Genomic DNA, 115,343 nt, shown 5'->3' on the forward strand with positions numbered 1-115,343 from the left:
CAACTCGCTGATGTCTTGAGTGAGCTCGAAGGTGACACACCACGTTATCATAGTGGGCAATGGCAAAAAGTGTTTGAGCAGCAGCAAAAATTTAAATTAATTGCCGAAACGGCATTTCAACAATTGCATCATGGTACAGTGGAACACGTGGTTTCCAAACGATTATTGTCCACCAGTTTTATTGCAGCGTTAAGCATGGATGAACAACAAAAACTGAAACAACAATTTGAAAATATCGTGGCTGAATCAACCCAAAAGACTGCACAGGATTTCATTGATTTTCCGTATATCACGCATGTCTATATCTTTAGAAAAACACATTAGGACACGATTATGCTCATGCCAATCTCTTTTAAAAAACTCTGTGTCATCTTCCTCATGGGTACGGTGCTAGGACTCACTGCATGTGAAAAATCATCAAAAACGGTGGAACAAAATAGTGAAATCAGTTCCGATGATCAAATCATGAAAGAACTGAATAGTGATCCTATTAAAAACTTTGCCAAGACCCCAGATGATCTACACGACCTCACGCTTCTGACGCAATATGACGAGAGCTTTAGTCAAATTAGCGATGAGATGGAAGATGAGCTGATGAAACTGCGTGAGGAAGGCAAACTCACTGATGAATTTGCCACACAGCGTAAGCGTGACAACATCCAGTCGGCGCTGAATATGCTCAAAGAACTCGAAATGAAAACTGAGCAAGGCCGTTATATTCAAGGTTTGATGTATCAGTACTGGGACAATCAATCACAAATTTATCGTGAGAAAAATCAAGCAGCCGATGGTGAGTTAAAAAATCCTAGTGATAGTGTCAAAGGTCTCGGTCAGTTTATTCATGCACAAGAACAATTGGGACATTGGCAGGAACAATATCCTGAACTACAAAAAACTCGACAGCCTTAATCTTCCAACCCTGTTGCAATCTATTCACCCAAATTCAACGTGGATGAATGAGAGAGCGATACGAGCTTATTACTTAACATCAAGGGTGCAAACCTGCCCTTGATGTGATTGCTCAATCTTGATTTTCGCTATGGTCGTTCAGCATATTGTGGTAAATCACCTGCGATATCATCCCATTCTGCTTTGGATGCGACAAAGATATGACAGGTTGGTTTCTGCGTCAGAGGTGTATCTAAGGTGCCTATACGTAAGCGGTAATAATCAGGCGTTTCAGCCTTTATACTGATGATCGGCGAACCACACTCACTACAAAAACAGCGCTGTGTGGTAGCGGTAGACGCATACTGTTTCAGAAACTGCTCACCGGCTACAATTTTAAAATCTGCTTTAGCAATCGGGGCATTGGTCGCAAATGCTGTACCATTGGCTTTTCTGCACTGAGAACAATGACATTGCACGATCTCACCAATCGGACCATTGATCTCATAACAAACCGCTCCACACAAGCAGCTTCCGGTATATTGTTCTTGTACGCGCATAGTGGTCTTTCTTAGAAGAATTTCATCTCAAAATATCACAACTCCTCAGCAAGATTGTGACAATTTGAAGCGCTTAGTTCTGCAAAGAAACCAGATAGTTTTGAACCCCTTCACCCGCTGCTCGACCGGTTGCTAGGCATGCTGTCAGTAAATAGCCTCCTGTAGGCGCATCCCAATCCAACATTTCGCCACAGACAAATACTGCAGGATTGCTCTTCAATTGTAAGCCATCATTTAGGACTGAGCGCTTCACACCACCTGCGCAGCTAATCGCCTCATCTATCGGGCGAAAGCCATCAAGTTGAATATTTAAGTGTTTAATTTTCGCTGCAAGTAAGGCTGGCTCATGCCATAAAGATTTATCAACCAGTTCACGGACCAGCGCAGCTTTCGCCGCATCTAAACCGGCTTTACGCCAAACATTGGTTAAAGACTGCTTCTTCGAAGGCTGTAGTTTCTTTGCCAATTGCTCAACACTTTGATCTGGCAATAAGTCCAAAGTCAGCTGCATGGGCTGAGCAGATTTCACCTGTTGACGCAAAGCACGACCTTGTTTGTAGATCAATCCACTTTCCATTCCATAGTGTGAAATGATGATATCGCCTTGGGTCGGCTCTGCTTGATCGACCCATGCATTGACTCGCTTTAAAGGCTGTCCAAACACGGGCTGCATGAACTTCGACCAAACGCGTTCCACACCGGCATTACTGGCTTGAAAAGTTTCAATGCTCTCAGGCTGCAACCATTTTTGCCATGCGCCATCACTGCCTAAACGTGACCAAGACACAGCCCCACATGCCATAATAATCGCATCAAAGCCAAACGCTTGGCTTGATTCATCAACAAGGTTTTGAATTGTCAGCTGATTGGACTGTAAGTCCAAAACTTGATGTCGATAATGAAACTGCACCCCGTCGAGACTGAGACGTTTTAACCATGAACGCAGCAAAGGCGCAGCTTTCATTTCAATAGGAAAGACCCGACCCGATGAACCAATATAGGTTTCAATACCCAGTCCCATCATCCATTGTTGAATCCATGCTGCATCCCACTGCTTAACCCATGGACTCAGCCATTCCACTTGATCATAGCGCTGCACAAATTGTTCAACGGGTTCTGCATGCGAAATATTCAGCCCCGTCTTGCCCGCCATTAAAAATTTACGGGCTGCCGATGGTTTTTGCTCATAAACATGAATGTCATAGTCAAATTGGCTAAGCACTTCCGCAGCCATCAATCCCGCAGGCCCTGCCCCAATGATTGCAATACGCTGAGTCATGCCCAATTATTCCGCAGATGCTTCGGTGGGTTGCTTACCTTGTAGCGGCTGAAAATCATCAAAACGTGTGGTGTAATCTACAGGCTTGGTAATGATTAGCTGCTGACAGAGTTCACCGCGTTCTAGATATTTAATTTCAAAATGCGTGCGTGCTGAAGTCTCTGCAATGCGTTCTTTGACAAAAGGTAGCTTCCAAACATCGATTAACTGCTGCTGCGCTTCCTCAATATATTCAGGAATATTACTGGCCAAGGTAATCTGACCACCCGGCTGCAAACGCGACAATAGAAATTCAAAAAACGGCATATTTAACCAGCGCTGTGCAGGATTATGCGGTTCAGGGTTTGGATACAAAATAAAGAATTGCTGTACTTGCGCAGGATGTAAGGCATGTACTACCCAAGGCAATGCATCAGCGTGAATTGGAGTTAAATTGCTTTGCCCTTCAAGTTGATGCTGCTTTTGCATTGCCACAAATTTTTCACGTGTCCGCTCAACAGCAATCAATTGAAATTCAGGGTGATTGGCTGAAAACAATAATGCATGTTTACCTTTACCAGCCCCAATTTCCACACAAATCGGCGTGGAATCAATCGGCTGAAAATCACGGGGAGCTCGCATACGCTGCGCTTGAAATTGACGAATAGGCATAAACAGATCAAACTAAACAGAACGGCATAAGTCTAACAACTGCGACTGTATTTGCCTAATTGAATCATCCGTTTTTGCTGGAGTTAAGCATGCCCACCACCATGAATTGTCCACGCTGCGGCGCATTGACGACTTGGGAAAATAATGAATATCGCCCGTTTTGCTCAGATCGCTGCAAATTGATTGATCTTGGTGCTTGGGCCAATGACGAATATCGCCTGCCAACCCAAGATGCACCTCAGGCCGATGGTGGCCGTGAAGAAGACCAATTCTAAGGACTCAAGTGCATAACCCTATTATTTAGGTAAATAAAACAGGAATCCGTTTGGATTCCTGTTTTGTTAATTTAAGTTTCTCAATCTAGTTGCTTAACCCGCTTTACCAGCAACGAAAGGATTATGTTGTTTTTCATAACCAATGGTACTCATTGGACCATGCCCTGAAATAAACTGCGTGTCATCCGGCAAGCTAAAACATTCACGCTGAATGGAGTCGAGTAATTGTTGATGGTTACCGCGTGGAAAATCTGTCCGGCCTATCGAGCCTTTAAATAACACATCCCCCGTCCAAAGCACGGCATATTTTGCGTTATAGAACATGACATGACCTGGTGTATGCCCCGGTGCAAAACGAACTTCAAACTCTTCTGCACCCAGCTTCAAGGTTTCGCCGCCTTCCAACCATTGGGTCACATGGACATTTTCAGGGATCGGGAAACCGTATTTCGCAGAAACCTCCTGAATCATGTCCAACCAAAACGCATCTTCTTTATGCGGGCCAATCACTGGAACATTCCAAGCTTGGGTTAATGCCCCAACCGCACCTGCATGGTCTAAATGGCCATGCGTTAACCACAAGGCTTTGACCGTTAAACCGAGCGCTTCAACTTCGGCTTTTAATTTTTCAGGCTCTCCCCCTGCATCAATCAAGACCGCTTCTTTCGACTCAGAGTCCCAAACAATGGAACAGTTTTGTTGAAATGCCGTAACGGGCACGATTTTAACTTGCAACATAGGGCGAAAACCTCAAGGCGATGAATGGGCTAATGTTTGCTTTAAGGCATCAAGATTAGCTTGAAGTAATAAATTGAGCAATGCGACATGATCATCCCGCGCGTTTAATGCAGGAATATAACCATATTCACCACCGCCTGCAGCTTGGAAAATTTCAGCATTTTGCAGCGCCAACTCTTCTAGCGTTTCCAAACAATCCGCTGAAAATGCAGGGCTCATAGCCTGTACCGATTTCACGCCTTGTTTGCCCCACGCTTCCAAAGTGGCATCGGTATAAGGTTTCACCCATTCTTGCTTACCAAAGCGCGATTGGAAACTAATCTCATACTGTTCAGCAGTTAAACCCAAAGCTTGTGCAACCAAATGACCCGTCACACGGCAACGATCTGCATAGGGATCACCCTTATCGGCATAAGGCTGTGGAATACCGTGGAATGACATCAATAATTTATCTGGTACGCCATGTTCAGCTTGATAATCACGCACACTTTGCGCCAAGGCCTGTATAAACACAGGATGCTGGTAATAATCACGAATAATGCTCAGACCCGGCAAATTACGCTGCTGTGGAATCCATTGTGCGATCGCATCATATAGCGGTGCAGTCGATGTTGCTGAATATTGTGGGAATAGTGGAAACAGGACGATGTGGTCTTGAGGCTGCTCAGCCAATTGCGCTAAAGCGGCAGAAATCCCTGGATTACCATAAGTCATGGCCGGAATCACATTCAGTTCAAATTCTGGATATTTTGCTGTGAGATGCTGTTTTACTGCGGCAACTTGCTCAAATAAAATTTCACGCATGGGTGAATCATTACCCCAAACCATGTCATAAGCATGTGCAACACGTTTAGGGCGAAATGGCAAAATGAACAAACGTAGAATGATTTGCCATATCGGTTTCGGGATTTCAATCACTCGCTGATCCGACAAAAACTGTTGCAGAAAACGACGCACTGCGGGCACAGTTGGCGCATCAGGCGTACCTAGATTCGCCAGAATAATGGTGACTTTAGCTTTCTCGACAGGCAACATTACGCTTTTTCCATCAATTTGAATGACGCTAATGTAGCAGCTTTTTATCCATTTAATAAAATAGATTAATATGCAGATTTAAATTGAAAAACTCGATCATTATCAAGCAAATTACTTTCTAGTAATTTTTGACCTTTACTGGTCACTTGCCACAACATCCGCTGACGATCATCTCGGCCATTGGGCACAATCCAGTCATTCTGCCGCATCTGACTTTTAATGCTGTGTAAAGCACGAATATTCACTTGTGCTCGCGCAACCGCATGAGCACGTGGCATCTCAATACGTGCATCATCCAAACCTGTTTCATTCAAAAACTCATTCATACGTTTAGAGAAGAATTCTTCAGGGGTTGGATTAACAAAGGTTGCGCCTAAAATCGACAAAAGCTGCGCCCACGTCATTTTCTTCTGTACTTTTAATTCTTTGAAATTACCATCTTGATAAGCGTGCATGCGGTATTCAAATGAAAATAGTTCATGCATCGACACTTTTGGTAAAGATAAGAATGGATCAACTTCGCGTTTTCCAGACTCTGTTTCGAGTTGAACTAACTGGGCTTTTAAACGATCAATTTCATCATGTAAAGCTTGAGTATTCTGTGGGCGTACCCAACCTGTAACAGGATAGCGTTCTAGCATTTGTGGCATGTTCAATCGAACTGCCATTTCTAAATCACGCAAACTACGATAGGTAAAAACTTGATCGACTTCATTTTGTAATAGTTTTCTAAATTCTTTAAATTTTTCACGAAGTTCAGGTTTAGCATCATGTAACGCATCATCACGTGAATCTGGATCATCATGCATAAACACAATGACAGGTTTTTGCTTGGTCACCGCATAGATGTATTCAAGGTGCATATAGCCCACACCAGACACAGACTGCTCACCGTATTGACTACCCAATAAAATCATCACATAGTCACAATCGTCAATTTGACGACGTGCAAAAGCAGTGCTCAATGGTGTGCGTTGTTCTAGCCCCCATGAGAAAAACCCCATTCCCACAAGCGTCTGAGCCAAAATAATCCGTTCTGGCTGCATTTCGCTACCAGATGTGGAAATGAATACTTGATAACGCTTATCGAGCATTAGTGATCCTCTCCCGCTGCATAACGCACTCAGCATCGAATTGATCTTAGCTGGAAAATGCGGCATGGCTACCCCAATAAAAAACTAATTTTTTCATTTAACGTTGTCCAAAATGACTGATTTAGTCTTCTGAACTTATAAGTCCGATGTTGGCAATGTTCCAAGAAATATCATCTTGAATCAGGCGCGCCACAACCGGTTTTAAATTTTCCGCATTATTGCCACTGACATAGCACTCTATACGCAAACAATTTTCTCTTTTCTGATCAAATAATAACTCATTTTTAATCAAAATTCGGGCTGTTTGTCGTGCAACTGCAAAACCTGAGTCAATTAATGTCAGCTTCTGACCAAAAATATACTGAATTGCCGATTTTAGGAAGGGGTAATGTGTACATCCAAGCACTAAAAAATCTGCACCTTGATTTACAACTGGCTGTAAAACCTCAGTTAATGTGTTAAGACAAGCCTCACTCATCTGCGCACCTGCTTCTACAAAGGGTACTAATTCCAAACTGGTAACAGTCAGAACATTGACCCCTGCCGGCTCAGCAAAACGATGCATCACATCTTTAATCAACTTTCCACGAAATGTCGCAGGTGTTGCAAGAACAGCCACTGTTTTACTTTTTGTTTGCAGAACGGCAGGCTTTAACGCAGGAACTAAACCAATAATGGGGAAGTTCTCCCCATAATGTTCACGCAAATAATCCAAACTAAATGCCGATGCCGTATTGCATGCCACCACCGCGACTTTACACCCCTGACGGTATAACCACTCAATCGCATGTGCAGTCAGTTCACGGATGTCCTGATCTTGACGCGGGCCATAAGGGACATGTGCCGTATCTGCAAAATAAACAATCCGTTCATTCGGTAAATAACGTGCAATTTCCAACGCAACAGACAAACCACCAATACCTGAGTCAAATACCCCAATAGGCGCATCAGCAGTCGCTTTTGGCATGGGTACATTTAAGGGGTAAATGGGATGAATGGCGGTCATAGGGTCACTTTAATTTAGATTCAGAATGACAAGGTGGAAAGCTTAAACCTCAGGTGCCTAATTGCAAGTGCAAATCACCACTTTGTAACACTAAAATGGACTCCCCTTGCTCATTTTCAAGCAGCTCACCCATCTCGACTAAATGAAAAAATGCAGCACGTTGAATTAAGGCATTTATACCAAAACGAACATGCACATAAGGACGTAGTTCACCCTGATATTCACGCATAAAAATCGGATGTTCATCATCCACAACAATCACGTCTTGTGTTGTGGTCGTAAACTGGATATAGCGCTTGTTTTCTAGCTCAAGCGTATCGACTTGATTAACAAATAAAGGCTCATCTTCCACCTGTATTTCAATTTGTTCCACAGGGGTTTTTAAATAGAATTTCCCATCTTCTTTCCAAAGCACGGTTGAGAACAGATCAATGAGTGCTTGCCGCTTGATCAATTGACCATCGTGCCACCATTCTCCATTGGCTAAAACCTTCAAATCCATTGCACCACAATGCTTTGGATGCCATTGATCTAATGGGGGGATTGACCTTTTGTGACCGGACTGTCCATCTTTTAAGTATTGTGCAATGTTCATTAAATTTCTATCATCCCTATTAATGAATTTTTTCGTCGGGTTTTCGTTCAATTGCTGCTTCATCCGCCTAATAAATACCTTAGTGACGGAAAAATAATATGATTCAGCCAATTGGCTAGAACTCGGTTTAAAACTATACTAGCCCACAATATCAAAGACACGATAGAAAAATTGTGTCTGGGCATTAAGAACACTCATGGCAGCACCATTTAAATGAATTGAATGGATGCCACCTTCCGAAATATGAGGAGTCCTACATGGAACACATCGAACGTGAATCGATGGAGTTTGACGTAGTTATCGTCGGTGCAGGTCCTGCCGGCCTATCTGCTGCGATTAAAATTCGTCAACTTGCAATTGAAAATAACCTAAACGATCTGTCCGTTTGTGTCGTGGAAAAGGGCTCCGAAGTGGGTGCGCATATTCTATCAGGTGCTGTGCTTGAACCTCGCGCAATGAATGAATTGTTCCCAGATTGGAAAGAACAAGGTGCACCTTTAAATGTGCCTGTGACTGAAGATAAAACCTTCTTCTTATTGTCTGATGAAAAATCACAAGAAGCACCACATTGGATGGTGCCTAAAACCATGCATAACGATGGCAACTATGTTATTTCGTTAGGTAATGTGGTTCGTTGGTTGGGCGCTAAAGCTGAAGAATTAGAAGTGTCTATTTTCCCAGGTTTTGCAGCGTCTGAAATCCTTTACCACGAAGATGGTACTGTGAAAGGTATTCAGACTGGCGACATGGGTATTGGTAAAGATGGCGAACCAACGCATAACTTTACTCCTGGCTATGAACTGCATGCCAAATACACATTATTTGCTGAAGGCTGTCGTGGTCATTTGGGTAAACGTCTGATTGCTCAGTTCAATTTAGATAAAGATGCTGATCCGCAACATTACGGTATTGGTATTAAAGAACTTTGGGAAATCGATCCTGCTAAGCACAAACCAGGTTTGGTGATGCACGGTGCAGGTTGGCCTTTAAGTGAAACAGGTTCTTCAGGCGGTTGGTGGTTATACCACGCTGAGAACAACCAAGTGACTTTAGGCATGATAGTTGACTTGTCATACACCAATCCACACATGTATCCATTTATGGAAATGCAGCGTTGGAAAACACATCCACTGATCAAGCAATATCTTGAAGGTGGTAAACGTATTTCTTACGGTGCACGTGCGGTTGTAAAAGGTGGTTTCAACTCACTACCTAAATTCACTTTCCCAGGTGGTAGCTTAATTGGTGATGACGCAGGTTTCCTAAACTTTGCGAAAATCAAAGGCTCTCATACAGCAATGAAATCAGGCATGCTGTGCGGTGAAGCTGTATTTGAAGCGATTGCTGCGGGTGTGGAAAAAGGTGGTGACCTTGCCATTGCACGTGTGACTGAAGGTGAAGACTTCTTCACTAAAGAGTTAACTGCGTATACTGACAAGTTTAACAACAGTTGGTTGAAAGAAGAGTTATATAACTCTCGTAACTTCGGCCCTGCTATGCATAAGTTTGGTCAATGGATGGGTGGTGCGTTCAACTTTGTTGATCAAAACATCTTTAAAGTGCCATTTACACTACATGACTTACAGCCAGATTTCAGTGCTTTAAAAACTGTCGATGCTGCGAACTTCAAACCGAATTACCCAAAACCAGATGGTAAAATTACATTTGACCGTTTGTCTTCAGTATTCGTATCGAATACCGTTCATGAAGAAAACCAGCCTGCTCACTTGAAACTGACAGATGCTTCTATACCTGTAAATGTGAACTTACCAAAATGGGATGAGCCTGCTCAGCGCTACTGCCCTGCTGGTGTTTATGAAATTATGGAAGAAAACGACGGTTCTAAGCGTTTCCAAATTAACGCGGCAAACTGTGTGCACTGTAAGACGTGTGACATCAAAGATCCATCTCAAAACATTACTTGGGTAACACCTGAGGGTGGTGGTGGTCCTAATTACCCAAACATGTAATTAGTACCCGAACTTGTAACCTCTTTTGAGATAAAAATAAACCCGCTTAGTGCGGGTTTATTTATTAAGCTTCAACATAACCAGGTGAGATTTTTTAAATAGAAAAATATAAAATAAATAAACCCGCAAACAGATACGTAATAAAACTATTTGAATTACTCTCTTCTTCTAATCCACTAGATTTAATATAAGTAAAAGCTAATAGGGCTAAGAAAATTAATATTACAAAAAACCTAAAAACTTTCCACTTAACACCCAACTATTTTAAACCAATTTTAATAAATTGAATTCTATATTATTCATTTAAATTAGGATTACCAACAAGCTCACCAACTAAATTATTTCTTTTTCAATCTCAAAAATCCACTCATAATATTAAGTTAAATTTTTGTTCAATATATCAATTTTAATAGGCGTTTGTACAAATGGACATGTAATATTGTACTATCCAATCTTAACCACAAAGTTTTATGATACTTTTTACGAAATCCGTAATCATATGTAAAGAAAGGCGAAATAGAAATTTGATCAAACAGTATTAAATTATTATATCGAAATAGGTTTGATTTCGTCCATGCTCACCTAATGGCTGAGTATACTATTGAGTCCGAGAATCAAACCCAATCGAAATATTCGCTCGCTTTATTCAAGAAGACCAATTGGTTGTACAATAGGCCTTGAGTGCAAGCATCTTTATTCGGGAATTATATTGCTGAAGAAGCCTTTAAGAATATCTCCTTGTACAACAAAGCCAATTTTTATTAAAAGCGCAGTTAATCTATGAAATTTCTCATAAACTAAGGAGTTTACTTCCACTTCGAGACGCTAACCTAGAATATGTTTCAAAACATTACAAGATGTGGCATTTAAGAAAATATGATATACATAAAAGTTAAAAATGTAACATTTAAAAAACATAAATGTACTTAAACGAGTATTTATCTAATAAATTTTAGATTATAATTTCTACTATTGAAAAATATAAATAGAACTTAGATTTAAATGACTATACAAAGAAACAATCCTTTTGCTGGCCTATATGATACAGCAGGAAGAGCAACTAATTCATACGGATCTTCAAATGTTCCTACAAGATATGGCACTCTTCAAAATATTGAAAATGTTAAAATTACAAAAAAATGGACAGTTCATGATCTTAATCGAATAGTTAAGAACGGAATTCAAGGATTAGACGATCCAACTAGAAATTGCAGCATGTGTTGTTTAAATGCTTTAGCAAGCAATATCAATGCCTTATATGCGGGTTATTCACCCAAATCAATACCAACAAATAATACAATGATTCAAGCAACTGAAACATTAGTCAAAAAAGGGTACGCTGTACGCTTAAAAGATATTCAACCTACTATTAAAAACACTACTAAAAGATTCACTACAGCTGCAGACATATTAGATAATGATGTTGAGAAGTCAGTATCTGCTAATATTTCAGCATCTTTAAGTAAATTAACCCCTGATAATTCACTAATGTTTTTTTCAGTTGGTATTGCTTACGGATATCACTCAACCATAATAGCTGTATCTAAAATATCAACATTATCTGTTGGTGGCGGTGGTATTCGCCTAAGTGGAAACAATAACAAACCACTTTTTTTATTTATTGAGGATAATGGTGGTGCAAGAAAATATTATGGTCCAGAATTGGATGCTAAGTGTTGTCAATATATTGTTGGAGCAACTAGACATTATAGAGGTCGAAATAATCTAAATGCCAACCTAGATGCTATAATCTTCCAATTAAATATCCCAAATAAATAAAATTATGAAAATAAAAAATTACACAATAGCAGGAACCATTTTTCTTTTTGGCTGTACTTTTCAAAAAAATGATGTATCACCTACAAATATTGATATAGATCTACTACGAAATAGTTTTAAAATAAAAAATTTAAACTTTGTGCACAATAAAATCAATAATGATTTTTTTTCAGAGAGTTTAAGTAAATGCTTAGGCCCAAACCAAAAAAACAATCTTAAATTAAAAAACACATATACCATTAAATTTAAAGAGAATATAATTTCAAATGTCACAGAATACGAAATACAGAAAAATCAACTCTCTTCTTCTGTTAATAAAATAACCAATAATTTCCTAATAACACCTAGATCTAATTTTTCAAAATTATGCTGGGAAGATACTTATACAAAACCTATTTACAGTAAAAACTTTGGGACAACTTTATTTGTTTTCTCAAGCAATGAAAACTATATCTTTAACTCAAAGAATGATTCAATTAAAAGCACTATTGAAAATAACCCTCATGAATATTATTTAGACGACATTATATCAATAATCAATAATCAATAATCAATAATCAATAATCAATAATCAATAATCAATAATCAATAATCAATAATCAATAATCAATAATCAATAATCAATAATCAATAATCAATAATCAATAATCAATAATCAATAATCAATAATCAATAATCAATAATCAATAATCAATAATCAATAATCAATAATCAATAATCAATAATCAATAATCAATAATCAATAATCAATAATCAATAATCAATAATCAATAATCAATAATCAATAATCAATAATCAATAATCAATAATCAATAATCAATAATCAATAATCAATAATCAATAATCAATAATCAATAATCAATAATCAATAATCAATAATCAATAATCAATAATCAATAATCAATAATCAATAATCAATAATCAATAATCAATAATCAATAATCAATAATCAATAATCAATAATCAATAATCAATAATCAATAATCAATAATCAATAATCAATAATCAATAATCAATAATCAATAATAGATTTCTTTCATAAGTCATTTTTCACTCAGCTCCAAGTTATAAATTCCAGCAATTAGATTGAATCTTAATGCTAGTCTTTTGCCTCGATTGCGATATCGCTCAGCAAGAATTTTGAAGGTTTTCAAACTGCCAAATACATGCTCAATTCCAATTCTTCTTTTATTGATTTCCTGATTATAGATTTTTAGTTCGGAATCCAGTTTACAGCGCTTCTTTGCTTTTAATGGCAACAAGCTATTTGGATACACTGTATAAATTCCCTGATAACCCTTATCCGCAAGGATAAATGCACCTGCAGGAATCTGATTCAAGTTACGTCTGAAGAGTTCGAAATCATGTACGGCACCACGACTCGTACATAAACTCAGGATTTTTTGAGTTTGATAATGAATGATGGCCTGTACTTTGAAAGTGTGGATCTTTTTCTTGCCGCTATAGCTTTTCTTCTGTTTTTTAGGCCTTTGGATTGGAATTTCTGTGGCATCCACGATCACAACATTCCAATCGATGCCTTCGCCCTCGGGTAAATCTTTGGGTAAATTAAAGAGATTGGACCGAATCAGGCAGTCTTCAACATGACGGACAATTCTTGAGGCTGTGGGCTCTGAAACCCCGTAGCTCGTCGCAACGTGAAATAAGGTTCGGTATTCCCGCCAATAGCTTAGACAGAGCAGAACCTGGTCTTCCAGGCTTAACTTGGGCGGTCTGCCTTTGGCAGGGACATGTTTCTTCAATTGCTCAACCATCAAATAGAAAGTTGACCATGAGATGCCTGTGTATCGCTTGAACTGAGGATCAGAAAGCTTGTTTGAATCGATGTATTTCATCCGCAGATTATGCACGAATGCTAAGAAATCCGGAGTGCAAATATTAACCAAAAAGAAGATCGTTTTTTGATTTATGAAAGAGATCTAATCAATAATCAATAATCAATAATCAATAATCAATAATCAATAATCAATAATCAATAATCAATAATCAATAATCAATAATCAATAATCAATAATCAATAATCAATAATCAATAATCAATAATCAATAATCAATATCAATAATCAATAATCAATAATCAATAATCAATAATCAATAATCAATAATCAATAATCAATAATCAATAATCAATAATCAATAATCAATAATCAATAATCAATAATCAATAATCAATAATCAATAATCAATAATCAATAATCAATAATCAATAATCAATAATCAATAATCAATAATCAATAATCAATAATCAATAATCAATAATCAATAATCAATAATCAATAATCAATAATCAATAATCAATAATCAATAATCAATAATCAATAATCAATAATCAATAATCAATAATCAATAATCAATAGATACCTCTTTCAAACATAAAAAACTAAATTTAATTTATAAAAGCTACTAAGTAAATTAAAGTTCTAAAAAGACTTTAATATCTTCTGCGGACTCTGTGTAAAAAATTTCAGTGTAGCCTTCTTTATTTGTTCTACCTTTTTTTGTTCGCCCATTTTTAAACTTTGCCAGATAACCTACATTTTTATATGGCTGACCATTATCATCAGTAAATTTAAATTGTGCATTATATCTTGAACTATCAGGCATGAATGGGAAGTTAGAAATATCAACTCTCTCCCCTCCCACAAACTTATGCTGCCCCGCCTTCACCTCAAACTTTCCAGCCGTAGTAGGCAATACACCCGCACTACTAATTTCAATCTGACTACCACCAGCAGTTAGCACGATTTTTTTGCTCGCTTTGATTTCAACTTTATCTTCCGTAGAAATAATTTGAATACCTTTTCGGGCAATCAGATCTGCCCCATCTCCTTGGGCTTGGATTTCAACTTTGCCTTTGCCTGCATACGCGCGTAAACCTTCTTGTGCTGCAAATAGACTGATCTTGCTTTGTGCATGGGCAATTAAAGATTTTTGACTGCTGATATTGATGCTATCGCCCGCACTTTGGCTGATCTGCCCATCCGCTGAAAGATGAATATCTTCCTGACTACTCACAGCAATGGAGTTTGGTGCAGATAAAATCATTAAGGCTTGTTTAAAGGCATCAGCTTTTTCTTTACTGCCTTTTTCGATTTGGCCAAGGAAGTTTTTCAGATTATCTAAGACTTCAAGTGGGTCAGTTTGTTGGTTTTTCGCCACTTCACTTAAGGCTTTACTGCTGTTTAAGTTGGCTTCGATTTGTTCTTTCGCCGCTTGTGCGTCGAGGTGCATTGCCGCTGCTTGTTGTTGTGGGTGTGTGCTGACAAGGAGCCCTTGTCCTGCTCGCACTGCACCCCATTGGTCGGTTCTCAGTTCAAAGCCTTCACCTCGCCCTGCACTTTCTGCGGTTTCTTTGGGATGACTAAGGTTACCGAGGTTAAGCTGAGTGGCACCATGGGTACTTTGTAATTGTGTTGATATTTGTCCTGTGGTGTCATCAAAGCGCAGTTGTCCAAAGCCTTCACCTTGGACTTCCTTACTTTTTATTCCAGCCAGTTTTTTGGTGTCTGGCAGTTTGCCTTTACTATCAAATTGGGTCGGACTGCGCTGTGCTTCATGTATACGTCCCACCACAAATGGTCGGTCGATATTACCGTCAAAGAAATCGATGACCACGATTTCATTAATGCGTGGCAAGAAGCGTGCGCCATAGCCTTCACCGGCCCATGGAGTCAGTACATCTACCCATGCAGAGTCCGTGTCATTGTCATTGCTGCCTGCACCGCCATCATGGCTGTGGTCATCTCCACGGGTAAATAAGAAGCGGACTTTGATACGTCCCCATTCATCGACATGTATTTCTTCACCACTTGGTCCAACGACTTTGGCGCGTTGCGGGTGGGTGCTTGGACGGTGTTCGAGTGGGTTATATGCAGGAACGGTCGCAATATTGCGGCGTTGTAATGTGAGCTGATTGGCCTGACGCTCGGCCTGTTCATGGATCGGTTTAATGTTCCACTGACTTTGTTCAATCAGTTGATTAACTTGTTCAGTAAGGTCTTTGGGTAAGTTATTTTGGTTATAGAATTTCTTTTCTGTAATTAAAAATTGTTTGTCTGCACCACTATGTTGATCAATTTCAGGGTGTTCATTCAGTTCAAACCAATAACCACTTGGGTATCACGCACGGTCGATTGTGCATTGAATTTTTTTGATTGTAGCTCGTGATAGCGCGTTAGGTTTTGATTCAGTTTTTCAATTTGGCTATTGGATGAAGCGGTAGCTTGGTCTTCGCCTTTTAAGTCTTGCATCCATGCAGGGCTGATATGCCATGCTTGTTCCAAACTTAAGCTGGCATTGTCTTGGCTTTGGCTATGCTGATGTTTACTTTGAACTGAACCTGCGCCTTCTTCTTGGCTGAGTCCATCGGCTTGCCAGCGCTGCACATGGACCGCAGTCGGTTGAATGCTACGCTCACCGATCAAGCTGGTGATGCTGTCTTGTTTTTCTGTGGCGCTAGAGCGATGAAAGCGGATGCTACGACGGCTGAGTGCTTGATATTGGCTATTGTCATCAATCAGGCGAAGTTTTTGTTTTTCAATTGGCGCTGAGGAATGTGGTGCTTTCAGCTGCGCTTCATCGATGAGCCAATTGATGCCTTCACTGCGCCAAAGACGCGTTAAAAAGTCATAATCGCTTTCATTCGACTGCATGATGAAAGGTCGTACATCATAGTTCTGACTTAAACCGCTTAGATCTAGCGTTAGACTGGCAGCAAAGAGCGGACTTTTGCTTTGCCATTCTTTAAAGAGAGTTTCACTGACATCGCGAACAGATTTGTTCATAAACACACGGCTGTTCCTGCGTTTATGCCACAGCGATGTTGCATCTTCTAAAGTGAGTTTATACAGCGTGAGTGAACCGTCACTCTGGCCTTGGGTGGCTTCGGTAATAATACCCGTGGTGCGGAAGAGTTCGCCCTGATCGGTCACTTGATCAACGGCGACTTGTACGCCAATAAATTGTTTTAGTGGAATAAGTGCATTCGTAGATAGGCAAATCAAAGTCGCTTGCAGGCCTTGGTTTAAGACATGCTCCCCATCAATACGTTGAATAAAAAGCTCTTCATTCAACGCAGGATTGGAAAATTGCACATGAATGGCACGTTTTTGGGCGGATAAGCCTAATTTTTCAAGTATAAGAGCAATCGAATTTAACATTTTAAAAGTCTGTTTTTTAAACTTTGTATAATTATGCTGCGAATGATATAGGCTAGCCATCAGACTTGACCAGCCTATTTTATTAATAAAAATGTAACATCTTAATAATTATTATTTTTTACAATCTCTTAAATTAACCTTTCTGAACCAAATAATGGAATTCTTTATTTCCATTTTCATCAAGACGTTCTTCTTGAAGCAAAAGCTCATGACCTAAATGCATACAAAATTTCGGAATATCCCAAGAGGTCGAATTATCTGTTGCAAAAACCTCAACAATATCACCCGATTTTGATTTACGAATGGCTTGATGCAACATCATCACAGGCTCAGGGCAACGTAAGCCACGGGTGTTTAATTGAATTGATGGGGGCACAGAAGGCTCAGACATTAGAAAACTCAGTATTAAAATCTAGGGCTATTTTAGCATAATCCTAACGACCGAATGTTAGCTTGAAAAATGCAGATGATAACGTCTTAAAATGACTTGATCGCTCATCATCTAGATCAACATTAACAATAGACAACTGTATTTTCTACGGTATGATAAAATCATCATTTATTAGATATTAAGAGTCTTTAGGAAAGATCATGCAAGAGGAATCCGGCCCGTCGTGGGGCATGCGCGGCTTACGTAAATGGCTGGGCACTGCACCAGAAACCCGTGACGAACTGTTGAAATTGGTACAAGATTCACGTCGCTTCTTAGAACCCGATACAGTTGCCATGCTCGAAGGGGTACTCGACTTACCTGCAACTAAAATCCGCGAGGTGATGACCCCCCGTACTGCGATGATCAGCTTACAAGAAGATGATGAGCTATTAGATATTTTGCATGTACTTGTTGAATCAGCACACTCACGTTTCCCTGTCTTTTCCTCAGACCAGCCTGACAATGTCGTCGGTATTCTCTTGGCCAAAGATTTGTTGCCATTTTTGACAGAACCGACCACCAAAGTCGATATTCGTGCATTAATGCGTCAACCCTTATTTGTACCCGAGAGCGCACGCTCTGACCAAGTTTTACGTATGTTAAAAAATACCCAAACCCATATCGCTGTAGTGATTGATGAATATGGCACAACTTCAGGCTTAGTCACTTTAGAGGACATTCTTGAAGAAATTGTGGGTGAAATTGAAGATGAACACGACAAAGTCGATGAAGAAGCTCAATTTATCATTCCAGATGAAGACCCACTAAGTGCAAATACATGGTTGGTTCAAGCACTTACACCAATTGAACACTTTAACAATCTTTTAGATGCTGATTTTTCAGATGATGAAGTAGAAACTGTGGGCGGCTTACTGCTACAAGAAATGGGCTTGGTCAGTGATTTACAAGGTCAAGTGATTGAACTTGAAAACTGGGAATTTACCATTTTGGAGGCAGATGCACGTACTATTCATCTGATCCGAGCTGTCCGTAAATGAGAACCTACTTTGATAAGCTGCTAAACCACTCAGAACAAAAAAAACAGCTACCTTTCATCTATCCTTTGCTGATTGCATTATTTTCAGGTGCCATCTTCAGCTTGTCGCTGGCACCTTATCATTATTGGTGGTTGGCAATTTTATCTCCAGCCCTGCTGTATGCTTGCTTAAGTCAGCGTGCCCCTAAACAATCGTTTTTCATTGGTCTAGCTTATGGCTTTGGCTTATGGTTTGTCGGGGCTTTTTGGCTGTATACCTCGATCCATGTCTATGGTGATACCAATTCAGCACTCAGTGTTTTGATGATTGCCATTATGGCGATTGTGATGGGCCTGTTTACCGCAGTTCAGAGTTGGCTCTACCGCCGCTTCTTTCCAGAAACCCCACTGACCTTTGCGCCACTGTGGGTGTTTTTCGAGTGGAGTAAAACTTGGGTCTTTACCGGTTTTCCATGGCTGTTTGCAGGTTATGCATTTACTGAACGATTCCTCGATGGCTATGCGCCATTATTCGGGATCTTTGGAGTATCTTTTGCGGTCATTGTATTGGCCTGCGCCTTGGTTGAAATCCTGCGTAAACGCATCTTTTGGATTGTTCCCTCTGCCCTTGTTTTGCTCGGTGCATGGGGTGCAGCGCAATTGCAATTTGTTCAGCCTAAAAATGAAAAACCGCTGAGTGTTTCCTTAATTCAAGGCAATATTCCACAAGATTTAAAATGGTTAACAGAATACCAAGCTCAAACCTTAATGAAATATGCGTCATTAAGTCGGACCGAATGGGGCCGTGATGTCATTGTTTGGCCAGAATCCTCCATTCCAATGTTCCAAACCGATATAGAGCCGTTTTTGGATGCGATGAAAGTCCAAGCCAATAAAACAGGTACGGCTTGGGTGACAGGTATTCCCTATTGGGATCTGGCAGAATCACAGCAAAACCAACACCCTATGTATTACAACACCATCATGGCAACTGGTGATGAATCTTCTGGTTTATACAAGAAGCAACGTCTAGTTCCCTTTGGTGAATACATTCCGCTTTCAGGGATGTTAAGTTGGGTACTGCCTGCCCTACAAAATGACCCGTCGATGAGTGGCTTTTCACGTGGCGCAAACAACCAAAAGCCTTTGAATGTTAAAGGTCATGATTTAGGTGCGGCGATTTGCTATGAAGTGGCTTATCCCAACTTAACGCGCCGTAATGCCAGTCAAAGTGACTACCTAGTGACTATTTCCAATGACGCTTGGTTTACTGGAACAGCGAGCCCACATCAGCACCTACAAATGGTTCAAATGCGTGCCAAAGAAAATGGCCGTTGGTTTATCCGTGCAACCAATACCGGCATTACCGCCTTTATTGATCATAATGGTCACATTGTGAAACAGGCACCGATGGATAAAGATGCGGTACTTCGTGGTGATTTACCTGCCATGCAAGGCGAAACACTTTACACTCGCTTAAGTGATTGGCCTGTGTTGATTTTCTCATTCTTGCTATTGGTTCTCGGTTGGATTTATCGACCGCGTAAAGTTGATATTTCTTTTAAATCACGCCGTTGATTCCGCTACAAAAGATCAAAAAAAACCGAGCTTTGGCTCGGTTTTTTTATTGTTAAACGTTCAACGTGCCAGCTCATCCTACTTTTTCAAAGTAACTTGGTGCCTAGGGGAATCTCTGCATCAGGCACACAAAGAGCAACATGCCCCTCTGCATTATGAAAACCTGTGACCAAACACTCTGACTGGATCGGACCAATTTGTTTTTTCGGAAAATTCACGACAGCAACGACCAATTTCCCCACTAGATTTTCCGGCTGATACAGCTGTGTAATTTGCGCACTGGATTATTTAATGCCCAATTCCTCTCCAAAATCCACATGGAGAATGTACGCGGGTTTACGTGCTTGCTCAAAGACTTCAGCCTGCACAATTTTCCCCACACGTAATTCAACTTTCAAAAAATCTTGCCAATCAATCTGTTGCATTTTTCCCTCTTTTCTTCTCTTTGTTGTGCTTCATCTGACTATCTATGCATTATAAAAATTTGATTCAGGCTGACGATATGTGAAGCAGACATTCGATGCGTCAAAACGGACAAAGTAACGTCATCTTAGAACAAGTTTCACATTAATGTAGGCTAACTGTTCATTAGCACGAGACATAAAAAAACTGGAGCAAGCCCCAGTTTGGAAGGTTAATTTTGGGGTTATAACTGAGTAACTAAATAGGAAAGCATGGCAGCTAAAGACACCATTGGAATATATCGATAAAGACGAACAACCATTTGTTCGATGGCAGATGCATGTTCTTGTTTTAAATTTGCCACAGTCGCTTTTAATGCAGACCAAAAACTTAAAGCCAGTAATGAACTCATTAAGCTCATGGCAAAGAAGCCCACCATAATTTGGCTACTGCCCTCAGTGCTTTGCCATAAATACACAATGCCTTGACTGATCGGCAGAATACTTAAAATCAAAAGAACAGATTTCAGCATAGACCAATGAAATTGGTTAATTTCATCCGTTAATAATAATGCTTTCATACTATCCTCCATGGCTAAAAAAGTACCATAAAAGATATTATGCTCGGTTTTATTTAAATGAAAAGCCTATATTTATTCATATTTTACGATTATTGTAATCAATAAAATTGGGAATAATTCTTATTATAAATATCACATATTTTATATTATGTTATTTAAAGTAGATTTCTTTCATAAGTCATTTTTCACTCAGCTCCAAGTTATAAATTCCAGCAATTAGATTGAATCTTAATGCTAGTCTTTTGCCTCGATTGCGATATCGCTCAGCAAGAATTTTGAAGGTTTTCAAACTGCCAAATACATGCTCAATTCCAATTCTTCTTTTATTGATTTCCTGATTATAGATTTTTAGTTCGGAATCCAGTTTACAGCGCTTCTTTGCTTTTAATGGCAACAAGCTATTTGGATACACTGTATAAATTCCCTGATAACCCTTATCCGCAAGGATAAATGCACCTGCAGGAATCTGATTCAAGTTACGTCTGAAGAGTTCGAAATCATGTACGGCACCACGACTCGTACATAAACTCAGGATTTTTTGAGTTTGATAATGAATGATGGCCTGTACTTTGAAAGTGTGGATCTTTTTCTTGCCGCTATAGCTTTTCTTCTGTTTTTTTAGGCCTTTGGATTGGAATTTCTGTGGCATCCACGATCACAACATTCCAATCGATGCCTTCGCCCTCGGGTAAATCTTTGGGTAAATTAAAGAGATTGGACCGAATCAGGCAGTCTTCAACATGACGGACAATTCTTGAGGCTGTGGGCTCTGAAACCCCGTAGCTCGTCGCAACGTGAAATAAGGTTCGGTATTCCCGCCAATAGCTTAGACAGAGCAGAACCTGGTCTTCCAGGCTTAACTTGGGCGGTCTGCCTTTGGCAGGGACATGTTTCTTCAATTGCTCAACCATCAAATAGAAAGTTGACCATGAGATGCCTGTGTATCGCTTGAACTGAGGATCAGAAAGCTTGTTTGAATCGATGTATTTCATCCGCAGATTATGCACGAATGCTAAGAAATCCGGAGTGCAAATATTAACCAAAAAGAAGATCGTTTTTTGATTTATGAAAGAGATCTAGTAAATTCAACAACTTAATATTAATTTTATAATTAAGATTTATTATCACTTCACTCAATATTGAAACATCCTATTAAGTGAAGTGATTAATTCCATTAAAACTGAATTTATAATTATTCTCAGTTAGTGTTTATAGTAAATATCAGCATCATTTTCTTCACCGCCAGACTGACCATCCGCACCAAATGAATAAAGATCATAAGGACGGCCTTTAGAACCTGGAATCACATATTGAATGTCATTGTCCCAACTGTCTTTTGGATAGCCACCTTTGATGTAGCCACCCGGCAACCAGTTTTTAGCAGACTCAGGTTTGGTGACCAAAGCATTTAATCCGCCGTCTTGCATTGAAGGGAATTTACCATTGTCCATTTTGTATTGATCTAATGAGCCAGCGACACTTTTTAAAGTAATCGCCGTAGTATCAACTTTGGCTTTTTCACCACGGCCCATCACGTTCGGTACAATCAGCGCTGCCAAAACACCTAAAATGACAATGACCACCATCACTTCAATTAAAGTAAAACCTTGTTGCTTCATATTTTTTGTCTTCACTTGCATGTTACAAATCTCTGTTCACATCATTGTTCGAATGTCTTAAATCATATTATTCATATTCACGATTGGCAGCATCACAGCAATCACGATCACCAGTACAATGCTCGCCATAAATACCAACATCAGCGGTTCAAGCAACGCCAATAAAGTTGAAATTAAAGTCGTCACTTCTCGGTCTTGCATCGTCGACGCACGTTCTAGCATCCGATCTAATTCGCCTGAACTTTCACCACTTTTGATCATTTGTACCATCATCGGTGGGAAATAACCACTTCGCTCAAGCTGTGTTGCTAAATTACCACCTTCTGTTACTTTCTCTGCCGCAAGGTTGACCGAATCTCGAATCACCCAATTATTACTGACCGCTGCGCCAATTTTTAAAGCATCGACCAAAGGCACGCCAGACTTGGTTAAAATCGACAAGGTACTGGCAAAACGAGCGGCATTAATGCCTTTAGACAGTTTGGAAAATAATGGTAATTTCAAGGTCAATCGGTCAAAGGCATAATGTCCCGCCGCTGTTCTGAGGAATCGAACCAAGAGAAAAATCGAAACTACGCTACCGACCAATAAAAATGGCCAGGCCATTCGAATAAAATCACTGGCTTTCATTAAAGCGACCGTTATCCACGGCAAGGCATCTTTGCTTTGGTCAAAGGTTTTGACAATATCTGGGACCACATAGGTCATGAGTCCCATCACAATACCGAAAGACATTAACATCAGGATGATGGGATAAATCATCGCACCCTGCACTTTTTTTTGCATGGCGAAGCGGTTTTCGGTGTAATCAGCAAGTTGGTCGAGAATGAGATCGAGATGACCTGAACGCTCACCTGCTGCAATCGTGGCAATATACAGTTCAGGAAAGCGTCCCGCTTGTTGTAGTGCGTTGGCTAAAGAATGTCCTTCCAAAACTTTAGAACGCACCGACATCAACAGGTTTTGCACATGGGCTTTTTCGTTTTGTTTTCCCACAGCACGAATCGCTTCTTCTAATGGTATTGCAGCGGCAACCAAAACTGAAAGTTGGCGAGTCAATAAAGCCAAGTCATAGGCATTCAGCCCTTTTTGAAACCAGCGCTGCTGCGCGTGTTTGTCTTTTTGCTCTATCGGATCGACAGCAACTGGAATGAGTGACTGATCTCTGAGCTGTTGACGAATTTGACGCGCAGAATCACCCTCAAGTACACCCTTCTGCTGCTTCCCTGAAGCGTCTATGGCAGTAAACTGATATGCAGGCATTGTAATGCTCTAATTTTCCAAAATTTCTATCAGCGCAGTTGCGTCTGACCATCAAAATCATTCATATTCTTAGATATAAAATATGAGCTCACTCTAACACAACTCCTTTACGATCACGACGAAATTTAATCAGGAACTTATCCACGTTTTATGGCAAATTCAGCGAGCATTGCAACACCTATTTACCGCGTTCGAGTCGCCGTTCCGGTATATTTATACGACTGCTTCGATTACAGCTTAAACCAAGAGCAATACCAACAAGCTGAAGTAGGTGCACGCGTTGCTGTATCTTTTGGTCGGCAAAATTTGACCGGTATCATCGTGGAAAAAATTGCTCCCGATGCACCACTCGATTCAAGCTTTAAACTCAAGGCCATTACCGAACTTCTTGATGATCGTGCCATTTTAGATGAGAAAGTTTTAAATTTATTGACATGGTCTGCACAGTATTACCAATTTCCGATTGGTGAAGTGATGCAAAGTGCCCTTCCGACGCTGTTACGCCAAGGAAAGCCCTATAATTTATTGGCACGGACATGGAATCTGATTGACCATAATGCTGAAGCCAAAATTAAACGTTCAGAGCGTCAACAAGAGGCGTATAAAATACTAAAATTACATCCCACAGGCACAGGTGAAAATCTTTTAAATTTGTCAGGTGTGGAAACCGCGACACTCAAAGCATTAGAGAAAAAAGGCATCTGCCAATGTGTCTTGGCGGAACAGGACTTTAGCCCGATGCCCATGAGCATGGCGCAAATGCCACTCACTGCAAATCCTGAGCAAAAGAAAGCCATTGATCGGGTGTTAAAGGCGCGTAATCAATATCAGGCATTTTTACTTGATGGTCTCACCGGCAGTGGTAAAACCGAAGTCTATTTACAAATCATGCAAGAGATTCTAAAGCAAGGCAAACAAGTCTTGGTTTTAGTGCCTGAAATTGGACTTACCCCACAGACCATCAGCCGTTTCCAATCACGCTTTCATTGCAATATTGCTCTACTACATTCGGGTTTGAACGATTCAAAACGTATGCAAGCTTGGCAAGCAGCGCAAACGGGCAAGGCGTCTATTATCTTAGGCACGCGTTCTGCGATTTATACCCCACTGCCGAATCTAGGTTTAATTGTGATTGATGAAGAGCATGATCTGTCCTTTAAACAACAAGAAGGCTTTCGCTATTACGCTCGGGATGTCGCACTTTACCGTGGGCATCTGGAACAATGCCCTGTCATTTTAGGTTCTGCCACGCCTAGTATCGAGTGCTATGCACTGGCGAAACAAGGCAAAATGACCGTACTGGAATTGAACCAACGTGCGGGCACTGCGGTCATGCCGAAAATGCACATCCTTGATCTGAAAGTGGCACAGAAACAGCATGGAATCAGCCAACTTTTGATTGGTGAAATCCGTAAACGGCTTGAAAAAAAAGAGCAAGTATTGGTGTTTTTAAACCGCCGGGGTTATGCACCTGTACTGATTTGTGAAAGTTGTGCATGGCAAGCTAAATGCCCACATTGTGATGCCAATTTCACGGTACACCGCACACCCTATCAACACCTACATTGTCACCACTGCGGCACCATTCACCGTATGCCAGAGCATTGTCCACAGTGTAATCACCAAGAACTGAAATCCGTGGGTATGGGTACAGCGAAGGTTGAAGAAAGCCTAAATGAGCTATTTCCGCAGCATGACGTTATACGGGTCGATCGTGATTCCACCAGTCGGGTCGGCAGTTGGCAAAAAATCTATGACAAGATTCAAAAAAGCGAACCTGCCATTTTACTCGGTACACAAATGCTGGCCAAAGGACATCATTTCCCTTACGTCACCTTGGTGGCGATTTTAGATATCGATTCAGGTCTACTGAGTGTGGACTTCCGTGCCATCGAGCGTACTGCACAGCTCATTGTACAAGTCACTGGGCGTGCCGGCCGTGGTGAACGTAAAGGCGATGTGTTTTTACAAACCCTAAGACCCGACCATCCGCTTTTGAATATCTTGGTCAATGAGGACTATCGAAAATTTGCCAAAGAAACCATGAAAGAACGGGAAATGGCACAAATGCCACCGTTTCGCTATGCCGCATTGGTGCGCTGTGAGTCCAAAAACCAAGAACTCAATACTGAATTTTTACAGCAACATGCCCAATTGCTGCGTCAGGACTCTGCTGGAATTATTGACATTTGGGGGCCGATTCCTGCCCCGATGGAGCGCAAAGCGGGACGTTATCAATCCCACATGGTTTTACTGTCTACAGATCGTGCGCGCTTACATTATTATCTGCGTTATTGGTGGCAAAACATCTTGCATAACAAGCCATCAAATATGAAATTGAGCCTCGATATAGACCCACAGGAACTCAGTTAAACGCGTACAATTCAGTCTGAAAAATCAGTCATACTGAATTGCAACTTTCGACCAAAAATACCACTCTAGGACGAGTAAATGTCACTACTGTTACAGATCACAATTTTCCTTGGCGCATCCTTATTGCTTGTCCCTTTGCTCAAGCGCTTTGGTATTGCAACGGTATTGGGATATCTGTTCACCGGTATTTTGCTCGGCCCCGATGTCTTTAACATTGCCAGTGATCCCGAAGCGATCCAAGAGCTCGCTGAGTTTGGCGTGATCTTACTGATGTTCCTGATCGGACTCGAACTGCGTCCACAGCGGCTATGGAGTATGCGTAGTTCTATTTTCGGCATGGGCAGTTTACAAGTCGGTCTGACCGGTCTGCTTTTAGCGCTAGGCAGTTTTTTTGCCTTACAACAAGGCATTGCAGCCAGTATCGTTATCGGTTTCGCTCTGGCACTCTCCTCTACTGCCTTTGTCTTGCAGATGCTGAGTGAAAAACAGCAATTAAACACCACCTATGGGCAACAATCCTTTTCGATTTTGCTGTTTCAAGATATGGCCGCAATTCCCCTGATTGCAGTCATCCCCCTGCTCGCAGGAACAGAATCATCACATCACGGAATCGCCTATTTCGCTGCAATCATTGCAACTTTTTCAGGCTTATTTTTATTTAGTCGATACTTAATGCGGCCTTTTTTCCGTTTCGTCGCGAAAAGTGGCGCGCATGAACTGATCACTGCTGTTGGCTTATTTATTGTGCTGGGTGTCGTGGTGTTGATGGATGTACTGGGCATCAGTACCACACTCGGAGCATTTCTGACTGGCATGCTATTGGCAGACTCGGAATTCCGCCATGAACTCGAAGCCAGTATTGCTCCGTTTAAAGGGCTTTTACTTGGTTTGTTCTTTATGACCGTGGGCATGACCACAGAACTGTCATTATTCGTTGAAATGCCATGGTTCATTATCGGTGGTGCATTGGCACTGATGCTCATCAAAATGGCGTCACTTACGGCGATTGCGCGTTATCTTAAAAATTCATGGCGCAACAGTATTTTACTGGCGACCTGTTTGGCTCAAGGCGGTGAATTTGCCTTTGTGGTCTTTAGTGTGGCGAAAAGTGAAAATGTCGTACAGCAAGCCATTTTGGAGCCATTAACCCTCATCGTCACTTTGTCGATGGTGTTGACCCCTATGTTGTACTGGTTAATACAATCACAAATTTTGCCACGTTTTAATCCAAAAACCATCCCCGAATATGACGACATTCCGGATGAACATAATCCTGTGATTATTGCGGGCTTTGGACGTTTTGGACAAATCATTGCTCGTGTGGCGCATTTACAGCATTTGTCTTTTACCGCCATTGATAGCAACTTAGACAAAGTCGATTTCGTACGTAATTATGGTGGTCATCTATATTATGGCGATGCCACACAACCAGATATTTTACGCGCTGCGGGCATTGAACATGCCAAAGTGTTCGTCCTTGCCATAGATGATATTGAAGACTCGATGAACGTGGCGCGTCATATTCGCCTGAATTACCCTCAGTTAAAATTATTGGTCCGTGCGCGTGACCGTCATCAGGTGCATCTGCTGCGTGATTTGGGGATTGAGCATATTTGGCGTGAAACCTATTTATCGTCTTTAGGAATGGCCTATCACATGCTGTGCGACTTAGGCATCAGCGATGAAGATGCCTATAAAAGTATCGAATTGTTCCGTGATTATGATGAAAAACTGCTGACTCAACAGCAGCAAATCTATACCGATGAACAAAAAATTTATGAAACGCATCGTAACGCTTTAGCTGAACTGGAACATTTGTTTGAAAGCGATGCGCAAGCCCTTGAAAAACCTACAGGTGTTGATTTACAACGCAGTCTACAACGTCATCGTATTGATGTCACAAGAGATGATAATGAATGACTTGTGTTTTACAATATCGTCACCATTAAAGCAGGGTTATGGAGAATTTTATGTCAGATTTACGCCAACGCTTTTTTATTGAAGATAGCCCTGTTCGTGGAGAAGTGGTTCATCTTGAAGAAGCCCTACAAACGATTCTTGCACAGCGTGACTATGCACCTGCTGTACAAATTCTCTTGGGTGAAATGCTCAGCGCGACTGCCTTGTTGGCCAGCACCTTAAAAATTAAAGGTCGTATTAGCTTACAAATTCAGGCTGCAGGCACTTTTAAATGGGCAATGGCGGAATGTAATCATCTCGGTGAAGTTCGCGCACTTGCAGATTATGAAGAAGACCCGCACTTTCAAACCGCTGAAGACAGCAGCACGGTACTCAAAGCCTTGGTAAACCCAGTACTTTTCATTAATATCGAGCCTGAATTTGGTGAGCGTTATCAAGGGATTGTACCTTTAGACAAACCGACTTTAGCGGGTTGCTTGATGCAATATTATGATCTATCTGCACAGATCCCGACACGCATCGTCTTAGCAAGCAGCAACAGCCGTTCAGGTGGTTTACTGATCCAGTTATTGCCGCGTAACAGCGAAGAAGAACAACGCCGAGTTGATGAAGATCTATGGCCACGTTTAACCATGCTGACCGAGACATTAAAAGCAGAAGAGTTAACGTCTTTATCTGCAAACGAAATTTTATATCGTTTATATAACGAAGAAGAAGTTCGTCTACCTGAAACTGAAGCCTTAAAATTTGGCTGCACATGTTCAAAAGAACGCTGTGCGACAGCACTTGAACAAATTGGTGTTGCTGCAGTTCGTGAAACCTTAGAGTTTCAAAACCCAATTGAAATGGACTGCCAATTCTGTAATACAAAATATACCTTTACGGCAGAAGAAGCTTTATCCCTTTTTGGTCAACACCTTAGCTAAATCATTGCATGATTAAAAGCCTAAATCTAAGCATCCTTCGGGGTGCTTTTTTATTGTCCCGATAAAATTTAGACCTACTACTTTCTTGCGCTTAGTCGAATGGGTTCGAACTATAAAGCATCAACATGATCAGCTGTATTTGCGATCAATTTTTTTTCGAGTAAAATCGCGCCAGAAATAAAGTCAAAAAAACCAACAAAGCTTTATTTTTAATAGAAAAATAATGTAAAAAAATTGGATAAATTATGAAACTCAAAACACTCGCTATTCCCTTAGCCATGATCTGCTTTGGCCCAATAACAGCACATGCAGCAGACCTCGTCGGGACATGGAAAACCATAGATGATAAAACAGGCTATGCCCGTGCTGAAGTCCAAATCACTAAATTAAAAGACGGCAGCTATAGCGGTAAAATCACCAAAGTACATGCCATCCCCAACCGCCCTGTCACCACGATTTGTGAAAAATGCGAAGGTAAACTCAAAAATGCACCCTTAATTGGTTTACCGATCTTCTCTGGCTTTAAACATAATGCAAAAGAGAATGCCTATACCGATGGCAAGGTGATCGACCCACTTTCAGGCAATACTTATCAAGGTAAAGGGCAATTGAATGCGCGCGGCAATGTCCTAACACTTCGAGGTTATGTTGGAACCACGCTCCTCGGCCGGACGGTATCTTGGATACGCGTCAACTAAAGCAGCATTTCGGCTTTCATTAGCATGATGAACTCAACTCCAGACGAGTTCATCATGCCGATAATAATCTACTTTGAGATGAATTCCGACTATTTTACTAGTGCGTAGACGTTCAGCATAAACCTCATTTAGCGCCAACTCGTTCATGTTTTGGCTCAAAATATAAATACCAATTCTTAAAAAATCACTAGAATATTCATATTATTTCAGGCTACATTAAACCCATAATATTTTTATGCCTTTAAGTTTTAGGCATCCGCTTTTTGTGTAATGTGGGTAATTATATGGCTGTTAAATTCCTCCCTTCTATCCTGTTCGGCATGTTCTCCATCTGCAGTTTATCCTCTGCTTTTGCAGCGATTGACCCCTTAGTGGGGACATGGAAAACCATTGATGATCGAACAGGATATTCCCTTGCCGATGTGGTGATTCGCAAAGATAAGCATGACCTGTATTCGGCCACCATTATCCAAAGCCGAAGCGTACCCGGAACAGCAAATGTTTCGACATGCACGCAATGCACCGGTGCTCAGAAAAATAAACCCATGGTCGGTTTAACCACTTTAAGCGGCTTAAGCGCTGATCCAGAAAAGCCCAATGAATTTGTGGGTGGAGTGATGCTCGATCCCAAATCAGGCAAGCACTACAATGCACGCGCTCGTTTGATGAATAATGGCAAGCATTTGATCATCAATGGTCGTACTGAAGGCTCTGCAATTGGACGCAATGTCACTTGGGTCAAAAACTAAGCACGAGGCCTTTAAATCATTAAAGGCCTTTTTTAACTTAAAAATTAGAGTAAAAACTCCATATTAAAGCAGTGTTTTAAAAAAATATGCCAAATACATCACAAACTATCACATTGATTTTGTAAGACTTTATATATAACTTAGGCAAGTTACTCTAAAAACACAATTCTGAATTTTCAGGGGATGAAATGAAAAAAATATATCAACAATTATTTGCCGGAATACTACTTAGCACTTTGTCAGGATTGTCAATTGCTGCGGAAACCGATCCGCTAGTGGGTAAGTGGAAAACTGTCGATGACCGCACCGGATATTCACGTGCAGACGTTGAAATTCGCAAAAAAGCCGATGGAAGCTATGAAGGCATCATTGTCACCACACGCAATGTCCCTGGCACTGAAAAAATGGGCGTCTGCTCGAACTGCCCAGGTGAATTGAAAAATAAACCTTTTATCGGCTTGCCATTTATTTGGGACTTTAAACAAGATCCAAAAAATCCACGTGAATTCCAAAACGGTAAAGTTCTGGACCCGATTGGTGGAAAAATCTATAAAGGCAAAGCAAGACTTAGTGCTTCAGGAAAACATTTAACTATACGTGGGTATGTTGGTGTATCTGTGATTGGTCGTAGTGTCACTTGGATAAAATATTAATTTTAAATGTGTTTTTAAAAGCCTCCTCGTGAGGCTTTTTTATTGTCATGTTTTGAAACAATAAGATGCTGTTTGCCCCTATGACAGTTTGATGAACCCTTCTATATTGATTAAAACATGATCAATATTTATACAGAGAGTATGCCAGACAATCACTATCAAACTTTAGGGATCGCCCGAGATGCTTCGGCTGATCAAATAAAAAAAGCCTATCGAAAATTGGCGCGTAAATATCACCCTGACGTCAGTAAAGAGGCTGATGCTGAAACGCGTATGCAAACGATTAATGTTGCATACGACACTTTAAGTGATGCCGAAAAGAAAAAACAATACGATTTTGAACTCGATCATCCTCAAGGATTTGCTGGGTTTAATGCTGGCAACCAAGGTGGTTTTGACCAATCTCAGTTTTATCGCCAATCGACGAGTGATGGTCAGCATGCGGACTTTAGTGGATTTGAAGACTTGTTTGGTCGTTTTGGGCAAGGCTTTGGTGGCGGTGACTATCAGTATCAACGTGCAAACCGCCAAACCAAGAGCTTCCGTGGTGAAGACCAACACGCCAGTTTAGAAGTGGATTTAGAAATCGCATTTCATGGTGCAACGCAGAATATCACCTTACAGATTCCAAGCCTCAACCCCCATGGTGAGCCTGAAGTCCAACGTAAAACCCTGCAAGTCAAAATTCCTGCAGGTATGAAATCAGGTCAACAAATTCGACTCTCCGGCCAAGGGCAAGCTGGCTATAACGGTGGAGCCGCCGGCGATTTATACATTGAAATTTTGTATAAACAAACTGAGCAAATCCGTGTAGAAGGCGTTGATATTTTCCAACAACTGAATATCAGTCCATGGGAAGCCGCATTGGGTCAAAAAATTGCATTTACCAGTCCTGATGGCAAAACATTAGAACTACAAATTCCTAAAAATGCACGTACTGGTCAGCAGCTACGATTAAAGGACAAAGGGATACCAAATAAAACACCCGGACACCTTTACCTGATTTTAAATATACAGATACCAGCTGCACAAACCGAACAAGAGCAACAAGCATATGCGGCTTTTGCTCAAGCTTTTCCGTCATTTAATCCACGACAGTCTTAAGGAGAGCACCATGACAACAATTCATTATCGTGAAATTGTCTGTGACGGATGTAAACAGACTGAAATCGTAGACGAAAAAAGTAGTTTTGATCTACAACACTTTGCCTCTGCCTGTGGGCAAAGTCCAGAATGGGTTCTGCAACTACTCGAATACGATATTCTGCCTAGCCGTTCAGAAGACAGGATTCATCAATTTTTTGGCGATGATATATCTCGCGCACGGCGTGCGTATCGGCTTCAACGAGATTTCGATGCCAGTTTTACTGCGGTCGCTATGATGCTTGATTTAATTGACGAAGTTCAACAACTACGTCGCCAAGTCAAACACCAACAGTTTCATTCACATTAAATGTAATCATGAACGCTCTGCCTCGCAGGGCGTTTTTCTTTTCTTGTAGAGTTTGTCTTGTAGAGGAAGTGATCGACAACCATGAAAACACGAGATTGCAATAAAAAAGTCAAAAACATGTTTCCTGAGTACCGTGATTTGGTCTCTCAGTTACGTGATGAAAATCCATATTTTGCACGGATCTTTGAAGAACATGATGAGTTAGATCGTGAAATTATTCAATTGGAATTAAATCCTGTCAATCACCATAACACGGATATTGAGACCATTAAGCGTAAGAAATTAAAGCTAAAAGATGAAATTTATCGCTTGCTGAAAAGTAACGAAAATGATGATATCTCTTGAGATATCGATTCATGTATAGGGGATTTTTCATGATGCATGTCGTTCGCAGTACAACCCACGAGGCTACACAATTGAATTACTAAGACCATAAGGATCGGTCAAATCGCGTTGTACTGCAGATTTTTAAAAAACAATAAAATCATGACAAAGGATTCATCATGCAAATACATCATGTGCTATTTGGAGCATTACTCAGTTTCAGCGGTCTGTTGCATGCCAGTGATAAACGAGTATTTGAAAAACCATGGATGACCAAACAGGATATTCACGCGGTGATGTGACCATCGTCAAAAATGCCGACGGAACGTATAGTGGAACACTTACTGCAATACGCCCAATGCCGTACAAGCCCTTGGTCGAAGTGTGCTTAAAACGCAAAGGCAAACTCAAATATGCACCCTTGGTGAGTCTCGAAGTTATCAAAGGATTTAAAGCAGACCCATCCATCAGAGAAGCTAACGCGAACTATTTGAGTTTCGTCAGCTTCTCAATTTCTTTCATAGTTTTAACCGTACCTTTGACTGTGCCCTTCACCGTTTGTTTAATTGGTTCATAATCCATAAACCAAAACAGATTCATGTGTTGATCGCCGTGCTGCTGCGCCAACATATCAATCACGCTTTTTTCACCACGCCCCACCAAATGCCGTCGATAAAAATAATACAGCAGTAAAATCGTGGTCATCAGCATGATGCCGAGCATGATCCAAAAACCGGTTGGCGATTTAAGTCCGGGAATGAACTCAAAGTTCATGCCGTATATACCGGTTAATAAGGTTAATGGTGCGAAAATCGCCGTAATAATCGCTAAAATACGCATATTTTCATTGGTTTGGTTGGCAACGGCTGAAAAATGCAGATCAATGGCGGCCTGCACGGCACTGCGTAATCGTGTGGTATGTTTTTGAATGCGTTCGATATGGCTGGTTAAATCATCTACGCGAACCAGCATGATATCCTGCTTTTCACTGCGCTTTTTGCCTTTCAAATGTGGGTAATTATCCACAACTTCATCACGCAGTTCTTGCAAGGCTTCAATTTGCTCTTCACACAAATTTTCCACTTGCTGAAAGGCCATATTTTCCTGCAGCAGTTGATGCCACTTGGTAAAGCGCCGATGCCCTTGCAGCAATTCTTGCTGCCAAAACTCGACACGGCGGGTCAATGGAACACGTAAATCCAAGTATCCATCCACCATATTATTCAGTAAACGCAATGCCAAATCTAAGGGTGTAAGGGCTAATTTTCGTGGTTTATTTTGTTCATCAATCGGCCGAGAAATTAAGGTTTCAATTCGTTGGATATAACTTTCAATGGCTTTGTTGCCTTTTTCGCGCACCGTGATCAGCACTTGGGGCGTGAGCAAAAAACTGATCGGGGTGGTCGCCAAACCAAAGACCCGCTCATGCTTTTCAAGCGCATCGGCGCCGGCAGCAATTTGGTCATCGGGTGTGACCATTTTTCTAAAAATTAATAAATCGTAATCATCAAGTGTGTCAAAAGCACACGGATGCTCTAAATTTAAAATATCCCGCAGATGGTATTCATTGACCCGCAAGTCTGATGCCTGAAAAATATCACTCTGCCACAGCTCTGGGCGGTTGACGACATCTTCACGGGTACAATCAATCCAAATAAACTCAGGCTCAAGTTCAGGATGATGCTCACATTGCACCTGGTCTTGCACATAGATATGCGCGGCTGTTGGATGCTGAAAAAAATAATAGGTTTGCATATCTCATTTATTATTGTGTTTACTTTTTGCATGATGCCATAAAAAAAGCCTTGAGCAAGTCAAAGTTCATACTCTGACTGCACTCAAGGCTTTTTAGAATCCATTCACAGAGCCGAAACCCTGTGAATCAACAAACCATTAAGCTTGTTCGATGTCTTTCATGGTTAATTTGATACGACCGCGGTTGTCGACATCAGCAACTTGTACTTTGATCTCTTGACCTTCAGATAATACGTCTGAAACGTTCGCAATGCGTTCGTTAGAAATTTGAGAGATGTGAAGTAAGCCATCAGTACCTGGAAGGATGTTTACAAACGCACCAAATTCAACGATACGAATCACTTTACCAGTGTAGATTGTACCTGGTTCGATTTCAGCAGTAAGCGCTTGGATTTTCGCAACAGCAGCAGAAGCAGCCGCTTTAGTTTCACCAAATACGCGAACTGTACCGTTATCTTCGATATCGATTGCTGCTTTAGTTTCTTCAGTGATCGCACGAATCGTTGCGCCGCCTTTACCAATCACATCACGGATCTTATCAGGGTTGATGTTGATCACTTGGAATGTAGGCGCGTGCATAGAGATTTCAGGACGAGCGCGTGAAATTACTTGGTTCATTGCATTTAAGATGTGCATACGACCTGCATACGCTTGGTTCAATGCAACTTCCATGATCTCTTCAGTAATACCTTCGATCTTGATGTCCATTTGAAGTGCAGTAATACCGTTTGCAGAACCTGCTACTTTAAAGTCCATGTCGCCAAGGTGGTCTTCGTCACCCAAGATGTCAGAAAGAACTGCGAAACGCTCGCCTTCTTTGACTAGACCCATTGCGATACCCGCAACTGGCGCTTTAAGTGGAACACCTGCGTCCATAAGTGATAGAGAAGCACCACATACAGAAGCCATTGAAGATGAACCGTTAGATTCAGTGATGTCCGATACGATACGGATCACGTACGGGAAGCGGTCAGCTGCTGGAAGTACAGCTTGTACACCACGACGCGCTAAACGACCGTGACCGATTTCACGACGTTTAGGACCAGATTCACGACCAGTTTCACCTACAGAGTATGCAGGGAAGTTGTAGTGCAACATGAAGTTGTCAGTTTTCGTACCCGCTAATGTATCTACCATTAACGCATCACGTGTATTACCCAAAGTTGTTGTTACCAACGCCTGAGTTTCACCACGTGTGAATAATGCAGAACCGTGAGCACGGTCTAACACGCCAACTTGTACGTCAAGCGCACGAACTGTTTTAGTATCACGGCCATCAATACGTGGTTTACCTGACAAGATGTTGTCACGTACTGTACGGTATTTCAGGTCTTCGAATAATTCAGCTAAGTCGTCAGCGATACCGTCAACGTCTTCTTCTGGAACAAATTGAGCAACAGCTTCAGCTTGAAGCGCATCAAGTGCTGCATAACGATCGTGTTTAACAGCGATTGTGTATGCTTCAGAGATTTTCGCTTCAAACGCTTCTTTTAATTTTGCACGAAGGTCTTCGTTTTTCGCAGGTGCAGTCCAAGTAGACTCTGTTGCACCAGCAGCCGCAGCAAATTCTTTAATCGCTTGGATCGCGATTTGCATTTCGTCATGACCGAACAATACAGCGCCAAGCATTTGGTCTTCAGAAAGTTCTTTCGCTTCTGATTCAACCATCAATACTGCAGATTCTGTACCTGCAACCACAAGGTCAAGGTCAGATTCTTTAAGCTGTTCGTGGTTCGGGTTAAGGATGTATTCACCGTTGATTAAACCAACGCGCGCACCACCGATTGGACCACGGAAAGGCGTACCCGCAATTGCAAGTGCAGCAGATGTACCTAACATTGCAGCAATGTCAGCATCCATCGTTTTGTCAGAAGAAATCACAGTCGCAGTCACTTGGATTTCGTTGTAGTAACCTTCTGGGAACAACGGACGGATTGGACGGTCGATTAAGCGTGAAATAAGAGTTTCAGCTTCAGACGCGCGGCCTTCACGTTTACCGTAACCGCCCGGGATACGACCTGCAGCATATTGTTTTTCTTGGTAGTTAACAGTCAATGGGAAGAAGTCTTGACCTGCTTTAGCTGTTGGTTGAGCAACAACGGCAACAAGAACTTGTACACCACCCATAGTGATGATTACAGTGTTCGCTTGACGCGCAACACGACCTGTTTCTAGGACAACTTGATGCTGACCGTATTGGAATTCTTTACGAATAATATTAAACATCGACATGTTTTATTTTTTCCTGATTTTATTCTAGTGGAGACCCCTAAGGTTTGGCATTCACTCAACGCCCCAAACGCTGCAACATAAATGACAAAGCTTAGAAGCCGACCTCACTAGATATTAAAAACATTAATTAAAAATACTAATTTGAGACACAAAGAAGGAGCGAATCAACGCCCCTTCCCCATTATCCAACCAAGGTTGGATAGACTTTAGTTTTCAGTAATACAGCACTAAGCATGCAATAGTCCGAAAATAAAAGTTTAAATCGAATTAACGACGTAAACCTAAAGCAGCAATCAATGCGCTGTAACGAGTAGCGTCTTTACCTTTAAGGTAGTCAAGAAGCTTACGACGTTGGTTAACCATACGGATAAGACCGCGACGGCTATGGTGGTCGTGTTTGTGCTCTTTGAAGTGACCTTGTAAATCATTGATTTGAGCAGTTAAAAGAGCTACTTGAACTTCTGGTGAACCAGTGTCGTTTTCAGCGCGAGCGAATTTTGCAACGATCTCTGCGCGATCTGCGTTTGTTAAAGCCATTCGATTTCTCCGAGATGCTTATAAAGTTAACTTTTGATACGAATCAACTGATAAATCAGCTGACTGCCGTGCATCACTACAGCAAGTGCATTATATTAAGGGAAAATCGTCCCAATTGCAAAAAGAGATGGCCGACTTCGTCAGGTTTTCATGACGATAATAGCGCCTTTTTTTTCACATCGATTCCATTATAAATTTTTTATATGTTTCGATACTTTATGCGACACAAAACCGCATATTTCTAACATGTTGAATGCGATGTCATTGAATGAATTTTAAACTGATTTTTTGATATATTTTGCCACTCGATGTTTAGCATGCAAAACTCAAAGTGGAATGATTAAAAAAAAGCCCGAGCTAGGCTCGGGCTTTTTTGCGCTGTAGTTTCTTCTTTTTTAGTTATTGTTTTATTATTTATTGTTTTATGTGGCGCTTTTCCGCGTCCTTATGTCAAACATTCCATGTTTTAACTTGCACTTCCTTATGTGGTAGATTTTGCCACAACGGCTATTAGATAAAAGTCGTATTTTTCGTATCTATATGTAAGCTTTTTCGTACATCAGTTAAGCTCTATTTCTTTTCTGTTACAGCGTATAGGCATTTCTTATTTTCCAGACATAAAAAAGCCCTGTAGTCTCTCCCAAAACTACAAGGCTTAGCGGCTGTAAGTTTCCTATTTCCTTACTTCACTGTAAGTTCGCTGTCTTTTGACGTTATTCTTATACTTTTGCGATTTTACTCAACCATCCGTGTTGAGTTCTTTTTCTGTGAAGTCATCTTCTCAAAAAGCTCTAAAAAGCTCTATGCGCAAATCTCCTGAATCGATGTAAGCCATTTCTTACAAAATACGGTACATTTTGCCTAGGCTTTACAAAGGTAGGTGATTGTTAATTTTTTCTAACAGACCACTAACTCGCGCTGTTCTTTTTATAAGCGCTTTTGCCAATGCATCTTTTGCAACAAGCAAACTCACCACTTTTTTGGCACGAGTGATGGCGGTATAAATCAGCTCTTTACTCATCATTTCGGTAGCATGATTTTCCAAAACTACCGCCGTATGGGTAAATTCAGAACCTTGAGACTTATGTATGGTCAAGGCATAGGCGGTTTCTATACTTTTAGGTAACCGTGTTGCCACCACCCATTTATCCAAACTTGGAAAATAAACCTCAAACTGCGACTTTTCCGTCATCGGTCGTTTTAAGCAAATCCCGATATCACCATTTGATAGTCCAAGTTGATAATCGTTATAGGTCATCATGACTGGACGACCGACATACCAATCCCCTTGTTTCAACACACCCAAGGTATTTAAGACCCGAAGTTCAATCTGCTGATTGAGTTCGTGTAAGCCTAATTTTCCATGTCGAATGGCCGATAGAATCCGATAATCATCAAAATAGCGAATCAATTGGGCTGACCAATTTGCATATTCAGCGGGTTGCTCTGGCCATTGTTTTAACCATGCCACATAGGGCTGAAAACCATACATTAGTTGATCATAATATTTTGCCCAATGTGCCGCACTGTTCGTAGCGTCGGGGAGATATTGCAACTGAATCACATCGCTCATATTCGGTGTCAGTTGAATCGGCTGAAGTTCGGATGCAGATACCACCTGATGTTCGAATTTCGCCAGAACTTCAGTGGTTGTTTGCTGTTGTTCTTGTTGTTGAATAAAACGAGCAAACTCACCAATGGCTGCACCCTGTACAAAACGGCGGCTGGTCTGTAAATGGGTACGGTTGGCTTGTAAGGCATCGACATCCTGAAGGTTGGCCAAAACAGCGCCAACATCGACCGAAGCCAACTGTTCTGCATCCCCTAAGAGAATCAGCTTGCTGTGTTGAGGGATTGCCGCGAATAGCATCTGCGCCAAACTTAAATCCAACATGGAGGCTTCATCGACCACAATGACGTCATAGGGTAAGCGTTGGCGCTCATTAAACCGCGGGATAGCGCGCGTCCCTAAACCCAATAGACGATGCAAAGTTACGGGTTTCAAATGTTTGTGAATAATCGAATAATGCTGCAATGCAGGATCTTTAAACGCTGCTTGTAAGGCTTCTTCCATTCGCTGCGCCGCTTTTCCTGTCGGCGCTGCCATCGCAATTCTTAAATTTGGATTTTGCTCATTCAACACGGCAATAATCCGAGCCAAGGTATAAGTTTTACCTGTCCCAGGCCCACCGGTAATGATATTAAAATTGTGCTGACACACCATGTGCAGTGCTTGGATCTGATGGGGATCGGTCAGTAAATCCTTTTCAATATTAAGCATCTGCGTTTGATTGAGATTTTGCTCTGTTTGCTGTTTTAAACGTGCAACTTGCTTGGCTAAAGCATTTTCTAGTGCCCAATAGCGATAGAGATACAGTCGCTGTGAATCAAAAATAAAAGGCGCAACAGGTGTTTTTTCAGCTTGCTCATGCTGAACCATCTGAGCCAAACATTGAATCTGCGCATCTTCGGCCAAAATACAACTGTCGCCTTTTTCCACGGCTTGCATCAATTGTTGAATTAACTGATTTGCAGCAGGATGACTGGCCTGATTGGGTAAATAATGTTGGATTAAATAGTCAATCCAATCCGGCAAAACCGCATCTAAATCAGCAGTTTCTTGGGGATTTTGGGTAACTAAAACCTGCATTTCTACAGTGTTTTCTTGTCCCGCGTGCAAAGGCTGTGCTGACAAGGCTTTTTGATCATTTTCCACACAGTTATCCTCAAACTTATCCACAAAGCAACTTATTGTTTCAGCGTGAATATTTTTATCTTTTTCGTGCTTTTTCACGTTTTAGCCACAACCTTTTCGCTCAATATTGCATCGAGGTTTTGAATGAATGTATCCGCCGGCTTCCAGTGATATACCCCACGATCGGACTGTCCATCCATACCACGAAGATACAGATAACTCGCCCCACCCAAATGCTGCGTCATATCATAGTCTTTCATCACGGCTTTCAAATAACGATGCAGGGCCACCAAATATAATGCAGCCTGCAACCAGTAACTGGAATGACTCATACTTTCTCGAATATAGGCAGGATCATAATGTGCGGTCTGATCGCCTAAGAAATTACTTTTATAATCGGCAATGTGATAGCGCTGACCATCAAAATACACCAAGTCAATCGACCCCGTCAGATAGCGTGCTGTAAACACATCATTCAAATCTTGTATTTGTAAATCTGGCTCTTTTAGGCTTTCAAATAGCATGCGTATTTTACGTATCGCCAATGCACGATCTGCCATACTCAAATGAAAATCCATTTCCGAACGATATTCGCCATCGTTTAACTGATGCAGGCTAAAACCATCATGCAACGGTGTATGAATGATTTGACTGTACCATTCCTGCATTTCTTCAATCAGTTCAGCTTCATCTTGTTCAGGGTTCGCCGTTTGCCCAAACTGTTTAATCAAATTTTGCAATATTTGCGGCGAATCAAACTCAACATCACTATGAAAACGTGATGCGATGGCTTTGGCCAACTTCTCTTCTGGGGTGCTAAATCGAACTTTTTCCATCAATTTATGCAAGAAACTTCCGGGCTTGGTTCCCTTTGGAAAATGCCGTTTAATCCAGCTTATTTTCTCTGCCGTTTCTGCTTCAATGATTTCAAGCTGTTCAACTTCATCGGCAGCACTGTCTTCTGGCTCGGTCATGACCGCTGCCAGTTGGTCACGTTGTATATGTGCCTTATGTGCCGTACGCGTGAGCGCGGTAAAACTGGTGGTTTCCCGTGGATAAAAATGGCTGTTGGGAATTTCTTCCGCGTCTAATACAACAGTTTCAACCTGAGTCTGAGTCAAAATTGGTGGTGCTGCACGCAAAACATCAGCATCCACACTTTCTGCATGTTGGAACAGATCAGGTTCGCTTCCACGCCAAAAAGTCAGTCCTGAACGCGCTTCTGCCATTTGTTTCTTTTCTACTTCATGATGACGTAGCACGGCATAGACACGATAACTGGCACGGGTCAACGCCACGTACCACAAGCGATGATGCTCTGCTTCATTGCGCGCATCATTTTGTTGAATATCATCTTCGGGTAAGTCCGAAGACTTCACGGCAATCACACGTTCTAACCCAAGGCTTTTTTGCTGATTGTCTTTAAGGGAAAAATTCAAATTGCCTTTTTCACTTAAGCCTGCATTTGCTCCCAATAAAAATACACAACCAAACTCTAAGCCTTTGGATGCATGAATCGTCATCAGTTGCACCCCCAATTGCCCAGTCAATTTTCGCTCTTGGGTACTTTCATTATTGATGCCTAAATTGATTTGGCGAATAAACCATTGATAAAGCTTATGTGCACCTGTGTAATGTTCACTTTGCTGACTTAATAATTCTGCGATATGGCGTAAATTCACCACTGTGCGTTCATTATCTCGACTTTGCCCAGCCACCAAACGCGTCCACACCTGAAAGACCGTCATGCAGCTATTCCACGCGCTGCGGAATCCTTGCTCATTCCAAATTTGTCGAATCTGTTCGAGTTTTTCGATGATGTCGCTCAGTCCATCTGCCTGCTGTTCGAGTGCGACCAGTTGTTTCAGATCAAAACCCAATAAACGGCTCAGCAGCGCACGTTTCACCTTGGCTTCTTGATAGGGATTCAAAATCGCGGTCAGCAAAGCGGCTACATCTTGTGCGACGGAACTTTTATAGACGCTGTCCCGTGATGCTTTATAACAAGGAACACCCAGTTGCAATAAACATTGTTGCACTTGCTCTAAGTCGAAATGGTTTTGCCCCAAGACCGCAATATCGTTTGTTGTCAGTGCTCGCTGGATATTGTTTTCTTGAAAATATAAATGTCCTTGCTGCGCTTGGTTGAGTAATGACTGAATCTGCCAAGCCACTTGCTCAGCTTCATTCAGCGTTTCATCCAAAGCCAACCAACGCAGAGGTTGTGGATTGACTTGATCATGATCAATCAACGGCGGATGCTCACGCTCACCTGCTTGAATCGGGGTGTATTCAACTTGCTCACCAAAGTCCGTTTGCCGATGAAACAAGGCATCCACCACTTCAACCAAGTTTTTGACTGAACGATGGTTTTTGTTCAAGGTATAACAACGTCCACCCTTGGTTTGAATATCATGACGCGCTTTACGATAGGTCAGCATGTCACCGCCACGGAACCCATAAATCGCCTGTTTCGGGTCGCCGACCATAATCATACAGCCCTGATGTAAGCGCTCCTTGACCCGCCAAATACTGGACAGCATGTCATCTTGATCTTGGTTGGTGTCTTGAAATTCATCGACTAAAATCAGCGGATATCGTGCTAAAACATGGGCAGCAAAACTGTCTTTCCCCGCTGCTGAACTTTGCTGTAAAGCTTCCGACAAGGTCCGAATTTGTTGTGAAAAGGTGGTTTCCCCAGCGTGGGACAACACTTGAGGCAAACGCTTTTTAACTTCCTGTGCCAAATAAAAGTTTAGAAATTGCTCTGCTTGATTGATATGTTCATAAGCGCTGAGTACCGCTCGGAGTTGTTGAACAAAAGCATGTTGATAAAACGCTTTTGAGACATCAGGCTGCTCTTCAACGACTTTGTCTTTAAAGACACGTGGCTTAAATTCAGTTTTATTCGGATCATAAAACAATGAGCGAATGGCTTTCATCGTCGGTTGTAACACGTCGGACTGGGTCAAAACCCCTTGGCTACCCGCAGCTTCAAAGTGCTGTAAAAACTCGGGAATGCGTGTGTTAAAGGTGACAAAAAATGCCCCTTTATTAAAACGACGAGCGTCGACAAGGTTCTTATAATGACTTCCTGCATCAAAACACGCTGCAAGCTCTACACGAGCGGCAGGCAGCATTTGCGCAAGCTGATGACACATCGCTTCAAAATGCGCCAAAGCATTTTCGGGTAATTCAGGGACGCGCAAATCCACCGATGGGAAATTTAGACTTTCCTTTACTACACTAAGATAGTATTCAGGACCTTTCAACTGATGATTCAACATCAAATATTCAATCAAATGCGCAGGCTGCTGCTGAATCCAATCTCTTAATAAATCATGAATGATCCGTTCAATATGCAGGTCTTCATCATCACTGATTTGCACCTGTTCAATACGACCACTTTCAAAGGCAAATTCACGTAATAACTTTTGACTAAAGCTGTCTAAAGTTCCGACAAAGAGTTCTTCATATTGTTGTAAGACCACGTTCAGACGATTGTACGCATATTCTAAGTGATGCCCATGATCTTTCAGCACTTGCTGATACAAAGGGTCGCTCAAACTTTGCTGAAGTTCGGCCAACTCATCTTGAGATGCCGCGAGCAGGCCATTAACAAAGCCACGGGTTTCTTCAATCCGCAGTCGTACCCGCGCTTTGAGTTCCGCTGTGGCTTTACGGGTGAAAGTGGTGGCAATGACCTGATTCGGCATATAGCGATCGAGAAAAATCCGCACCATCAGACTGGAAAGCGTATAGGTTTTTCCTGTACCCGCCGAGGCTTCAATCCAGTGCAGTCCGGTAAAGCTCATGTCTGCAATCGGGTTGGTGGATATTTTCATCGTTTGCTGTGGCATATTCATTTTTTCACCTCAGGCTTGATGACATTGAGTTTTTTTAGGCCGTCATCCGCCTCGGTATCCATCACATGATATAAACGTTCTGCATAATAACGACAGGACAATGCCAGAAGCTCATCTGCCGCTTGTTGCTGTAAAATAAAGCTCCAATCACGATGGTGGCTATTGGCTTCATTCGACTCCAACTCCACTCCACCAAAACTATGATTTTTCAGCCATTCCTCTTGAAGCTTTGCAAAATTATCTGGCATGAGCTGGCCTGTTTCATTCTCCACCCAAGTGCATTTTTCTTGGCGAATTAAGGCAGCAGGCAGCACCACAGGACGTTTTTGTGCATGTTTCCACATCGCCACCCATTCACTGAGCTGCAGCTTGGCTTGTGCAGAGCTTAATCCACAACAGACTATGCTTTTATCATTACAAATCACTTCACGACGATACGTCGCGCCCTCATCGCCTAAGTCTAAATAGCTCAACCACAGCAGATATTCGAGCCAGGTTTGCGTCTGACGCTTAGGCTTTGCCCCAGACGCCATACAGCTTAACCAATGCATACTCTGAGAGTCTTCAGGCACGGTGATACTCAGTATCAAATGCGGTTCAAGCTGTAAGTTTTGTAAGGTGGTCGCGGTTACACGGCGTCCATCCAAACGCTCTAATAACTGTGCCTGCTCTTGCAAACTGAGCTTCCAAGTCGCTATTTGACTATGTCCCACAGGCAGTACATCTTGGAACAAGGCCATATCCGGTTCAGTTGGAGTCGTAGAGTTCTGATCCTCAGCTTGATGGACACGAGAGGCAGGTTGCACATAATGCTTTTGCAATAAGTCACGGACATGATATTGCTGTAAACGGTCGAGCAATAAAGGCTCTTGCTGTGGTAATTGGTCACCGGTATAGACACTGGCCACGCCAAGCGTTTTCAAATATGCACGAGCTGGAAACACCACATCTTTAATCCATTCCTGACCATCCAAAACCCGTACTTCTTGTTCATCATGCACAGGATAATCACGGTTAATCCACGATTGGCGTTGACCAGACTGATCTAAAATATGTTCCGCCACAGCAAACCATTGATCTTTATATCGTAGGTTTTTCGACTGCTGAAAACCCATCGGGTCAAATGGCTGCAAAGGATAAATATGGTATAGCGGCTCGAGCTGCTGTGGAATGCGTAAGCCATCCAAATCCAGCATGGCATCATGTGGTTGGTTCAATTGCTGCGGCTGAATCATCCGTGCGAGGAATTGGCTAAATTCATAAATCACGGATGATGGCTCACGACTTTCACCATCATTGACATCAAAGCCATTATAGAAAATCCACAAGGACTGTCGGGCAAATAACAAGGCATCTAAAAATGCACCTTTATCATCTTCCAAACGTGAGCGATCACCCAATACCGGTTTAAACACATCCATCAAATCAAAAGGCACTTGCTGATCACGACGTGGAAACTTACCACTATCCATGTTCATCAACACCACCAATGAAAATGGGACTTGGCGGATTTTCCCCATGTCCGCAAAGGTCACGGATCCTGTCGGTTCGATCTGATCGGCAGAGCTATCGATGCCTTGTTGTATTTCTTTGAGCAGCAAAGATAATGGCAAATTAAAGCTATTGGGGAGCGACTCAACTTTATCACTTTGAGCATTGTGCAGACGTTGCGTCATCGCACGCATTACACTGCGAATGGTTTCAAATGCACGACCACTGGCCTCCACAAAAGGCTTCAAATCTGCGTCTAATTGTTGCAACCATGCTTTGACCGTCTGTGCGCTGAGATTTGGATTGAGCCAATCTCGACGCGCACTGATATCTCGGTAGATCTGAATTAAAGTTTGCACCAACTCAAAATCACTACTCAACACCCCTGCAAAACTTAACGTGTCCTCAAATACGGCATGTTGTGGAATCGCAATCCCTAAAGCCAAACGGTCTAATGCAAATTTAAAGGTATAACGATAATCTCGGTCTTGCTCGGACAAATAAGCCAACATGTGCTGTTCGTCTAAACCACGACGGAAACCGGCTTGAATCAGCAGTTCCATCATACGTTCCATTTGCACATGGTCGAGCTGATACAGTTCTTGCACCGCATTCAAATTCAGCCAATCATGAAAATCTTCTGCGGTAAAACGACCTTGACTAATTTCAATGCGTCCAACAAAGGCTTGCCATGCATTTTGAATATCTTGACTGACCACCCCTGCAATTTTGACTGGGATATAAGGTAAATCCACAGCACTGCGACCCATGCCTCGAGTCGTCGAAAAGACCGTCCGAATATGCGGTTCCAGTTCTTTTAAGTTTGGCACCAAGACCAAGATATCACTCGGATGGCGTGGCTCTTGTTCCGTGCCATCGGCCAACCAATGCACCAACTGTTCACGTAAAACCTCTAACTGACGCAGGCTAGAATGACAGACATGAAATTGAATCGATTCATCTGCCCCCGCGAGTGCATATTGATGCTGCTCGGGTTCTTCTAAGGTCATGATGTCATATTGAATTTGAGCGAGCAGTGTTGTCGGCTCGGTGTCTGGAAAAATATCTTCCCAGCCTTCGCCACCAGACATATTCACCAATAATGCAAAGTTATCCCGCGCACGTTTACCTAAACGCGTCAGTAATGAATGCTGAGATTCACGAAATTCCGCATTGGTCGTACTCAGATAGGCCTGAATTTGTGCCGTGCTGACATTGGGATTTCGCTCAATATAACGCTGTTGTAATTTCAAGTTATAACGATCTTTCCATACGGGATCGACCATGTCTGCCCAATACTCACGCGATGGGTTGAAATACAACAGATGCACTTCGGTATACGCTGCCAAGCGATATAAAAATTTCAGTTGTGCAGGGGGTAATTCTAAGGTCGTAAAGACGAAAATCTGTTCAGGCAAACCGTTATAGGTTTGGTGACGCTCATCATCATCGCGCTCATCATCCTCAGCATCCAAATCAAATTGCTGCTGCCGATTTTGCTCAGCATGCGCCAAGGCAAACCAAAATTTATTGTCTATTTCCTGACGGTCATTAAAGTCTTTTTGGAATACTTGATGCCACAGCCAACGCTGCCAATGCTCCAGTTGTCGAGCCTGAGTCGGTAGATATTCATCAGCTTGTTCAGGTTTCAGACCTGTAAGTTGCATAATATTTAACGGCTGGTTATAACTCCACGCTTTTAGCCAGTCAGTATCGCAATGTGGACAAACCCAGTGCTCAACACCTTCATCTGGGGTATGAATACAACTGCCACGAAAGGCCATGTAGTTGGTAAAAAGCCGAGTGACTTGAGCAGCGATCCAATACAACATTTCTTGCCGCTTTTGCTCACGTTTTTTTCGATCTGAAAGCTGTGCTGTACTGTCAAAAATACGCTGGACTAAGGGCTGCACATCTGTCGGCATCTGTGCAGCATCAAACTGATCAGCCGCAATAAAAACCGCTAAAACATTATAAATACGCCATTGCATAATCAACGGCGGCATGTTGATACCTTTAATCCGCTCACGGTCTTGTTTATTCGGCAAGGCCCAATCGTAGGCTTTCCACTGCAGCCCTAAAATTTTACGATGATGCTTAATATTGGCACTAATACTGATTTTTTCAGCAATTTGTTTTTCTAACCATGCAGCAATGGCTTGATCGGGCACCACGATATGTCGTTCTTGCAAGACGGACAAAGCATTGGTCGATTGATTCGATTTCAATTTTTCGATTAGACAATCCACCAAAACTTCGATTCGTTGACTTTGAATTACATGTATTGCCATGGATTACCTTTACAGCCTGCGTGACCAACTACTACAAAACAACAATGATTATTTACTATACATCTTGGGCTGTCTATGCGACTTTGACAAGAGAATAGATTGCAAAAAATGCTTTTAAACAAGTATCTTAATGATACTTTATGAGAAAAAAACCAATCCAGTATCAAGGGTATCTGCTTATGAAAATTGATAACATTCCTGATTCCATCGACCCTAACTTAAATCTGGACATTATTCGCGCTGAATGCTTAGAGCTCGTCAAAAAACGTGCTTATTTTTCAGCAGGTGCAGCTATTATTCCTGTGCCATTTTTGGATGTGGTGATTGACGTCGGAATTTTGTCACAGCTCATTCCAGAAATTAATGCGCGTTTTGGTTTAGCGCCAGATCAAATTAGTGTGTATGATCCAAAAACCAAACAAATTCATTGGACGGAACTGCGTAAACGTGGTGTCGAATTTTCTGGTTTAGTGGTTGCACGAACCGCGATGAAAAAATCGCTGAATAACATTGCAGCAAAATATATTACCAAACAAGTCACTAAATTTATTCCATTAGGTGGACAATTGGTGGCAGCCAGTTTGGGTTATATTGTGATGAAAAAAGTCGCTGAAACCCATGTAGAAGAAAGCTACCAATTGGCGAAGCGTATTCAACAGAAATTTCCGAACCAACCTGTCCCAACGCCTAACAATGGTTAACGAAACGATGTATAGCGCATCAACAAGATTTAATAATCAAAGTGATCTAAACCATAGATCTAAAGATGAAGTAAATCTGAAAATGAGCGAGTTTTGAAAATGAAAAAAGCCACGAATATCGTGGCTTTTTTCATGCATTTAATCTGCTTTCAATTGCGCCAAGATCGTCTCTAGCACTTGTAAGCGCGCACTGTGCTTGTCATTGGTGGCGATCACATGCCACGGCGCATATTCTGTATCCGTGCGTTGCAACATATCTGCGGCAGCTTTGAGATAATCATCCCAACGGTCACGATTCCGCCAGTCATCTGGAGTAATTTTAAAACGCTTATGCGCGGTTTCTTCTCGGGCTTTAAACCGTGCAGCTTGCTCATCCTTTCCAATGGCTAACCAGAACTTGATGACAACCGTTTGACTGTCATATAAGTCCTTTTCAAAACGGTTGATTTCATCATAGGCTCTCTGCCATTCAACCGTATTGGCAAAGCCTTCAATTCTCTCAACCAAAACGCGACCATACCAACTGCGGTCAAAAATCGTGATCTTTTCTTCAGGGACAATTTTATTCCAAAAGCGCCATAAGTATGGACGGCGTAGCTCATATTTTTCGGGTGCTGCAATGGTATGAATTTCATATTCGCGTGGGTCCAACTTTTTGACGATGCGTTTAATTGCCCCGCCCTTTCCTGCGGCATCCATTCCTTCAAAGACGATCACCACATTGCGTGAATCAAAACGTAAAGCTTCAGCCACCTTGCGGCTTAATTTTTTTAATTCTTTTTTATAATCAGCCTCATCAGCCACGACAGTGCTGGGTTCCAATAACGCCTGTGGTGTTTTGGCTTGTTTCCAGCGCCCCACCGCTTTGGTTTCATGTGGTGGACAATGTTTTAAAGTGCGTAAAATATGCTGTGCAAATTGTTGATCACGGACTTGCTCATCTTCACAGTCGATGATGACCCAGTCATGACTAAAACGCTGACGTAAACGTTGTAGGTTGTCATATTGTTTTTTATTGCGCCAATCTAAACCATGCAATTTATGCCAACGCGCTTCACTCGGGTCCATTTCATCCAAGCGCTTTTGTAAGGATTTCCAAGATAAATCGAACCAGACCTTAATCACATCGACATGATTATTTTTTAGGTCTTGTTCATAGGCTCGCATGTTCTCGACATATTCATCAAATAAGGTTTCATCCAAAGGCTTCGACACATGCATGGCGGTACTGAGCAAATCACTGTACCAGTTTCCAAACATCACCATGATTTGCCCTTCGGCAGGAATAAACCGTGCATAAGACTGCCAAAAGGTTTGTTTTTGATTAAACATGATCGGGGCATCCGCTTTCACCCTTAAGTAGCGTGGATCGACCCATTCGCGGAGCTGTTTGACAGCCTCTCCCTTACCCGCAAGCTCGATTCCACTCACTAAAATCAACATGCTTTTGGCATTGGGCTGACGGCTGGTATTTTTCAGTTGATACTGCGCTTCAATCAGCTCAACCGAGAGTTGTTCTTCATCCATCAATTGAAATTCTGTTTCTTTTAAGCTCATGGCGGACCCTTGGTTTTATTCTGTTTTGAGTATAACCATGCCGTTCATCACACAACAATGCTTTCATGTATGTGCTGAAATGCAAAATATGACCGTTTCTGCAACAAACTGACTCAGATTGACCTGTAATTTCGTCACTTTGTCATAGCCCTAAGCTCCAACACCCACTAAGATTCAAACATCTAAAAAATAATTGAGACACTCAATGTCCAAACTTGCAGTATTAGATGATTTACTTGAACTGTATTACCAGTTGAACTACCACAAAAAGCCAGAAATTTTACAGCGTTTACAAGATGTCCAGCAGTGGCAAAAACAGCGCATGCAACGTACGCATGCTGTGCAATTTGCTGAAAAACACAATGTACTGATGTCTGAATATTTTATTAACCGTTTATATGGCGGTCCTGATTTTGATGCATTAGCTGCACAAATTGCACGTCTCACCCGCTATGCGCATAAAGCAGAAAAACTAATTCCAGACAATGCCATTAAGACCGGCACTTCGGGCGTACAACTTGCGATATTGGCCGTACAGCTTGACGAACAAGTGGCCATTCAATTACTGGAAGATTATCCAAATAATCCAACCCTGACCGATGAAATGATGCGCCAGACCTATCTCAAGCTCGATCAGGGCAAAGACCGCATGTTGCAACTGCAACTGTTAGACGATTTAGGTCGTAATTTAGATAAATATATGCGCTCGTTTATGGTCTATACCGCCTTTAAAATGTGTAAGGGCGCAGCAAACAAATACAACTTCGAAGTGATGTACGACTTTATGCAAGATGGCTTCTTGGCGATGAAACCGCTCAAGTCAGCAGAAAAATTTGTCCGCGAATTTACCGCTGTAGAACGCCAAATCGTTGACCGTGTACATGCCGGTGACCCGAACCCGTTTCAGCCTGCGGCTTAACAAAACTCACATCCCACAAAGCCCATGTTTGATATAAAACAAACTGGGCTTGCAAGACTGAATTCAGATTTTTTATAGGGGATTTGCAAAGCAATTACAGCAGACCCTTATTTTTTCTGTATATTATTCACAACAAATGCAAATGACTGCTGTATAACAACAGAGAATCTGTCATCATGCTTGCAAAGCAACATTAACCCTATTTATAAGTTAGGAGTGACTCTAATGTCTAACGAGAATCAAACGCCTGCCCCTACACCTGAGTCGGCACAAAATACAGACAAAGTGAGTCCATTCTTAACTGAGCCTTTACCACAAGGGACAGCGCAAGGTCAGCAACAATCTTTAGAACAACGTCTGACCGACACACCTGTGACAGGTTCAGTACCCAAATATAATCTGCCACGTGGCGCGAATACTGGTAACGTTGGGGCAACCACGCACTTTGGTTATCAAACCGTGAGCAGCGAAGATAAAGCACAAAAAGTAGCGGAAGTTTTCCACTCAGTGGCTGCAAAATACGACATCATGAATGACTTAATGTCATTTGGTATTCACCGTCTATGGAAACGTTTTGCCATTAACATGTCTGGTGTACGTCGCGGTCAGCACGTCCTAGATATTGCAGGCGGTACTGGTGACCTTGCCAAAGTATTTAGCCGTGAAGTTGGCCCGACAGGTCATGTGGTGCTTTCAGACATTAATGAATCGATGCTCAATGTCGGTCGTGACCGCCTCATTGATGCTGGTTGTACCAATGTCGATTTCGTTTTGGCCAATGCTGAAACTTTAGAACCTTTTGCAGACAACAGTTTTGACCTATTGACCATTTCATTTGGTCTACGCAACGTGACTGACAAAGATGCTGCACTAGCTGCCATGTACCGCGTACTTAAGCCAGGTGGTCGTTTACTGATTTTAGAATTCTCTAAACCGGTATTTGAACCTTTCTCAAAACTGTATGACTTGTACTCATTCACTGCATTACCGATCATGGGTAAAATCGTAGCGAATGACTCTGAAAGCTATAAATACCTTGCAGAATCAATTCGTATGCACCCAGACCAACGTACTCTTAAAGGTATGATGGAAAATGCGGGCTTCCAAAACTGTGATTACCACAACTTAACGGGTGGTATCGTGGCTGTACACCGTGGTTTCAAACTTTAATACTGCAGGCTGAACTATGTGGTCGATTCTCGCACTTGGTGCAGTTGAACGCTTAATTCATCATGTCATTGATTTGGATGCGATTACCCGCATCCAACTGAATGAATTGCAAGGCAAAATGCTTCGTGTGGTGATCGACTCACCACAGTTGTCGGTGGATGTGTTTTTTGACGATCAGAAAGTTCGCTTAGAACCGACGCCAACAGGACATACTGAAACCGCATCCATCTTTGAGCAACGCCCTTTCGAGCAGCAGTCAAACATAACTGAAGCAACGGCGACCTTACATGTCAAAACGGTCGTCGAGCTCCTCAAACTGCTGTTGGCTGAAGATGTCGGCAATATTCCATTGCAAGGTGATTATCACTTATTGCAGGATATCCAGCGCATTATGCAGCAAGCTGAGCCTGATTTAGCTTCGCATCTAAGCCCTTGGATTGGTCCAAGCCTTGCGCATGAAATTGGTAAGTTACAACTTGCACCCAAACATCTCAAACGTACTTTACAAAGCCATTTGTTCTTTGCTGAAGACGCGTTAAAAGAAGATTCAGGCTTGCTTGCCCCACGCTGGCAAATGGATGACCTGAATCAAGACACCCGAATTTTGAATCAAAATCTGGACCGTGCAGAAGCAAAAATTCAGCAGCTGCACAGCCAAATTGACTCATTACAAGACAACACTTAAGACTAGGTAATTGCATATATGATTCCGCACGTTTCACGTTTACTCGACCTTTGGCGCATTGCTGCGCACTATAGACTCGACACGTTGTTTCCTGCGGAAGAATTACCGGAAAAAGCCCGTCATATTATTTCCCTCATTCGTATACATCCTGCAGCACGTTTAAGCAAAGAACGTAAAAATCCACTGAAGCTAAAACAAGCTTTAGAAGATATGGGACCTTTGGCCATTAAACTCGGTCAATTACTGTCTACCCGTCGTGACTTGATTCCACCTGAAGTTTTACAGCAATTGGTGCTTTTACAAGACCGTGTAAAACCTTTTTCAAATGACGTTGCCAAAATGCGCATTCAGGAATCACTCAAAGCCGATGTTAATACCTTATTTGCACGCTTTGACGAGCAACCTTTAGCCGCAGCATCTATCGCACAAGTGCATACTGCTGCACTGCATGATGGTCGCGAAGTCGTAGTGAAAGTGGCTCGCCCGAATATTCGCAATCAAATTCTGCATGATTTTGAAATATTAGAGTGGCTTGGTCAGTTCCTTGAAAAACGCCTAGAAGCCGCTCGTGCCCTGCATCTATCTGAAATTATTCAAGACTACCGTCAAATTATTCTCAATGAATTGGATTTGACTTTAGAAGCGGATAACACGCGTCGTATGCGTCATTACTTCACCGGTTCAAGCATGATGTACGTGCCTGAAGTCTATATGGACAGCCGTGATGTCATGGTCGAAGAGCGTATTACGGGTGTACCAATTTCAGATATTGCGACCTTTGATCGCTTGGGCATGGATCGTAAAGATTTAGCCGAAAAAGGGCTCACCATTTTCTTTACCCAAGTGTTCCGCGACAACTTCTTCCATGCAGACATGCATCCGGGGAATGTCTTCGTCGAAACCATTAATCCAAGCAATCCACGCTTTATTGCCTTGGACTGCGCGATTATGGGTGAGCTTTCAAAGCACGACCAAATGACCGTAGCACGCATGCTGCTTGCGGTTATGAACAGCGACTTTATGCAACTGATTCAAATCGTGCATCAAGCGGGTTGGATTCCACCGGGTACAGATCAAGATGCCTTAGCACGTGAAATGCGTCGTACCGTTGGCCCAATGGTCTCTAAACCAATGCATGAATTGGACTTCGCCGGCATCCTGATTCAAGTGATGGATATTGCGCGTCGTTTCCATTTAGAGATTCCGCCACAACTGATGTTGCTGCTCAAGACCTTGGTCCATGTTGAAGGTTTAGGAACTGATCTCTATCCTGAATTGGATATTTGGAGTTTGGCAAAACCAATCCTCACCGATTGGATTAAAGCGCAAATGAATCCGCAGAAAAACTTAAAAGAACTCGGGCAAAAAATTCCAGACTTACTTTTAGGTGCGCAAGATTTACCAACGCTGATGATCGACAGCCTGAATGGTTTAAAAAATCAGTCGGCTTGGCATGCCAAACAACTGAATGAACTGCAAAGCATGCGCCTGCAAATGGAACATCAGCAAAAACGTAGTTGGGTTTTTGGCAGTATTATGGCCATCTTCCTCTCCATCGCGATAATTGCGCCATGGTATGTTTCCATCGTATTAATTGCACTTTCAAGCTTACTTGCCATTTGGCGTGTGTTTAAATAATCTGTGTTTAAATGATCTTGATGTATCCATAGCTCCTTTAAGCCTTTTGACAATAAAAGGCTTAAAGCCATAAAAACAAAAAATTCAAAAATTTAAATAAGGCTGAACGCCATGTCATACAGTTATTTAGGGGTACTGTATGGTCGAAACCCTCTCCGAGCATGTGCAACGGCCTTGCTGTATAGTTTTTCGACCCTGCTCGATGTGTTGGTTCAATTAAATATGCACATGCCTTTTCTAAACTGGCAACCGACAGCCAACACCACCCTGTATCGGATGCAGCATAGCGCTACATTTTGGTGGATCATTCTCTTTAATGCACTTCCCTGTTTATTCCTACTTTGTTTGCCACAGCAAAAGCTGATGGCGGGGTTAAATTATTGGTTATTAGCTGGGGCCGTGATTTTTATCATTAACCTATTTGCTTGGGCGGTCTTTCCAATGGCGACATGGGCAATCGTCTGCCTCAGTTTGTTTCAATTGCATCGGCATAACGAACAACTATTACAGCATTCCTGAGAGACGCCCTGATATGACTGAGAAGTCATTTGTCGGAAGTTTCAGCCATTGGGTCTGTGCAAAAACGCACTAGAATAATTCTACGACTGTATTTTAAGCGACTACCATGACTCAAATTTTGCAAAAAAGACCGCCTGCGCTCAATATCCGTGCTGGCCATTTAGCCCGCCAACTGATTGAACAAGAGAGTTTAAACGCTGCTCAAGTGGATATCCTGCCCGGTGCTGCGGGTGGTCCGAAAGGCATTGGTATTCAAGGTTTAGATCAGGCGATTTTTGCTGACTTTTTGCCACGCGCGCAACAAAAGCGTACTTTAATTGGTTCATCGATTGGCAGTTGGCGCTTTGCCAGTATTGCTGCTTGGGGAGCCATTGAAGGGACGAAACGCCTCTCTGAGCTGTATACCAATCTGAGCTTTCATAAAAAGATGAGCCGTCAAGAAGTCAGCGATGTGTGTCGTGGCATGCTGATCGATTTGATTCAAGGTCAAGAAGCGGCACTGGTTAATCACCCGGATTATCACCTCACTGTGCTTTCAGTCAAAGCTCAGCATATTTTCCAAAGTGATAAAGCCCTGCCGCTGTTAGCCTCTGTCGCAGGGATCGTGGGCACGACAGCGCTCGCACGTAAACACAGTCGTTATTTCATGCAGCGTGTAATTAGTCAGCCTGTGTCAGGTCATCAATTTACCGTGGCGGATGATGGCTTTACCACGCATTACCATGCATTGACTCAAGACAGTGTCATGCCGTGGCTTATGGCTTCTGCATCTATTCCCGGTGTCATGGCCGCGATACGTGATATCCCTGATGCGCCACAAGGCAGTTACCGCGATGGCGGCCTGATTGACTATCATATTGACCTACCCTTCCAAAGTCAGGGCATCGTGCTGTATCCACATTTCACGGATAGCATCACCCCAGGTTGGTTTGATAAATTATTTAAACGCCAAGCCAATCCTGAAAATCAGGCGCGTACCCTGTTACTGTCACCTTCACAAGAATACCTTGCAAGCTTGCCGCTTGGCCGACTGCCTGACCGTAAAGACTTTACCCTCAAAGGCTTAGACAACCAACAACGCATTAAAATGTGGAATCAATGTGTGGCTGAAAGTCAGCGTATGGGCGATGAGTTTTTGGAGTTGGTTGAAAAGCAACATTTCCCAGCAGTCATGCAAGCACTCTAAGCGTTACAGTAATCTCTTGCGAGGGACGCTATAATCCTATTTCAAAATTTTGAGCTTATTTAGTATAGATTTATGCGGATATTTTTAACTGTTTTGCAGTATGCCTGCATCGCTTTTGCACTTTTCCTTGTTTATCAAGTGTCAACCGCCTTGATCAGCGGCCAATACGATTTAATGGAAGTAGTGGCAGATGTCGGTACCATTTTAATTTGTATCGATTTGGCGGTATTTTTATTTACTAGTAATGCAAAACAAGGCATTAGTATCGAAGACTATGCGAAACAATTGGAACAAAAACCGTCTAAATTGGTATATGTCACCCGTAAATTGGGACACTTCGGTATTTTGCTGATCATTACCAGTTGGATCGTACCGATGATTCGCTAATGTATTTTAGTTCAATAAAAAGGATCATCATGTGTTCATGATGATCCTTTTTTATGTCATCGGATTTTATTTATCCGAAGAAATTAACCCGTCCAGTTTTTACATCATACACTGCACCAACAATCGCCACTTTACCTTCTTGCACCAACTGCTGTAGCACTTCACTATTTTGCAAAATATAGCGGATGTTGTAATGCACATTCATTTGCGTCACTTGCTCTAAAAATGCCGGACTCAGCGTTTGTGGTTGCATCAATTCGGCAACACGCGATACAGACTCATTGAGTGGCCCCAGCACATATTGAATATGTGGCATACGCGTCAGGCTCTGAATCGATTGACCAGCTAAATGCAACTGACAAGCACTGCTAACCGCACCACAGTCCGTATGACCAAGCACCACGATCACTTTGGCACCTTTGGCTTCGCAGGCAAATTCCAATGATCCCAAAACTTTTTGTCCCGCGACATTCCCCGCAATGCGTAAACTAAATAAATCGCCAATTCCAACATCAAAGATCATTTCAGTCGGCGCACGAGAATCCATACAACCTAACACTGCCGCAATCGGATGCTGCCCTTCTTCAGCAGTCACCCGCAGTTGCCGATAGATATCTCGTTGCAAACGCTCATTTTGTACAAAACGTTTATTGCCTGCTTTAAGCAAAGCGAGCACGTCCTCTGGGTTCAAACGTTGCTGTAAAGCTGCTGTACTAATATCTATATCTAATGCCGCCTCCTGCGCATCGGCATAGTGTGTCTTGAAACCAATCAACTGCACTTGCACTTTACGCTGCACAGCCTTTTCCTGTTGGTACTCTTGAATGAGTTGGAAAATATCAGCATCCATATCACTCACATGTGTGGCATCAATCACCACTTGTTCGCCGCGATGGATATGTTCCAATGCAGATATTAATGCCGAACGGTTGAGAAAACTGACTTGTGAAGGCAATTCAATCCGTGTAATCACCCCATGTAAATGATGCTCTTTATACACCTTCAGTCCCTTATTAAAATTGGCATATAAAATAAAGGCCGCACTACTGGCTAAACCAATCAAGATTCCGAGCAATAAGTCTGTGAGTAAAATCGCCAACAAGGTAATGATAAAAGGAATAAATTGTTTCCAACCTTTTAAATACAACTGTTTAAACAATTTGGGATGTGTCAGTTTAAACCCAGTGAGGATTAAAATTGCGGCTAATGCTGAAAGCGGAATCATGTTCATCAAAGGCACTAAACACAGTACGGCAAACAAGAGCAATACGCCATGAAAGATGGCAGAACATTTACTTTTAGCTCCAGCACTAGCATTGACAGAACTACGAACAATTACTGACGTTAGCGGCATCCCGCCTATAGCACCCGAAACGACATTGCCGATGCCTTGCGCCCATAACTCTCGGTTGGGGGGTGAAGAGCGCTTATGCGGATCCAATTTATCTGCTGCTTCTAAATTCAATAAAGTTTCTAATGACGCCACAACCGCCAAAGTGATAGCGCCCGTATAAATCAGAGGATTATTTAAAGCGGTCCAATCCGGAAAGATCATCACATTTTGTGGCTGATCCCAAAGGTTAGGAAGTTGGATGAGATTTGATGGATGAACTGCAAAAGACGAGCCACTAAGCACCAACACGGCATTACATAGTGCAGCAAGAACGACAGCAACCAAGGCTGAAGGCAAAACCCATTTTTTGCATGGGCTCTGCTCCCAAAGCAACATCAGTACAAGGCTACCGATACCGATCACAATGGCACCCACATCCCATTGCAAATTGAGCGGCTGTGACTGCCACAACACTGACCATGAAAATTGGTTCAAGCCAAACAGATAAGGCATTTGACTCCCAATCAAGATCAGCCCGATAGCTGCCAATAAACCCAATATGACATTGTTCGGAATAAAGTTGGCAAAGAAACCGAGCCTAAATATGCCAAATCCAATCTGTAAGATACCGGCAAAAACAATACACAATAAAAAGGCGGCATAGTTGCCGCCGAGTAGTTCAAGCTGTACCAAAATGACTGCTGTTAAACCTGCTGCTGGCCCTGCAACACTGATATGTGAGCCACTCAGTGCCCCAACTAAAATACCACCGACAATGCCGGCAATAATGCCAGAGAGAATCGGTGCGCCAGAAGCCAATGCAATGCCTAGGCATAGCGGTAAAGCCACGAGAAATACCACTGTTCCAGATAAAAAGTCGTGAATATGAAATCGATGTCGTTCAATTTTAGATGTCATCATTTTACCGTTTATAATAAATATCAAATAATTAGATGTAAGTATGTAAAACCTAAAGTTTGTGACCACTTTATGGCGTGACTTATATTGTCTGACAATCGAACGATTCTATAGTGTGTTTTGATACGTGATTTGTGTGATTTTTACACTTTATTGCGAAGTTTAAGATTCAGCTCATTTATCTTTGATAGGCCTTAAAAGAAATAAAAAAACCTCCCAAATGGGAGGTTTTTTATAGCGTATTGAAACCACATTGCTTCAAAAAATTATACGTCGAATCATAATATTTCTTGGGACGAGTCCAGTCACTGTCATCTACAGATGGTATATACAACACCATACCTTGTCGCGCCCGAGTCAGTAGCACTCGATATGCATTTAACAGGTATTTCTGCTTTTCAGTTTGCCTTATATTTTGCCATCGACTACCTTTAAAGGCTTGAAATTGCCAATCTTGATCAAAATAAAAATTAATATCCCATGCCACGCAACTGTAATCTATTTCCAAGCCTTGCACATCAAACTCAGTTGCAATATCTTCCAAATAATACGCAGAACGTACATCTGTATTTGAATTCAAAAACCAATCTGCAGGTGTTATTTTATTCTTTACATCAATACCTTCGGCTTTTAAACGTCTGGCACCCGAACTAGCAATAACCCCAAAGCGCTCTGAACCCTTAGCCTTTCTTTTTAACCACTGTTTAGCAACATTAAAATTACGACAAAGCAGAATAGGATAATCTTGGGACATCATATGGTAAGTTTCTTTCGCGGACTTTGCATCACCATCTAATACATGTTGAATCAAATGTGAAACTTGTTCGCTGCGAAATGACCGGACAGAAACAGCAAGATGTAAATCTTCCTCATTTTTTCCATTTTTTTGAACCCAGAATTGTTGTTTAGGATCAGTTAAATAGACTTTATCCTGCAAAATTTTGTTAGAAAAGTAGATCTTCCATTTCGGGTATTTATGTTCTAATGCTGATAGCCATTCAGAAACACCTGCTTCTCCAGTGTTAATCTCCTGCCCACCACCAATCAGGCAAACAACGACACACCAATCAGCGTGGCGATCCATAACACTAATGAGAAACTCTGGTTCAGACATCGAAAAATTATCAATACCTTTTTTCTGTTTCATAAAGTTTGAAACCTGATCCTTTTGCCAGGCCCTTTGAGCTTCATCAAAAATAACGACTTTTTCGATTGGCACCTCATTTGATTTCAAATAATGATCTCTAAAATGATGAATATTTTGTATAAAGGCTTTGGCTTCACGTTCTGCCTCAGATCGCGTCTTTTTTTCTGTTTGTTGCTTAGCAAGTTCCACGGTATTTCGAACCAATGCTTCACGTAAAACATCAACTAAAGGACCATTCCCAGATAAAAATACAGAATGTTCTTGTTCATTTGTTTTTAAACGCTGGTTCGCAATATTAAGACCGGCCAATGTCTTTCCTGCACCAGGTACACCCGTTAAAAAACAAATCGTTTTTTTATTTGTTAATTTTGCATCTTCAATAATTTGTTCGATTTTTTTCGAAGTGATCGCTAAATTTTTTGCACCGGCATCACTTCTAGAAATTTCATCCACTGTATGACCTTGATATAACGCCTGAGCTGCTTCAATAATTGTGGGTGTTGGTTTATATCGAGACTCAACCCACTGTTTGATATTAAGTTGCGTAAGACCTGCAAATTGATAAAGCGCTTGTTCGATTACAATCCGTAAATTATGGGTGTTACAGCATAAAGTATCTTGATAAGTGGATACCGCTGACCATGACTGTTCACAACTTTGAGCTTGGGTTGAAATTAAAAGTGGTATGACCTTTTGCTGATGACTACCTTCATGAAAATTCAACAAATCCAAACAATAATCTATGACCTGAGTCTTAGCATATTGTGGGTAACTCTTTTCACCTACTTTAAATTCAATAACAAAAATTAAATTACGTATCAAAAGAATGTTATCTACGCGCTTACCCATCCGTGGAATAGAGAATTCAAAAAAGATTTCTCCCTCATCTAAAAAATCCAACTGTTGTTTTAAAATCTCAATTTGTTTTAACCAAGCGTTCTTTTGTAAATCTTCCAATGCAAATTCATGCTGTAGTGCCAAAGCCCCCATAATTTCTTGTTCATTTGTATGTATGAATTGTTGCACTGAACCCTGATAATAACTACGTAACATCATGATCTTCTAAGTTTATTTAAGCTTTGATTGTTTTAATCTTATATAAAAAAACCTCCCATATGGGAGGTTTTTTTAACAGTTAAAGATTACTTCGAACCTTTAATCCCTGCTTGTAATAACAACGCACCTAAACCACCAATTTTATTTTCTTGTGGTTTCGCTGCTTGAGGTTTTTTATGACCTTGTGGGCGGTCGCCTTGCGGACGGGCATGCTGTGGACGTTTCGCATGTGGCTTACGCTCACCACGTTGTTCTTGCTGGGCATTGTCACGACGTGGTTGACGTTGTGGTTTCGCTGCAGCAGCACCTTCTGCACGCATAGACAAGTTGACACGGTTACGTTCAACATCGACATTCAAGACACGAACTTGAACAATTTGACCTGGTTTCACGACTTTGTGCGGATCTGCAACAAATTCATTTGCAAGTTCAGAAATATGCACTAAACCGTCTTGGTGTACACCCACATCCACGAATGCACCGAAGTTGGTTACATTCGTAACCACACCTTCAAGCTGTAAACCTTCAGTCAACTGCGCCACTTCTGTGATGTCTTCACGGAATTTAGCCGTGCGGAACTCTGGACGTGGGTCACGGCCTGGTTTTTCAAGTTCAGATAAAACGTCTTGAATTGTCGGTAAACCAAATTGGTCATTTACAAATGCTGCTGCATCGATCTGACGGATAATTTCAGTATTACCAATAATATCTTTTACAGTCGTCGCTTTTGCTTCCACAATTTTTGCCACCAAGTCATATGACTCTGGGTGAACTGCAGATGCATCCAATGGTTCAGAACCATCTTGAATACGTAAGAAACCTGCTGCTTGTTCAAAGGTACGTTCGCCTAAACGAGGTACTTTCTTCAAACTTTGACGGTTATCAAAACGACCATTTTCTTTGCGGAATTCAACGATTTGCTGTGCAATCGATTTATTTAGACCCGCGATATAACCCAAAATAGCAGATGATGCTGTGTTGACATCAACACCTACTGAGTTCACACAGTCTTCCACAACCGCTTCTAGCGTTTTTGCCAAACCGGTTTGGTTCACATCATGTTGGTATTGACCCACACCAATCGATTTAGGATCAATCTTCACAAGTTCAGCCAATGGATCTTGTAAACGACGTGCAATCGATACAGCACCGCGGATCGATACATCTAAATCTGGCAATTCATTTGACGCCAATTCAGATGCTGAGTAAACCGACGCGCCTGCTTCAGATACCGACACACGAATCAAGTTCAAGTCTGTATTTGCTGCCATCATTTCAGCTACAACAGCTTCAGTTTCACGGCTTGCAGTACCGTTACCAATGGCAATCAGTTCAACATTAAACTCACGGCATAGACGTGCAAGTTCAGCCACTGATCCAGCTTTGTCTTCTTTCGGAGCAAATGGGTAAATCGTGCTATGTGCAAGGACATCACCTGATGCATTCACAACAGCCAATTTCACACCCGTACGGATGCCTGGGTCTACACCCAATGTGCAACGTGCGCCTGCAGGAGCAGAAAGTAATAAATGACGTAGGTTTTCAGCAAAGACATCCATCGCTTCAGCTTCAGCAGCCAAACGTTTTTCAGTCAATAATGAATGTTCAATCGCAGGACGAACTTTACCGAGCCAGAACAATTTTGCAGTTTGTTTTAAGAAATCTGCACGCGCTTGTGGTTGTGCTGTTTCTAAATTGTATTCAGTATCAATACGAGCCAATGGTGCATCATCTTCACCATCGACTTTTAAGCCCAAGACATTTTCTTGACGGCCACGGAGCATCGCCAATAAACGGTGTGAAGGGACTTTATTTAAGCTTTCAGAGAAATCAAAGTAATCACGGAATTTTTTACCGACTTCTTTTTTCTCATCGCTTGCAACTAAACTTTTCAACACTGCAGTTTTCGCAAATGTCGCTTTTAGCTCAGTGGTTAATGCAATATTTTGTGCCCATTCATCAATTAAAATGTGTTGAATCGCATCAAGTTGACTTTCAACATCTGCATAATCTTCATGGCTAAAGCCTGCCAAAGCTTCCGTAGGATCGATCGCTTCATTAAAGATTTTTTCAGCGATTGGGCCTAAACCCGCTTCTTTGGCTTTAAATGATTTACTGGTACGTTTTGGACGGTACGGTGCGTAAATCTCTTCTAAAGCATTTTTCGTTTCTGCTGCATTCACGCGAGCAAGTAAGTCATCAGATAACTTGTTTTGTTCTTTTAGAGATTCGATTACCTTTTCACGGCGCTCAAATAAATCACGCAGGTAAGTCAGACGTGTATCGAGCTGACGTAATTGAGTATCGTCCAGACCTTGCGTCACTTCTTTACGGTAACGTGCGATAAATGGAACACTGGCACCTTCATCAATGAGCTTGATGGCAGCTTCAATTTGATTTGGACGTACGGCAATTTCTTTTGCCAACTGCTGAACTAAGTCAGTCATCGTATTAGATCCCTGCAAGGATAAGTTCTAAAAGCCATGATTATAAAGACCAAGACCATAAAATCCACAATTGTTTTTATAAATTTATTCGTGGTTTTTAATGCCAGTTCATCTCAAATACACATTTTTTTACGAAACTGACTATGAAACAGCAAATTAGCGAGACTTAGATAAGCAAACTGATTCGAACAACATGTATACATTTGGTATCTATGTCTTGATTTTAACTGCAATATTTGTTGCTTTAGAGCATAGTAAATTTATATAAATGAATCGTATACTCAAGTGAAATCGACTTTTTGTTTACGATGACAATAAAGAATAAGGAGCACGTCATGAGTTTAGTTGTACCTGCTGAAAAAACAGATGCCGTACAAGCCGAAACCGACCGAGTCGAACGCATTCTGGTTGTCGATGATGATGTGCGTCTACGCACCCTCTTACAACGCTTCCTAGAAGATAAAGGTTTTGTGGTCAAAACCGCACATGATGCGACTCAGATGGATCGTCTGTTGCAGCGGGAACTCTTTTCCCTGATTGTGCTCGACTTTATGTTACCTGTTGAAGATGGCTTGAGTATTTGTCGCCGTCTGCGCCAATCTAGCATCGATACCCCAATCATTATGCTGACCGCTCGTGGTAGTGATTCAGACCGTATTGCTGGACTTGAAGCCGGTGCAGATGACTATTTACCAAAACCATTCAACCCGAATGAGCTTTTGGCACGTATTCGTGCCGTATTACGTCGTCAAGTGCGTGAAGTTCCGGGCGCACCAAGCCAACAAATGGAAGTGGTGTCTTTTGGTCCGTGGTCACTCGACCTGTCTACTCGTACATTAACCCGTGAAGGTCAAGTCGTCACATTAACAACGGGTGAATTTGCCGTACTTAAAGCATTAGTTCAACATCCTCGTGAACCACTGACACGCGACAAGTTAATGAATCTTGCTCGTGGTCGTGAATGGGGTGCTATGGAGCGTTCAATTGACGTTCAGGTTTCTCGCCTGCGTCGTTTGGTTGAAGAAAACCCAGCACGTGCACGCTATATCCAAACCGTTTGGGGCGTGGGTTATGTCTTTGTTCCAGATGGTGCTGAATAATCCAAATAAATAGTAATAAAAAATTCCGCCGTTCATTAGGCGGAGTCTTTTCATTGAACATTAAATTTATCCAATAACCTGCGGTTCGCCTTACTTTTGTTTCGGCAAAAGTAAGCAAAACCATTGTCATACGCAAAACTCGTCTCATTTCTGCTTCATATCAGAATCATCGCAGAAACATAATCTATTCCATGCTTCCTGCCTCGAACAGTTGCGTATGACCTGAACGCGTATCCAACAGGGTTAATTGATCTCACACTCTAAAATTTACTCTAGGGATATAGCGTGAAACTCGAACCCATCGACCCACAGGAATTTACCGACTACGTTACCTACTCCGAAAAAAAACGGACACCTTGGGAACGCTTCCTCGATAAAATCAAACCCCGCTCTGCAGCCATGCGGACCACCGTATTGGTCTTATTTGTGGTGTTTTTTAGCCTGTTTATGTCCTTATGGTTCTTTTGGCGCACACTCTATTTACCCGAAATTCAACAACATGCTCGTTACCTCGCGGTCGAGCTTGAAATCATTAACAATCCTGATTTACGGATTTTTCATAACAATGCCGAAGTGGATGTCGACGACTGGATGCGCAACCGTGTCGGGATCGAATATGTGACCGATCCGAAAGAATTCCCCAATGTCAAAGACAAAGTCATTGCAGAGTTCTTTACCAATCAAATTGAAAAGAAACTGGCCAAAGAAATGCGCATTGATAATGCGACCGTGTATTTCCAATTTAAACCTGACCCACGCATCTGGATTCAAACTCCAGAAATGAATGGCAACTGGGTCCGCGAGCCTTTAAAAACCTATGCCAACTATAGCGCAGAGCTGATTTTAGGCTGGTTATTGGGTATTCCGCTGATTGCTGGCATCATTATCTTAACCTTGGTTCGTCAGCTCAACCGTCCACTAAAACGTTTACAAGATGCGGCAAACAACTATAGTAAACACGGCACTGCACCTTATTTAGAAACCAACCATGGGCCACAAGAAATCCGTGAAGTAAACCAAGCCTTTAACCACATGGTCTACACGCTGGAACAAACTGAACGTGATCGCCGCATCATGTTGGCCGGTATTTCCCACGATTTGCGTACTCCGCTGACCCGTATTCGACTCAGCGCAGAAATGATGCCTGATGATGACTTCCTAAAAGAAGGTCTGATTTACGATGTTGAAGATATGGATGCAATTCTGAATCAGTTCATTTCGTATATGCGAGATGGCTCTGATGAGGTTCCGCAAGATACTGATTTAAATGCGCTATTGCAGGAATTAGTGATTCAATTTAAACCTTTAGATATTCGCTTTGAACCTCAAGACTTACCGATTATTCAAGCACGTAGCCTGTCCTTAAAACGATTAATAGGGAACTTAATCAATAACTCAAAACGCTATGGTGCCGAGCCGATTGAACTGTCTACCGAATATGAAGGTGACCATATTCAAATTCGCGTTGCCGATAATGGCGAAGGGATTCCTGAAGACCAAATTGAAGACCTGATGCAACCTTTTGTACGTGGTAATGATGCACGTACCATTCAAGGCAGTGGACTCGGTTTAGCCATTGTAAAACGTATTGTGGATATTCACGAAGGTCAACTTTCAATTCACAATCGAGCAGAAGGTGGACTCGAAGCGATCATTTCTTTACCACTGCAAAAACTCGAAAATGATGAAATATTAAACAACAGCCCATTGGAAAAAATTAAGCAAAGTTTAACTGAACGCTTTTAACAAGCGTTCAAAAAAGCAACGAACAGTTTTGTTTAAGCTTTAACCATTGATATTTTTAACTTTATTATTCAGTAGTTTAAAAAACATAATAAAATCTTATACCCACATTTTTTCAAAAAATTAGACCTTAGCCTAACAGGTATGCAAAATGGCTTTTTTGATCGGTACAATCCGTATCAGTTTTGAGAATTTCACGAGAGTATATGATGTCTTTAGATCGCATCCGTTTAGCTGCCCTTCACGACAAAGTTATCAGCGCAGAAAAAGCTGCTGAATTCATTCAGGATGGTATGACGGTAGGTATGAGTGGTTTCACACGCGCAGGTGAAGCGAAAGCTGTACCTTTAGCGTTGGTTCAACAGGCTCATGCTAATCCTCTTAAAATTACCCTAATTACTGGCGCGAGCTTGGGTAACGATTTGGACAAAAAATTGACTGAAGCAGGTGTTCTTGCTCGTCGTTTACCGTTCCAAGTAGACAATACATTACGTAAAGCCATCAACAAAGGCGAAGTGATGTTCATCGATCAGCATTTGTCTGAAACAGTTGAACAAATGCGTAACCTTCAGCTTAAAAAGCCTGATGTGGCAATTATTGAAGCTGTTGCGATCACTGAAGATGGTGGCATCATCCCTACAACTTCTGTAGGTAACTCTGCAAGCTTCGCAATTTTTGCTGAAAAAGTGATTGTTGAAATCAACACCAACTTAAGCCCAGCATTCGAAGGCTTACACGATATTTATATCCCAACGTATCGTCCAACACGTCAAGCGATTCCATTGACTCAAGTTGACGAACGTATTGGTACACATGCAATCAACATCGATCCTTCAAAAATCGTAGGTATCGTATTTAACAACGAATTGCATGACTCTCCATCTACAGTGACTGCACCTGATGATGAAACTCAAGGTATTGCAAACCACCTGATCGCTTTCTTTGAAAAAGAAGTAGAAGAAGGTCGTTTACCGAAAAACCTTGGTCCATTACAAGCAGGTATCGGTTCAATTGCAAACGCAGTATTGACTGGTCTTAAAGATTCAAACTTTGAAGACTTGATCATGTACTCTGAAGTACTTCAAGACTGTACATTTGAATTGATCGACGCAGGCAAAATGAAATTTGCTTCAGGTTCTTCTATTACGCTTTCTGCTAAATATGGCGAAAAAGTATTTAATAACCTTGAACAATACAAAGACAAACTTGTATTACGTCCACAAGAAATTTCGAACCATCCAGAACTTGTACGTCGTTTAGGTATCATCGGTATCAACACTGCGCTTGAGTTTGATATCTACGGTAACGTGAACTCAACTCACGTTTGCGGTACAAAAATGATGAACGGTATCGGTGGTTCAGGTGACTTCGCACGTAATGCACACTTGGCGATCTTCGTGACTAAATCAATTGCAAAAGGCGGCGACATTTCTTCTGTTGTTCCATTTGCTTCTCACATTGACCATGCTGAACACGACGTTGACATCTTAGTTACTGAACAAGGTCTTGCTGACTTACGTGGTCTTGCTCCACGTGAACGTGCTCGTGCAGTAATCGACAACTGTGCTCACCCTATGTACCGTGATGCGCTAAATGATTACTTCGACCGTGCATGTGCGAAAGGTGGTCAAACACCTCACCTTCTACGTGAAGCATTGTCTTGGCACATCAACTTCGAAGAGAACGGCCACATGTTAGCTGCTCAACCAGAAGTTAAAACTGCTTAATTGACAGTGAAATAAGAAAACGCTCTTCGGAGCGTTTTTTTTATGGCTTTTATTTTTCAATATGACTTATCAAGTCTGCAAAACTCGACTAATCTAAATTGGTCAAAATACATGCTAAAACAAAAATTATGTTTATTATCCGCCCCTATCTCGAATCTGATTTAGATGATGTAATTGCACTTTGGGAACTGTGTGATCTGACCCGTCCATGGAATAACCCTGAAATTGATATTTTTCGAAAACTAGCGCAACGTGATCAATTATTTTTATTGGCTATCAAAGATGATCAATTGATCGCAACTGTGATGGGGGGCTATGATGGACATCGAGGCTGGGTCAATTATCTTGCTGTACATCCACATTTTCAGCGTAATGGCGTTGCCACCGCCCTCATTCAACAATTAGAAAAACGCTTAATTGCTTTAGGTTGCCCAAAACTTCAATTACTGATTCGCCAAGACAACATTGACGTACAAAATTTTTATGAACAATTGGGCTATGAAGAGGTTGAAGTGATTTGTTTGGGTAAACGTTTAATCACGGATTAATAGTCCGACAAATCTTCGGTCAATCCTTGAAGCAACATAAAAAAAATTCGACATTGCACCATCGAAACAAAAATGGATTGCATTGCTTGGCTTTAAATTTTAGGATTTGCCCCCATCATTTTCCCAGAACATAGAAAAGAGATTTCCCATGCGTGTAGATATCTGGTCAGACGTGGTTTGCCCATTTTGTTATATTGCGAAAAAACGCCTTGAAGCTGCTGCCGAAGAATCGGGTGTAGAACTTGAAGTGTTTTGGCATAGCTATCAACTTGATGCAGATGCGCCCGCTCGCCTAGAAATTTCTAATACTGAACGTCTAGCTCAAAAATATGGCCGCAGTATTGAAGAAGTAGAGGAAATGCAGCGCAATATTGCCGAAATGGCAAAAGCTGAAGGTATTGAATTTAACTGGCAAAAAGCCAATTCAGGCAATACTTTCAACGCGCACCGCTTGATTCATCTTGCACAAAGCAAAGGTCTCGGCAGTGAAGCCAAAGAAGCTTTCTTCTATAGCTATATGACGCAAGGCTTGGCCATTGGTGAACGTGAAACCTTAGAAGATGTTGCATCTCGTATTGGTCTAAACCCTGTTGAAGTCGATGACTTATTAGACTCAGATGAATTTGCTGATTTCGTCAAATACGACGAAGAAGTAGCACGCGATCAACTTAAAGTTACGGGTGTACCGTTCTTTGTATTTGAGCAACGCATTGCTTTAGCAGGCGCTCAACCGAAAGATGTATTTAAAAAAGTGATGGACAAAGCTGCGGAACTCCCTGAGCTTGCTCCTACACCTGTCTGTAATGATGAAAGCTGTGAAACACCTGAAAAATAATTCAGCGCGTTCAATCAAAAATCCCCGAACTTCGGGGATTTTTTATGATCAGTTTTTAACATCAATAAAATGAAACTTATTCCACCAAGAAGCTGATTTTTAAGTTCACTCGATATTCCGCAATTTTATTGTCTTTCACCACAACTTTTTGTTCATTAATCCATGCACCCTGAACGTTCTTTACGGTTTCAGTGACTTTATTAATTCCCGTTTGGATGGCATCTTCAAAACTTTTTGTGCTACTTGCATTTACTTCAACGACTTTAGCAACAGACATTGTATTTATCCTCATTGTTATGATTTTGAATCTTCATCATATGATTAAGTCACTTATTTTGGTTATTTTTTAAACATCAAAACAGCAAAATATTACATGTCTTACACAGGAGTGAATTCCACTTCGAGGGATTACAAACTGACCATCATTTATTACATGCTTTCTGTTTAAGCCAAGGCCACTACCGATTAGGCTAAAAGCTTCATTCTTCAAACGATCATGCTCGGGAGTAATGTCATGACTATTGAACCTCAAGCAACTTCTGCTGAAACCGAACTATCTACCAATACAACCCCTCAAACAACCACCAACGAGTCCCAAACAGGGAAGAATAGCTTTCTCTCACGTTTTTCTCCGACCGTCAAAGGTGCTGCGATCGGAGCTGTTGCAGGCAGTATATTACCTGTTTTTGGTACGATTAGTGGTGCCATTATTGGTGGTATCGCAGGCAAAGTCTATGAAAAGAAATGTGCCAAACATTCATAGATTTTTCATCTATATCTGAGTGATACGCCGCTGTCACTCAGCCACTAAAAACTCTAGAGCAATAACTCTAATAGACTGTTTTATATGAATATTAAATCCTACCATTTATCTTGTGTTGCCGAATCGATCATTTTTAATTGATTATTTTTTGATATTATTTTCACATAAATTCAAGTGATTAATTTTCTCCCTGACTCAATTTTTGAGTTACTAATGATTGATAGGAATACACATGAACGCAATCAAATATGCTATGGCTGTTGCTGTGATGGCGCTTTCTGCAACTGTTTCTGCACAAATCGTTTACGTACCTGATTTTCCAGTAAAAAAAGCTGTAACTGCTGAAACTGCCAATGCAGAGAGCCAAGCTCCAGCTGCTGATACAACTGAAGTTATCACAAACACAGAAAAAAAAGCTTAATTTTTAGCTGATTTTTCCATAAAAAAACCGATGGCTCCCACCATCGGTTTTTTATTTTATGTGCCTTTACTTTGGGCTTTATTCTTTACTTAACATTAAAAATGAACATCTAAAAGCGCTCAATCGCTGATGATGACTTCAAAAAAATTGATCCAACTATGCCGCGATAAAATTTGCAAAGCGTATCTTTAAGCTGATGATTTGGTATTATTTTTAAACAAAATACGCATTAATTGTCATATTCAACACTTAATTTGTAGAAGCTGACATTTATTTCCATGTTTTTTTTAATGAAATCTCTATAATCAAATGAACTAATCGACTTCTTTATTTTTAAATTTACATTGTCCTATGCAAGAACTTCAGGCACTGATACAAGGAAAAATTTCACCGCAGGTCATCGATATTGAACGCCTGATTGAATTGGCCAATACATATCGAAACCCGAATTCGGCTGAATATAAATTAGTAGAACTTGCAACCAATATTGTATTGGCTAAATATTTAGAAAAAGCACAAAAAGTCCTTTAGGAAGCGGACAAATGAATTTACAAGAGAAAGTACAATTAATAAAAGAAATCCATGTACTGACCCATCAACTTGAACATCGTGCTTTAAGTTTTTATGAAACGGCGCTTTCTAAACGTCGGATTCATGAAATTTTTGCCTTATGCGATGAACCAATTTTTCAAAAGCAAATATTAAGTTATCGCGCATTAACTAAGCCACAAATGGCTGCAACTGAATTTTCCAAACAAACGCCATATTCATGGTTATTTCGTGGCTATTTTAACCATGATGCTGCACTTGAAAATGCTTTATATCAATATCCAGAGATGGGTTGGGCCTTGCTGCATGACCATGAATTAGGTTGGCAAGTGTGGATGATTCCAGCCAAACAGCGCACGGCTTTACTCAGTGAATGGGGCAATTTTAGCGAATGCTATGATTGGTTAATTGAACAACAACAGCTATATAAATGTTTAATCAGTGATACCGATCTACGTCTACATGCCTTACGCCTAAAGGATGAAATCATCTCAGCGCCAAGCTGTGTTGCAGCAAGTGTGGACGACCTACTGCCAATTGAAGCGATAAATAAAGACGGATCTGTTGATCTAGATCATTGCGATAAGCAAATCAATAAAGCGGATACGTTGCTTGATAACTCAAATACAAATAAACCGGAGCTTTCTGCACCTGATACCGTTCCTCTTGTTCTAATTGAGCAGCCAACACATGCGCCATCGGAGGAACATCTCAACTCGACAATGGCAGGCGTTGAATTTCCTGAACAGGTTCAAATCGCTCAATATACCGCTCGCGTTCAAACGCTGCAAAACATCGATGCGCAATTGGCCTTGTATGAATTGCAGTTTATAGATCAGCCTGAACTCACAACGCAACTTGATGTTCTATTACATACAACAGATGGTACAGATTGGAAAAACCAGCCACTGTATTTAGCAGAGCAAATCAATACCGAAGGTCGCTTCATCAAATATCTCTTGTTGTTTGGTGCGCAAACGCAGATGGAAGCCATTCGACTCTCTCAGCTGTTTTGCCAACAACATCAACATGAACTTGCCGCGATTAAAGTCATATCATGGGACAGTCTAGAGCAACTCTGTGCTGCACCTGATCAGCTCTATCAACAGTCTCAGCATGCTGAAATGATTTGGTCGCAAAACGACTATTATCCATTTATCCCGGTACAGTTAGTTCATACGCAAAAATTCATTCATTTTGATGAACCTGAACCGACGCTACATACCCCGCTGTTATTATTACAAGAACGTCAAAAAATACGTTTAATCCACGGTCAAAAACGCATGGCACTCTTGCGTACTGAACAAGCCCTTCCCTATTTGATCCTCCATCGACAGCAAGGTTTAAATTGGCAAAGCATCCAAAATGTGATCCAACAATTGGCTCAACCCATTGATGTGATTTCGCTTTATCAAGCACTTAAGCAAATGACCGAAGATTAATTGCATTTATTTTGTAGTTTGGCTTGCATTTATCCGACAAAAATAACAAAACTACAGATGCAGGATACTCAGATGATAATTAAATAGAGCCAAAACATATGCATAAAAAACAACAGTACTTTATTCGGACTTTGCTTTTTTCCGCATCAATGAGCTTGATGTATCAAGTTGCTTGGGCCAATGAAACTGATGCTGTCGTCAATGAAACTGAGGGTGAACATTCGCAGGATGTGCCTGAAACTGACCAAAATTCATCGTATATCACGCCAAAGACCTATGATTTTTTAGATCAAATTCCACGTTGGATTGATGCAACACCGACCTTCTTACCTGAACAATCAGATCACCCCATTGTTCCGACAACAGAACAAACGGAAAATAATAGCTGGACCGATCGACAACAGAAGAAAGTCCGAAATTGGGCAGATCGAACGGCCGTTCGCATGGATAATTGGTTTGGGCAAAGTGAGCCTGATAAACCAGCCAATGCTACCCTTAGGGTGATTTTAGACAACAGTTGGAATAAGCACGATGAATACGAAATTAAGCCACGTATTCGCGGTAAAATTAAGCTTCCCACTTTAGAAAAAAAATTGAGTGTGGTCTTTGGTGATGACTCACTTGATAATGAATTAGAAAATAATGCTGCAATTACCAATGAAAACCCTGCGGGGCATAGTGATAAAAATTATGACAATAAGCAAACCCGTGAAGATAACAGTTCACTGGCTTTACGTTGGTCAGAAATTTCAGATCGACTGCCCTTCGAAACTGACGTTGATCTCGGTTTACGTTCTGGTGATGACCTATATGTCCGCTTAAAAGCAGCTAAAAAATGGCAACTCGACAATGACTTTCGTTTTTTAGCAGAACAGATTTATCGCTATGGCATCGACAGTGAAAATTATCTAAGAACCAATTTAGAATTAACCCATGCCCGCCCAGGCCAATCCTTTATCTCGAACCAATTCAACCTGACCTATGCCGATACGCAGGATGATGATTTGAAATGGGATAACTTCAGTTTTCGCCAACACCAATTTTTTAAAGGCAACCGCTTCAGCTATGGCCTATATACAGGTGGTTTTTACAATAACGATCAACTGCGTTTAAACAGTTGGGGGCCATCTGTGTCATGGCGCCAACCCTTCCTGCGCGAATGGTTTTATATCCAAGGCGATCTCAATTACCACAATAACCATCGTGATGATAAAAGCCACTTTTTGGGCGCTTTAGTGCGTCTTGAAGCCCTGTTTTAAAACATCTTTAAACACAGCATATAAAAAAGCCCATCTCAACAGGATGGGCTTTTTTAAATAACTCAGGTTCAGTTTTTCTTAATCACACTCACACGATCATTACGTGCAATACGCGACTGCTTTTCAGCGACTTTTTTCACTTTAGGAAAGCTGTACTGAGCACAATCATTTCGTATCACACGGCGGCTATCGACAAAAGGGTTGATATCGTATTGTGCGATCTGCTTTGAAACCTGCACTCGGTCATTACGCACCATTTTTTGCGTAGCGCTATCTGCCTGAGCAGATTGCATGAGGCCCATAGAGAGCAGCGAACCCATTACAGCGATCACTAAAATTTTCATCTTACAATTCCCAATATTCAATGATCGCTATTATAGATTAATTATTTATTTTTAATTTATTTTAAAGATTAAAACATGGACGTTTTTATTTATGCCCTCTATCGAAAAACCAAATAAAAAAACCTCCCGAAGGAGGTTCATTTCATATCACGGTTACTTCAGCAATAAGCTGTTAATCCGTTTGATATATTGGGCTGGATCTTCGGGTAAACCACCTTCAGCAATCAACGCCTGATCAAAAATAACATTCGCCAAATCATCAAACTGCGCCGAGCTTTCTAATTTTTGCACCAAAGGATGGGATGGATTGATTTCCAAGACTGGTTTTGACTCTGGAACCGCTTGTCCTGCTTGTTTTAGCATGCGAACCAACTGAGGTGATAACTCACCTTCAGCCACCACCAAACATGCAGGAGAATCAACTAAGCGTGTGGTTACGCGAACCTCTGAAGTTTTATCTTTGAGCGATGCTGACAATTTTTCAACCACCGGTTTAAATTGTTCCGCTGCGGCTTCAAGTGCTTTTTTCTCTTCAGCATCTTGCAAGTCACCTAAATCAACCGCACCTTTAGCGACGTTTTGCAATGGTGTGCCATCAAATTCAAATACAAATTCCATCGCCCACTCATCTACACGTTCAGTCATGAGCAACACATCGATGCCTTTTTTCTTGAACAATTCAAGTTGCGGAGAGTTTTTCGCTGCATTCAAACTATCAGCCGTAACATAATAAATGGCTTTTTGGCCTTCTTTCATATTGGCTTTATAGTCCGCCAATGACGTCACGACTTCATCGTTGCTGGCAGTAGCAAAACGTAATAATTTTAAAATACGCTCTCGGTTTGCCATATCTTCGCCCAGTCCTTCTTTCAAGACTGAACCAAATTCTGCATAGAAGGTTTTAAATTTTTCTTGATCTGCAGCATCTTCCGATTTTGCCAAAGCATCAAGTACGGTCAAAATACGACGGGCGTTACCTTCGCGAATCGTTTTCACGTCGCGGCTTTCTTGCAATAATTCACGGCTCACATTCAGCGGCAAGTCTGCGCTATCCACCACACCTTGAACAAAACGTAAATAATTTGGAATCAAATTATCCGCATCATCCATGATAAATACACGTTTCACATACAGCTTAATTCCTGCTTTAGCTTCACGTGTGAAAATATTGCTTGGTGCGCGAGATGGAATATAAAGTAACTGTGTATATTCCGTACTTCCCTCTACACGGTTGTGTGTCCACGCAAGCGGGGCTTCAAAATCATGGCTCAGGTTTTTATAAAACTCAGTATATTGTTCTTCACTGATCTCATTTTTATTACGCGTCCATAATGCACTTGCTGAGTTAATCGCTTCCCATTCATCCGTCAGTACATATTGACCAGGTTTTGCTTCTTCGCCTTCGGCAGCTTCCTCTTGTTGCCAAACTTCTTTCTGCATCTCAATTGGCAAACTAATATGATCAGAGTATTTATTAATAATCTGCTTAACTTTGTAACGATCTAAATAATCTAAAGCATCCTCGCGTAAATGCAAAATGATGTCGGTTCCACGTGAAGCCTTATCAATTGGCTCTACATCAAACTCACCTGTACCATTACTAACCCAACGTACCGCTTCAGCGGCATTTACCCCAGCACGACGTGATTCCACTGTAATTTTTTCAGCAACAATAAAACCTGAATAGAAGCCCACACCAAATTGACCAATCAATTGTGCATCTGACTTTTGATCACCCGTAAGCTTCGACATAAAATCTTTAGTGCCAGACTTAGCAATCGTACCCAAATGATCAATCGCTTCTTGTTGTGTCATACCAATACCATTATCCGAAATGGTAATTGTCTTCTGCTCTTTATTTAAATGAATACGCACATGTAAATCTGGATCATTTTCATAATATTCAGGATGATTAATCCCTTCAAAACGGAGTTTGTCACATGCATCCGAAGCATTGGACACTAACTCACGTAAGAAAATTTCTGGATTGGAATATAAAGAATGCGTTACCAAATGTAGTAACTGAGCTACTTCTGCTTGGAAGCTATGTTTTTGAGAATTTTGTTCGCTCATCCGTCTCTCCGTTCATATTATGTATTACGATTGAATGCTATATGAATGGAGGGACTTCACTATTTTTCAATAGGCTGAGTGGAAAAATTTTCACAGCATCGCACTCATTTTTAATGTTTAAAATGGCCCCTGCTTATACACACGGTCCATGTAAAGATCTAGTTTTTGCTGTCGCATTTTATATACATCGCTTAAACAACTGACATTGTCACGGCACTGATCGCGTAGTTGTAACCATTTTATTTGTTGATCTTGAATTGCACCACGTGTCCCCATGGGAACCAAATGACGAATAATCGTATAGGTCGTGGCCATTTTGACATCAGCATCATTAATACTACGGTTATCACAAACCGCATGTTCGGTAATGGTTTTCGCCTTTTTACAATCAAAACTTGCGGCATAACTTGTCGAAATAAAATAAGCACTGCCCAAGACCAGCATTCCCTGAATAATTTTTTTCATCGTCTTTTCTCTTCATCCAACTTGCTGATTTATTTCGACTCTAACAGTTCCACCTAAATTTTCTATTGCCTATTTGTTCAATTCGATCAACTGATGAATGGAGTATGCTGCATAAAAAACCCTGCCATTAGGCAGGGTTTTAAGATCAGCTACAGCTTAGAATTTGTAGCTATAACCAATTGTATACACCATAGGATCGATATCTAAATCAAAAGTTTCGACAACTGTTTGAACTTCAGGCTGGATTTGAGCATAACGTGCATCAAAGAATACGCCCCAGTTTTTAGCATCAGCTGGTTGGTAGTTAAAACCAACTTGGCCAGCAAAACCATAAGACTCTTTCACTTTAACCTTTGTGCCTTCTAGCACACCTGAACCATCTTCATCCCAAGCAACAAATGCTGTACCACCCACACCAATGTAAGGTGTAAAGCCAGTTGAATTTTTAAAGTTATATTTCGCAGTAATTGTTGGTGGAAGATGTTTCAATTTAACACCAGCAACTTTTGAACCCGCAGCTGTTACATCCACATCATGACTAATTGGTGTAGCTAATAGTAATTCAGCTGAAATGTTGTCATTAAAGAAATATTCTACAGACGGTGTAAATGCAAACTCATGATCTGCTTTTACATTTAAAGCACCATTAGCAATATCAGTATCTGCAGTTGGAGCAATTACAGAAGCACCAACTTTAACCTGCCATTGACCAGCCATCGCTGAAGCAGACATACCCAATAATGCAATAAGAGCAGCTTGTTTTAACATTTTAAAGCAACCTTCTAGAATGAATAATTAATATTAAACATTAGTATTAAAATTATGCAACATTATTATTTTATAAATTTTTACATTATTATATAAGTCATTATTAATTATATATATTTATTTTAATCATAGTGCAATGCTTGGTTTTATATTTTCACCGTTATAATTAATTTATTATTCATAATATACCAACCTTTTTAATCAGAATTAATAAAATGAATTATTTTAATCCAACCAAAATCCTCAGGATTAAATAACAAAAAAGGCGATTATATAATCGCCTTTTTTATTTATCTTTGAAAATTTTTTAGAGTACCATTGCGGCAATCCAACCAAAGATCATTAATGGAATATTGTAGTGAATGAAGGTCGGGACCACACTGTCTTTCATGTGGTCATGCTGACCATCCATATTAAGGCCTGATGTTGGGCCTAAAGTTGAGTCTGATGCCGGAGAACCTGCATCTCCTAAAGCTGCTGCTGTACCAATAATGGCAATCGTTGCCGCTGGGCTAAAACCAAATTGAATACAAAGTGGTACATAAATAATGGCCAAAATTGGGATTGTTGAGAATGAAGAACCAATACCTAAGGTAATTAATAGCCCTATCAATAGCATCCAAAATGCAGCTAAACCTCGGCTGTTTCCAATCCATTCAACCGAAGCTTGTACCAGTATTGGTACTTGATTCGTAGCCTCAATCACAGATGCAAAGCCCTGCGCAGAAATCATAATGAAACCAACCAGTGCCATCATGCGCATACCACTGATAATGACATCATCGGCTTCTTTCCACTTAAAAATACCTGCACAGCTTAAGATCGCAACACCAACCAGACCCGCCAAAATCATCGACTCAGATATGACTTGAACAGAAAGCGTAGCAACCACTGCAACCGCAGCCATAATCAAAGTAAATTTAGCGACTTGTGGTTTACCATTTTCATCTGCTTTTACATCAGATGAGATGGTGTGCTGTGATTCCTTAACCTGAACGTCAGCATACTCTCGTGGTTTACGGTAGCTATAAAAAACAGCAATTAATAAGCCAACAAACATCCCAAATACTGGAATTGCCATAGCAGTTGGAATTTGATCATAGCTGATGTTGAAACCGTATGGCTTACCAAAGGTATTGATGTTTTGACCTAAAATATCATTAAGGAAAATAGCACCAAAACCAAAAGGTACCAGCATATAAGTCGCCACAAGACCAAAAGTCAGAACACAAGCAATCAAACGACGGTCAAGTTTTAAATGATTAAATACGCTGAGTAATGGTGGAATTAATACTGGAATAAACGCAATGTGCACTGGAATCACGTTTTGTGAACATACGGCGGCTAAAGCGATAGTAGCGAAAATTACGTATTTCACGCGATTCTGGGCTTTCACATTACTGTTACCTTTGAGTTTAGTAATGAGTTGATAAGCCAGTAAATCTGGCAAACCTGAACGCGCAAGTGCCAAAGCAAATGCCCCCAACACGCCATAAGCAAGTGCGATTTGAGCACCGTTGCCTAAGCCACTATTAAACGCTTCGATGGTGCCATGAATACCAAGACCAGCTAACAAGCCACCTGTTACTGCACCAATGATCAGCGCAAATACAACAGGCACGCGTGCCAGCGACAGTCCAAACATGACTGTAATTGCGGCAAGAATAGCAAACATAAGAAAAAAGGGAGTCTGACAAAAAAACCGTATTTTATCAGAATTTGCTCGCTATTTAGCCCCCTATCGATGAAACTGCCACTGTTGAACGATTTACTTAAAACTGCTGTGATTGCGCAAATTGAGCGATGTAACTTGCAATTTTTTCGGGTTGGCTCAGCACGGCCCAATGATTGGCATTGACTTCAACTACAGATAAATCTTCAACCCAATTAGGTAATTCTTTAATGTAATCTGGACTGACAAAATTATCATGTTTCAACACAATCGCTTGTACAGGACAGACGGCATGACGTTGTCTAGGCTGAGTTAAGCGGGGAATAAAATTAGCACGGTAAAGCGCAATACCGTGTTTACCATCATGCTGAATATTATGATTCAAAGGCAATTCTTGAGTACGTTCTAAATCATTCACAATTTTTCCCCAACGTTCAGCATTCAAAAAATGCCACGCGGTCGGTGCCAAAAATGGTAATTGGAATACCCCGATGTACCATGACTTACTTAATAATTTGAGTAATTTTTTCTGCTGATGCTTAAAGCTATTTCTGAGCAAAAATGCCGCATGATCCAAACATGGCCCAGAAATAGTTGAATAAGACAAAATACGTGAGCGAAATTTTGGCTCAGTCACCGATTCCCAAGATTGGATAGAGCCCCAATCATGCGCGGCCAAATGAAAACTACGTTCGCCTAATACCGCTTGCGTTACACTATCCAAATCAAGTGATAATTGCTCCAAACGATAATCTCGTACTTTACGGGGCACAGATGACTGCCCTGCACCTCGCACGTCATAGCTCACAATATAAAATTCAGAACCAAGATGTTCAATAACCGGTTCCCATACTTCCTGATTATCAGGATAACCATGAACCAAAACCAAAGCGGGCTTGGTTTCATCACCCCATGTCTTCACATAGAGCCGTTGTTGATCTGTGGTATTCACCCATTGCGTATTTAGTGGTTGCATTCTTCTTGTCCTTTTATCGATTCCATCGAATTGACGTTTTATTTGTGAACATAGGCAATGTGATCAATGCCACAGTTTGGAAACTCATTTAGTATGCAAAGTTCAGCATAAAAAAAAATTGACCCAGTATGAGCATAATCCAGAAAATAATGACAATGCCTATTGTCTCTAAATTCTTACTCAATCATTATGCCCCTTATAAAGGTGCTGGCATTTCGATTGATAAAATTGATCTCGCCAATTATCACATTCGCGTCAAAATGCCATTAACTCATAAAAATCAAAATATCGTCGGTGTACATTTTGGCGGTAGTCTTTATTCAATGGTTGACCCATTTTATATGTTGATTTTGATGCATCACCTGGGCTCACGTTATATCGTGTGGGACAAAGCTGCAAATATCCAATTTTTATCCCCTGGGCGTGGAACGGTATACGCTGACATCCAGCTCGACCCAAATGAAATCAATCATATTAAAAACTTAGCAGATAACCACGCACCTGTACTACGGAACTATAGCTTAAATATTTTTGATGAAGCAGGCTTACGTATCGCTGAAATTCAAAAAACTCTATACATTCGTCGCAAGCAACCCCGTCCACGCAAATAAAAAAGGCGCTTATCTTTAAGCGCCTTTTCATTCAATTTTATCGGATTGGATTAGCGATTTTGCTCAATTGCAGCACCTGCACCACCACCGATTGCACCACCAATCGCAGCACCGGTGTTACCACCAAAGATACTTTTACCGACTGCAGAACCAATCGCACCACCTACACCACTATATGTGGCATTTCGGTTTGAACCGTTTTGAGTTTTACTACCGACAGCTGCACCAGCACCACCACCAACGGCTGCACCTACACCACCACCGACATTATTACCCACACCACCACCAATGGCACCACCTAAAGCTGCAGCACCAATACGTTGTTCATTTGGCGACATGCTTTCACAACCAGCAAGCATTAGGGTCGACATCATCGCGACTGCGCATACGCTCATTACTTTTTTCATTGTGATGTTCCTTGTCTTCTTCATTACCTATGATTCTAAAACCATTGTATGAAACAATTAAACATAGCTTGTTACGGCTTGGAGCATAAATGCTGCATTTTGTAAAAAACCACGCCTAATCGCTCACGAATCACTCAGGATTTTCATCCAAAATCATCAAATCTTTTGTGGTTTCACCATTTTCAGTCAGCACAGCATGAGAGAGTTTGGCTTTGCTTTCTGGATCAGTTGCTTGATCTAGTTTTAGCGTGCGTTTAATCGGGTCTTGTCCTTTCTTAAACTCTACACCTTCTGCATCAATATTGGTGTTTTGACGAATAATCTGACCGTCCTGTTTCACCGTAGTCTTGGTTTCAATTTTAGAAGTTGGGACGATGACACCACCACGTTGTAGTACTGGAATCGATAATTTCTTTTCAGAAAAATCACTTTGATGGTCTGAAAGTTCAATTTCACGTGCCACGATATCCTGACCTTTATTGGTCATTTCTAACACTGTTGCAGTCACTTGACGTACAGGTTCTTGACCTGCAACACGGCGAATCACTTCTGTTTTTAGTACTGGAACTACAGCTTTATCTTCAACCACAATCGAATTGGGCATAGGTGCGGCAATCGCTGTCAATGAGCTGAATAATGCAGAAACTGCGAATAATTGCTGTGTGAATTTCATCAAAAGACCCCGTTATGTTTAAGTTTAAAAATCAAGAGATTTGTTATGTTCTATTTTTACTATAGGAAATATTTCAATATTAGGAAAGCTTTAATTTTCAATTCATCCACATAAAAAAAGCCACCCGAAGGTGGCTTTTTTGAATGATTTAAGGGCTAATTAAAGACCGTTAAATTCATCGCTAAATGCTTGGCTTAATGCTTGATCTACATCAGAGAAATCATTGTGAAGCTCAAGCTCTGCAGCTTCAGACTCTTGACGACGACGTTCTAAGTGGTAAGCCAAACCTGTACCCGCTGGGATCAGACGACCTACAACTACGTTTTCTTTCAGACCACGTAATTCATCTTCTTTACCTGTTACAGCAGCTTCAGTTAACACACGAGTTGTTTCCTGGAACGATGCAGCAGAAATGAACGAGTCAGTAGAAAGCGACGCTTTGGTAATACCCATCAATTGACGTTCAAACTTCGCTGGGAACTTGTTCTGAGCTGCCACAGCTTGGTTTTCTTGAACAACGCGGATGTATTCCACTTGCTCGCCTTTGATGAAGCTTGTATCACCACCGTCAGTGATTTCAACTTTACGAAGCATTTGACGTACGATCACTTCAATGTGCTTGTCGTTGATTTTTACACCTTGCAGACGGTATACGTCCTGAACTTCGTTCACGATGTAGTTTGTCAGTGCAACTTCGCCTTTCAAACGTAAGATGTCGTGTGGGTTTTGCGGACCATCAGAAATGGTTTCACCACGGTTCACATGCTCGCCTTCGAACACGTTAATCGTACGCCATTTCGGAATTAGCTCTTCGTAAATCTCAGAGCCATCATCCGGAGTAATCACAAGACGGTTCTTACCTTTGGTCTCTTTACCGAAGCTTACGATACCTGAAATTTCAGCAAGGATCGCATGTTCTTTCGGTTTACGTGCTTCGAACAAGTCAGCTACACGCGGTAGACCACCGGTAATATCACGTGTACGTGAAGATTCTTGTGGTACACGACCAATAACGTCACCGACACCAATTGTTTCGCCGTCGCGCACAGTCAGAATCGTGTTTTGTGGTAGGAAGTAGAACTGTTCGCCGCCATCTGTTGTATCCAATACAACCGCTGGACGCATATCTTTACCAGATGCTGGACGTGAAGTTACTGGAAGTACCTCAATAGTCGTCATACCTGTTGCATCATCAGTTTTCGATGTCACAGTTACGCCATCAGCGATTTGGCTGAAACGCACTTTACCTGCAACTTCGGTAACCAATGGATGTGTATGCGGATCCCAAGTCGCTACGATACCGCCAGCTTCCACAGCTTCTCCATCTTTAATGATGATTGAAGCACCGTATGGAATTTTGTAACGTTCGCGTTCACGACCGATGTCATCTGCGATACCGATTTCACCTGAACGTGAAGTTGATACCAAGTGACCTTTAGCGTGTTGTACTGTTTTCACATTGTGGAAACGTACTGTACCTTTGTTACGAACTTGTACGCTGTTAGCAGCAGAAGTTCGGCTCGCAGCACCACCTACGTGGAACGTACGCATTGTTAACTGTGTACCTGGCTCACCAATTGATTGAGCAGCCATTACACCCACAGATTCACCTGGATTCACCAAGTGACCGCGAGCAAGGTCACGACCGTAACATTTCGCACATACACCGAAAGTAGATTCACAGTTTACAACTGAACGTACTTTCACTTCATCGACACCTTGCTCTTCTAAGTAGTTTGCAAGTTTTTCGTCGATTAAAGTATTACGTGGAAGAATCACATCATCCGAACCTGGTTTCTTCGCATCTTCAGCAAGTACACGACCCAATACTCGAGTACCTAAGTTCTCGATGACATCGCCACCTTGAATGAACGGAGTCATTACAAGACCGTCGAAAGTACCACAATCTGGCTCAGTAATTACCAAGTCTTGTGCAACGTCAACCAAACGACGAGTCAAGTAACCTGAGTTCGCAGTTTTCAATGCAGTATCGGCCAAACCTTTACGTGCACCGTGTGTTGAAATGAAGTACTGAAGTACAGTCAAACCTTCACGGAAGTTTGCTTTAATTGGTGTTTCAATGATCGAACCATCTGGTTTCGCCATCAAACCACGCATACCCGCTAACTGACGAATCTGAGCTGCCGAACCACGGGCACCTGAGTCAGACATCATATAGATCGAGTTGAATGATTTTTGTTTCTCGTCTTCACCCTGTTTGTTTTTAACAGTAGTGAAAGACAAGTTGTCCATCATCGCTTTCGCTACTTGGTCGTTTGTACGCGCCCAAATATCGACAACTTTGTTATAACGTTCGCCGGCAGTTACGAAACCTTGTTCAAATTGTTGTTCAATTTCGCGAACTTCAACTTCAGCTTTTTCGATAATTGCTTGTTTTTGTGGCGGAATCAACATGTCTTCCATACCTACAGACACACCTGAGTGAGTCGCTTGACGGAAGCCCAAGTACATCAATTGGTCAGCGAAGATAACAGTATCTTTTAGACCTAATTTACGGTAGCAAGAGTTGATCAATTTAGAGATGTTCTTTTTAGTCATCTCAACGTTGATTTGTTGGAAATCCATACCTTCAGGTACAACTTCCCAAAGTAAACAACGACCTGGAGTTGTGTCTACAACAATGGTTTGTTGTTCACGGTTACCATTTTCGTCAATGACAGTTTGGTGTACACGTGCTTTTACGCGAGCGTGTAAATCAACTTGACCTGTTGCAAGTGCACGGTTTACTTCGTCAGTATCCGCAAACACCATGCCTTCACCTTTGGCATTGATCGCATCACGAGTGATGTAGTACAAGCCTAAGACAACGTCCTGAGAAGGTACGATGATTGGCTCACCGTTCGCAGGAGAAAGAATGTTGTTTGTTGACATCATTAACGCACGAGCTTCTAACTGAGCTTCAAGTGTTAATGGTACGTGTACCGCCATTTGGTCACCGTCGAAGTCGGCGTTAAATGCCGCACAAACTAACGGATGAAGACGGATTGCTTTACCTTCAATCAGGGTTGGTTCAAATGCTTGAAGACCCAAACGGTGAAGTGTAGGCGCACGGTTCAACATCACTGGATGTTGACGAATTACGTGAGCAAGTACATCCCAAACTTCTGGAGTTTCACGCTCAACCATTTTTTTCGCAGCTTTAATGGTTGTCGCTTGGCCAGACGCTTGTAGTTTCGCGAAAATGAATGGTTTGAATAATTCAAGCGCCATTTTTTTCGGAAGACCACATTGGTGCAGACGTAAAGTTGGACCTACAGTAATTACCGAACGACCAGAGTAATCGACACGTTTACCCAATAAGTTTTGACGGAAACGACCTTGTTTACCTTTGATCATGTCTGCCAAAGATTTAAGAGGACGTTTGTTCGAACCGGTAATTGCGCGACCACGACGACCGTTATCAAGCAATGCATCTACAGACTCTTGTAACATACGTTTTTCGTTACGTACGATAATGTCTGGTGCTGCAAGGTCTAGAAGACGTTTTAAACGGTTGTTACGGTTGATTACACGACGGTAAAGATCGTTCAAGTCAGAAGTCGCAAAACGACCACCTTCTAGAGGAACCAACGGACGAAGATCAGGTGGAAGTACTGGAAGTACATTCATCACCATCCATTCTGGCTTGTTGTTCGACTCTTTGAACGCTTCCATCAATTTCAGACGTTTAGAGGCTTTTTTAAGCTTCGTTTCTGAAGTTGTATTTGGAATTTCTTCACGAAGACGTGAAATTTCAGCTTCAAGATCGATGTCTTTCAACAAATCTTGAACTGCTTCTGCACCCATTTTCGCAGTGAATTCATCACCGTGTTCTTCTAAAGCCGTGAAGTATTCTTCATCGTTTAGAAGTTGGTATTTCTCAAGTGGAGTCATACCTGGGTCAGTTACAACGTATGATTCGAAATACAATACACGTTCGATATCACGTAAAGTCATGTCTAAAAGCAGACCAATACGGCTAGGAAGTGATTTTAAGAACCAAATATGCGCAACTGGAGAAGCAAGGTCAATATGACCCATACGCTCACGACGTACTTTTGCAGTTGTTACTTCAACGCCACATTTTTCACAAATGACGCCCTTGTATTTCATACGCTTGTATTTACCACACAAGCATTCGTAATCTTTTACTGGACCAAAGATTTTGGCACAGAATAAACCATCACGTTCAGGTTTGAACGTACGGTAGTTAATGGTTTCAGGCTTTTTAACTTCACCATGAGACCACGACTTAATCATTTCTGGTGACGCAAGACCAATACGGATGCGATCAAACTCTACAGGAGCATGACCGTCTGAATCCGTCTTTTTGCGCATGATATCGAGCAAGTCTTTCAATTTTTTTCTCCGTGTGTTGTGGAGATTTTCACTTCACAACTGGGTCACAAATATTGTTTTTTAACTGAGAAATCCCCCTTGCCCCTCTTGATTAAAGAGGTGAGAAGCACTGCTTCGCAAGGGAGATTCAATGGAGCTAATTAGTCACCATTTTTCAGTTCAATGTTGATACCTAAAGAACGGATCTCTTTGGTCAATACGTTGAACGATTCAGGCATACCTGGGTCCATGTAATGGTTACCATCTACAATGTTCTTATAGATACGGGTACGACCTTCAACGTCATCCGACTTCACAGTAAGCATTTCTTGAAGTGTGTATGCTGCACCGTAAGCTTCGAGTGCCCATACTTCCATCTCACCGAAACGCTGACCACCGAATTGTGCTTTACCACCAAGCGGCTGTTGAGTTACTAGAGAGTAAGAACCAGTAGAACGCGCATGCATCTTGTCGTCAACCAAGTGGTTCAGTTTCAACATGTACATGTAACCTACAGTTACTGGACGGTCAAAACGTTCACCTGTACGACCATCATACAATACTGTTTGACCAGTACGTGAAATGCCACCAAGTTCTAACAATTCTTTAATTTGTGATTCTTCAGCACCATCAAATACTGGTGTTGCTAAAGGAACACCTTTACGCAAGTTACCTGAAAGCACCAAGATTTCTTCATCAGTCAAGCTATCAAGATCTTCTTGTTCGCCACCAACTTTGTTGTAAATCTTGTCTAAGAAATCACGAAGCTCAAGTACAGTACGTTGCTCTTTCATCATCTTGTCGATTTGATCGCCAAGACCTTTAGCTGCCATACCTAAGTGAGTTTCAAGAATCTGACCCACGTTCATACGTGATGGTACACCCAGTGGGTTAAGTACAACATCAACTGGAACACCGTTTGCATCGTGTGGCATGTCTTCTACAGGTAAGATATTAGATACAACACCTTTGTTACCGTGACGACCCGCCATTTTATCACCCGGTTGGATGCGGCGTTTTACAGCCAAGTAAACTTTAACAACTTTCAATACGCCAGTTGTCAGTTCATCACCTGTAGAAAGTTTGCGTTTTTTCTCTGCAAATTTCTCGTCAATTTCAAGGCTCTTCTCTTTCAAGAACACTTGAATTTGAGTTAAACGTTCAGCAATCGCTTCGTCGACTGGTTGGATTTCAATAAGATCAACCAACTCAAGACCAGACAATAACTCTTCAGTTAATTTGTCACCGCGTTTAGTTGTACCGCCACCGTTAGATTCTTGACCTTTCAATAGACGAACAATACGTTCACGAGCCGCTTCTTCGAAGATTTTGTATTCTTCTTTCAAGTCTTTACGGTAAGCATCAAGTTGTGCTTTCTCAATTGCTTGAGCACGTTCGTCTTTTTCAAGACCGTCACGTGTAAATACTTGAACGTCAATTACAGTACCTTTCACAGATGAAGATACACGTAATGAAGAGTCTTTTACGTCAGCCGCTTTTTCACCGAAGATTGCACGAAGCAATTTTTCTTCCGGAGTTAACTGAGTTTCACCTTTAGGCGTTACTTTACCTACAAGAATGTCACCAGCAGTTACTTCAGCACCGATATAAACGATACCTGATTCATCCAATTTAGAAAGTGCAGCTTCACCCACGTTCGGGATATCCGCTGTAATTTCTTCAGCACCCAATTTGGTATCACGTGCAACACATGAAAGCTCTTGGATGTGGATAGACGTTAAACGATCTTCTTGAAGTACACGCTCTGAAAGTAAGATCGAGTCTTCGTAGTTGTAACCGTTCCAAGTCATGAACGCTACACGCATGTTTTGACCCAATGCCAATTCACCGCCATCTGTTGATGGACCATCAGCAAGAACGTCACCACGTGCAACTTTGTCACCTAAACGTACAACAACGTTTTGGTTGATACATGTATTTTGGTTCGAACGTGTGTATTTGATCAGGTTGTAGATATCCACACCTGCTTCGCCTGCCACCATCTCTTCTTCGTTTACACGAATAACGACACGAGAAGCGTCGACGAATTCAATACGACCACCACGTTTCGCAAGTACACACACACCCGAGTCATGTGCTACGTTTGCTTCCATACCTGTACCAACAAGCGGTTTGTCAGCACGTAAAGTAGGAACAGCCTGACGCTGCATGTTTGAACCCATCAATGCACGGTTGGCATCATCGTGTTCAAGGAACGGAATAAGTGATGCCGCTACAGATACAACCTGCTGAGCAGATACATCCATATGCGTTACTTTTTCTGGTGGAATACGTACAAATTCACCTTGGTGACGTACAGATACGAATTCTTCAGTTAAGTTACCGTCTTTATCGATACCAGAATCGGCCTGTGCAATCACAGTACCTACTTCTTCAATCGCAGAAAGGTATTCAACATCATCCGTTACACGACCATCAACAACTTTACGGTATGGAGTTTCCAAGAAACCGAAGCTGTTACATTTAGCATATACAGACAATGAGTTAATCAAACCAATGTTTGGACCTTCAGGAGTCTCAATTGGACATACACGACCGTAGTGAGTTTGATGTACGTCACGTACTTCGAAGCCCGCACGCTCACGAGTCAAACCACCTGGGCCCAATGCTGATACACGACGTTTGTGTGTAATTTCAGACAACGGGTTGTTTTGGTCCATGAACTGAGACAACTGGCTTGAACCAAAGAATTCTTTGATTGCAGCAGCAACTGGTTTCGCATTGATTAAATCTTGCGGAGACAAGTTATCAGTTTCAGCTTGAGATAAACGTTCTTTAACAGCACGTTCAACACGAACTAGACCAACACGGAATTGGTTTTCTGTCATTTCACCAACAGAACGAACACGACGGTTACCCAAGTGATCGATATCGTCGACTTCACCTTTACCGTTACGGATTTCAACTAATGTTTTCAATACATCAGTGATGTCTTCGTTTGAAAGAATACCTTCAACTTCACGAGACTTCTGATCCGTACCCACTTCGTAAGGACGACCCAAACGACGGTTGAACTTCATACGACCTACTGGTGATAAGTCATAACGTTCAGAAGAGAAGAACAAGTTATTGAATAAGTTTTCAGCAGCTTCTTTTGTTGGTGGCTCACCCGGACGCATCACTTTGTAGATTTCTACAAGTGCTTCTTCACGACCAGTTGTAGTATCTGCACGTAAAGAGTCCGCAATGAATGGACCACGGTCGATGTCATTGGTATAAAGTACGTTGAATTGCTTAACGCCGCCCTCAGCCAATTTCACCATAATTTCATGGCTAAGTACGGTATTTGCCGCAACAACTTCGCCATCACGTAACGTTACATCTTCAGCAACGATACGTTCATATAGGTATTCATCAGGAACAGAAAGTTTTTCAAGACCTGCTGCTTCCATTTGACGAACATGGCGCGCGTTAATACGTTTACCTTGTTCAACAATTGTTTTACCGTCTGTACCCACGATATCAAACTGTGCCATTTCGCCACGTAGACGTTCTGGAACCAAGTCAATTTGATAGCTACCCATATCAAGATATACAGGTACTTTTTCGTAGAACATGTCTAGGATTTGTTCGTTATTATAACCCAAGGCACGAAGCACAACAGTCGCAAGTAATTTACGACGACGGTCAATACGAACATATACAAGATCTTTTGCATCGAATTCAAAGTCTAACCATGAACCACGGTAAGGAATGATACGAGCAGAATAAAGAACTTTACCGCTAGAGTGAGTTTTGCCTTTATCGTGATCAAAGAATACACCTGGTGAACGGTGTAATTGAGATACGATTACACGCTCAGTACCATTGATCACAAAGGTACCGTTGTCTGTCATAAGTGGCATTTCACCCATGTAGACTTCTTGCTCACGCACATCTTTGATTGTTTTAGTTTCGCGATCTTTAATGATCAGACGAATTTTTACACGCATTGGCGCCGCATAAGTTGAGCCACGAAGAATACATTCGCGCACATCAAATTCAGGCTTACCAAGACTATACTCAACAAATTCTAAAGCAGCATTGCCAGAATAACTTTCAATAGGAAAAACTGAACGAAATGCGGCTTGGAGACCGATATCTTCGCGGTTTTTTGGAGTTTTGCCGTCTTGAAGGAAAGTTCGGTACGAGTCGACTTGAATCGCGAGCAAGTACGGAACATCCATTACCTTGGGCAATTTACCAAAATTCTTACGGATCCGTTTCTTTTCGGTATATGAGTATGCCATCTGGAGTCCTCGGAAAGTAAACTAAGTCCGCCTGCAGAACGAACTTAGAAGGAATTACGCAGGCCGATATGGCCACCACTTTCACAAATGCTGCAATTTTTAGTGGTATTAAAACGCTTAACAATATTTTTTACTGAAAAATATTGGTAAGCGTTTGGTTTTATAAATTATTTTTAATTTGTATGATTTTTATATCATGCAAACAAAAATCGAGCCGATTATTGTAACGCAAAAAGGCTGATGACCCAAGGGCCACCAGCCATTTTTTGGAGCCGATTATAAAAAAATCGACTCCCCTTAAGATTACTTAAGTGTAACTGTAGCACCAGCTTCTTCAAGTTTTTTCTTAAGTTCTTCGCCTTCTTCTTTAGAAACGCCTTCTTTAAGAACTGAAGGAGCGCTTTCAACAAGATCTTTAGCTTCTTTAAGACCAAGGCCAGTAGCTTCACGAACTGCTTTAATTACAGCAACTTTGTTAGCACCGAAAGAAGTCAACTCAACGTTGAATTCTGATTGTTCTTCAGCAGCAGCACCAGCAGCGCCAGGAGCAGCAGCAACTGCTACAGCAGCAGCAGATACGTTGAATTTTTCTTCGAAAGCAGAAATAAGTTCAACAAGTTCAAGAACAGTTTTTTCAGCAACTGCGTTTAAGATTTCTTCGTTTGTTAAAGCCATGAGAGTAACTCCAAATGGGTATTGAATGGTGTGTAAATTGATTTAAGCTTAAGCAGCTTCTGACTCGTTTTTCTCTTTGAGCGCAGTAATAAGGCGACCCAATTTCGAAATAGGAGCTTGAAGAACGTTTGCAAGCATAGTAAGCGCTTTCTCTTGGTTTGGAAGGTTCGCGATAACGCTAACTTCAGCACCTTGATAAACTTTACCGTCAAATGCAGCAGCTTTAAGTTCAAATGCTTTATTAGTTTTAGCAAATTCTTCGAACAAACGAGCAGCTGCGCCCATGTCGTCTTCAGAAGTTGAGAAAGCTAAGATTGTTGGGCCAACAAGGTTGTCGCTCAAGATATTGAATTGAGTATCTTGAAGAGCACGTTTAGCCAAAGTGTTACGAACTACACGAGTAGCAACACCTAGTTTACGAGCTTCAACACGTAGAGCAGTTAATTGCTCAACAGTTAAACCTTGATAGTCAGCAACAACAGCAGCATACGCAGTAGAAGCAACTTCAGTTACTTCAGCTACGATCTGTTTTTTGCCTTCGATAAGAAGAGCCATTGTAAAACCTCCTAACGGTGATTTATGCACCTATACAGATGCACTCCCAATTCGTTAGCTCATCACTGAACCAACACGCGGAGGAGGAACAAATCACACCACCGCGTCTACTCAGGCTGGGCTATTAAGAAGAAAGCATAAAACTCCCCTCGCCTGAGGTCTTTGACGCTGATAAATCTAAATTTATCAATTCAAAGTTTGCCTGAATCACGCAATATACGACGGAACGTTTCTTGCGTAATATTTAAAGCGGTGCTTCAAATATTACTCAGGGCTTTAAAATTCTGTAATAAGTCGAAACTTATTTAGAAACGTTTGCCACATCAACAACAAGACCAGGACCCATAGTAGAGCTTAGAGTGATCTTTTGGATGTAAACACCTTTAGAAGTAGCAGGTTTTGCTTTCTTAAGGTCTGCTACAAGAGCTTCAACGTTTGAACGAACAGCTTCAGCAGTGAAACCTACTTGACCGATCGCAGCGTGGATGATACCTGCTTTGTCTACACGGTAACGTGCTTGACCAGCTTTCGCATTTTTAACAGCAGAAGCTACGTCAGGAGTTACAGTACCCACTTTAGGGTTTGGCATTAAGCCACGTGGACCAAGAATCGTACCTAACTTACCAACAACGCGCATTGCATCCGGAGCTGCAATTACTACGTCAAAGTCAAGGTTACCCGCTTGGATGCTTTCAGCAAGATCATCAAAACCAACAACGTCCGCGCCTTCAGCTTTAGCAGCTTCAGCAGCAGCGCCTTGAGCAAACACAGCTACACGTACAGTTTTACCAGTACCTGCAGGAAGTGTAGTCGCGCCACGAACAACTTGGTCAGATTTACGAGGATCAACACCTAGGTTTACAGCAACATCCAAAGATTCTTTGAATTTTACTGCTGGAAGGCCGTTAAGAACTGCAACTGCTTCTTCCAAAGTGTAAACTTTGTTAGCTTCAACAGCAGCAACAATGGCTTTTTGACGTTTAGTTAATTTAGCCATGTCTTATAGCTCCACTTCCAAGCCCATAGAACGCGCAGAACCAGCAATGGTACGTACACGTGCGTCTAAATCAGCACCAGTAAGATCTGGTTCTTTAGTAGTCGCAATTTCTTCTAATTGAGCGCGAGTCAACTTACCAACTTTAGTTTTGTTAGGTACAGCTGAACCCTTTTGGATGCCCGCAGCTTTCTTAAGAAGAATCGCAGCAGGAGGAGTTTTCATGATGAATGTGAACGACTTGTCGTTGTACACAGTGATCACTACTGGAATTGGAAGACCAGCTTCAACTTTTTGTGTCGCAGCATTAAATTCTTTACAGAATGCCATGATGTTAACACCACGTTGACCTAGTGCAGGACCAATCGGTGGAGATGGATTTGCTTTACCAGCTGGAACTTGCAGCTTGATATAGCCGTCAATCTTCTTAGCCATTTCAATTACCTCTGGGTACTAACGCCGCTAGGCTCCCCATACATATAAGTAACGATACCGTTACAACAACAATGCCCGACTCATAACAAATCGGGCGTTTATCAACCAAGTTAAATTAAACCGATTTTTCGACTTGGCGAAATTCCAGCTCAACCTGAGTTGGTCGATTAAATACATTAATCGTCAACGTTAAACGTGACTTATCGTATAGAACTTCTTCCACCACGCCTTTAAAGTCGGTGAATGGACCGTCAATTACGAGTAATTCTTCACCTGGTTCAAACATCGTCTTAGGACGAGGTGCTTCGCCAGTATTGCGTACACGTGCAAGAATCGCATCAGCTTCTTTTTGCGTAATTGGTGCAGGTTTTTCTGCAGTACCACCGATGAAACCTAATACTTTTGGACATTCTTTAACAATGTGCCAAGTTTCATCATTCATTTCCATTTCGACTAACACATAGCCTGGAAAGAATTTACGCTCAGATTTACGTTTCTTACCATCCTTCATTTCCACTACTTCTTCAGTAGGGACAAGGACTTCACCAAAGCTATCGGCTACAGCGCTACGCTGGATTCGATCATTAAGTGAGCGTAACACTTGTTTTTCATAGCCTGAATAGGCATGAATAATGTACCAACGTTTCATAGCTCTCTTACCCGATAATAAACTTCATTAACCAGCTCAAAGCATAGTCAAAGCACCATAATAAAATAGATGCCACTAAGACTACCGCAAGTACCTGCCAAGATGTGGTCATGGTCTCTTGCTTGGTTGGCCAAGTCACTCGACGTAACTCAATTCGAGCATCTTTCAACAATCGAACAAAGCCTTTGCCTTGATGGGTGGCGTATAATAAACCTAAAGCCACGATGATACAAGCCAAAATTACCCCAACACGGACCCAGACATCATTCGCTGGTGCCCAGTATGCTGGCAAATGTTGATTCACCATCATAGAACTACCGAGTAAAATCAACGCGATAACCCACAGAACATAGTCTAAAGGGGAACCAGAATTAACAACTTCAGCAGGATTATTTCTTTGAGGAATTGGCGCGTCGCTTAATGCGTCACGCGATTTATCATTCGACATTTTTGTACTCGTCGTAGGATTCGCGACTTATTATATGACCAGTTGAGCCAGCATCAAGCTTCTTTTTAAAAAAATTTGGCAGGCCAGGAGGGACTCGAACCCCCAACATTCGGTTTTGGAGACCGACGCTCTACCAATTGAACTACTGACCTGCAGAGCAAATCGAGAGTCGAAACTCTCGATCTGTACAAAGATAACTGTATTATATTATGCAGTTACTTTAGAAACAACACCCGCACCAACTGTACGGCCACCTTCACGGATCGCGAAGCGTAAGCCAGCGTCCATTGCGATTGGGTGGATTAATTCTACTGACATTTCTACGTTGTCACCAGGCATAACCATTTCAACGCCTTCTTTAAGTGCGATTGCACCAGTTACGTCAGTTGTACGGAAGTAGAACTGTGGACGGTAACCGTTAAGGAATGGAGTATGACGACCACCTTCGTCTTTAGAAAGTACGTATACTTCTGCGTCGAATTTAGTATGCGGTTTGATTGTACCTGGTTTAGCAAGTACTTGACCACGTTGAACGTCTTCACGTTTAGTACCACGTAGAAGAACACCACAGTTCTCGCCCGCACGACCTTCGTCAAGAAGTTTACGGAACATTTCTACGCCAGTTACAGTTGTTTTAACTGTATCTTTAATACCAACGATTTCAACTTCTTCGCCTACTTTCACGATACCAGTTTCAACACGGCCAGTTACTACTGTACCACGACCTGAAATTGAGAATACGTCTTCGATTGGCATAAGGAATGCAAGGTCGATAGCACGTTCTGGCTCTGGGATGTAAGAGTCAAGAGCTTCAACAAGAGCAACTACAGCGTCTTCGCCGTATTGACCAGCTTCACCGTTAAGCGCTGCAAGAGCAGAACCACGGATTACTGGAGTGTCGTCGCCTGGGAAGTCATAAGTAGAAAGAAGTTCACGAACTTCCATTTCTACTAATTCAAGAAGTTCTTCGTCGTCAACAAGGTCGCATTTGTTTAAGAATACAACGATGTAAGGTACACCTACCTGACGAGAAAGAAGGATGTGTTCACGAGTTTGTGGCATTGGACCATCAGTCGCAGCACATACAAGGATCGCACCATCCATTTGCGCAGCACCAGTAATCATGTTTTTAACATAATCGGCGTGACCTGGGCAGTCTACGTGAGCGTAGTGACGGATTGGAGAATCGTATTCTACGTGTGAAGTATTAATTGTAATACCACGTGCTTTTTCTTCTGGTGCAGAGTCGATTGCAGCGTAATCTTTCGCTTCACCGCCGAATTTTTTTGCACATACAGTTGCAATTGCAGCTGTTAAAGTCGTTTTACCATGGTCAACGTGACCGATTGTGCCCACGTTAACGTGTGGCTTATTACGTTCAAACTTAGCCTTAGCCATGCTTTTCTTCCTCGTTTACGTCGAACACAATTCTGAGTAAAACCCAGCTCCGACATATCGCCTAAAAAAATAAACACCCAATACTTGAAAAGCAGACTAAAAAGCCTGCTTCTGGAATCTTGTGCAACATTTAAAGTTGCTAAACTGTAAAATCTGGAGCTCTTATCGAGATTTGAACTCGAGACCTCTCCCTTACCAAGGGAGTGCTCTACCACTGAGCTATAAGAGCAAATATAAGCACTTCAATAGATATGGAGCGGGAGACGAGGGTCGAACTCGCGACATGTAGCTTGGAAGGCTACCGCTCTACCAACTGAGCTACTCCCGCACGATGTTGGTACAAACCACTTATTGAAGTCTTAAAATTGGTGGTGAGGGAAGGATTCGAACCTTCGAAACTTTCGTAGCGGAGTTACAGTCCGCCCCCTTTGACCGCTCGGGAACCTCACCATTTTACACTTACTTCAGTGTCGTTCTTTCTACTCACTCTCAAACTTTCTAAGATGGTGCCGGCACACGGATTCGAACTGTGGACCTACTGATTACAAGTCAGTTGCTCTACCAACTGAGCTATGCCGGCGTTTCTTAGTGTTTCGTACGTTTCGTATCGGAACGGTGTGCAGTTTAGCAAATCTTGAAATCCTTGCAAGTGTTTTTTCTAAAAAAAACGTGAAAAACTCATAAAATCAATCCATTTGATGATAATTCAACCGCTTTGATCACTGCGCGAGCTTTTATTTGGGTTTCATTCCACTCTGATTCAGGATTTGAGTCATACACTACCCCTGCTCCAGCTTGAACATAGACCTTATTTTCTCGAATTACACAGGTACGAATCGCAATCGACATGTCCATTTCCCCATGCCAGCCTAAATAACCAACAGCACCACCAAAAATTCCACGTTTTACTGGTTCAACTTCGTCAATAATTTCCATAGCGCGGATTTTTGGTGCGCCTGAAAGCGTACCCGCAGGGAATGTTGCCTTAAAAACATCCAAAGCATCGACATCATCACGTACTTCACCTTGTACATTTGACACAATGTGCATGACATGCGAATAACGTTCGATCACCATTTGATCAGTCACGTGAACTTTACCGATTTTAGAAACACGTCCAACATCATTTCGCCCCAAATCGATCAACATCAAATGCTCTGCAATTTCTTTTTCATCAGATAGCAAATCTTTTTCTAGCGCTAAATCTTCTTCTTTGGTTTTACCCCGTGGTCGCGTGCCCGCCAAAGGACGAACTGTTGCTACACCATTTTCTAGGCGGGACAAAATTTCAGGTGATGAACCGACGATATGAAAGGGAATGTCATTCTCAAGTGTTTGCCCTTGCACCAAGAACAAATATGGAGATGGATTGAGGTGACGTAGTGCACGATAGACCTGCAAAGGCTCACCATCAAAATCGGATACCATACGATGGCCCGGCACAACCTGCATCACATCACCGGCTTTAATGTACTCTTTTACTTTTGCAATAGAGTCAATAAAGTTGTCATGTCCAGTGATGGATTCAAACTGTGGTGCAGTATGCTTATTTGCTTTGAGTGCAATTGGGGTTGCCAAAAGTTCTTCTAGCTCATCCAATTGTTGCTGCGCTTGGGTATAGGCCTCAGCATCATTTACATCGGCATGTACAATTAAGAATAAAGTATCTTTGAGGTTATCAAAGACAATGACGGTTTTAGATAGCATCATCCAAATATCTGGAATCCCGACTGGGTCAGCTTCTGGCACATTATTGAGCTTCGGTTCGATATAACGCACAGCGTCATAACCAAAGTATCCAACCAATCCACCGGTAAAGCTCGGTAACGCAGGCAAATCTTGCTGTGTAGGGACTTTATATTGTGCTTGGAAGTCACGGATGTATTGAAATGGGTCTGCACATTGTTGTTTTTCAATCGAGCCATCAGCATGTTGAACGGTCAACTGCCCTTCATTACACGAAAATACGGTGGACTCACCCAAACCAATAATGGAGTAACGTGCCCAGTTTTCGCCACCCTCTACAGATTCAAATAAATAGGCTTGTTTATGTTGTTTTAATCGCGCAAAGACAGAAAGTGGAGTTTCTGTATCTGCCAAGCGCTGACGATATACCGGAATCAAGTTATATCCAGCAGTTTTCAGTTGTTCAAATTGAGTTTGTGTAGTCATTTGGGTTTCTCTATATTTCGCGTGGTCAATTTCAGTTAATTTCTTCTCATGCTGATTGAGTGACGCCATCGAAAACCTACACACTTGCTCATTTTCACTTCCTTAACCCTACTTATTTCAACCCAATAATTCTTTTAAGTTATCAACCACGTGCTGCGGCTGACAATCTCGAATATTTTCACCATGATTATAGCCATAGCTGACCACAATACAATCAATACCCGCACGACGTGCTGCCTCTACATCATTGACAGAATCACCCACCATCAAAATTTGCTGTTTCGGCAAGGCATAATGCTCCGCACAATACTCTAGCTGCTTGGGATGTGGTTTACGCTCTTCAAAACGATCTCCGCCAATCACATCATCAAAGTATTCATGCATACCTAGTGCCTGCACAATACTGCGTGCCGGTTGCTCTGGTTTATTGGTCACACAAATCAGAATTTTCTCTTCTGCTTTTGCCCAATCCAAGAACTCTAGAATGCCGTCAAAGGGCTGCGTCAAAACACAAGGATCTGCATTGTAAATCTTTAGAAAAGTTTCCAGTAAAAGATGGTGCTGTGCGGCATCCACCTTCCCGGTCAAGTATTCAAGTACGCTATGACAAAACAATGAAGTTCCTTTCCCAATCCAGTTTCGCACCTGCGCTTCTGTGACCAACGGTAATTGCAACGCATTTAAACTCATATTCATCGCACGATGTAAGTCAGATGCTGAATCGACTAGCGTTCCATCCAGATCAAATAAAATCATTTGGCGTTCTGCTAAACGAACTTCAAACATAATGTCCCTCTATTTTTTTGTAAATTTTCCCCATAAAAAAGGCATGCCCATGCATGCCTTTTGAGGAATGTCTCGGTTTATTTAAACAAGACCCATGCAATAATTGCAAGAATGATTAAAACAATGACTGAGATTAAGCCCACAGAGGCATTTTTTTGCGCTTCACGCTCTTGCTCTACACATGTCGCTGGAATTTCTACATCACATGCTTCATTTTTCGGAACAGCAGTTACGTCAATTCCCTCAGGAATTGGTGCAGGTTTAGGCACATCTACATTGGTCGGCATACCATCACGAGTCAATTGAACTGAGCTATCTCGCTCTTTCAACTCTGGCATACCTTGATCATTCATTTGTTGTGCTGCGGTTTTAACGACAGGCTCTTGTGCCTTAGTCTCAGACGTGTTTGCTACAGACTCTTGTGCCACATTTTCAGAAACTGCAACAGCTTCAGACGGCTGCTGAACAGGTGTAATTTCTTCTGTTTGCAATGCTTCAACGCTTTGTTCGATATCCGCTGGAATCTGAACAGCTTTAGCTGGAGCCAATAAACTAAACTTCACACTGGCAAACTGTACAATATCACCTTCTTTTAAAAGTGATTCACCAGTCAAACGGACATCATTAATAAACGTCCCATTAGATGAATTGAGATCTTGCAACCAGAGTGCCTGATCTTTCAGTACAAAGGCAGCATGTTTACGCGATACATCAGATTCTTGTAAAACAATATCTGCTTGTTGATGACGCCCCACCAACATATCTCGCTCAATACTAATTTCTTGTCCTGTTAAATCACCAGAAATTGCTTGAATTTTCCAAGTCATGAAGTTAATTCTCTATTGCTCGTTTTTTTCATCATAGCATGCTGTGGTTTCAAAGCTAAACCACCCTGCCGTCTAACCTAAGGCGTGCCCGCCACTTTGCCATTCGGTACGGTAATGGTTTGGCGCTTCACCGCAGGTTCAATGGCGACTGGCGTGGAGACCACTGCCGCTGGCTGTGTCATTTGTGGTGCTGTCGGTACCGTCTTATACACAGGGGCTGGCGCTGTACCTTTTGAAACAGGTATGCGCTGTTGATACACATCATCCACATTTTCAGGCAATTTCGCAAAATTACCATCATTATCCAGTGCCAGTTGCAGACTATAGAGCTGACTGTAACGCTGCTGAGACATTTTCTTCACATCAGCAGAATTTCCAACAATAGTCGGATGAATAAAGATCAGCAAATTACGTTTACTGTTGGATTTTCCTTCCGAACTAAAAAGTTTACCCAGTACAGGAATAGCCCCTAGCCCAGGAACCGATTGACGCCCATGCAATGTATTGTCAGAGATCAAACCACCCAACACAATCGTTTGACCATGCTCTGCCAAGATCGAGGTTTTGATCGCACGTTTAGTCGTAACCAAGTCCGACGCTTGGCCTTTATTGTCTTTTACATCAGAAACTTCTTGCTCGACCTCTAAACGCACCGAACCACCGTCGCCAATATGCGGCACAACTTTCAACGTCACACCGACATCTTTACGCTCAATCGATGTGTATGGATTGGCTGTGCCACCATTGGTGGTGACCGAACCTGTCACAAATGGAACGTTTTCACCCACCACAATATAGGCTTCTTCGTTGTCCATCGTCACAATCGACGGTGTAGATAATAGATTCGATTTGGTTTTTTCTTTTAGGGCCTGAATCATCGCACCATAGAGTTTGCGTGAACCATCACTGCCTTCACGATAATCACCAAGGACCAAAGAAGTACCCGCACTCACCGCGCTACCTGCACCCGCAGCGCCACCAGTTAAATAACCTGCGGCAATATTCTTTAAACTAGAACCAAAGTTATCAAAGTTAATTAAGCCGATACCACTACTGATATCACCCAACGCCCATTGCACACCGAGTTGATCGGTATCCGTGCCTTCGACTTCAATAATCGCCGCTTCGATCAGCACTTGCTGACGACGAATATCGAGCTGCTGAATCGCAGATTCAATTTCACGCATGAGCTGCGGATCTGCTTTCACAATCAGTGCATTTTGTGTGGCATCAGCAATAATACTCACGCCATTGGCATTAAAGCTTGAGATACCGTTTTGCGTATTATTGGAAGAGTTATTACTGTTGAGGTTAATACCTGAACTGGTGTTATTTTGTGAACTGAATGACTGTGAATTCGAACTGTTACTATCATTCATTAAACTGTTCATCGTGCTGCTATTTGAGCTATTCGATGAATTTGTACTCGAAACGGCCTGCCCTGTGACCAAGCCTTGTAAGATTTCTGACAAGTTTTTGGCACTTGCATACTTTAGACGAAAAACTTTCAATCCACCCAATCGATCTGCAGCAGGCACATCTAAGGTCTCAATAATCTTACGAATACGCTTACGTGTCGCTGTATCACCTTTAATGATAATACGATTGGTTCGATTGTCCGCAATAATACGAATTCGTGAACCTTTCGGGTCTTTTGATGCGCCGGTCGAACTCATCGACTCTAACAGCCCAATCATTTCTTCGGCCTGACTCGATTGCAGCGTCACGGCTTCGATATCATTTTGACCCGTTCCATCTAAATTACGAATAATCGTTTCGAGCTGGTAAATATTACTAGCACGGTCTGAGACGATCAGCGCATTGGTCCCCGCCACTGCTGACAAATGTGCAAATTGCGGCATCAGTGGACGTAGGGCTGGAATTAAGTCGTTGGCATTGGTGTTATCAAGCCAAATTACTCGGGTGACAATTTGGTCTCCAGACGCACGGTGGCGCGCATCATAAGGAATGCCCGAGCTTTTTACATTACTGTCTGGAACCAGTTTAATGGTGTTGCCCGATGGAATCGCCACCACGCCATTGACATTCAATACACCGAGAAACAGGTCATAGACTTCATTTTTATTTAAAGGCTTATTGGAAATAACCGTTACATTTCCTCGTACCCGTGGGTCAACTGCAAAATTTTTCCCCGTGATATCTGCGACTTCATTAATGAATGCCGTAAGATCTGCATCACGTAAATTGATTTTCCATGTTTGTGCATAACTTGCTGTGCTGACCATAGCAACCAAGGGCACCATGGCATAGGCAGCTAAAGTTGAACGGTTATTATTAAATAAAGCCATATACGCCTGTGTTTCCTAACCCTATAAAGTGATGAAACATCACTAAAAATCCTGTTGTATGGTCATCACTTGATCACCACGTTTGACTTCAAGTTTCACCTGCCCTTCACGGCGGGCTTGTTCTAATAATTGCGCCTCAGATTGTCCTGCACCGACCGCCTGCCCATTTAAAGACATGATGCGGTCACCCGGCTGCAAACCCAATTTATTTCTTAAGGCTGCAGGTGTTCGATTTGAAACTTCAAACCCACCATTACCTGATGGATTCACCCCCATTTCCTGCAGATATTGCTCACGATTTTCTGTCATGCGTTGTACGGCCTGACCAATCGCGGACTGCGTCGTGCCTTGCCCTGAATTTGCAGGATTAGCTGCATTTTGCATGCTGTTATTTTGCAAAGATCCGCCTGATGTTGCATTGGCTGTAGGGACAATCGGTTGATCTAATCCGTTTTCAATACCTTGGAACGCTAATTCACGCCGTGCACCATTACCCTGCGTTAAAATCACCTTATCCCAATAAACTTCAGCCAGTTGATATGATGAACCTTGAATGGTTTCTCCAACCAAGTAGCGATCTGAACTCTCATTGACCTTAATCACTGCCGACGAGTAGCGACTTGGCTGTCCAACCACCACACCTTGTAACACCATATTTAACTGCGCGTCAGCTGCTGAACTGCGGTTTTCCTGAAACAAGGCAAAAGAGCTAATATTAGGAACTTGCGTTTGCTGTGAACCCAATTCAACTCGGTCTAACTGCATGGCTTGTGGCGGTGCAATCAATAACCAAAATAAAGCGGCTAACTTCCAGCACAGGTACAAAATTATTAAAGCCAAGACCACAGGTGCAAGTCGATCTGTTTGCTTCCAATTGATCTCGCGGATTTTTTCGAAATAGTCAGCCATCAGTTCACCCCACTCAATAGAGGTTGACGCGAACTAATCACATACGTATCTAATCCTGCCTTACCTTCATAGGAAGCAACATTCATCAAAAAGCGCTGGGTTAATTGCACATCCAACATGAGGTCTGGCTCAAGTGATAAATTCATCATCTTTTGTTCGCGTTGATCTCGAACATCAATCGACAATTTGCCATTATCATCTTTTAATTGAGCTAACATGGCAGGCACATTCATTGACTCTTGACGCTGTGCAAAGCTAAAGGATAAATCCCCACCTGCCCACTGCATCTCGCCTAATGACTGACTAAATCCCTGTTGTGGCTTATATTTAAACTGCACATCTTTTAATTGAATGGCATTCGTTGGCCATTGCCAATCGGCAAAACTTTTTAAAGTTTCAGGGGCAATTTGACCCTCTAAGTTTTTGATGCTGATACTTTTGCCAAAACCATACCCCATAACACCTTGCAGTTTGGTATTGCCACTATGAATTTCAACATTTGCACCCAAGCGTAATAAAATCAAGTCCCACGGGCGTGTGTTCCAGTTTAAGGAGCCTTTCAAATTTCCTCGTGTCCAATCTGCTTGCCCATGCCAAATATTGCCACTGACGTTATGTAGCATTTGGTTATTTTTATAAAACTTTGTAATGAGCCACGCTGCTGGCACTTGCAGCATAACGAAAATTAAAAAACTGATCGCAGCAAAAATGAGCCACCGAATATTATTAGTTTTATTGATCATCCCACCACAACCGATCCATCAATTTTTTTCCATCATTTAAACATTTTTCTTTATAGACACATTATGCATACTTTTTCTGCATAGCCAATTCAAAGAGATAAAAAAACCAGGCATTTGCCTGGTTTAATTATCCTGAACTCAGGATATGACGATTTCATGAATTGTTCTTAAATTAAGAAGTCTTCTAGTTTCGCGCCTTTTTCTAACTCAGCCACTAACCAACGTGGTTGTTTACCACGACCAGTCCACGTGTCATCTGCATTGGTTTTGCTACGGTAACGTGGCTCAACCGCTTTACGCGTTGATTTTTTACGTTTGCTTAAACCAAATTCAAGAATTTGTTCAACGCTTAAATCTAAATTTTCTGCAATTTCAACAATACGGTTATACGCATCTTCAATCGCTTGATCTTTTTTAGATGCAATCAGTGCTTCAGCTTCTACTTGAAGCTTCTTTAACTCTTCAACTGATAAATTACTAATATCAGGCATAATCTTTAACTCCAAAATTTCATTTTAATAATGCTTATGAAAACTCGCTCATAATATTATAATAAAATTTTTATTCAATAAATAATTTTCATTTTACTACAATATTTTAACACGACTCCTTAAAATATATAAAGTTAAATTGTATTTAAATATTATTTCCCACTGAATTTTCTAAGGCTTTTATTTTGGTTTTAATATTTTCTGGAATAGAGGTTTTTTGCAGGGTCATTTTATCCACGCACACAATAACCGCATCGCCTGTTGCAACGATTTTTTGTTGCTGTTCACTCCATAATATATAACCCATACGAAATGCACTATTTCTTAATTCTTCAACGCGCGTTGCCACTTTTAAAATATCAGGATAAACCACGGGGCTTAAATATTTACACTGGCTTGAAGCAACAACCGTAACCACAGACTGATTAAATATATCCAACTGATCTAAATAACCAATCCGCGCACTTTCCATATAACGATAATAATGCACGTTATTTACATGACCAAAAGCATCCATATCCCCCCAAGCTACGTGTTGAGTATGAATCAATGAATATTGAGCTAAATTTTCTTGCATATAATGTCCTTATATTCTAATTTCCATAAAATTAGAATTATTTTCAAATATTAAATTTAATTGTTTGGTCAAATCTTCCTGCTGATTTAAAGCTGACTTGATGCGTAAATAACTCATTAATACATCATCTGGATATAATTCTAATAAAGCATCTGCCTCAGCTTGGCGTGCTGTCGCTTGGTAAATATTCCATTTTGCAAAACTAAAAACAGGCAGCGCAGGATACTTTTCTTCCCAACGTTGAATCTGCTGTTCTACAGCCACATAGTCAGGGTTTTGCTTCAGCATTTTTTGCTGGAACCACAAAAAGAACACTTCTTTGTTAAATTGCTGTTCCAGCAAATGAATAGCCAATTGCTCATGTTCCTGACTCATCTCTGGCATACGAGACAAGACTTTTAACCACAGCACTTTGACCACATATTTCCGCTCTGTGATTTGATCCTGCAAATCCAAATAGCGCTGTTTTAAATACTGCAAATCATCGACATCAGCTTGATCAAACGCAGATAACAATTGCTCCAACCAAGCTTGTTTTGTCAACTCATCTAAATGTCCATAACGTGTCGAACGCAAGTACAACCAAGGAAACTGCAAAGCAAACATCCCCCACAGCGTAGTTAAGCGCTGCTCATAGGCACTACTGACTTTTTGTAACCAGGGTGATAATTGATGTTGATTCAAAAATTCAAGATGGGTTAATGCCTTTTCACCATCGTGTTGGGATAAATAAATTTCAATCCGTTGCAATTCTGCAAGTTCAAAAGCCATTGGATTGGTCTGACTTAATGCATTTAGTGCGGTTTCATATTGTTGCTGAATCCAATATAAACGCGCATCGATCACCCCTTTTAATAATCCAGACTCAGTAAAAGCTTGCTGAATAAAGTTTTTTTGATCTTGCGCAGCATTTAAAAGCCAAATAACAGCCAATTGCTCATAGGGATGTAGTTTATTAAAACTAAAGACCGTTTCAGATTTACGTTGTTCTCGGCTTAAATAACGTTTAACCGCATACCAAAGCATTTGCACGATCAAACTCAGTAGTGCCAGCAATAATGCTAAAAACCAAATATTAGATTGAACTTGCCATTCACGCCAGTATAAATAGACATAGCCTGCACCATGTCCAAAACTCAGCAAACTAATAATGGCAACAACCAATAAGCTAATAAATAAATAGGCCAATAAAATATGTTTCATAGTCGATTATCCTATGAGTGCCCGAGTATTTAAAAGCGGTACAGAAATAACCGGAATATCCTTTAATTGTTCTAAACGTTGGCGTATTGGTTTTAATGAAGCATCTGGCAATTGCTGCATAATTTGAATAATTTCAGTAATTTCTTGTTGAAATTGAGGATATTTTCCTTGATTTAAAACTTGCTGAGCCAAAATTAAACGCAACTGCATTTCTTTTAATACCAAGCTACGCTGCATTAATACGGGACTCGGTTGCTCGACCGATTCGACTTGAATCCATTTTTGCCAAAAAGAAAGACCCTTTTGCTGCTCTTTTGATCTGTATGGCTGCAATATTTCTTTTTCTAACAATTGATCGATGGATTGCAGGGTATTTTTCACTTTATCAGATTGCAACTGACGCTCTGTCACATATTGCTTTAAGGTCTCACGGTCTTTTTGAATCACCTGATGCAAACTCATACGCAATGCAGGTGACAAGCTCAACTGATCTAATTGTTGGTCTAATTGGTTTAATTTTTCCAAAGCGACAGCAAATTGTTGTTGCTGCATGGCAAATTCAACCAAATCAAGTTGCTGACCCACCACCATCATTGGCTCAATGCTATGGGTCGCCTCAGCAGCAATCGAAGCATTCGATGTCGTTGCAGCCGACATCTCGGTCGTTGTGCCACTCAACTGACGTTTCAAAGCCACGACCTGATCATTCAAACCTGCATTGCGCTGTTGCAATAAAGTTTGTTGTTGCATCAGTTCGGTTTGTTGAGCATTGACCTGAAATAGGTCAAAACTGAGTTTAGCCAACCAAAGTACGGCGACAATGACCACAACGACAAACAACTTCTTCATGTATTTCCCTGCACGACTTGCACATGCTGCAATATGTGTGTCGCGTTTAAATCTTCGAGTTGAATAATTTTAAAATCTTTGTTCAGTGTTATACGACTTTGCTCAAGTAGCTCGAACAACCTTGCACCTAAAACTAAAAAATGTGCATGACTCAGCACTGATAAATGCGACTGAATCAAGTCAAGCCAATTGAGCCAACTGGCCTCACTGGTGATCAACATACAATACGGAGATGACAACTGATGTTCAGAAATGAGTGTTTTTACTTTTTGAGTGGTCTCTTCCGGTAGATGCCGTTCGTATAGCACAAAATTGAGAATCTGAATGCCACGTGCTAGCAACTGCTGCATCATAAATTGACGACCACCTTCACCGCGCCAAAACGCTACACAAGCCCCGGCCTCTAATTGTTCTAAATGGCTTAAGGTGAGCATTCCCTCTGAGGTTTCCACCTGCGGCACAACACTGTGAATGCCATAATCAGCCAGCTTTGCTGCGGTTGCGTCACCGACTGCAATCCATTGAGTATGTTCGAGCTGTTCAAGTGAAATGCCTGCCTTACGCAGACCTTGTATACCAAAGGTGACCGCAGAGGGGCTCACCACAACCAATACATCCGCAGCACTCAACTGGGCGTAGCACGCTGCCAATGCTTCTGACCATGCCCGCGGCTTGAGCTCAAGTAATGGAAGCTCAGCCACAGCAACACCCGCAGAGCGCAGCGTCAAGCTAAGCTGCGTTGCACGATCTGCTGGACGTGTATTGATAAAAAGCATGTATTAATACAGTGCCTTTAAAATTTCACCTGCACCTTGGGCTAACAAGTCTTGGGCCAATTTGACACCCAACTGTTCAGCTTGTTCGGGAAGACCTACTTGCTGTGCTTTCAACAAGGTTTGACCGTCAACACTACCGACACGACCTTCCAAATGAATCTGACCATTTTCTAAGGTTGCATAACCTGCAATCGGTACTTGGCAGCCACCTTCTAGATATGCATTAAAAGCACGTTCTGCGCGTACACAGGCATTGGTCTCTGCGTGCATTAAGGGCAAAATTAAATCCAATACAGCTTGATCTTGGCTACGACATTCTAGGCCCAATGCGCCTTGTCCAACTGCAGGTAAACTCACAACAGGCTCAAGAGTATGACGAATATGCTCTGCTAAACCCAGACGCTTCAACCCTGCACTGGCCAAAATAATCGCATCATAGTTGCCCGCATCGAGTTTAGATAAACGCGTACCCACATTGCCACGCAGATCAATAATCTCAAGGTCTGGACGTTGTTTTAAAATTTGGCATTTGCGGCGCAAGCTCGATGTCCCCACCTTCGCACCTTGTGGTAAATCATCAAAACTGTTATAGGTATTTGAAACGAAAGCATCTAATGGATCTTCACGCTCACAAATCACGGCCAAGCTTAAACCTTCAGGCAAAGCCATTGGCACATCTTTCATCGAATGAACTGCCAAGTCTGCACGACCATCCAACAACGCCGCTTCTAATTCTTTTACAAATAATCCTTTCCCCCCAATTTTGGCTAAAGGGGTATCTAGAATCTTGTCACCTTGGGTCACAAAGGTCACCAACTCAACTTTCAAATTTGCATGAAGTGCTTCTAAGCGTGCACGAATATGTTCCGCCTGCCAAAGTGCAAGCGGGCTTTGTCGAGTTGCGATCTTAAGGATATTCATAAATTTTAAAATACAGTCTATAGGGCTATTATTCTAAACTTAACTTGCTCAGTTGAAAATGCAAGCTTAATTCGCAATGTGCTTTGACACTTGCCCTATAATTTTTGTATTCGCTCACGTAAATTCGGTAAATGTCGACGGCTGACCGCCAAACGCTCTTCTAAATCTCGACAACGCACCTGATACTGCCCCGAGCTTACGACTTCTAAACCCTCTAAAAAGCTCACAGACACCAAGGCATTGCGATGGATGCGTATAAAGCGATCACCAAATTCATGCTCTAAATCCTTCAGCGTTTCATCAATAAGTACATTGCCATTTTTATGCCGAACAGTGACATATTTCTGATCTGCAAGAAAATAATAAATATTTTCCACAGGGACCAGTTCTACACCACGATAAGTCTTTGCCGCGATTTGATGGCGGCTGATTTTAATTTCGTCCATATTTTCTTTTTGTTTTATCGTGCTCAATTGAGCTTGGGTTAATTTAGTTAAATGATCTAAAACCTGCTGCAATTCCTGTTGCATAACCGGTTTTAGTAAATATCCCTCTGCATTCGACTTAAATGCATCAAGTGCATGATGATCATATGCAGTACAAAAAATAATAGCGGGCATGGGATCTAATTCACGCAACAATTTAGCGCAAGTCAGCCCATCCATTTCAGGCATTTGTATATCTAGTAAGATGACATCAGGCTCGAGGCTTTGAGCCAAGTCAATCGCTTGTTGACCATACGAAGCTTTCGCAACCACCTGATGTCCAAGTTGAGTGACTAAACGTGACAATCGCTCTACTGCTAGAGGCTCATCATCACAGATCAGGATGTCCATTTCTCCTCCTTATCTCGTTAACGTCATTTATTTTTATTGGTCAACTGAGATTTCTATTTATATTGATATTGCACCACAGTCGTATACATTCCCTCGCCTGCGTAGGTTTGAAAAGTGACATGCTGACCATAATATGCCTCAAGTCGCTGTTTCACGTTTTCGATGGCAATACCATTCCCCTGACGTAATTTAATTGTATCCTGTGTATAAGGATTTGTAATAACGATATTAATTTGATTTTGTAATATTTCAATCAATATATTTATCGTACTCTTTGTCAAAATCTTTTCGACTCCATGAAAAATACTATTTTCTAACAAAGGTTGTAAAGTTAATAGTGGAATTTGTACTTGAGCGTACTGTTCAATGTCGGCCAGTTTCCACTCCACATTGAGCCGATCCCCCAATCGCATTTGTTCGATGGCCAAATAACGCTGACACAGATCGATCTCATCTTTGAGACTTACCAACTTCAATTCTTGAAAACTCGCACGGAACAAACGCGATAAATTCAGCAGCATTTGCTCCGCTTTATCTGGGTCAATCGCAATCAAGCTAATCACATTGTTTAAGCTATTAAATAAAAAATGCGGATGAATCCGAGCTTGCATCGCCTGAATACGTGCGTTTAATTCACTATGATGTTGTCGCCCCCACTGCTCTCTTAAATATAAATATCGAAAACAAAATGCGCCAAGTAAAACCCCATAGCTCAGATTTAAAACTACACCAGCAGCTAAAACGTCTGCACTCAATCCAGTTAAACTGAAATTTTCACCAAAATAGATCAAGACATTTAAAATTAAGGTGGTGAACAACACCAAAGCTTGCAATAAAACAAACCCGCTAAACATGAGCATTTTCATGCTTAAACCACGCGTCTTACTCTGCAAAAGCTCTGAAAATGCAGCAAATGCCAATAATATCCAGTTAATAAACAACACATGCTGCATGACACTGGAAACACTTAAGGCTTGCCACGATTGAGCTTGGGCCAAGACCAAAACCAAAGCCACAATATTGCCCGCAAGAAACAGCTCCCACAGATAGTGCCAACGGCCCATTTTTCCTGAAAATACAGAAATTGTCATAGACCTAAACCCTGTCTAAAAGTTTGATCAACTTGCCCTTCGGCAACTGGGTTCGAATTTGCTATACTCTTGCTCAGTTCTATGCTTTTTATCTTATTGAGCCGACATGACCACATCTTCTAATTCCTCAAATCCGTCACAAGCCCAAACTTCAGGCATGTGGGGCGGTCGTTTTTCCGAAGCTACTGACGCTTTTGTTGCTGAATTTACAGCATCTGTACAGTTTGACCAACGCTTTTATAAACAAGATATTGCAGGTTCAATTGCACATGCAACCATGCTTGCAAAAGTTGGCGTTCTAACTGAACAAGAGCGTGACGATATTATTAATGGCTTAAACACCATTAAAGCAGAAATTGAAGCGGGTAACTTCGAATGGCGCATTGACCTAGAAGATGTGCACATGAATATTGAGTCACGCTTGACTCAACGTATCGGTATTACAGGTAAAAAACTACACACCGGTCGTAGTCGTAATGACCAAGTTGCAACCGATATCCGTCTGTATGTTCGCGACGAAATCGATGCGATTTTAGAATTATTGAAAAAATTACAAAAAGGCATCCTAGGCTTAGCGGCGAAAAATACCAATACCATCATGCCGGGCTTCACGCATTTACAAACTGCACAGCCAGTGACTTTTGGTCACCATTTAATGGCGTGGTTTGAAATGTTGGTACGTGACTCAGAGCGTTTAATCGACTGCCGTAAACGTACCAACCGTATGCCTTTAGGTTCTGCTGCACTTGCAGGAACAACCTACCCAATTGACCGTGCATTCACTGCCGAATTACTAGGTTTTGAAGCTGTCGCTGAAAACTCTTTAGACGCCGTATCTGACCGTGATTTTGGTATTGAATTCAATGCGGCAGCATCACTCATCATGATGCATTTATCACGCATGTCAGAAGAAATGATTCTTTGGACATCGGCTCAGTTCAAATTTGTGAACATCCCTGACCGTTTCTGCACTGGCTCTTCAATCATGCCGCAAAAGAAAAACCCAGACGTTCCTGAGTTGATCCGTGGTAAAACTGGCCGTGTATATGGTGACTTGATGAGCCTATTGACCCTGATGAAAGGTCAACCATTGGCATACAACAAAGACAACCAAGAAGATAAAGAACCACTATTCGATGCAATCGATACTGTTCGTGGCTCACTCATGGCATTTGCCGACATGATCCCTGCACTAGTGCCAAACATTGACATCATGCGTGAAGCAGCGCTGCGTGGCTTCTCAACTGCAACTGACCTTGCCGACTACCTCGTTAAAAATGGCGTAGCATTCCGTGATGCGCATGAAATTGTGGGTAAAGCGGTTGCCCTCGGTGTTCAAGAAGGCAAAGACCTTTCAGAATTAACCCTTGAGCAACTTCAACAATTCTCTGACTTGATTCAAGCCGATGTCTTCGAAAAAGCATTAACACTTGAAGCATCTGTCAATGCACGTAACCACATTGGTGGTACTGCACCTGCTCAAGTTGAAGCAGCAATTGAACGCGCACACGCACGTTTAGAAAAACTTTACGCATAACTTTTTCAAGTTAAATGGAGTATTGATATGTCTCGACAAGTTTTTTGCCGTAAATATCAGGCTGAAATGGAAGGTTTAGACTTTGCACCATTCCCTGGTGCAAAGGGACAAGAATTGTTTGATACGGTATCTAAACAAGCTTGGCAAGAATGGCTAAAACACCAAACTACGTTGATCAATGAAAAACGTTTAAACGTGTTTGAAGCTGACGCGAAAAAGTTCCTTGAAGAGCAGCGTGAAAAATTCTTCAGCAATGATGAATCTTTAGAAAAAGCCGAAGGCCTAAAGCCTGAGTAATTTTTAGAGCGCTGCTCTAAAAATTACGCAAGACAAGCAGCTATGCTGTGCGTAAGCTTTAATTGAAATGAATCTCCAATCTTGGGGATTCTTTTTTATTGCTCTAAAAATTACGCAAGACAAGCGAAGCGCGTAGCTTCAAATCTCAAAAAGGAGTCTAAAAAGGCTCCTTTTTTTTGTGCTTAGGAGCACTGCTTTTTTTCGTAAGACAAAGATGACGTCTGTGTAAGCTTTCATTGAGAAATGATCTTTATCATTGCTGAAAAATCTTTTATCCATTGATCAATTTTATTTAAACTTAAATAGATGAATCTATTATTTAAATAATGTTAATTGTATTTTTATCATCACATATATCGATTTTTATCGTTTAAATCCAAACAAAACCTACCAAAGTTATCGGCCAATTTGTATCAAAAATTATTAATGTAAATTTGTGATACATTTCTCAATAAAACACAACATTACACTACAAGAAACTCCATGTATTTCTAAATCTGCTTTCCTATAATAGCAATCAAGGAGATGGAAACATCTTCCATAATAGCGATAAGTAACCCCGATTTTCCTTCCCAGATTTCCCCCAAAATCTGGGAATTTTTTTATCCAAAATTTGCGCCAACGTCTCACATTTAACGTCAAGCTCTAATCAAATGAAGCGCTGTTCAAACTAGTCAAACCCTCAATTTTTTTAAAAGCTCGGCAATAAAAAAGCCCCGATAACGGAGCTTTTCATAACTTACTTTTAAATCAAGGTTGTTTTAAATACGGCCATGCGGCTTTCAAATATATAAACATCGACCATAACGTTAAAACAACAGCTGTATAGAGCAATCCATAGGCCAACATTTCTAGGGGCTGCCAATTCAGCAAGAACACTGAAATCGCAATCATCTGAAATGCTGTTTTATATTTACCAACGGTTGAAACCGCAACACTGGTACGTGCGCCTAATTCAGCCATCCACTCACGTAGCGCAGACACCGTGATTTCACGTGAAATAATCACAATCGCTGCAAAGGCCATCGAAATGGTTGGTTGCCATTGCACCAAGACGATCAAGGCTGTTGCGACCATCAGTTTATCTGCAACAGGATCGAGAAAACGTCCAAATGCTGAAGTCTGATTTAAACTTCTCGCAAGATAGCCATCAAACCAGTCAGTGACAGCTGCGATCACAAAAATAGCGGTCAGCAATATATGACGTGACATGCTTGCAGCATGCTCACCCACGCCCATTGCAGGTGGCCAATACGCCACCAACAAAAACACAGGAATTAAAGCAATTCGTGCCAATGTTAAAATATTAGGAATATTCAGGATTCGACCTGTTGTCATAGACACCCCAGTTTTCCCCTCATGCACGATGAAAATGCAGAATAATTTGAGGATTTATCCATCGTTAGTTGCACTCACTTTATACGAAATGCCCCGCAGTGTCACTAGGCAAACACCGTAACAGTCTGTCGCGCAATCGCTATCAACTGGTTATTTTCATCCCATAAATGAGCATATTCTGTAGCGTATCCATCCGCGGCATAGTCGGTAAATACTTTATATTTAAACCAATTATGTAAGTTTGATTGCAAGGAATGCACATAGGTCAACGTCCACGTTAAAGAACTCGCAGGTGCCATGGTTTTGTACATAGGCAGCACGCCGGGCGGCCACATATCCATCGAGACCATTAGGTCAGCAACAGTCATCTTACGGTTATCATGACGTTCTGGGTTAAAACGCATCCAACCACTAAAGTCAGGCTTTTTGCTTGCAGTACACGGATACTGCCCATCTACCCAGGCCAAATCCATTTGCTGAAAGCACTGGGGTGCAAGTGGATGATGTTCGGCGATCTTTAAACTGCTCACTTCAGGGAAATCGGGTGCTTGACGTTCCTGATTGACGGCAATAGTTGATTCACGTGGAACACCAAAGCTCGCCAATAAAATGCTTTGTACTGCATCATCTTGCCAAAGTCGAACTTCGATGGTGGTGACGGATTTGCCCTGTCTTAAAATTTCAGCACTTAAACGCACGGGCGCCAATTGTACTGGGCCTACAAATGTCACACTACAGCTGAGTAAACGTCGCTGCGGATCGGCAATGGTGGCAACGGCTTTGTGCATCATCATGCCAGCCACTAAGCCGCCATAGATCGTACGTCCTTGCAACCATCCTTCTGGAATCTCAACCCATTCATTGTGTTCAATATGTTGATACAACTGTGCGAGTGACATCATCATCCCTGATCATATTTTTGATTTTTATATCATTGTATAAAAATCAAATGATGTGAATGATCAGTGACTCATGCGTCAATGAGTATTTTGGCAAATTCAGACTTGATGCGTCATCGATTGAACTTAGTCTCTATTCATGTAGGATTTTATAAATGGTGCGCGCCATCACATCGCCTAAGCCCGGCACTAGTTTTAAATCATTTTCAGAAGCCTTCAACACCCCTTGAATGCCACCAAAATGGGTCAAAAGATCCCGACGACGTTTTGGCCCTAAGCCCGGAATCACCTCAAGTACCGATGAGCCGCGCTTTTTATCTCTTTTCGCTCGGTGTTTGGTAATGGCAAAGCGGTGGGCTTCATCACGAACCTGTTGAATCAAATGCAGGGCTTTATGGTCTTCGGGCAATTGAATTTTTTCACCATCGGTAAAGTGCAAGGTTTCCAGACCCGGTTTACGCCCCTCACCTTTGGACACCCCGACCATAAACGCATCGAGCTCGAGCTCCTGCATGACTTCCATCGCCATGTGTAATTGACCTTTACCCCCGTCGATTAACAACAAATCGGGCAACATGTGCTTTTTATAGCGACGGGTCAGCGCTTGACGCATGGCAGCATAGTCATCGCCTTCGGTAATGTCATTGATGGAAAATTGGCGATAGTCGCGCTTTCTTGCGCCGCCCGCATCAAAGACCACACAAGACGCGATGGTTGCTTCACCCATGGTATGAGAAATATCAAAACACTCAATACTGTCAATCGGCCGCCCTACCACTTGCTCTAACTGATGAAAGCGCTCATTCAATTCAAAATGGTCAGCCAATTTACCTTTAATCGCATGTTGTACATTCATCTGTGCCAATTCTTGCCACTCTGCACGGGTTTCACGCACTTTATGTTTGATTTGAATTTTTTTATCAAAGTGCTGATGTAGTGCATCTTCCATGTCTTTGCGATCTGGAATATCGACATTGATGATGAGTTCAGTTGGAATCTCATCTGCAACTTGAAAGTAGAAATTGGCAATGAAGTCCGAGAGCATTTGACCTAGATCATCACCCTGCATATCAGGGAAATAACTCTTTCCGCCGAGCATTTTGCCATTGCGCACATGCATGATTTGCACACAGGTCAC

General features: G+C 41.7%; 98 protein-coding genes, 5 tRNA genes and 4 pseudogenes (2 of these 107 only partly in view). 39 read left to right on the forward strand and 68 right to left on the reverse strand.

The features are described 5' to 3' along the window. Both MST17_RS14315 and MST17_RS14320 read left to right on the forward strand, forming a co-directional pair. A protein-coding gene (locus MST17_RS14315) for a class I SAM-dependent methyltransferase (protein WP_180026637.1) crosses the window boundary here: on the forward strand, positions 1 to 324 show its 3' portion. It extends 453 nt beyond the left edge of the window; the window shows 324 of its 777 coding nt (coding positions 454-777); its start codon lies beyond the left edge, outside the window; the stop codon is at positions 322 to 324. A 9-nt stretch (positions 325 to 333) separates the two neighbouring features. Beyond that, positions 334 to 909: a hypothetical protein gene (locus MST17_RS14320; RefSeq protein ID WP_306669799.1), complete on the forward strand. Its 576-nt coding sequence runs from the start codon at positions 334 to 336 to the stop codon at positions 907 to 909. A gap of 128 nt (positions 910 to 1,037) precedes the next feature. Here MST17_RS14320 and MST17_RS14325 read toward each other — a convergent pair whose 3' ends face one another. From MST17_RS14325 to MST17_RS14335, 3 genes are all read right to left on the reverse strand, one after another. Further along, a complete protein-coding gene (locus tag MST17_RS14325; protein WP_180026638.1) occupies positions 1,038 to 1,448 on the reverse strand; it encodes a GFA family protein in 411 nt (136 codons plus the stop codon). 73 nt (positions 1,449 to 1,521) lie between these two features. Then, the gene (locus MST17_RS14330; RefSeq protein ID WP_180026639.1) at positions 1,522 to 2,727 is read right to left on the reverse strand and encodes a TIGR03862 family flavoprotein; all 1,206 of its coding nucleotides are present in this window, start codon (positions 2,725 to 2,727) and stop codon (positions 1,522 to 1,524) included. Between the two features lie 6 nt (positions 2,728 to 2,733). Further along, entirely contained in the window at positions 2,734 to 3,384 is a 651-nt protein-coding gene (locus MST17_RS14335; protein ID WP_180026647.1) for an SAM-dependent methyltransferase, read from the reverse strand. Positions 3,385 to 3,467: 83 nt separating this feature from the next. On the opposite strand from MST17_RS14335, the gene MST17_RS14340 reads away from it, so the two are divergent. Next, positions 3,468 to 3,653, forward strand: a complete 186-nt coding sequence (locus MST17_RS14340; RefSeq protein WP_078189771.1) for a DNA gyrase inhibitor YacG — start codon at positions 3,468 to 3,470, stop codon at positions 3,651 to 3,653. A gap of 93 nt (positions 3,654 to 3,746) precedes the next feature. Here MST17_RS14340 and MST17_RS14345 read toward each other — a convergent pair whose 3' ends face one another. The 5 genes from MST17_RS14345 to MST17_RS14365 all read right to left on the reverse strand — a co-directional run bounded on the left by MST17_RS14345 (position 3,747) and on the right by MST17_RS14365 (position 8,184). Continuing rightward, positions 3,747 to 4,391, reverse strand: a complete 645-nt coding sequence (locus MST17_RS14345; RefSeq protein WP_078189772.1) for an MBL fold metallo-hydrolase — start codon at positions 4,389 to 4,391, stop codon at positions 3,747 to 3,749. 12 nt (positions 4,392 to 4,403) lie between these two features. Further along, positions 4,404 to 5,426, reverse strand: a complete 1,023-nt coding sequence (hemH, locus tag MST17_RS14350; protein WP_180026640.1) for a ferrochelatase — start codon at positions 5,424 to 5,426, stop codon at positions 4,404 to 4,406. Between the two features lie 65 nt (positions 5,427 to 5,491). Then, entirely contained in the window at positions 5,492 to 6,520 is a 1,029-nt protein-coding gene (locus MST17_RS14355; protein ID WP_067764038.1) for a DUF4062 domain-containing protein, read from the reverse strand. A gap of 121 nt (positions 6,521 to 6,641) precedes the next feature. Continuing rightward, positions 6,642 to 7,526, reverse strand: coding sequence for a glutamate racemase (gene murI / locus MST17_RS14360; RefSeq protein WP_180010252.1), 885 nt, complete (start codon positions 7,524 to 7,526; stop codon positions 6,642 to 6,644). Between the two features lie 49 nt (positions 7,527 to 7,575). After that, on the reverse strand, positions 7,576 to 8,184 hold the full coding sequence (locus MST17_RS14365; protein ID WP_180026641.1) for a DUF1285 domain-containing protein: 609 nt from the start codon (positions 8,182 to 8,184) through the stop codon (positions 7,576 to 7,578). Between the two features lie 194 nt (positions 8,185 to 8,378). Here MST17_RS14365 and MST17_RS14370 point away from each other — a divergent pair, with 194 nt between their 5' ends. Next, positions 8,379 to 10,091 carry an electron transfer flavoprotein-ubiquinone oxidoreductase gene (locus MST17_RS14370; protein ID WP_180026642.1) on the forward strand — a complete coding sequence of 571 codons (1,713 nt, stop codon included), beginning with the start codon at positions 8,379 to 8,381 and terminating at the stop codon, positions 10,089 to 10,091. Between the two features lie 457 nt (positions 10,092 to 10,548). On the opposite strand, the pseudogene MST17_RS14375 reads toward MST17_RS14370, so the two are convergent. Then, a pseudogene (locus MST17_RS14375) lies at positions 10,549 to 10,737 on the reverse strand (IS5/IS1182 family transposase); the annotation flags it as partial. A gap of 356 nt (positions 10,738 to 11,093) precedes the next feature. On the opposite strand from MST17_RS14375, the gene MST17_RS14380 reads away from it, so the two are divergent. Both MST17_RS14380 and MST17_RS14385 read left to right on the forward strand, forming a co-directional pair. Beyond that, positions 11,094 to 11,870 carry a hypothetical protein gene (locus MST17_RS14380; protein ID WP_180026643.1) on the forward strand — a complete coding sequence of 259 codons (777 nt, stop codon included), beginning with the start codon at positions 11,094 to 11,096 and terminating at the stop codon, positions 11,868 to 11,870. A gap of 4 nt (positions 11,871 to 11,874) precedes the next feature. Continuing rightward, positions 11,875 to 12,420, forward strand: coding sequence for a hypothetical protein (locus tag MST17_RS14385; RefSeq protein WP_180026644.1), 546 nt, complete (start codon positions 11,875 to 11,877; stop codon positions 12,418 to 12,420). Between the two features lie 493 nt (positions 12,421 to 12,913). On the opposite strand, the gene MST17_RS14390 is transcribed toward MST17_RS14385, so the two are convergent. The 3 genes and pseudogenes from MST17_RS14390 to tusA all read right to left on the reverse strand — a co-directional run bounded on the left by MST17_RS14390 (position 12,914) and on the right by tusA (position 17,440). Further along, positions 12,914 to 13,726 (reverse strand): IS5 family transposase, encoded by an 813-nt coding sequence (locus MST17_RS14390; RefSeq protein WP_257246872.1) that lies wholly within the window; start codon positions 13,724 to 13,726, stop codon positions 12,914 to 12,916. A 576-nt stretch (positions 13,727 to 14,302) separates the two neighbouring features. After that, positions 14,303 to 17,049, reverse strand: a pseudogene (locus MST17_RS14395) (type VI secretion system Vgr family protein). A gap of 133 nt (positions 17,050 to 17,182) precedes the next feature. Continuing rightward, complete coding sequence (gene tusA / locus MST17_RS14400; protein WP_078189780.1) at positions 17,183 to 17,440, reverse strand: sulfurtransferase TusA; 258 nt, start codon at positions 17,438 to 17,440, stop codon at positions 17,183 to 17,185. A 200-nt stretch (positions 17,441 to 17,640) separates the two neighbouring features. On the opposite strand from tusA, the gene MST17_RS14405 reads away from it, so the two are divergent. Next, on the forward strand, positions 17,641 to 18,480 hold the full coding sequence (locus MST17_RS14405; RefSeq protein WP_078189781.1) for an HlyC/CorC family transporter: 840 nt from the start codon (positions 17,641 to 17,643) through the stop codon (positions 18,478 to 18,480). Next, positions 18,477 to 20,036: an apolipoprotein N-acyltransferase gene (lnt, locus tag MST17_RS14410; RefSeq protein ID WP_180027380.1), complete on the forward strand. Its 1,560-nt coding sequence runs from the start codon at positions 18,477 to 18,479 to the stop codon at positions 20,034 to 20,036. Before MST17_RS14405 ends, lnt begins: the two co-directional genes overlap by 4 nt. Positions 20,037 to 20,122: 86 nt before the next feature. On the opposite strand, the pseudogene MST17_RS14415 reads toward lnt, so the two are convergent. The 6 genes and pseudogenes from MST17_RS14415 to gspF all read right to left on the reverse strand — a co-directional run bounded on the left by MST17_RS14415 (position 20,123) and on the right by gspF (position 23,900). Further along, positions 20,123 to 20,461: pseudogene (locus MST17_RS14415) on the reverse strand (tRNA-binding protein). Between the two features lie 221 nt (positions 20,462 to 20,682). Continuing rightward, the gene (locus MST17_RS14420) at positions 20,683 to 21,018 is read right to left on the reverse strand and encodes a hypothetical protein (RefSeq protein ID WP_078189783.1); all 336 of its coding nucleotides are present in this window, start codon (positions 21,016 to 21,018) and stop codon (positions 20,683 to 20,685) included. A 178-nt stretch (positions 21,019 to 21,196) separates the two neighbouring features. Further along, entirely contained in the window at positions 21,197 to 21,667 is a 471-nt protein-coding gene (locus MST17_RS14425) for a transposase family protein (protein ID WP_257246855.1), read from the reverse strand. After that, positions 21,615 to 22,010, reverse strand: a complete 396-nt coding sequence (locus MST17_RS14430) for a transposase family protein (RefSeq protein WP_071851480.1) — start codon at positions 22,008 to 22,010, stop codon at positions 21,615 to 21,617. Before MST17_RS14430 ends, MST17_RS14425 begins: the two co-directional genes overlap by 53 nt. Before the next feature lie 210 nt (positions 22,011 to 22,220). Further along, positions 22,221 to 22,658 (reverse strand): type II secretion system major pseudopilin GspG, encoded by a 438-nt coding sequence (gene gspG / locus MST17_RS14435; protein WP_180026797.1) that lies wholly within the window; start codon positions 22,656 to 22,658, stop codon positions 22,221 to 22,223. A 36-nt stretch (positions 22,659 to 22,694) separates the two neighbouring features. Next, positions 22,695 to 23,900 (reverse strand): type II secretion system inner membrane protein GspF, encoded by a 1,206-nt coding sequence (gene gspF / locus MST17_RS14440; protein WP_078189785.1) that lies wholly within the window; start codon positions 23,898 to 23,900, stop codon positions 22,695 to 22,697. A gap of 150 nt (positions 23,901 to 24,050) precedes the next feature. On the opposite strand from gspF, the gene MST17_RS14445 reads away from it, so the two are divergent. The 10 genes from MST17_RS14445 to MST17_RS14490 all read left to right on the forward strand — a co-directional run bounded on the left by MST17_RS14445 (position 24,051) and on the right by MST17_RS14490 (position 33,298). Next, entirely contained in the window at positions 24,051 to 26,273 is a 2,223-nt protein-coding gene (locus tag MST17_RS14445) for a primosomal protein N' (RefSeq protein ID WP_180026796.1), read from the forward strand. A gap of 78 nt (positions 26,274 to 26,351) precedes the next feature. Then, the gene (locus MST17_RS14450) at positions 26,352 to 28,193 is read left to right on the forward strand and encodes a monovalent cation:proton antiporter-2 (CPA2) family protein (protein WP_180026795.1); all 1,842 of its coding nucleotides are present in this window, start codon (positions 26,352 to 26,354) and stop codon (positions 28,191 to 28,193) included. A 50-nt stretch (positions 28,194 to 28,243) separates the two neighbouring features. Then, positions 28,244 to 29,119 carry an Hsp33 family molecular chaperone HslO gene (gene hslO, locus MST17_RS14455; protein ID WP_078189788.1) on the forward strand — a complete coding sequence of 292 codons (876 nt, stop codon included), beginning with the start codon at positions 28,244 to 28,246 and terminating at the stop codon, positions 29,117 to 29,119. Positions 29,120 to 29,364: 245 nt separating this feature from the next. Then, on the forward strand, positions 29,365 to 29,817 hold the full coding sequence (locus MST17_RS14460) for a DUF2147 domain-containing protein (RefSeq protein WP_180026794.1): 453 nt from the start codon (positions 29,365 to 29,367) through the stop codon (positions 29,815 to 29,817). 284 nt (positions 29,818 to 30,101) lie between these two features. Continuing rightward, on the forward strand, positions 30,102 to 30,566 hold the full coding sequence (locus MST17_RS14465) for a DUF2147 domain-containing protein (protein ID WP_168377964.1): 465 nt from the start codon (positions 30,102 to 30,104) through the stop codon (positions 30,564 to 30,566). Between the two features lie 188 nt (positions 30,567 to 30,754). Continuing rightward, complete coding sequence (locus MST17_RS14470) at positions 30,755 to 31,219, forward strand: DUF2147 domain-containing protein (RefSeq protein ID WP_078192815.1); 465 nt, start codon at positions 30,755 to 30,757, stop codon at positions 31,217 to 31,219. Positions 31,220 to 31,360: 141 nt separating this feature from the next. Next, complete coding sequence (locus tag MST17_RS14475) at positions 31,361 to 32,323, forward strand: DnaJ C-terminal domain-containing protein (RefSeq protein WP_180007253.1); 963 nt, start codon at positions 31,361 to 31,363, stop codon at positions 32,321 to 32,323. Between the two features lie 10 nt (positions 32,324 to 32,333). Beyond that, on the forward strand, positions 32,334 to 32,672 hold the full coding sequence (locus MST17_RS14480) for a chaperone modulator CbpM (protein WP_111885626.1): 339 nt from the start codon (positions 32,334 to 32,336) through the stop codon (positions 32,670 to 32,672). Positions 32,673 to 32,753: 81 nt separating this feature from the next. Beyond that, a complete protein-coding gene (locus tag MST17_RS14485; protein WP_078192816.1) occupies positions 32,754 to 33,017 on the forward strand; it encodes a YdcH family protein in 264 nt (87 codons plus the stop codon). 158 nt (positions 33,018 to 33,175) lie between these two features. After that, a complete protein-coding gene (locus MST17_RS14490; protein WP_257224018.1) occupies positions 33,176 to 33,298 on the forward strand; it encodes a hypothetical protein in 123 nt (40 codons plus the stop codon). A gap of 184 nt (positions 33,299 to 33,482) precedes the next feature. Here MST17_RS14490 and MST17_RS14495 read toward each other — a convergent pair whose 3' ends face one another. From MST17_RS14495 to MST17_RS14520, 6 genes are all read right to left on the reverse strand, one after another. Next, positions 33,483 to 34,751 carry a magnesium transporter CorA family protein gene (locus tag MST17_RS14495; protein WP_180026793.1) on the reverse strand — a complete coding sequence of 423 codons (1,269 nt, stop codon included), beginning with the start codon at positions 34,749 to 34,751 and terminating at the stop codon, positions 33,483 to 33,485. A 138-nt stretch (positions 34,752 to 34,889) separates the two neighbouring features. Then, positions 34,890 to 36,977: a polyribonucleotide nucleotidyltransferase gene (gene pnp, locus MST17_RS14500; protein WP_171262611.1), complete on the reverse strand. Its 2,088-nt coding sequence runs from the start codon at positions 36,975 to 36,977 to the stop codon at positions 34,890 to 34,892. A gap of 273 nt (positions 36,978 to 37,250) precedes the next feature. Further along, a complete protein-coding gene (rpsO, locus tag MST17_RS14505; RefSeq protein ID WP_005007057.1) occupies positions 37,251 to 37,520 on the reverse strand; it encodes a 30S ribosomal protein S15 in 270 nt (89 codons plus the stop codon). Between the two features lie 868 nt (positions 37,521 to 38,388). Then, the gene (gene recD / locus MST17_RS14510; RefSeq protein ID WP_180026800.1) at positions 38,389 to 40,170 is read right to left on the reverse strand and encodes an exodeoxyribonuclease V subunit alpha; all 1,782 of its coding nucleotides are present in this window, start codon (positions 40,168 to 40,170) and stop codon (positions 38,389 to 38,391) included. Between the two features lie 140 nt (positions 40,171 to 40,310). Then, entirely contained in the window at positions 40,311 to 44,081 is a 3,771-nt protein-coding gene (locus MST17_RS14515) for a UvrD-helicase domain-containing protein (RefSeq protein WP_180026792.1), read from the reverse strand. After that, on the reverse strand, positions 44,078 to 47,863 hold the full coding sequence (locus MST17_RS14520) for an exodeoxyribonuclease V subunit gamma (protein ID WP_180026791.1): 3,786 nt from the start codon (positions 47,861 to 47,863) through the stop codon (positions 44,078 to 44,080). The genes MST17_RS14515 and MST17_RS14520 overlap by 4 nt, the downstream gene beginning before the upstream one ends. Positions 47,864 to 48,042: 179 nt before the next feature. Between MST17_RS14520 and MST17_RS14525 the strand changes: the two genes are divergently transcribed. Continuing rightward, complete coding sequence (locus MST17_RS14525) at positions 48,043 to 48,564, forward strand: hypothetical protein (RefSeq protein WP_180024754.1); 522 nt, start codon at positions 48,043 to 48,045, stop codon at positions 48,562 to 48,564. A gap of 138 nt (positions 48,565 to 48,702) precedes the next feature. On the opposite strand, the gene MST17_RS14530 is transcribed toward MST17_RS14525, so the two are convergent. Further along, on the reverse strand, positions 48,703 to 50,121 hold the full coding sequence (locus MST17_RS14530; protein ID WP_180026790.1) for a phosphate--AMP phosphotransferase: 1,419 nt from the start codon (positions 50,119 to 50,121) through the stop codon (positions 48,703 to 48,705). Between the two features lie 205 nt (positions 50,122 to 50,326). Here MST17_RS14530 and MST17_RS14535 point away from each other — a divergent pair, with 205 nt between their 5' ends. From MST17_RS14535 to MST17_RS14565, 7 genes are all read left to right on the forward strand, one after another. Next, a complete protein-coding gene (locus MST17_RS14535; RefSeq protein WP_180026789.1) occupies positions 50,327 to 51,040 on the forward strand; it encodes a hypothetical protein in 714 nt (237 codons plus the stop codon). 225 nt (positions 51,041 to 51,265) lie between these two features. After that, positions 51,266 to 52,210 (forward strand): bifunctional demethylmenaquinone methyltransferase/2-methoxy-6-polyprenyl-1,4-benzoquinol methylase UbiE, encoded by a 945-nt coding sequence (gene ubiE, locus MST17_RS14540; RefSeq protein WP_078189802.1) that lies wholly within the window; start codon positions 51,266 to 51,268, stop codon positions 52,208 to 52,210. A 16-nt stretch (positions 52,211 to 52,226) separates the two neighbouring features. Further along, entirely contained in the window at positions 52,227 to 52,895 is a 669-nt protein-coding gene (locus MST17_RS14545; protein WP_180002881.1) for an SCP2 domain-containing protein, read from the forward strand. A gap of 18 nt (positions 52,896 to 52,913) precedes the next feature. Next, positions 52,914 to 54,533 carry an AarF/ABC1/UbiB kinase family protein gene (locus MST17_RS14550; protein WP_180007065.1) on the forward strand — a complete coding sequence of 540 codons (1,620 nt, stop codon included), beginning with the start codon at positions 52,914 to 52,916 and terminating at the stop codon, positions 54,531 to 54,533. A 111-nt stretch (positions 54,534 to 54,644) separates the two neighbouring features. Beyond that, on the forward strand, positions 54,645 to 55,052 hold the full coding sequence (locus MST17_RS14555; protein ID WP_180026788.1) for a hypothetical protein: 408 nt from the start codon (positions 54,645 to 54,647) through the stop codon (positions 55,050 to 55,052). 106 nt (positions 55,053 to 55,158) lie between these two features. Next, the gene (locus MST17_RS14560; RefSeq protein ID WP_180026787.1) at positions 55,159 to 56,238 is read left to right on the forward strand and encodes a patatin-like phospholipase family protein; all 1,080 of its coding nucleotides are present in this window, start codon (positions 55,159 to 55,161) and stop codon (positions 56,236 to 56,238) included. Between the two features lie 72 nt (positions 56,239 to 56,310). Continuing rightward, complete coding sequence (locus MST17_RS14565; protein WP_078189807.1) at positions 56,311 to 56,625, forward strand: hypothetical protein; 315 nt, start codon at positions 56,311 to 56,313, stop codon at positions 56,623 to 56,625. A 70-nt stretch (positions 56,626 to 56,695) separates the two neighbouring features. On the opposite strand, the gene MST17_RS14570 is transcribed toward MST17_RS14565, so the two are convergent. The 3 genes from MST17_RS14570 to MST17_RS14580 form a co-directional block, all read right to left on the reverse strand. Continuing rightward, entirely contained in the window at positions 56,696 to 58,876 is a 2,181-nt protein-coding gene (locus MST17_RS14570; protein ID WP_180026799.1) for a SulP family inorganic anion transporter, read from the reverse strand. Between the two features lie 232 nt (positions 58,877 to 59,108). Further along, a complete protein-coding gene (locus MST17_RS14575; RefSeq protein ID WP_180026798.1) occupies positions 59,109 to 61,076 on the reverse strand; it encodes a DUF2075 domain-containing protein in 1,968 nt (655 codons plus the stop codon). Positions 61,077 to 61,165: 89 nt separating this feature from the next. Then, a complete protein-coding gene (locus tag MST17_RS14580) occupies positions 61,166 to 63,526 on the reverse strand; it encodes a Tex family protein (RefSeq protein ID WP_180007060.1) in 2,361 nt (786 codons plus the stop codon). A 335-nt stretch (positions 63,527 to 63,861) separates the two neighbouring features. On the opposite strand from MST17_RS14580, the gene ompR reads away from it, so the two are divergent. From ompR to MST17_RS14605, 5 genes are all read left to right on the forward strand, one after another. Beyond that, entirely contained in the window at positions 63,862 to 64,626 is a 765-nt protein-coding gene (ompR, locus tag MST17_RS14585; RefSeq protein WP_078189809.1) for a two-component system response regulator OmpR, read from the forward strand. 285 nt (positions 64,627 to 64,911) lie between these two features. After that, the gene (locus MST17_RS14590) at positions 64,912 to 66,372 is read left to right on the forward strand and encodes an ATP-binding protein (protein ID WP_111885830.1); all 1,461 of its coding nucleotides are present in this window, start codon (positions 64,912 to 64,914) and stop codon (positions 66,370 to 66,372) included. A 206-nt stretch (positions 66,373 to 66,578) separates the two neighbouring features. Beyond that, positions 66,579 to 68,096, forward strand: coding sequence for an acetyl-CoA hydrolase/transferase family protein (locus tag MST17_RS14595; RefSeq protein ID WP_180007250.1), 1,518 nt, complete (start codon positions 66,579 to 66,581; stop codon positions 68,094 to 68,096). A gap of 128 nt (positions 68,097 to 68,224) precedes the next feature. Continuing rightward, entirely contained in the window at positions 68,225 to 68,644 is a 420-nt protein-coding gene (locus MST17_RS14600; protein WP_180007058.1) for a GNAT family acetyltransferase, read from the forward strand. Between the two features lie 148 nt (positions 68,645 to 68,792). After that, positions 68,793 to 69,479: a DsbA family protein gene (locus MST17_RS14605; RefSeq protein ID WP_111885832.1), complete on the forward strand. Its 687-nt coding sequence runs from the start codon at positions 68,793 to 68,795 to the stop codon at positions 69,477 to 69,479. Positions 69,480 to 69,555: 76 nt separating this feature from the next. Here the strand turns inward: MST17_RS14605 and MST17_RS14610 are convergent, their stop codons facing one another. Beyond that, the gene (locus MST17_RS14610; protein ID WP_067761311.1) at positions 69,556 to 69,756 is read right to left on the reverse strand and encodes a dodecin family protein; all 201 of its coding nucleotides are present in this window, start codon (positions 69,754 to 69,756) and stop codon (positions 69,556 to 69,558) included. A gap of 237 nt (positions 69,757 to 69,993) precedes the next feature. Between MST17_RS14610 and MST17_RS14615 the strand changes: the two genes are divergently transcribed. The 5 genes from MST17_RS14615 to MST17_RS14635 all read left to right on the forward strand — a co-directional run bounded on the left by MST17_RS14615 (position 69,994) and on the right by MST17_RS14635 (position 73,913). Further along, positions 69,994 to 70,242, forward strand: coding sequence for a glycine zipper domain-containing protein (locus MST17_RS14615; protein ID WP_218946142.1), 249 nt, complete (start codon positions 69,994 to 69,996; stop codon positions 70,240 to 70,242). 232 nt (positions 70,243 to 70,474) lie between these two features. Further along, complete coding sequence (locus tag MST17_RS14620; protein ID WP_111885834.1) at positions 70,475 to 70,663, forward strand: hypothetical protein; 189 nt, start codon at positions 70,475 to 70,477, stop codon at positions 70,661 to 70,663. Between the two features lie 351 nt (positions 70,664 to 71,014). Then, positions 71,015 to 71,194, forward strand: coding sequence for a hypothetical protein (locus MST17_RS14625; RefSeq protein WP_078189814.1), 180 nt, complete (start codon positions 71,015 to 71,017; stop codon positions 71,192 to 71,194). Positions 71,195 to 71,205: 11 nt separating this feature from the next. Further along, positions 71,206 to 72,654: a hypothetical protein gene (locus MST17_RS14630; RefSeq protein ID WP_180026786.1), complete on the forward strand. Its 1,449-nt coding sequence runs from the start codon at positions 71,206 to 71,208 to the stop codon at positions 72,652 to 72,654. 149 nt (positions 72,655 to 72,803) lie between these two features. Next, positions 72,804 to 73,913, forward strand: a complete 1,110-nt coding sequence (locus MST17_RS14635; protein WP_373685433.1) for a hypothetical protein — start codon at positions 72,804 to 72,806, stop codon at positions 73,911 to 73,913. Positions 73,914 to 73,981: 68 nt separating this feature from the next. On the opposite strand, the gene MST17_RS14640 is transcribed toward MST17_RS14635, so the two are convergent. The 6 genes from MST17_RS14640 to MST17_RS14665 all read right to left on the reverse strand — a co-directional run bounded on the left by MST17_RS14640 (position 73,982) and on the right by MST17_RS14665 (position 80,211). Then, positions 73,982 to 74,257 carry a hypothetical protein gene (locus MST17_RS14640; protein ID WP_180026784.1) on the reverse strand — a complete coding sequence of 92 codons (276 nt, stop codon included), beginning with the start codon at positions 74,255 to 74,257 and terminating at the stop codon, positions 73,982 to 73,984. 153 nt (positions 74,258 to 74,410) lie between these two features. Then, entirely contained in the window at positions 74,411 to 76,330 is a 1,920-nt protein-coding gene (gene htpG, locus MST17_RS14645; protein ID WP_180026783.1) for a molecular chaperone HtpG, read from the reverse strand. 117 nt (positions 76,331 to 76,447) lie between these two features. After that, complete coding sequence (locus MST17_RS14650) at positions 76,448 to 76,795, reverse strand: lysozyme inhibitor LprI family protein (RefSeq protein WP_078189819.1); 348 nt, start codon at positions 76,793 to 76,795, stop codon at positions 76,448 to 76,450. Between the two features lie 156 nt (positions 76,796 to 76,951). Further along, complete coding sequence (locus MST17_RS14655) at positions 76,952 to 77,563, reverse strand: OmpW family protein (RefSeq protein WP_111885838.1); 612 nt, start codon at positions 77,561 to 77,563, stop codon at positions 76,952 to 76,954. Positions 77,564 to 77,870: 307 nt separating this feature from the next. Beyond that, a complete protein-coding gene (locus MST17_RS14660; protein WP_180007047.1) occupies positions 77,871 to 79,238 on the reverse strand; it encodes a Na+/H+ antiporter family protein in 1,368 nt (455 codons plus the stop codon). Between the two features lie 97 nt (positions 79,239 to 79,335). Further along, complete coding sequence (locus MST17_RS14665) at positions 79,336 to 80,211, reverse strand: alpha/beta fold hydrolase (protein ID WP_180026782.1); 876 nt, start codon at positions 80,209 to 80,211, stop codon at positions 79,336 to 79,338. A 128-nt stretch (positions 80,212 to 80,339) separates the two neighbouring features. Here MST17_RS14665 and MST17_RS14670 point away from each other — a divergent pair, with 128 nt between their 5' ends. Beyond that, positions 80,340 to 80,822, forward strand: coding sequence for a DUF4442 domain-containing protein (locus MST17_RS14670; protein WP_180026781.1), 483 nt, complete (start codon positions 80,340 to 80,342; stop codon positions 80,820 to 80,822). 50 nt (positions 80,823 to 80,872) lie between these two features. Here the strand turns inward: MST17_RS14670 and MST17_RS14675 are convergent, their stop codons facing one another. The 30 genes and pseudogenes from MST17_RS14675 to MST17_RS14820 form a co-directional block, all read right to left on the reverse strand. Then, positions 80,873 to 81,229: a DNA transfer protein p32 gene (locus tag MST17_RS14675; RefSeq protein WP_078192840.1), complete on the reverse strand. Its 357-nt coding sequence runs from the start codon at positions 81,227 to 81,229 to the stop codon at positions 80,873 to 80,875. 130 nt (positions 81,230 to 81,359) lie between these two features. Continuing rightward, positions 81,360 to 81,902 (reverse strand): hypothetical protein, encoded by a 543-nt coding sequence (locus MST17_RS14680; RefSeq protein WP_180026780.1) that lies wholly within the window; start codon positions 81,900 to 81,902, stop codon positions 81,360 to 81,362. 159 nt (positions 81,903 to 82,061) lie between these two features. Then, positions 82,062 to 86,261, reverse strand: coding sequence for a DNA-directed RNA polymerase subunit beta' (gene rpoC / locus MST17_RS14685; protein ID WP_078192842.1), 4,200 nt, complete (start codon positions 86,259 to 86,261; stop codon positions 82,062 to 82,064). Positions 86,262 to 86,401: 140 nt separating this feature from the next. Further along, positions 86,402 to 90,490 (reverse strand): DNA-directed RNA polymerase subunit beta, encoded by a 4,089-nt coding sequence (gene rpoB / locus MST17_RS14690; RefSeq protein WP_180007035.1) that lies wholly within the window; start codon positions 90,488 to 90,490, stop codon positions 86,402 to 86,404. 303 nt (positions 90,491 to 90,793) lie between these two features. After that, entirely contained in the window at positions 90,794 to 91,165 is a 372-nt protein-coding gene (gene rplL, locus MST17_RS14695) for a 50S ribosomal protein L7/L12 (protein ID WP_078189828.1), read from the reverse strand. 48 nt (positions 91,166 to 91,213) lie between these two features. Further along, positions 91,214 to 91,720 (reverse strand): 50S ribosomal protein L10, encoded by a 507-nt coding sequence (gene rplJ / locus MST17_RS14700; RefSeq protein WP_111885844.1) that lies wholly within the window; start codon positions 91,718 to 91,720, stop codon positions 91,214 to 91,216. A gap of 301 nt (positions 91,721 to 92,021) precedes the next feature. Then, entirely contained in the window at positions 92,022 to 92,717 is a 696-nt protein-coding gene (rplA, locus tag MST17_RS14705) for a 50S ribosomal protein L1 (protein WP_078189830.1), read from the reverse strand. 3 nt (positions 92,718 to 92,720) lie between these two features. Further along, entirely contained in the window at positions 92,721 to 93,149 is a 429-nt protein-coding gene (gene rplK / locus MST17_RS14710; RefSeq protein WP_004868049.1) for a 50S ribosomal protein L11, read from the reverse strand. A gap of 115 nt (positions 93,150 to 93,264) precedes the next feature. Beyond that, the gene (gene nusG / locus MST17_RS14715; RefSeq protein WP_078189831.1) at positions 93,265 to 93,798 is read right to left on the reverse strand and encodes a transcription termination/antitermination protein NusG; all 534 of its coding nucleotides are present in this window, start codon (positions 93,796 to 93,798) and stop codon (positions 93,265 to 93,267) included. A gap of 7 nt (positions 93,799 to 93,805) precedes the next feature. Continuing rightward, positions 93,806 to 94,246 carry a preprotein translocase subunit SecE gene (secE, locus tag MST17_RS14720; protein WP_078189832.1) on the reverse strand — a complete coding sequence of 147 codons (441 nt, stop codon included), beginning with the start codon at positions 94,244 to 94,246 and terminating at the stop codon, positions 93,806 to 93,808. 76 nt (positions 94,247 to 94,322) lie between these two features. Continuing rightward, positions 94,323 to 94,398, reverse strand: a tRNA-Trp gene (locus tag MST17_RS14725). Between the two features lie 55 nt (positions 94,399 to 94,453). After that, entirely contained in the window at positions 94,454 to 95,644 is a 1,191-nt protein-coding gene (gene tuf, locus MST17_RS14730; RefSeq protein WP_078190047.1) for an elongation factor Tu, read from the reverse strand. Positions 95,645 to 95,798: 154 nt separating this feature from the next. Beyond that, a tRNA-Thr gene (locus tag MST17_RS14735) sits at positions 95,799 to 95,873 on the reverse strand. A 23-nt stretch (positions 95,874 to 95,896) separates the two neighbouring features. After that, a tRNA-Gly gene (locus MST17_RS14740) sits at positions 95,897 to 95,972 on the reverse strand. A 38-nt stretch (positions 95,973 to 96,010) separates the two neighbouring features. Then, a tRNA-Tyr gene (locus MST17_RS14745) sits at positions 96,011 to 96,094 on the reverse strand. A 54-nt stretch (positions 96,095 to 96,148) separates the two neighbouring features. After that, positions 96,149 to 96,224, reverse strand: a tRNA-Thr gene (locus MST17_RS14750). A 98-nt stretch (positions 96,225 to 96,322) separates the two neighbouring features. Further along, positions 96,323 to 97,816, reverse strand: a complete 1,494-nt coding sequence (gene trpE, locus MST17_RS14755) for an anthranilate synthase component I (RefSeq protein ID WP_180025953.1) — start codon at positions 97,814 to 97,816, stop codon at positions 96,323 to 96,325. A 117-nt stretch (positions 97,817 to 97,933) separates the two neighbouring features. After that, positions 97,934 to 98,602, reverse strand: a complete 669-nt coding sequence (gene gph / locus MST17_RS14760; protein WP_180025946.1) for a phosphoglycolate phosphatase — start codon at positions 98,600 to 98,602, stop codon at positions 97,934 to 97,936. Between the two features lie 77 nt (positions 98,603 to 98,679). Next, positions 98,680 to 99,429, reverse strand: coding sequence for an FHA domain-containing protein (locus tag MST17_RS14765; protein WP_180025945.1), 750 nt, complete (start codon positions 99,427 to 99,429; stop codon positions 98,680 to 98,682). A gap of 77 nt (positions 99,430 to 99,506) precedes the next feature. Then, on the reverse strand, positions 99,507 to 101,738 hold the full coding sequence (gspD, locus tag MST17_RS14770; RefSeq protein WP_180025944.1) for a type II secretion system secretin GspD: 2,232 nt from the start codon (positions 101,736 to 101,738) through the stop codon (positions 99,507 to 99,509). Positions 101,739 to 101,780: 42 nt separating this feature from the next. Continuing rightward, the gene (locus MST17_RS14775) at positions 101,781 to 102,647 is read right to left on the reverse strand and encodes a type II secretion system protein N (protein WP_180025943.1); all 867 of its coding nucleotides are present in this window, start codon (positions 102,645 to 102,647) and stop codon (positions 101,781 to 101,783) included. Continuing rightward, the gene (gene gspN / locus MST17_RS14780) at positions 102,647 to 103,390 is read right to left on the reverse strand and encodes a type II secretion system protein N (protein ID WP_180012120.1); all 744 of its coding nucleotides are present in this window, start codon (positions 103,388 to 103,390) and stop codon (positions 102,647 to 102,649) included. The genes MST17_RS14775 and gspN overlap by 1 nt, the downstream gene beginning before the upstream one ends. A 167-nt stretch (positions 103,391 to 103,557) precedes the next feature. Then, positions 103,558 to 103,884: an H-NS family nucleoid-associated regulatory protein gene (locus MST17_RS14785; RefSeq protein WP_180007248.1), complete on the reverse strand. Its 327-nt coding sequence runs from the start codon at positions 103,882 to 103,884 to the stop codon at positions 103,558 to 103,560. Positions 103,885 to 104,026: 142 nt separating this feature from the next. Beyond that, entirely contained in the window at positions 104,027 to 104,458 is a 432-nt protein-coding gene (locus MST17_RS14790) for a thioesterase family protein (protein WP_180025942.1), read from the reverse strand. A 9-nt stretch (positions 104,459 to 104,467) separates the two neighbouring features. Further along, positions 104,468 to 105,661 carry a heme biosynthesis protein HemY gene (locus MST17_RS14795; RefSeq protein WP_180025941.1) on the reverse strand — a complete coding sequence of 398 codons (1,194 nt, stop codon included), beginning with the start codon at positions 105,659 to 105,661 and terminating at the stop codon, positions 104,468 to 104,470. 6 nt (positions 105,662 to 105,667) lie between these two features. Further along, complete coding sequence (locus tag MST17_RS14800) at positions 105,668 to 106,510, reverse strand: hypothetical protein (RefSeq protein ID WP_180025940.1); 843 nt, start codon at positions 106,508 to 106,510, stop codon at positions 105,668 to 105,670. Beyond that, entirely contained in the window at positions 106,507 to 107,286 is a 780-nt protein-coding gene (locus MST17_RS14805; protein WP_180025939.1) for a uroporphyrinogen-III synthase, read from the reverse strand. Before MST17_RS14805 ends, MST17_RS14800 begins: the two co-directional genes overlap by 4 nt. A 3-nt stretch (positions 107,287 to 107,289) precedes the next feature. Continuing rightward, positions 107,290 to 108,207, reverse strand: coding sequence for a hydroxymethylbilane synthase (gene hemC, locus MST17_RS14810; RefSeq protein WP_218949166.1), 918 nt, complete (start codon positions 108,205 to 108,207; stop codon positions 107,290 to 107,292). Positions 108,208 to 108,302: 95 nt separating this feature from the next. Then, the gene (locus MST17_RS14815; RefSeq protein ID WP_180025938.1) at positions 108,303 to 109,043 is read right to left on the reverse strand and encodes a LytTR family DNA-binding domain-containing protein; all 741 of its coding nucleotides are present in this window, start codon (positions 109,041 to 109,043) and stop codon (positions 108,303 to 108,305) included. A gap of 53 nt (positions 109,044 to 109,096) precedes the next feature. Continuing rightward, positions 109,097 to 110,250: pseudogene (locus tag MST17_RS14820) on the reverse strand (sensor histidine kinase). Between MST17_RS14820 and argH the strand changes: the two are divergent. Together argH and MST17_RS14830 are read left to right on the forward strand one after the other, a co-directional pair. Next, complete coding sequence (gene argH / locus MST17_RS14825) at positions 110,241 to 111,671, forward strand: argininosuccinate lyase (protein ID WP_171319324.1); 1,431 nt, start codon at positions 110,241 to 110,243, stop codon at positions 111,669 to 111,671. The pseudogene MST17_RS14820 and the gene argH sit on opposite strands and share 10 nt — an antisense overlap. Before the next feature lie 27 nt (positions 111,672 to 111,698). Further along, positions 111,699 to 111,968: an oxidative damage protection protein gene (locus MST17_RS14830; RefSeq protein WP_078190466.1), complete on the forward strand. Its 270-nt coding sequence runs from the start codon at positions 111,699 to 111,701 to the stop codon at positions 111,966 to 111,968. Between the two features lie 750 nt (positions 111,969 to 112,718). Here the strand turns inward: MST17_RS14830 and pgsA are convergent. The 3 genes from pgsA to uvrC form a co-directional block, all read right to left on the reverse strand. Then, the gene (gene pgsA, locus MST17_RS14835) at positions 112,719 to 113,306 is read right to left on the reverse strand and encodes a CDP-diacylglycerol--glycerol-3-phosphate 3-phosphatidyltransferase (RefSeq protein ID WP_078190467.1); all 588 of its coding nucleotides are present in this window, start codon (positions 113,304 to 113,306) and stop codon (positions 112,719 to 112,721) included. Between the two features lie 104 nt (positions 113,307 to 113,410). Further along, positions 113,411 to 114,205: a thioesterase family protein gene (locus MST17_RS14840; RefSeq protein WP_180025951.1), complete on the reverse strand. Its 795-nt coding sequence runs from the start codon at positions 114,203 to 114,205 to the stop codon at positions 113,411 to 113,413. 133 nt (positions 114,206 to 114,338) lie between these two features. After that, a protein-coding gene (gene uvrC / locus MST17_RS14845) for an excinuclease ABC subunit UvrC (protein ID WP_078193131.1) crosses the window boundary here: on the reverse strand, positions 114,339 to 115,343 show its 3' portion. Its footprint extends 795 nt past the window's final position; 1,005 of the gene's 1,800 nt are visible here — the last part of the coding sequence; the start codon falls outside the window, past its right edge — the gene reads right to left on this strand; the stop codon is at positions 114,339 to 114,341.

Origin of the sequence: Acinetobacter sp. YH16056_T (assembly GCF_024605895.1) — a bacterium.
Taxonomy (GTDB): domain Bacteria; phylum Pseudomonadota; class Gammaproteobacteria; order Pseudomonadales; family Moraxellaceae; genus Acinetobacter; species Acinetobacter amyesii.

Excerpts from the sequence above, each read along its gene's own strand:
- MST17_RS14320 (WP_306669799.1), top strand. The coding sequence starts at position 334 with ATGCTCATGCCAATCTCTTTTAAAAAACTCTGTGTCATCTTCCTCATG.
- MST17_RS14325 (WP_180026638.1), bottom strand. The coding sequence starts at position 1,448 with ATGCGCGTACAAGAACAATATACCGGAAGCTGCTTGTGTGGAGCGGTT.
- MST17_RS14330 (WP_180026639.1), bottom strand. The coding sequence starts at position 2,727 with ATGACTCAGCGTATTGCAATCATTGGGGCAGGGCCTGCGGGATTGATG.
- MST17_RS14340 (WP_078189771.1), top strand. The coding sequence starts at position 3,468 with ATGCCCACCACCATGAATTGTCCACGCTGCGGCGCATTGACGACTTGG.
- MST17_RS14345 (WP_078189772.1), bottom strand. The coding sequence starts at position 4,391 with ATGTTGCAAGTTAAAATCGTGCCCGTTACGGCATTTCAACAAAACTGT.
- hemH (WP_180026640.1), bottom strand. The coding sequence starts at position 5,426 with ATGTTGCCTGTCGAGAAAGCTAAAGTCACCATTATTCTGGCGAATCTA.
- MST17_RS14355 (WP_067764038.1), bottom strand. The coding sequence starts at position 6,520 with ATGCTCGATAAGCGTTATCAAGTATTCATTTCCACATCTGGTAGCGAA.
- murI (WP_180010252.1), bottom strand. The coding sequence starts at position 7,526 with ATGACCGCCATTCATCCCATTTACCCCTTAAATGTACCCATGCCAAAA.
- MST17_RS14365 (WP_180026641.1), bottom strand. The coding sequence starts at position 8,184 with ATGAAGCAGCAATTGAACGAAAACCCGACGAAAAAATTCATTAATAGG.
- MST17_RS14370 (WP_180026642.1), top strand. The coding sequence starts at position 8,379 with ATGGAACACATCGAACGTGAATCGATGGAGTTTGACGTAGTTATCGTC.
- MST17_RS14380 (WP_180026643.1), top strand. The coding sequence starts at position 11,094 with ATGACTATACAAAGAAACAATCCTTTTGCTGGCCTATATGATACAGCA.
- MST17_RS14385 (WP_180026644.1), top strand. The coding sequence starts at position 11,875 with ATGAAAATAAAAAATTACACAATAGCAGGAACCATTTTTCTTTTTGGC.
- MST17_RS14390 (WP_257246872.1), bottom strand. The coding sequence starts at position 13,726 with ATGAAATACATCGATTCAAACAAGCTTTCTGATCCTCAGTTCAAGCGA.
- tusA (WP_078189780.1), bottom strand. The coding sequence starts at position 17,440 with ATGTCTGAGCCTTCTGTGCCCCCATCAATTCAATTAAACACCCGTGGC.
- MST17_RS14405 (WP_078189781.1), top strand. The coding sequence starts at position 17,641 with ATGCAAGAGGAATCCGGCCCGTCGTGGGGCATGCGCGGCTTACGTAAA.
- lnt (WP_180027380.1), top strand. The coding sequence starts at position 18,477 with ATGAGAACCTACTTTGATAAGCTGCTAAACCACTCAGAACAAAAAAAA.
- MST17_RS14420 (WP_078189783.1), bottom strand. The coding sequence starts at position 21,018 with ATGAAAGCATTATTATTAACGGATGAAATTAACCAATTTCATTGGTCT.
- MST17_RS14425 (WP_257246855.1), bottom strand. The coding sequence starts at position 21,667 with ATGCCACAGAAATTCCAATCCAAAGGCCTAAAAAAACAGAAGAAAAGC.
- MST17_RS14430 (WP_071851480.1), bottom strand. The coding sequence starts at position 22,010 with ATGAAATACATCGATTCAAACAAGCTTTCTGATCCTCAGTTCAAGCGA.
- gspG (WP_180026797.1), bottom strand. The coding sequence starts at position 22,658 with ATGCAAGTGAAGACAAAAAATATGAAGCAACAAGGTTTTACTTTAATT.
- gspF (WP_078189785.1), bottom strand. The coding sequence starts at position 23,900 with ATGCCTGCATATCAGTTTACTGCCATAGACGCTTCAGGGAAGCAGCAG.
- MST17_RS14445 (WP_180026796.1), top strand. The coding sequence starts at position 24,051 with ATGGCAAATTCAGCGAGCATTGCAACACCTATTTACCGCGTTCGAGTC.
- MST17_RS14450 (WP_180026795.1), top strand. The coding sequence starts at position 26,352 with ATGTCACTACTGTTACAGATCACAATTTTCCTTGGCGCATCCTTATTG.
- hslO (WP_078189788.1), top strand. The coding sequence starts at position 28,244 with ATGTCAGATTTACGCCAACGCTTTTTTATTGAAGATAGCCCTGTTCGT.
- MST17_RS14460 (WP_180026794.1), top strand. The coding sequence starts at position 29,365 with ATGAAACTCAAAACACTCGCTATTCCCTTAGCCATGATCTGCTTTGGC.
- MST17_RS14465 (WP_168377964.1), top strand. The coding sequence starts at position 30,102 with ATGGCTGTTAAATTCCTCCCTTCTATCCTGTTCGGCATGTTCTCCATC.
- MST17_RS14470 (WP_078192815.1), top strand. The coding sequence starts at position 30,755 with ATGAAAAAAATATATCAACAATTATTTGCCGGAATACTACTTAGCACT.
- MST17_RS14475 (WP_180007253.1), top strand. The coding sequence starts at position 31,361 with ATGCCAGACAATCACTATCAAACTTTAGGGATCGCCCGAGATGCTTCG.
- MST17_RS14480 (WP_111885626.1), top strand. The coding sequence starts at position 32,334 with ATGACAACAATTCATTATCGTGAAATTGTCTGTGACGGATGTAAACAG.
- MST17_RS14485 (WP_078192816.1), top strand. The coding sequence starts at position 32,754 with ATGAAAACACGAGATTGCAATAAAAAAGTCAAAAACATGTTTCCTGAG.
- MST17_RS14490 (WP_257224018.1), top strand. The coding sequence starts at position 33,176 with ATGCAAATACATCATGTGCTATTTGGAGCATTACTCAGTTTCAGCGGT.
- MST17_RS14495 (WP_180026793.1), bottom strand. The coding sequence starts at position 34,751 with ATGCAAACCTATTATTTTTTTCAGCATCCAACAGCCGCGCATATCTAT.
- pnp (WP_171262611.1), bottom strand. The coding sequence starts at position 36,977 with ATGTTTAATATTATTCGTAAAGAATTCCAATACGGTCAGCATCAAGTT.
- rpsO (WP_005007057.1), bottom strand. The coding sequence starts at position 37,520 with ATGGCTTTAACAAACGCAGATCGCGCAGAGATCGTTGCAAAATTCGCT.
- recD (WP_180026800.1), bottom strand. The coding sequence starts at position 40,170 with ATGCAGGTTTTAGTTACCCAAAATCCCCAAGAAACTGCTGATTTAGAT.
- MST17_RS14515 (WP_180026792.1), bottom strand. The coding sequence starts at position 44,081 with ATGAATATGCCACAGCAAACGATGAAAATATCCACCAACCCGATTGCA.
- MST17_RS14520 (WP_180026791.1), bottom strand. The coding sequence starts at position 47,863 with ATGGCAATACATGTAATTCAAAGTCAACGAATCGAAGTTTTGGTGGAT.
- MST17_RS14525 (WP_180024754.1), top strand. The coding sequence starts at position 48,043 with ATGAAAATTGATAACATTCCTGATTCCATCGACCCTAACTTAAATCTG.
- MST17_RS14530 (WP_180026790.1), bottom strand. The coding sequence starts at position 50,121 with ATGAGCTTAAAAGAAACAGAATTTCAATTGATGGATGAAGAACAACTC.
- MST17_RS14535 (WP_180026789.1), top strand. The coding sequence starts at position 50,327 with ATGTCCAAACTTGCAGTATTAGATGATTTACTTGAACTGTATTACCAG.
- ubiE (WP_078189802.1), top strand. The coding sequence starts at position 51,266 with ATGTCTAACGAGAATCAAACGCCTGCCCCTACACCTGAGTCGGCACAA.
- MST17_RS14545 (WP_180002881.1), top strand. The coding sequence starts at position 52,227 with ATGTGGTCGATTCTCGCACTTGGTGCAGTTGAACGCTTAATTCATCAT.
- MST17_RS14550 (WP_180007065.1), top strand. The coding sequence starts at position 52,914 with ATGATTCCGCACGTTTCACGTTTACTCGACCTTTGGCGCATTGCTGCG.
- MST17_RS14555 (WP_180026788.1), top strand. The coding sequence starts at position 54,645 with ATGTCATACAGTTATTTAGGGGTACTGTATGGTCGAAACCCTCTCCGA.
- MST17_RS14560 (WP_180026787.1), top strand. The coding sequence starts at position 55,159 with ATGACTCAAATTTTGCAAAAAAGACCGCCTGCGCTCAATATCCGTGCT.
- MST17_RS14565 (WP_078189807.1), top strand. The coding sequence starts at position 56,311 with ATGCGGATATTTTTAACTGTTTTGCAGTATGCCTGCATCGCTTTTGCA.
- MST17_RS14570 (WP_180026799.1), bottom strand. The coding sequence starts at position 58,876 with ATGACATCTAAAATTGAACGACATCGATTTCATATTCACGACTTTTTA.
- MST17_RS14575 (WP_180026798.1), bottom strand. The coding sequence starts at position 61,076 with ATGTTACGTAGTTATTATCAGGGTTCAGTGCAACAATTCATACATACA.
- MST17_RS14580 (WP_180007060.1), bottom strand. The coding sequence starts at position 63,526 with ATGACTGACTTAGTTCAGCAGTTGGCAAAAGAAATTGCCGTACGTCCA.
- ompR (WP_078189809.1), top strand. The coding sequence starts at position 63,862 with ATGAGTTTAGTTGTACCTGCTGAAAAAACAGATGCCGTACAAGCCGAA.
- MST17_RS14595 (WP_180007250.1), top strand. The coding sequence starts at position 66,579 with ATGTCTTTAGATCGCATCCGTTTAGCTGCCCTTCACGACAAAGTTATC.
- MST17_RS14600 (WP_180007058.1), top strand. The coding sequence starts at position 68,225 with ATGTTTATTATCCGCCCCTATCTCGAATCTGATTTAGATGATGTAATT.
- MST17_RS14605 (WP_111885832.1), top strand. The coding sequence starts at position 68,793 with ATGCGTGTAGATATCTGGTCAGACGTGGTTTGCCCATTTTGTTATATT.
- MST17_RS14610 (WP_067761311.1), bottom strand. The coding sequence starts at position 69,756 with ATGTCTGTTGCTAAAGTCGTTGAAGTAAATGCAAGTAGCACAAAAAGT.
- MST17_RS14615 (WP_218946142.1), top strand. The coding sequence starts at position 69,994 with ATGACTATTGAACCTCAAGCAACTTCTGCTGAAACCGAACTATCTACC.
- MST17_RS14620 (WP_111885834.1), top strand. The coding sequence starts at position 70,475 with ATGAACGCAATCAAATATGCTATGGCTGTTGCTGTGATGGCGCTTTCT.
- MST17_RS14625 (WP_078189814.1), top strand. The coding sequence starts at position 71,015 with ATGCAAGAACTTCAGGCACTGATACAAGGAAAAATTTCACCGCAGGTC.
- MST17_RS14630 (WP_180026786.1), top strand. The coding sequence starts at position 71,206 with ATGAATTTACAAGAGAAAGTACAATTAATAAAAGAAATCCATGTACTG.
- MST17_RS14635 (WP_373685433.1), top strand. The coding sequence starts at position 72,804 with ATGAGCTTGATGTATCAAGTTGCTTGGGCCAATGAAACTGATGCTGTC.
- MST17_RS14640 (WP_180026784.1), bottom strand. The coding sequence starts at position 74,257 with ATGAAAATTTTAGTGATCGCTGTAATGGGTTCGCTGCTCTCTATGGGC.
- htpG (WP_180026783.1), bottom strand. The coding sequence starts at position 76,330 with ATGAGCGAACAAAATTCTCAAAAACATAGCTTCCAAGCAGAAGTAGCT.
- MST17_RS14650 (WP_078189819.1), bottom strand. The coding sequence starts at position 76,795 with ATGAAAAAAATTATTCAGGGAATGCTGGTCTTGGGCAGTGCTTATTTT.
- MST17_RS14655 (WP_111885838.1), bottom strand. The coding sequence starts at position 77,563 with ATGTTAAAACAAGCTGCTCTTATTGCATTATTGGGTATGTCTGCTTCA.
- MST17_RS14660 (WP_180007047.1), bottom strand. The coding sequence starts at position 79,238 with ATGTTTGCTATTCTTGCCGCAATTACAGTCATGTTTGGACTGTCGCTG.
- MST17_RS14665 (WP_180026782.1), bottom strand. The coding sequence starts at position 80,211 with ATGCAACCACTAAATACGCAATGGGTGAATACCACAGATCAACAACGG.
- MST17_RS14670 (WP_180026781.1), top strand. The coding sequence starts at position 80,340 with ATGAGCATAATCCAGAAAATAATGACAATGCCTATTGTCTCTAAATTC.
- MST17_RS14675 (WP_078192840.1), bottom strand. The coding sequence starts at position 81,229 with ATGAAAAAAGTAATGAGCGTATGCGCAGTCGCGATGATGTCGACCCTA.
- MST17_RS14680 (WP_180026780.1), bottom strand. The coding sequence starts at position 81,902 with ATGAAATTCACACAGCAATTATTCGCAGTTTCTGCATTATTCAGCTCA.
- rpoB (WP_180007035.1), bottom strand. The coding sequence starts at position 90,490 with ATGGCATACTCATATACCGAAAAGAAACGGATCCGTAAGAATTTTGGT.
- rplL (WP_078189828.1), bottom strand. The coding sequence starts at position 91,165 with ATGGCTTTAACAAACGAAGAAATCTTAAACGCAGTTGCTGAAAAAACT.
- rplJ (WP_111885844.1), bottom strand. The coding sequence starts at position 91,720 with ATGGCTCTTCTTATCGAAGGCAAAAAACAGATCGTAGCTGAAGTAACT.
- rplA (WP_078189830.1), bottom strand. The coding sequence starts at position 92,717 with ATGGCTAAATTAACTAAACGTCAAAAAGCCATTGTTGCTGCTGTTGAA.
- rplK (WP_004868049.1), bottom strand. The coding sequence starts at position 93,149 with ATGGCTAAGAAGATTGACGGCTATATCAAGCTGCAAGTTCCAGCTGGT.
- nusG (WP_078189831.1), bottom strand. The coding sequence starts at position 93,798 with ATGAAACGTTGGTACATTATTCATGCCTATTCAGGCTATGAAAAACAA.
- secE (WP_078189832.1), bottom strand. The coding sequence starts at position 94,246 with ATGTCGAATGATAAATCGCGTGACGCATTAAGCGACGCGCCAATTCCT.
- tuf (WP_078190047.1), bottom strand. The coding sequence starts at position 95,644 with ATGGCTAAGGCTAAGTTTGAACGTAATAAGCCACACGTTAACGTGGGC.
- trpE (WP_180025953.1), bottom strand. The coding sequence starts at position 97,816 with ATGACTACACAAACTCAATTTGAACAACTGAAAACTGCTGGATATAAC.
- gph (WP_180025946.1), bottom strand. The coding sequence starts at position 98,602 with ATGTTTGAAGTTCGTTTAGCAGAACGCCAAATGATTTTATTTGATCTG.
- MST17_RS14765 (WP_180025945.1), bottom strand. The coding sequence starts at position 99,429 with ATGACTTGGAAAATTCAAGCAATTTCTGGTGATTTAACAGGACAAGAA.
- gspD (WP_180025944.1), bottom strand. The coding sequence starts at position 101,738 with ATGGCTTTATTTAATAATAACCGTTCAACTTTAGCTGCCTATGCCATG.
- MST17_RS14775 (WP_180025943.1), bottom strand. The coding sequence starts at position 102,647 with ATGGCTGACTATTTCGAAAAAATCCGCGAGATCAATTGGAAGCAAACA.
- gspN (WP_180012120.1), bottom strand. The coding sequence starts at position 103,390 with ATGATCAATAAAACTAATAATATTCGGTGGCTCATTTTTGCTGCGATC.
- MST17_RS14790 (WP_180025942.1), bottom strand. The coding sequence starts at position 104,458 with ATGCAAGAAAATTTAGCTCAATATTCATTGATTCATACTCAACACGTA.
- MST17_RS14795 (WP_180025941.1), bottom strand. The coding sequence starts at position 105,661 with ATGAAACATATTTTATTGGCCTATTTATTTATTAGCTTATTGGTTGTT.
- MST17_RS14800 (WP_180025940.1), bottom strand. The coding sequence starts at position 106,510 with ATGAAGAAGTTGTTTGTCGTTGTGGTCATTGTCGCCGTACTTTGGTTG.
- MST17_RS14805 (WP_180025939.1), bottom strand. The coding sequence starts at position 107,286 with ATGCTTTTTATCAATACACGTCCAGCAGATCGTGCAACGCAGCTTAGC.
- hemC (WP_218949166.1), bottom strand. The coding sequence starts at position 108,207 with ATGAATATCCTTAAGATCGCAACTCGACAAAGCCCGCTTGCACTTTGG.
- MST17_RS14815 (WP_180025938.1), bottom strand. The coding sequence starts at position 109,043 with ATGGACATCCTGATCTGTGATGATGAGCCTCTAGCAGTAGAGCGATTG.
- argH (WP_171319324.1), top strand. The coding sequence starts at position 110,241 with ATGACCACATCTTCTAATTCCTCAAATCCGTCACAAGCCCAAACTTCA.
- MST17_RS14830 (WP_078190466.1), top strand. The coding sequence starts at position 111,699 with ATGTCTCGACAAGTTTTTTGCCGTAAATATCAGGCTGAAATGGAAGGT.
- pgsA (WP_078190467.1), bottom strand. The coding sequence starts at position 113,306 with ATGACAACAGGTCGAATCCTGAATATTCCTAATATTTTAACATTGGCA.
- MST17_RS14840 (WP_180025951.1), bottom strand. The coding sequence starts at position 114,205 with ATGTCACTCGCACAGTTGTATCAACATATTGAACACAATGAATGGGTT.